Genomic DNA, 115,343 nt, shown 5'->3' on the forward strand with positions numbered 1-115,343 from the left:
TGACTATAGCATTTTCCTGATGGACCGGTTTAATGAAAATAAAGAGTGGAACATCAAGGATGCAATGCTTCATGCCATGCGGAATATGGGGACCGTTATCCTGTCAGCGGCTGTCATCCTCAGCGGTACCTTTGCTTCCATGTACCCTTCCGGTGTTATGTCGATGCTGCAAATTGCCACTGTAGTTCTGACAGGGCTCGTGCTATATTCCGTTGTAGTTCTTCCGTTCTTCATTCCGATTATGGTAAGAATGTTCGGCAGAGCGAACTGGTGGCCGTTCCATCGTAGAGCGGCTGAATCAGAGACGGGCACAGAGTTGAAGCTGTAGCTGCAGCAAAGAAATTCATGAAGAAACGCCCGGCCAATATGGTCGGGCGTTTCTTTGGATTTTACTAGGGCTATGGCTACGGCTGCAGGAAGATTCCTCGAAGCTATAAAGTCATGCGCTTGAGAAAGCTTCGGGCCGCCCATTTTCGATCCTGGCGGCGCTTATATTTGGGAACCGAGCGGTATACCGTAATGGACTCTGTGAAGGCATGCTTAGCTTCCTTTTTTCTGCCCAAGGATTGATAAACACTACCCAGCAAGTAATACGCCTCACTTGATGAAGAGTGCGAGGAGCTGAACTGTTCTGCATAGCCGATCGCTTTGTCCGGGGAGCTTGACTTAAGCGCGGAAGCAAGCTTCAGAAGGGGCTGGCCGTATCGAACTCGCTCATTGATTTCTAGGGCTTTGAGCATATAGGCCTCGCCTTTTTCCAGGTTGCCTAGTCCCAGCTCGGCCTCTCCGTAATCCACCCAGAATTCCGCGGATTGCTCCGAGTGGGGCAGGGCTTCATTAAGCAGTTCGTGGGCCTCGGTATACTTCTTGCGTTCCAGAAGCAGTCTTGCCAGCTCACGCCGCACAGAGTTATCATGTGGACTGAGCGACAGCTGCTGTCTTAGACGAGAGATGCTTCGCATTCGGCGGATCGGTCTGCCGATGCTTGGGAAGATTCCAACGAAGCGGCGATCGATCACATACAACAAGGCCAGCATAATGACTAGCGCTATGAAAGGATTACCTATAAGCCAATACAGAAGGGAGAATAGGAAAAAAATCTTCATAGTATACCTCCCATAGTTTCGTTTCCTTTTATTATAGCACCTATTTTTTGCTGATTTGGTATGTGAATACCCAAACGGCTTTATTTCCGGAATAACGTCCGCGATTTTCGGTGACGGTCACAGTGAGCTTGACAGTAGTTTTATTGCTGGATAGGGATTTGAGGGAAATGGACTTCTCTGCACTTCCTTCGTCAGGGATTTTATCTTGCTCGACAGCGTAGCTTTTCAGTATGATTGAATTTTTGGCGTTCTTAAGGGTGATGGAGTCTCCAACGTCTAATGATTTGCCGTCTACAGAAGCTGACCAAGCCCATTCGTTGCCCACGTGATCATTGCTGGTAAGTTCTGCGCTTACTAACTTGACCGTATAGGTCTTGGCAGAGCTTTGCGAGCTTGATTTCCCATAGGCTTGTCCTCCAGGAAGCAGCAGGGCTGTGCTGAATACGAGGAGAAGTGCTAGTGAGATGAGGGAGCGGAAAGAATGCTTTTCTTTCATGGACATTACACACCTTTCAAACTGGTTATGTCTCTAATATAGAGAGAATGTATAATACAACCTTCAATATAAGGTGTGTGGTAAGTTTTGGCAATATAAAAAGCCGCCTTCTTTATAGAAAGATGGCGGCAACATGGACGAATCTCCTTTAATCTTATTGCTGGTAGCCGCTTTGGCGTTCGGCCAGGTTCTGGATCGAGCTGGAGATATTAGAACCAAAGCTTGGCGCTGCTCCTTGGCTTCCGAAGCTGCTTTGCCCAACTTGTCCAACTTGTCCAAACTGTCCAGCTTGTCCCATTCCCGATTGGCCATAGCTGTAAGTGCCGAAGGAAGGCTGGCTATATCCGGTCTGCATGCCTCCAGAGAAACTTGGGGATTGCACAGAACTTTCGATTTGATTCACCAATTGGGAAATTTGCTGGAATTGCTGGGAGGCTCTATGATGACCTTGTAACGCCGTTTGAATCGTTTGTGCGGCTCTTCGTTCGCGTTGGGCAAGCTCCTCCAGACGCTGCGCGTTCTGTTGTTCTTGCTCCAGCATTTGCTGGTACATATTTGTGGCTTGGCGGGTTTGCTGCTCTAGTTCACGAATCGTTTGCTCGATTTGACGGATTTGCTGAGATACATTTACAAAATTCATTACGGTGAGACCTCCCTGATTTTAGTTGTTGTTTAATCGACTATAGCGTGACCTACTTTAGGGAATTATATGCAATTATAATCTTAATTTACATTTGGGGAGGAACTAATTTTGCGGCGAAGATTAGAACAGCAACTGAATTTCATTCGGGAAATTGATCGGCTAAAGGGGATTTTACGTCAGACGATTCTTATGGATAAATCACGGCGGGAGAACGATGCTGAGCATTCATGGCATATAGCCATGATGGCCGTGCTGCTAAATGAATATGCTGAAGTTCGCAGTCTGGATCTTTTGAAAGTGCTCCGTATGCTGCTCATTCACGATATTGTCGAGATAGATGCCGGAGATACGTTTGCGTATGACGCTGCTGGCCATCTGGATAAATTTGAGCGGGAGGAAAGGGCAGCGAAGCGAATATTTGGGCTTCTGCCTAAAGATCAAGCAGATGAGCTGCTGAGTTTATGGATGGAATTCGAAGGGGGCGATACTGCTGAAGCTGGCTACGCTAGAGCCATGGATCGGATTCAGCCGCTTCTGCACAATTATTATACAGAGGGAGAGGCGTGGCGGAAGCACGGTGTAGCCCGCAACCAAGTGCTGGCAAGGGTGGCCGAGCTTCAATATACGGTACCGCCTTTGTACAGCTTTGTAACTGAGTTGATTGATGATGCAGTGGTAAAGGGATATTTAAGGGGATAATCGGGTAATCAATAAGGTAGGCTCTATGTACGGAGCAGTTGAATCCGAACATTAACGGAGAGAGGAGCGACGTGAAGAGATGTATACCTTAGTTTTGCTTAGACATGGGGAGAGTGAGTATAACCGGGCGAACCGGTTTACCGGTTGGACGGATGTTGACCTTTCAGAGAAAGGAATTACCGAAGCGAAAGAAGCGGGTAAGTTGATGAAGCGAGAAGAGTTCGTTTTCGACATCGCTTATACCTCATATTTAAAGAGGGCGATCAAAACACTCTTTCTTGCTCTAGAGGAGATGGACCTGCTCTGGATTCCTGTCAAAAAAAACTGGCAGCTCAATGAACGGCATTATGGTGCGCTTCAGGGCCTCAGTAAGGCTGCCACCGCAGTGAAATATGGCGATGAGCAAGTCATGCTGTGGCGCAGAAGCTATGATATCCTGCCGCCATCGCTTACCAAAGAGGATGAGCGTTATCCGCGTAACGATCCCAAGTATCGGGATGTTCCCGACGAGCATATCCCCCTTACAGAAAGCTTGAAGGAGACCGTTGTACGTGTAGAGGATTATTGGCTAAGAGAGATTGCTCCCCAGATTAAAGCGGGGAAGAAGGTTATTATAGCTGCACATGGCAACAGCTTGAGAGCATTGGTTAAGTATTTGGAGAACATCGGGAACCAGGAAATACTGGATTTGAATATCCCTACCGGAACCCCTCTTGTCTATACGCTTGATGATGATTTGAAGCCCTTGGAGAAATACTATCTGGGAAGCGAACGCCGTACAGAGCGGAAGATCGAAAAGGTTGCCAACCCCGGAACAATCATGGAATGAACAAAGCGCCTTTCTGCCAGCAGGAAGGCGCGTTGTTCATGAAGTTTACAAGAACTATCGAACGATGCCGTTCGCTAATATCTATATGAGATGAGATCATCCCAAAGCTGAGAATTAGTTTACGATTTTGTAACCTTTAGTTTGGGGGATTACCTTATTATCGATAATGATCCTATTATTAGGAAAAATATTTAATAGAGTTTGGAGAGGTTATGCGTAAATTAGTATTGTTATTCCTATGTCTGTCTACCTTATTGATTGGCTGTGGCAAGTCGGCTGCACCTGATTCAGAAGCAAATGCTAGTATGGAGAAGGAGTCCGACTCAACTAGCTCAGCAAATACTTCAACGGAGTCCGACGGTCTGGACCCGGATTCTGATTTGGCTGCGGTCCTTAATTTGAAGAAGAATAACCCATTATACAAAATGACACCTGAGAAATACGAGGCTGCGATCCATCAGGGTGAGCAGAGCGATGCTGATGAGATGGGTGCTTTATATGATGCTTACGCGCTGCCAGTAGCGCAGAACAACCTGGCTAACCCCAAAGAGAAGCCTGCCAAAGTTATTCTAAGAACATCCTATTTAAAAGTGGTCGAGGCTTCTTATTTAACAGCCCAGCAATCACGTACATTGAATTTAGAAAAAGCCCAGGCCATTCCCCGAGTTTCTGGAATCAGTGTATCTATCATCGTTCAGGGAGACGAGACGATGCCTCTCGCTTATGATTACAAGGTGAAATTGCAGCAGGGCGACAGAGTCTATGAGCCCTATAAGTATGAAAATAGTGGAGATAAGCAATTAGCGGAGGATCCTTTTTCAACGACTTATTACTACAGTATTATGGGGCCTCCTGAAGGGAACTCCAAGATGCTGGATGCCTTGTTCTTAGGACTTAAAGGATTGGATTTCAAACAGCCTGCCAAGCTAATCCTATCCTATAGCGGCGAAGAGGATCATGTAGTTTATGAGCTTGACTTTAGCAAATATAAATAAACGAAGTCTTAAAGTAACCAATATAATAATAGAAATCCCGTCAACGTATTGTTGGTGGGATTTTTTATATTTGAAAGTAACGTTAAATTCTACATTTGATTCATTGATAGGACTTCTTTGTCACAATTTTACAGTTTGTAACGTTATAACTAGTGAGCTGCTATCAAATCAACTATGAAAGGTGGAAATCGAGATGATTGCTAAAAAACTCATGATTACTATGCTGGCCGTATCTTCATTAGCCTCTTTGCAGCCTGTATTTGCGGACGGCAGCGATCTGAAATCTGTGAATGAACAATCTATGGAAACTCAGGCGATTAAAATTCAAAACACAAAGGAAACTGCGACACCTATTATTCCACGTAGTAAACATAGGGTTTTTATGTTTTTTGCCGATGAGGAGGACTGGTTTAAGTGGACCAATAATACCGGAAAGCCTCAATTCGTGGAAGCTACAATGGCTGCTCTAGGAGAGAAAAATAGTGTGAGAATGGCGGCTCAAATTGAGTATGATGCAGATCACGAATCTCCACTTATGATTCATGATGAAGTGGCTAAGCCGCATTGGCAAGGAAGCGTCACTATGAAAGGTCTGTATGTTCCGGACGGTGCCTCCATTTATTTCCGAATGACCTACGAGAAGTTTGTTGTGCCGGTCAAAGAGTCTTACGCGTTTAGAATTGATATTCACGATGCGAATTAAACATAGAAACCACTCAGGGGTAAGTACTTAGTGGTTATGATTTATATTTTGAAGTAATAGTAAATTCTACATTTGATTCATTAATAGAGCTCCATTGTAACAATTTTGCAGTTTGAAATGTTATTACTAGTGAGCTGCTAGTCAAATCAACTATGAAAGGTGGAAATCGAAATGATTGCTAAAAAACTCATGATTACTATGCTAGCCGTATCTTCATTAGTCTCTTTGCAGCCTGTGTTTGCGGACGGCAGCGACCTGAAATCTGTGGATGAACAATCTATGGAAACTCAGGCGATTAAAATTCAAAATACAAAGGAAACTGCGATGCCTACTGCTCCGCGTAACAAACATATAGTTTATATGTTATTTGCGGATGAAGAGGATTGGTTTAAGTGGACCAATAATACCGGAAAGCCTCAATTCGTGGAAGCTTCATTGGCTGCTCTAGGAGAGAAGAATAGTGTGAGAATGGCGGCTCAAATTGAGTATGATGCAGATCACGAGTCTCCGCTTATGATTCATGATGAAGTGGCTAAGCCGCATTGGCGAGAGGGCGTCACCATGAAAGGTCTGTACGTTCCGGACGGTGCCTCCATTTATTTCCGAATGACCTACGAGAAGTTTATAGTGCCGATGAAGGAAACTTATGTGTTTAAAGTTAATAGTCATGAAGCGAATTAGACAATAAAAACCACTCAGGAGTAGGTGAAGTGCATCCCTTAGAATCCATCGGTTAACCCAGGGGGTTACAATGTCTATTCAAGGGGTCACTTCATTAAACCTGGGTGGTCTTATTGTTGTTACTTTTATAAATTATTTAGTTGGCGTAGTTACAGTATTGTACTCGTCCACCTCGAAGCTAAGAATGTTTTTAAAGATCACATATTCTACTCTTTTGCTGAATGGACCTTTGTTATTGCTGTGCTTATCGATACCGTACTTAGCTGGACCAGTACCCGCTTCCTTTGCGTCGTACCAATTAATGAAGCTGTTAACTTCACTCATGGAAAGATCAAATTCCTTTTCAGAACCATTGGTCATCGTAATGGTAAGGATTGCGCGATCGCCTGAAGGCTGTGGATTAGGTTCAGGTTCTGGCGTGTTTGTATTTATTGATGGAGTAACTAAAGCTTCATTAGAATAACTTGATTCACCATTTTTATCAATTGATGTTACTACATAGTAATAAGTTATGTCATTTGTTACAGTTGAGTCTGAGTAGTACGTTGCTGAAGTACTGGTTACTAATTTGTAGGGGCCACCTTTTGTTTCGGAACGATAGAGATTATATAGCGTTGAGTGCTCACTTTGATCCCATTTTAATTTTGCTAATGAATTTCCAGGAGTAGCTACTAAATTGGTTGGAGGAGTTAATTCATAATATTCACTATTAATGAACACATCGAACTCTGAAATATAAACTGGTGAAGTTCCTGAGTTAACTAGCTTGAAAAAGTGAACGTCGTTATAGCTATTTCCATAAGTTTTATTACCGTCTGCAACTAAAGGGGTAGAAAAATAGGTGTAATGAGCGCCGGAGTATCTACTATAACCCATTCCTAGTTTAGTAGCATCTCCTGAGGCTACCTTTAATTGATATGCAATTAACTGAACAGGAATCTTGAATTCAAACCATATTTGTTTTCCTGGATCAAGTTTAAACATTGTTGAATCTTCATTATCGGTGACTAATGATGTTGTGTCTTCGGTCACATAACCCTTACCATAGGATAGTTCTTTGCCGTTTAATACACCACCCTCATAAGCACTAACTGATGACAAAGGTAATAGAAAAGCAAAGAGTAGAGCGAAACTTAAAATCAAGCTAAATTTCTTTTTCATTCTATACAACTCCTTTATGTATTGTTACGTATTATAGAATACTGCTATTTAAAATTCCTTGTCCAAACATTTTATTTATAAATATGTAAATAAATGTCATTATTTCTTAGAGTTGGATGTTAGCTAACTGGAAATATATATATATATATATATAGAAGATAAGCATCAATGGTGATTAGAGTATTGGAATGATTCTTAATAATTTTCGAAAGTGGCTTAGACTTAATAAGTCGCTTTTTTTTATCCCAATCCGTCCTCAACATACAAAAAAAGGACACAAGCCCTTGTGAAAACCATGGTACAAGGGCTTGTGTCCGGGCATCCCTTGCGGGATGCCCATCATGGGAGAGGAGAAACCGGACGAAGAGCTTATGGGGAAACGTAAGTCTTCTCCGCGGTTGTCTACGACATTTGGTGATGTCGATATCTTCATTATGTCCGCATCTTACCGGTTTATACATGCATTTCTGAGAAAAAAGGAAGGCGAAGCAGGATATATTTTTCAAGCGCAGGCAGTTGTGGTACGATATCGTCATGAAAAATACGACACGGCATGTGACGGAGATAAGGAGAGAACAGACTTGCGTGTAATATCAGGGAGTGCCCGTGGACGGACACTCAAGGCAGTGCCCGGATCGGGAACACGGCCAACAACAGACAAAGTGAAAGAGGCCATCTTCAGTATGATTGGCCCTTATTTTGATGGAGGAATAGTCCTAGATCTGTTCGCCGGGACCGGCGGGCTTGGTATAGAAGCGCTCAGCCGCGGGATGGACCGCTCTGTATTCGTAGACTTGGAGTACAAGAGCATTGAGGTGATCCGGGCGAATTTGACAGCAACAGGACTTGCAGACCAGGCAGAGGTCTATAAGAACGATGCAGAACGAGCACTCAAGGCTTTGGGGAAGAAGGAGCTTTTATTTGATTTGATCTTCCTGGATCCGCCATATCGGATGAAGCATGGCGACAAGCTGATGTTGAAGATGGAAGAGCTGGGGATTGTGGCCCCTGAAGCGACAGTTGTTCTTGAATACGAATCTTCCTATCAATATTCTGAGCAAATCGGGGGATTTGAAGAGATTCGCAAAGCAGAGTATGGAGAAACTGCCGTATCCATTTACCGCTATTTGAAGCAGCAAGAGCCCGCAGCGGATCATTTGAAGGAGGAAGAACATCATGAATGAAGCGAAGTCCAATTTGAGGATAGCGGTCTATCCGGGGACCTTTGACCCTGTAACGAAGGGACATATGGATATTATTCAACGCGCTGCCAGGCAGTTTGATCGACTGATTGTGGCCGTGCTGAACAATACAAGCAAGAACCCTTTGTTTAGCGTAGAAGAGCGTAAGGTGCTGCTTCGTACAGTTACACGTGATTTGCCAAACGTAGAAGTCGATAGCTTCCGTGATTTACTGGTTAATTATATGAGCCTTAAACAGGCTCACGTTATTGTAAGAGGAGTCAGATCTGTGACCGATTTTGAATATGAATTGCAGATCGCTTCGACCAATCACAAGCTGAATAGTGATGTTGAGACTATTTTTATGATGACGAACCCGAAATATTCTTACCTCAGTTCTAGTGTAGTGAAGGAGATTGCGTATTTCCGCGGTGATGTAGGTGATCTGGTGGCTCCAGAGGTTGAAGAGGCATTGAGAAGCAAAATGGATCAGACTCAGCAGAATTCAAATTAGTGCTCGGAGCGTCTATGCTTCCAGATGAGTGAGAAAAGTACTAATCCGGCAATGACCACAGCGAGTAATCCGGATTGCCAGACCAGCAACTCCATGGACTGAGACCCATTGGGGAAGAGAAATACTGGGCTTAACGAGCCTTCTGCCCCTGAATCTGTAGACACTGCTGTTAATTGGGGAAACCATGAGTTGAACTGCTTCCAAATAAGCAAAGTAAGTACATAGGCAATAGCTCCATGCAGCAGGCGGGTGAATAGGAATCCCCGGATCTGCAGACCAGCTGGTTTGAGGACGGCCCGTACCTGAAAATAGCTGCACAGGCCTCCCCAGCCTAAAACCGCGCTGAGCAGTGCTGCTTGCAGTGCTGGCGATGTTATACCTTGTTGTACAATAGCATAAGTGCCTAGATGCACTTCCAATAAGCCCGGCAAGATATAGGCCGGAAAGCCGGAAGGAAAAGCCCTGGACAGAATCTGAATGACTACTGCAAAAATGAGCATAAATCCGCCGACCGTCATAAGAGTTTGTACGGCTTCGCTTACGGCATCCCCGAGCAGCTTGCCAAAGCTGCGCCCATCAAGCCTGCGGGCCTGCTCCATACTGCGGTAAGCCTGCTTGAAGAGGGACACTTGACTTCGATTGGCAGCTACTGCGTGAGGCTGTTCAGGCACTTCGGCTTCTGCAGCTTTGTTCCGGGCTCCCCGTCCCATACGGGAGTAAATGAATCCTGCACCAAGTCCTGCAAGCAGATGTACGATGAGCAGCAGGCTTCCTACAGCAGGCTGATGCAGAAATCCGGCGCTAATCACAATAATGATCAGCATGGGATTGCAGAAATGGGAGAGGGCAGCCAGGCGGGCGGCTTCTGAAGAGGGCAGCTGTCCTCTCTGATGCAGCTTGGCAGCAGCCGCAGCTCCAGATGGGAAGCCGACAACAGCGCCAAGCGGCAGAACAAAGCCTGCCGACCCTGGCAGACGAAAGAGGCTGCGCATAAGAGGGGTCAGCAAAGTGCCAATGCCATGTATAATCCCTAATGCAATCAGCATCTCTGTAAGTACAAGAAAAGGGAGAAGTGCCGGGAAGACGATATGCCACCAGATCTTTAAGCCCTCAAGTGATGCCTCAAAGGCTTGCTGTGGAGCGTAAACAATGCAGGCCACTATGGCTGCTGCTCCAAGAGCCAGCAGAGCGCTGGTGCGCATCCGGCCAGCCGTGGCCAAGTCGCGGTTCATGAGCTTCACCTCTATGATTAATATCTTGATTTTGTCTAAATTAAAATAAAATTCAAAATGTACAACCCTGAGTTCTTCTAGACCATGTCTATGCGGTTGTAAATCGAAACAGACCAAGCTCTGCCAAATGGGAGAGAGTTAAGCAGGAGGAAGGTGGGAGCTATGAACAAGAGTACAGGAAAGTGGTGGAAGGCGGCGCTTTTCTTGCTTGGTTTTATCTTGATTCTGTATGTAGTGGTCTTTATGCCCATCCCTTATATGGCGGATCGGCCAGGTTCAGCAGATGAGATTAAACCGATGATACTAATGAAGGAAGGGGATCAGCAGGAGAAGGGCACGTTCATGCTGACGACCGTCTCGCGGAGTTATTTAAATGTCGCAGGCTGGGTATTTGCTAAGCTGGACCGAAATGCGGTGATAAGTTCCAAGCCGAAGCGGAACGAAGCTGAATATGATACTCAGCAGTTGCTCTATATGACCAGTTCCCAATCCAATGCGATGGAAGCTGCCTACAGAAAGGCCAAGGAACCATATACCGTAGAGCCCCAATATATTTTTGTTGTAGGTTTGTCTACAAATCCGGCCCCCAAAGGGAACTTTCAGACGAAAGATAAGATTATCAGCATTGACGGCCAGGTCTTGAAGGATCGTGACGCCTTAACTGCCCTCCTTAGCGGGAAGAAGCCGGGCGATAAGATCAAGATCGTCTTGGACAGAGGCGGGAAAAAGGTGACAGAGAATGCCGAGTTGATTACGCTAACAGATGCCTCAACCGGTAAGACGAGGGCTGGACTTGGGCTGACCATTGGCGAGGTTCGTAAGGTGGTTAGCCAAGATCCGGGGAAACAGGTTGAATTTGCATCCACGGATATTGGCGGCCCTTCTGCAGGCCTTATGTTTACCCTGGAGATATACAACCAGCTTACATCAGGCGATCTAAGCCAAGGCCACCGCATCGCAGGGACAGGCACAATTGCGCCGGATGGAACGGTAGGTGCTATCGGCGGGGTTCAGTTCAAAATCGTTGCTGCCGACAGAAAAAAGGCAGAGATTTTCTTTGTGCCCGAGGAGAACTATGAGGATGCTAAGAACAAGGCCGACCAAATCGGTACTTCTATGAAGCTTGTTCCGGTGAAGACTGTAGATGACGCCTTGTCTTATCTGAAACAGCTTAAGTCTGCTTCTTAACCGTTAACATCTAATGGGGGCTTGGCGAAATTCTCTGAAGAGCTGAGCTGTGCTGTGGTCTTGCATGGCGTTATTGTAGACGGCGGCGGATCGCAGGTCCAGCTCCAGCATGGGGTCAGAGAAACTCTGCGGCCTGGTAATTACAGGCAAGGACGCTAAGCTCTTCATTTGCTTTAGAAGCTGCTGGCCTCTGTCTGTAAAACCGAGCACTCGAAGATATCTCGGCCCCTTCGATAAAGAGGCGGGATCAAGCTCCTTGTGCTCATGCTGAAGCAGAAGATGCACCAGCAGTCGCTGCAGCTTGGTACGCGTATAGCGTTTGGTCTTCAGCGCGTCAAGCAGAGCTTCAACGGTAGGCTCGGGGAGTTCAGGGAGTACCCGGTACAGACGGTATTCCAGTCCCTCGGTCATTTCATGCAGATGCGCCAGCCGCTTAGGTGATCGCGTTAAAAGCTCGTGAAACAGCGGGGTGCGAAAATGCTCCCAAGTCACTGGCCCTCTGCCTGCGGCGAACTCGCGGGACAGAATGTCTGCAGCCGCTTCGGGCATATAGCGGCGCGCTTCGCTCAGGCCGCCCGGCCCCAGCAGAAGCCGGCGGATCGCTGTCGCGCTGGCGATAGGCCCTGCGCCCGGCAGCGGGTCCAGATACCCCGCCCCTTCGCGGGGTATCGTCACGGGCTTGATCGCGCTGCCAAGCCGCTGCAGCGCGATCATATAATGCAGCCCAAGCGAATTGTTGGGCGCAAGCATCAGGTCGCGCACGTGCTCTGCCGGGCGCGCCAGGCGGGCTGCGGCCAATCTGGCCGCAGCAGCGGCATAGGCGGCGGGGTAGGCAGCCCCGCCGCTTAGCTCTTCGGCGATCAACGCTTTCAGATCGCCGGGCTCGTGGGCGAGCAGCTCGGCTAGCTCTGCCAGCTCCTGGGTGTGTCCTGCCTCGCTGCCAAAGCAAAGGTGGGACACGACCCCGGTGCCGTGCAGGATAGCTGCTGCGCCGCGGGCGAACCACTCGGCCGACTGGGATGAGTAGGCGATTGGAAGCTCCAGCACCAGATCAACGCCCAGACGCAGGGCCATTTCGGCCCGGGCCCATTTATCGACAATGGCAGGCTCACCGCGCTGAAGAAAATTGCCGCTCATCACGGCAACCACGCTTTCGGCTTTTGTAATTCGCTTGGCTTCTGCTAAGTGATGAGCATGTCCATAATGGAATGGATTATATTCGACGACAATTCCGACAATATTCAAGTAAAATTGCCTCCTCTTTTACAGCAGGTGATGATTTCCTTCTAAATATCGTTTATGGCTAGAAGAACCTCTGTAATATACCATTTTCCGCCTTTGGGCGGAAGGACGTCTAAAGCGCCCATCTTTGTAGTACAATAGGACAAATCAGATAAAGAGAATTCTTGACAAAACTCTTCTTTGATCGGTATAATTACTTTTGTTTGCTTGGAGTGATGAAGATGCAATTCCAATTCCGAAAAATGGCATCCGCTGAAGGAGCTGTGCAGTTTCAAGGCGAGCTGAACGTGGATCATATCGTCAAAGGCCGTAAGGACATTGTCGGTATTTCTCCTATGCATGTTGATCTCAAAGCCTATCCGGCTGGAGAGGATATGGTGGAGGTGCACGGAGAGCTGTCTGCGGATCTGAATATGCTTTGCTCACGATGCTTGAAGCCCTTGACCCGAGGGATTACGATTGACTTTAAGGAGCGCTTCGTGCATGGACAAGAACCGGCGAATGAGGATGAGATTGACGACAACGTCAACTATGTTCCTGAAGATCACGTCGATTTGATTCCATTCCTGGAAGAAAGCCTGCTGCTGAATGTGCCGTATACGATGGTCTGTGAAGACAACTGCGGCGGACAATTTCCGCTGAGCGGTAAGGACTGGAGTGTAGATGACGGCAGCTCGAAGGAAGATCGGATTGATCCGCGGCTGGCGGGACTCAAGGATTTTTTCAACAAATAATAAACCATTAGACAAACGTCGAATAAGGTTGACCTTAATAAGGAGGTGGGAACCATGGCAGTACCTCAACGGAGAACGTCCAAGACGCGCCGCGACAAACGCCGCACGCATTTCAAATTGGCTGTGCCGGGCATGGTAAAATGTGAACAATGCGGAGAATTGAAGCTTGCTCACCACGTATGTAAAGTTTGCGGAACATACAAATCAAGAGAAATCATCAAAGCGTAAGCACCATATTTTTTCTTAAAGTAGTACTTCATCTCTGGTGAGGTGCTATTTTTTTTGCCCAATGGCTACCTTTCTTTTTTGTGTAGGATGCTTTATACTAATTGTTAGTACCAGGTTCTAAACTGGATCGGAATATATTGTCTATAAATATGTGGCCTTTAGGGTCAGTTCTCCGGAAGAGGAGGCGTTAGATTATCGAACGTTTGCCTAAACGTGCGAGACAGCAGCAGCTCGCTAAGATGATAGAAGAGAATCCCTTTATGACGGATCAGGAGCTGACCCGTCAGCTGAAGGTTAGCATACAGACCATTCGTCTTGATCGGATGGAGCTGGGAATTCCGGAACTTAGGGAACGGATTAAGCTTATGGCTGAACGCTCCTACGATCAGGTTCGCTCGCTTCCGCTGCATGAAGTGATCGGGGATATTATTGATTTGCAGCTTGACCGAAGCGGCATCTCTATCTTTGAAATTCGCGAAGAGCATGTGTTCTCACGAACGGGCATTGCGCGCGGACACCATGTATTTGCTCAAGCCAATTCCCTTGCGGTGGCAGTCATCAATGATGAGATTGCCCTTACCAGCTCTGCAGATATCCGGTTTGTTCGCTCGGTGCATTTGGGAGAGAAATGCATTGCCAAGGCTTATGTCAGATCCGGGCAGGCCAGCAAAGTCAAAGCGAAAGTGGAAGTGTTCACTTACGTGGGCGAAGAAATGGTGTTTCAAGGGAACTTTGTCATTTATCGATCGGATGGCCACGAACAAAATGAAGGGGGACACAAAGCGTGAGAATCGCCATAGATGCCATGGGTGGAGATCATGCGCCGCTCTGTAATGTACAGGGGGCCATCTCGGCTGCGAAGGAGTGGCCGGATATTGAGGTGCTTCTCGTAGGTGACCGGGCTGTCCTTGAACCCCTGATGAATGAGAAGCCTGTGAATTTGAAGATTGAGCATGCATCTGAGGTTATTGAGGCCGAGGATGAACCTGTAAAGGCCGTGCGCCGAAAGAAAGATTCTTCCATGGTTGTTGCTGGCCGAATGGTCAAAGAGGGGACTGCGGATGCCATGATCTCGGCAGGAAATACCGGAGCTTTGATGACAACCGGGCTCCTGGTCGTTGGCCGGATGGAGGGTATTGAGCGGCCGGGACTTGCTCCGATGATCCCGACAATCGATGACCGCGGCGTGCTGGCGCTTGATTTGGGAGCCAATATGGATGCTGCACCTGAACATCTTGCACAGTATGCTATGATGGGGAGTATTTACCGCACCAAAGTACATGGTCTTAAGCAGCCTCGTGTCGGCCTATTGAATGTGGGCACTGAAGCTAAGAAGGGGAACGAGCTGACCAAAGCGGCTTATCCACTGCTTGAACAGCTTCCTGTTCATTTTGTTGGCAATGTCGAGGCTAGGGATGTGCTGTCTGGAGCATGCGACGTACTCGTCTGTGACGGATTTGCAGGGAATATTCTACTTAAATCCCTTGAAGGGACGGCGGGAACCCTTTTTTCAATTCTGAAGCAGGAATTTACGAAGACCTTCATGAATAAGATGGCGGCAGCGGTATTGATGCCTTCTTTGCGGGGGCTCAAGAGCAAGCTGGATTATAAGGAGCATGGAGGGGCACCTCTCCTTGGGCTGAGCGGGCTTGTTGTCAAGGGCCATGGTTCATCTGATGCCGGAGCCATTAAGAACGCTGTCCGCCAGGCAAGGGTGGCGCTGCAAAGTCGTTTGATTGAGAGCATATCACAGGAAATCAGCGGGAAGAGAGTGACGGAATAAATGAACTTACGGCCAGTGGGCATCATCGGTACAGGAAAATACGTTCCTGAAAAAGTGTTGACGAATGCAGATTTGGAGAAAATAGTAGAGACGAGTGACGAGTGGATTGTTTCGCGGACAGGGATTCGGGAGAGACATATTGCTGCTCCTGAAGAGGCTACATCGGATCTCGCGTATCAAGCGGCCTTGAAGGCGCTGGATTCTGCGGGTCTTGCTCCTGAGGATCTGGAGCTGATCATTGTAGCTACCGTTACACCGGACACTTTCTTCCCTTCTACAGCTTGTATTCTTCAAGATAAGCTGGGAGCGAAGAAGGCTGCGGCTTTTGATCTGTCTGCAGCCTGCTCGGGATTCGTGTATAGTCTCGCTACCGCCAATAACTTTATTGGCAGTGGGATGTATAACAATGCATTGGTTATCGGGGCAGACACCTTGTCTCGTATTACTGATTATAATGACCGCAACACCTGTGTGCTGTTCGGTGATGGGGCAGGAGCAGTAGTTCTTGGTCCCGTGCCGGAAGGCCGCGGCTTTAAATCCTTTGATTTAGGTGCTGAAGGCGCAGGGGGAAATCTGCTTAAGCTGGAAGCTGGCGGTTCCAGACTTCCTTCATCTGAAGATACGGTGAAGGAAGGCAAGCATTATATTTATATGAATGGCCGGGAAGTGTTCAAGTTCGCAGTTCGGGTCATGGGCGCTGCAACAGATGAGGTTCTGCGCAAGGCTGGGCTGGCCAAAGAGGATATCGATTTGTTTGTTCCGCATCAGGCGAACATTCGGATTATTCAATCTGCTATGCAGCGTTTGAATCTGCCGGAAGAGAAGTGCGTAATTAATGTAGATAAGTACGCCAATACCTCTGCAGCTTCAATTCCTTTGGCTTTGGTTGAAGCGGCTGAAGAAGGCCGGATTCAGGAAGGCGATAAGGTGCTGCTGGTTGGTTTCGGCGGCGGCTTGACCTGGGGAGCTTCTACGTTGGTATGGTAACCCTTGTGTGAACAAAACGGCTATCTTTATCTCTTATAGAGCAGCTTGACAGGACAAAGGATTGGGAGTGAAGCAATTCATATGGGTAAGATTGCATTTATATTTCCGGGACAAGGGTCTCAAGCTGTGGGGATGGGCAAGGATGTTTATGAAGCGGTCCCTTCAGCAAGAGAGACTTTCGAAGGCGCAAACCGGGTCCTTGGATTTGCATTAACAGATTTAATCTTCGAAGGCCCGGAAGGTGATCTCAAGCAGACCGCCAACACGCAGCCGGCTCTATTAACCACAAGTTATGCTTTGTATCAGGCACTGGCAGCCCAAGGCGTGCAGCCTGATTATGTAGCAGGACACAGCTTGGGAGAATATTCGGCATTAACAGCCGCAGGCGTACTGAGCTTTGAAGAGGCTGTCTCGGTTGTGCGGGCACGTGGTGAGTTTATGGAACAGGCTGTCCCAGGCGGGCAAGGCGCTATGGCGGCCGTGCTCGGAGGCGACCGTAAGGCACTGGCAGCGCTTTGTGCTGAAATTACGGCTTCCGGTCAGCTCGTCGAGCTGGCTAATATCAACTGTCCCGGACAAATTGTCATTTCTGGCAGCAAGGAAGGCGTGGATACGGCGGCACAGCGCATTAAGGAAATTGGTGCCAAGCGTGCGATTCTGCTTGAAGTGAGCGGACCTTTCCACTCCTCACTGATGAAGGGAGCTGCAGAGAAACTCCAAGAGAAGCTGGGACAAGTACAGTTCCGTAATGCGGATATTCCCGTAATTGCGAATGTTACAGCTCGTGAAACCCAGAGCGCTGAAGAAATTTCTCAGCTGCTCACTCTGCAGGTCTATTCCCCTGTTCTCTGGGACGATAGTGTTAGAAGCTTGATCTCGCTCGGGGTAGATACTTTCGTGGAAATCGGGCCTGGAGCTGTTCTCACAGGGCTGGTGAAGAAGATCGACAAGAGCGTTCGTACCTTGAATGTAAACGGCTTGGAGAGCTTGCAGCAGGTAGTAGAAGAGCTCAAGGCTTAGGGCTTGGTTTAACTATAGATTTTTCGCGTAAGCATGGGCCCGTGTAAATGCCATTTATTCGGATTTCCGGCTGCAGCAGCACCTTGGCGATGAAGTATCATCTAATCCATGATCTCGTCGTCTGAAGGAGCCGCTTACCCTAGGCATTCGCTTAGGTGGGCTGTAATTCGTATTATTTCATGAAGGGAGGAGAACTTATGAGCAAACCTCTTTCTGGAAAATCTGCTCTTGTTACTGGCGCTTCACGGGGCATTGGGCGCAGCATTGCGCTGGCTTTGGCCGAGGCAGGTGCCAATGTGGCCGTGAATTATGCGGGTAACGAGGAGGCTGCAGCCAAGGTAGTTGCCGAGATCGAAGCTCTAGGTGCTAAGGCGTTTGCCATCAAGGCGCATGTTGGCGACTTGAAGCAATTTGATGCCATGGTAGCTGGAGTTGTAGAGGCTTGGGGCAGTATTGACGTCCTGGTGAATAATGCAGGGATTACAAGAGACAATTTAATTATGCGAATGAAGGAAGAGGATTTCGACCAGGTTATTGAGACGAACCTGAAGGGTGTCTTCAATGGCATTAAAGCTGTAACTCGTCCGATGATGAAACAGCGTTCTGGCCGGATTATCAATATTTCTTCCGTGGTTGGCGTTCTTGGCAATGCTGGACAGGCCAATTATGTGGCAGCCAAGGCGGGTGTAATCGGACTGACAAAATCTTCGGCCCGGGAACTTGCTTCCCGGCAGATCACCGTGAACTGTGTCGCTCCGGGCTTTATTGAGACGGATATGACAAATGAGCTTCCGGAGGATTTGCGTGCTAAGATGTTGGAGGATATTCCGCTATCACGTCTAGGTCAGCCGGAGGAAGTTGCCAAGGTCGTGCTGTTCCTGGCCTCTGAAGATGCCAGCTACATGACGGGTCAAACCCTGCATGTAGACGGCGGGATGTACATGTAATTCCGCTTGTCTGGGGACACTTATGCTGGACTATGGCATTTTAACTTCAATTCTCGTATAATACCATGGAGGAGGTGAACCGGATGTCCGATGTATTGGAGCGTGTAAAACGCATCGTAGTAGACCGCTTGGGCGCTGATGAAGCTGAAGTCACACTGGAGGCTTCATTCAAAGACGACCTAGGGGCTGATTCCCTCGACGTTGTTGAATTGGTCATGGAATTGGAAGACGAATTCGATCTGGAAATTTCAGATGAAGATGCAGAGAAGATTACGACCGTAGGTGAAGTTGTGAATTACATACAATCACATACCTAAGTCATTCAAAGTCCCGTACCTCCTTTTGCAGGCGGGACTTCTCCTCATTTTTATCCTAATTTTTACAGAGCATGGAGTTCTATTTATCGAAAAATATTTGCACATGCAGTCTATACGAGGTGAGCGTGTTTGAAACATAGAGTGGTCGTGACAGGCATGGGCGTAATGACTGCGCTCGGACAGGAACTGGATACGTTCTGGGACAGCCTGATGAAGGGTAAGTCCGGTGTCAGCCTAATTGATGCTTTTGATGTAAGTGAATATCCTACAAAGATTGCTGCTTCCATAAAGGATTTCAATCCAGAGGATTATATGGATCGCAAAGAAGCCCGTAAAATGGACCGTTTCGTACAACTTGCGGTTGCTGCAGGCTCAAAAGCAATGCAGGACAGCGGTGTGGAGATCGGAAAGAATACGGATGCTGAGCGAATCGGTGTTTCTATCGGTTCAGGGATCGGTGGTCTGGGTACTTGGGAAGATCAGCATAATATTTTGTTGGAAAAAGGCCCTAAACGGGTCAGCCCGTTCTTTATTCCGATGATGATCGCCAACATGGCATCCGGCCAAATGTCGATCATGTTCGGAGCTAAAGGACCAAATACGACACAGGTTACGGCCTGTGCCACAGGCAGTCACTCCATCGGTGACTCTTTCCGGCTGATTCAGCGCGGTGACGCCGATGTGATGATTTGCGGCGGTGCGGAAGCTACGATCAGACCGACAGGTATGGCCGGCTTCTGTTCTATGCGTGCAATGTCTACACGCAATGATGAGCCTGAGAAGGCGAGCCGTCCATTCGATACGGGCCGCGATGGATTTGTAATGGGAGAAGGCGCAGGGATTCTGATTCTGGAGTCCTTAGAGCATGCCGAGCAGCGCGGAGCGCATATTTATGCCGAAGTTATCGGCTATGGTCTGAGCGCGGACGCCTACCATATCACAGAGCCCGATCCAGATGGAGCGGCTCGCTGCATGAAGATGGCTATCCGCGATGCCGGGATTCAGCCGGAAGAGATTGATTATATCAATGCTCACGGAACGTCGACTCCTGTGGGGGATCGTTCGGAGACACTGGCAGTGAAGAAGGCGCTCGGAGATCATGCGTATAAGGTAGCAGTGAGCTCGACCAAGTCCATGACGGGCCACCTGCTTGGAGCCGCTGGCGGCGTTGAAGCAGTTGTTTGCGGACTTGCCTTAACGCATGGATACATTCCGCCAACCATTAATCTGGAGAACCAGGATCCTGAATGTGACCTGGATTATGTACCTAATGTTGCCAGAAAGGCAGATCTTAAAGTAACTATGTCGAATTCCTTCGGGTTCGGCGGACACAATGCCACCATTATTTTGAAGAAATTTGATGCGTAAGGGGTCAGTCTGTTGAGTGGAGATCTGAAGCAGTTACAGCACAAACTTCAAATTCAATTTCATGACCGGCAGTTGTTAAAGCAAGCTTTCACCCACGCTTCTTATGTGAATGAGCATCGCTTCAGTCAGCACTCTGATAACGAGCGTCTGGAGTTCCTAGGAGATGCGGTGCTGGAGCTTACGGTTTCGGAATATTTGTATCGCCTATTTCCCGATCGGCCAGAAGGTGAGCTGACCAAGCTTCGGGCTTCTATCGTCTGTGAGCCTTCGCTGGTAAAATTTGCCGAAGGTCTTGATTTTGGGCAATATGTGCTTCTGGGTAAAGGGGAAGAACTGACTGGAGGACGGACCCGTCCAGCGTTGCTGGCGGATGTGTTTGAATCTTTTATTGGTGCTCTCTATCTGGACCAGGGCCTTGATCAGGTGATTGAATTCTTAAATCGTAATATATTCCCACAGCTCGTCTTGAACGGCAAAATGCAGATCACGGATTATAAGACTGAACTGCAGGAGCTGACGCAGCATCACAATTTAGGGGTGCTGGAATATCGAATTGTGGAAGAACGTGGACCGGCGCATGAACGTGAGTTCGTGTCCGAAGTATATATGGAAGGCCGCAGGCTAGGCAGGGGCGCCGGGCGCTCTAAGAAGGAAGCAGAGCAGCAGGCTGCTGCAGTAGCACTTGAGGAGCTTCGGGCAGCAGAATAAGTTTTGTCCAGGGACACCGCCCAAGAGGCGGTGTTCTTTTTTTGCTGTGAACAGGGGTAAATAAAGGCTTCGAGAGCAGCGGCTTCCAGCTTTTGAACACGCTCTACAACAAGGCTGCGGCTGTGTTACAATAGGCGTTAGAGGTGATTAGGATCGTATGTTTTTGAAGAGGATCGAATTGGCGGGCTTTAAATCATTCGCTGACAAAACCGAGATGGAGTTTGTCCGCGGAATTACGGCAGTAGTTGGCCCTAACGGCAGTGGAAAAAGTAATATCTCTGATGGGATTCGCTGGGTGCTAGGTGAGCAAAGTGCGAAATCTTTGCGCGGCGGGAAGATGGAAGATATTATTTTTGCCGGGAGTGACGCGCGCAAGGCCGTGAATTATGGTGAAGTATCATTAACGCTCGATAATACGGATCACGCGCTCTCCCTGGACTTTAGCGAGGTGACAGTCACTCGCCGGGTTCATCGCAGCGGGGACAGTGAGTATTATATTAATAAGCAATCCTGCCGTCTCAAGGACATTACAGAGCTGTTCATGGACACCGGTATCGGAAAAGAGGCTTATTCGATCATTGGTCAGGGCCGCATAGAAGAGATATTAAGCACGCGGTCGGAAGATCGGCGGGGAATTTTTGAAGAAGCTTCCGGTATCGTCAAATATAAAACCCGTAAGCGGGATGCTAGGAAAAAGCTGGACGATACGGAGCAAAATCTGCTTCGCATTCATGATCTGGTCAGTGAGCTAGAGGATCAAATCGGACCTCTTAAGGAGCAGTCTGAGAAGGCACTGCATTATAAGGAGCTGCGCGAGCAGCTAAAGGTCAAGGAGATCTCCCTATATGTGTTCCAGATTGAGCGTATCCATGAATCGTGGAGTGAAGCGAATCAGAAGCTGGACAAGCTGAAGGAAGAACAGCTGGCCTTGTCCACTATTGTTTCTGCCCACGATGCCAAGCTGGAGAAAGAAAGAGTGGCACTCAAAGATGTTGAAGAAGAGCTGGAACGGCTTCAACGTAATCTTCTGGAATACAGTGAGAATTTTGAGAAGAGCGAGGGACAGAAGGAAGTTCTGAAGGAGCGCTTCAAGAACCTTGAGCAGAATCGGCTTCAGCTTCAGCAATCGATAGAAGCGAACGAGGAGGTATATCACCGCCGCTCCCAAGAACTTGATGCAGCCAAGGAGAAGTATGAAGCTGCACGGAAGCTGCTGGTTGAGCTGCGTCAGGAGCTGTCAGCAGAGGAAGCCAAGCTGGCAGGGGTAACGGGTGGAATTAGCAGTGCACAGGAAGAGAGGCTTAAAGGCAGCCTCTTAGAGGTCATGAATGACATGGCACAGGCGCGCAATGATATTCGCAGCGCGGATCAGCAGAAGGAGGCCATCGAGAAGCGGATGGCTAAAGCCGAGGAAGACGGCACCAAATGGAATGAAGCTCAGGCGAAACTCTCTTCAAGCCGGGCAGAGCTGGAGAAATCACTCAAACGCTTGGCGAAGGAAATTTCGGATCTTCGCAGTAGCTATATTTCTGAAAGCGAGAAGGTCCACTCTTTGCAAAAGTTGGCCGAGGAGGGCCGTGAAGGGATCCGCAAATGGGAACAAAAACGCGAGGCATTAGTCTCACGCAGGGATACTATGAAGGAAATGCAGGATGATTATGATGGTTTTGCGCACGGGGTTAAAGAAGTGCTCAAGGCCTCCCGCAAATCAGTTCTGCAAGGAGTGCATGGTGCAGTAGCGGAGCTGATCTCAGTACCTCAGAAGCTGGAAATTGCTGTGGAGACCGCGCTCGGGGCTGCGATGCAGCATATTGTTATGGAGAACGAGGCGGTGTCCCGCCAGGCGATTTCCTTTCTAAAACAGCGTCAGCTCGGCCGCGCAACCTTTCTTCCGCTCGATGTTATTCGTCCCCGCCAGATTTCCGCTATGGACAAGCGGAATATGGAAGAGGCGGAGGGCTTCATTGGCATCGGAGCTGAGCTGGTGGGCTATGATGCCAGGTACAGCGACATTGTGGGGAGCTTGCTCGGGAATGTCGTATTTGCGGATACGCTTGAGCATGCCAATAAGATGGCAGCAAGAGGACAGTATCGATTCAGGGTTGTTACGCTGGAAGGCGATGTAGTTAATGCCGGGGGCTCCATGACGGGAGGCAGCCAGCATCGTAAGAACAGCAATCTGCTGGGCCGCGGACGCCAGCTGGAACAGCTGGATACAGATATCCGTCAAAGTGAAGAAATGATTGCGAAGCTTAAAGAAAGTCTGACGGACATTCAGGCCCAGATTCGCAAAGCTGAAGAGCAGCTTGAGCAGCTGCGCGAGCTTGGCGACCGTAAACGCAGTGAAGAGCAGGGAATCGCAGGCGATATGAAGCAGCTGGATCATGAATATCGCCATGTCACCGAGCAATTTGAGCTGTATGGTCAAGAAAAGGATCACTATCTGCAAGAGATCGAAGAGCAAAAGCAGCTGCGTGCAGTTGCAGAAGAGAAGCTGGTGAAGCTGCAGGACGAGGAGCAGACCATTCACCAAGCGATTCAGGCCGCCGAGTTTGCGCGTAAGGCCAGTGAGTCGGCGAAGGAGGAGCTGCAGTCCCAGCTGACCGATCTGAAGATCCGCGAAGGTAAGCTGGATCAAGAGACGCTGTCTTTGCAGGAACAGCTTGATCGGCTGCAGGAAGAATGTACAAGCCGCGGCAAGGAGCTGGAGCAAAGCCGCAGGATTCTGGCTTCCATTGAAGCGGATCTGAAGAATAACGAACGAGAAAGCGTCCGGCAGACCGAGGACTTGAATTCCTATAAGCTGAAGAAAAGCCAGGCCAGTGAACAGCTGGAGCTCAAGCGTGCGGCTCGTATTTCACTCTCCCGTATTCTGGAGGAAGGCGAGAACGAGACGAAGGAGCAGCGTGCGGCACTTCGCGCTGTGGAAGAACAGCTGCGCCAGACCGAGATCCAGGCTAACAGACTGGATGTAGAGCTAGATAATATTCTGAAAAAGCTGAGTGAGGATTATGAGCTCAGCTATGAGATGGCAAAGCTTCGCTATTCGGTTCCAGAGGATGCAACCATGGTTCAGGATGAGGTCAAAGAGCTCAAAAAACGCATTTCGGCGCTTGGTGAAGTGAACCTGGGTGCAATTGAAGAATATGAACGGGTGTCTGAACGCTATGAGTTTCTGAGCGAACAGAAGAACGACCTGGTTGAAGCCAAAGCTACCTTATATCAGGTAATCAAGGAAATGGATGATGAAATGTCGAAGCGCTTCAAGTCTACCTTTGATGCAATTCGCCGTGAATTTGTTATCGTGTTCTCCAAACTGTTTGGCGGAGGAAGAGCAGATTTGGTGCTGCTAGACCCGGAAAATTTATTGGAAACCGGAATTGATATTGTTGCACAGCCGCCAGGGAAGAAGCTGCAGAATTTGCAGCTGCTCTCCGGAGGCGAGCGTGCGCTTACTGCCATGGCGCTGCTGTTTGCCATTTTGCAGGTGAAGCCGGTTCCGTTCTGCGTGCTCGACGAGGTGGAGGCCGCGCTGGATGAAGCGAACGTGGTCCGCTTCGCACAATATTTACGCGAGTTTTCCGAACAGACGCAATTTATCGTCGTGACCCATCGCAAAGGAACGATGGAAGAAGCCGACGTCCTCTATGGAGTAACTATGGAAGAAGGCGGCGTTTCCAAGCTCGTCTCCGTGAAGCTGGAGGACGAAGAGGCGGAAATTGCTTAAGGTGTACGAGCATGTCATAATAAGTAAGAATAGAGATTTTCAACCTTAGGAATTACAAATTCAGCATAAGAGCATACATTAGAATCAGGTAGGCGCTCACCTAACAGCGCCTCCCGGATTTATTAGGGGGATACACATGAGTTTCTTCAAGAAACTGAAGGAGAGCATCGCGGCCAAGACGGAGTCGGTAACCAAGCAGTTTAAGGACGGACTAGAGAAGAGCCGAAAGGGATTTGTTGAGAAGGTTGCCGACTTGATCACACGGCGCAAAAAGATTGATGAGGAGTTCTTCGAAGAGCTTGAAGAAATCCTCATTGGTGCTGACGTTGGGGTAAACACGGTTATTAAATTAATTGACGATCTTCGCGTGGAAGTGAAGAAGCGGAAGATTGAGGACGCTGCTGAGCTACAGCCTATTTTGTCAGAGAAGCTTGTCGGGCTGCTCAAGGGAGATCAAGATAACTCTCTGCGTATGAATCCTGATGGAATCACAGTTATTCTGTTTGTTGGGGTTAATGGAGTAGGCAAGACGACAACGATTGGCAAGCTTGCCCATCATTTCAAGCAGCAGGGCAAGAAAGTGCTTATGGCAGCTGGTGACACGTTCCGCGCAGGTGCGATTGAGCAGCTGGAAGTGTGGGGGCAGCGCGTAGGGGTTGAGGTAATTAAGCAGCAGGCGGGCTCAGACCCGGCCGCAGTGATGTTCGATGCTGTTCAGGCCGCAAAACAGCGCGGCGCCGATATTTTGCTCTGTGATACCGCAGGAAGACTGCAGAACAAGAGCAACCTGATGGAGGAGCTCAACAAGATTTATCGCGTCATCCAGCGGGAAATTCCAGGCGCTCCTCATGAGGTGCTGATGGTGCTGGACGCAACTACAGGACAAAATGCACTCAGTCAGGCGAAGTTGTTTGGGGAGAAGAGCGGTGTTACCGGACTTGTGCTGACCAAGCTTGACGGTACCGCGAAGGGCGGGATTGTCGTAGCCATCAGGCAAGAGCTTAGTCTGCCTGTGAAGCTGGTCGGACTAGGTGAGAAGATGGAGGATTTACAGAAATTTGACTCCGAACAGTTTGTACATGGATTGTTCGCAGGGTTGATTGCAGAAGAAGACAGCAAGGAAAACACAGTTCAATAAAGGGTAAAAAAGAGGCTTGGAAAGGAGCGATACTTATGGCGAATACGTACACATACTCCCGTAAGGAGGAGGTGGCTAACGCCATCACCCACGGGATTGGAGCTTTGCTTAGCGTGGCTGCTCTCGTGCTGCTAATTGTTTTTGCGAGTACGAAGGGAACCGGCTGGCATCTTGGAAGCTACATTGTCTATGGGATTACTATGCTGATGTTGTATTCCTGTTCAACCATGGTTCACAGTCTCCGTGAGGGAAAGGTAAAGGATCTGTTTGAGTTTTTTGATCACTCTTCGATCTATCTGTATATTGCCGGAAGTTACACACCGTTCTTGCTCGTAGCCACTCGCGGGACACTTGGCTGGACTTTGTTCGGCATTGTATGGGGAATTGCGGTGTTTGGGGTTGTATTTAAAGCATTCTTCGTGAAGAAATTCCTGTTCATGTCCACGATTTTCTACATTGGCATGGGCTGGCTGATCATGATGATTTGGCCTCAGCTCTTAGCGACTGTTCCTGCAGGAGGGATCAACCTGCTCGTTGCCGGGGGGGTTCTGTATACGCTAGGGACCGTGTTCTATGTATGGCGGGGCTTCCCTTACCATCATGCCATCTGGCATTTGTTCGTGCTTGCCGGAAGTGTGCTGCATTTCTTCGCCATTTTGCTGTATCTGCTTCCAATCCGCTAACCCGATTTATCCATATGAACTGCTGGTTGAAGAAGATGTTAAGTAATTATGCTTGACATCTTCTTTTGAGTTATGTATGATAAGGAACGTTGATATCGCTGTAAAGTGTTTTTCCTTGACGGAGGGAGTGCCCGAATTTGAGTCAAGAGAATCGGCTTGAGAAGACAAACCGGATCAACCTGTTGTTTGACTTCTATGAATTGCTGCTGACAGAGAAGCAGCAGACGTTCCTTAAATATTATTTTCATGATGATTTCTCGCTAGGCGAGATTGCTTCGGAATTTGAAATTAGCCGCCAGGCGGTATATGAACATATTAAGCGTGCAGAGCAGATGCTTGAACTGTACGAAGAAAAGCTGGGTTTGTTGGAGAAGCAGCAGCGCCGCAATGAACTGATCGGTAAGCTGGGCTACTTGATTGAAGCTAACATAATAGACCCGAAGCCTAAGAAGGAAGTTAAAGAGCTCGTGAGTGAGCTTGAAGAATTATAAATGATAATTAACGTAAGGTAGAATAGAGTAATTTAGATAGGAGGTGACCGGAGCATGGCATTTGAAGGATTAACATCTAGGCTGCAGAGCGTATTCAGCAAGCTGCGCGGCAAGGGCAAGGTATCTGAGGATGATGTCAATGAGGCGATGCGCGAGGTGCGTCTGGCTTTGCTTGAAGCGGACGTTAACTTTAAAGTAGTCAAAGAGTTCATTGCAAAAGTCAAAGAGAAGGCTGTCGGCAGTGAAGTGATGGAAAGCTTTACGCCAGGCATGGTCATCATTGACATAGTAAACAAAGAACTGACTCAGCTTATGGGCGGCAGCCAGGAGAAGTTGGCCAAGAGCACTCGTCCGCCAACCGTAATTATGATGGCAGGTTTGCAGGGTGCTGGTAAAACTACAACCTCAGCCAAACTGGCCAAGTTGCTTCTTAAGAACAATCATCGGCCGATGCTGGTAGCAGGCGATATTTATCGTCCTGCGGCGATCAAGCAGCTGCAGGTGCTGGGTGAGCAGATCAAAGTTCCCGTATTCGCGCTTGGCGAAGGGATCAGCCCGGTAGAGATTGCTCGCCAGGCCCTGGAGCAGGCCAAGGAGAATGGCAACGACTACCTCATTATTGATACTGCGGGCCGTCTGCATGTCGATGAGGCGCTGATGGAAGAGCTGCGTCAGATTCATGAGACGGTCAAGCCGGACGAAGTACTGCTTGTAGTTGATGCTATGACAGGTCAAGATGCAGTTAATGTTGCGGAGAGCTTTAACAACCAGCTGTCCTTGACGGGGGTTGTGCTGACAAAGCTTGATGGTGATACGCGTGGTGGTGCGGCCCTTTCGGTTAAAGCGGTAACCGGCTGCCCGATCAAGTTTGCAGCCCTTGGTGAGAAGATTGATGCACTTGAGCCGTTCCACCCGGAACGGATGGCTTCCCGGATTCTAGGGATGGGGGACATGCTCTCTCTGATTGAGAAAGCACAGTCTAACATTGATGCCGAGAAAGCAAAGGAAATGGAGCGCAAAATGCGTAACGCCGAATTCACATTCGACGATTTCCTGGAGCAAATGGATCAAGTCAAGAAGCTGGGGCCACTGGACCAGATCATGGATATGATTCCTGGCATGGGCAAAGTGAAGCAAATGAAGGATCTCAAGGTTGATGAGAAGCAAATGGGTCGTGTGGAAGCTATCGTTCATTCAATGACGAAGGATGAGAAGCAAAATCCTGATATGATTAACCACAGCCGCCGCAAACGGATTGCCGCTGGCAGCGGTACAAACCTTGCGGATGTCAACCGGCTCATTAAGCAGTTTGATGAAATGCGCCGTATGATGAAGCAGTTCTCTGATATGATGGGCGGATCCAAAGGCGGTAAAGCGGCAAAGATGCTCCGCGGTCTTCAAGGCAAGGGCGGCAAAGGCTTGAAATTTCCTTTCCGCTAAAAGCCGGTAGCGGTATGATATAAAAAGTTTGATTCTTGTAAGGAGGTGAATTTTTCATGGCAGTTCGTATTCGTCTGAAACGTATGGGTGCTCACAAAGCTCCTTTCTACCGTGTGGTTGTTTCGAATTCTCGTTCCCCACGTGACGGTCGTTTTATCGAGGAAATCGGTTACTACAATCCGGTCGCTGAGCCGGCAGTAGTTAAGATTGATGAAGAGAAAGCTCTTAAATGGCTTCAAGACGGTGCTCAAGCTTCTGACACTGTTCGCAACCTGCTCAGCAAAGCTGGCGTGTTGAAGAAGTTCCACGAGCTTAAGCAGCAGAAATAATGGCTGATTCGGAGGGTCCTCTATGGAACAATTAGTCGGCGTTATTGCGAAGGCTTTAGTTGATCATCCGGACGATGTCCGTGTGAACGTCGTGGAGAAGGAACATCTTGTCGTTTATGAGCTTACCGTACATCCCGAGGATGTGGGGAAGGTGATCGGCAAGCAGGGCCGGATTGCCAAGGCGCTTCGCACGGTAGTTACATCGGCAGCTGTTAAGATGGATAAGCGGGTAACCGTGGACATCATATCTTAAAGATATACGAAAGCGGGTTAGGATGCATGTCCTAGCCCTTTTTCGTACATGCTGAAGATTATCTCATTATGGATTTATGAACTGGGAGGAAGACATGTCGGAATCATTACTGACTGTGGGAAAGCTTGTTAATACACACGGTATTCGTGGCGAGGTAAAGGTACTGCTTAGCACAGACTTTCCGGAGGTCCGTTTCTCACCGAAGAGTGAGCTGATGATCATTGATCCTGAATCAGGAAAGCAGATCAAGGTAACCGTGGAGGCATCTCGTCCATATAAACAGACCTATATCGTCAAATTTAAGGAATATGGCAATATTAATGATATCGAGCGCTACAAGGGGTGGGATATTAAGGTACCCAAAGACCAGTCTGTAGAGCTTCCGGAGAACGAGTATTATTTTCATGAAATTATCGGGTGCCAGGTGGTTACTGATGAAGGAGAGACATTGGGCACGATAAAGGAAATTCTGCGTCCTGGCGCTAATGATGTTTGGGTCGTGAAGCTTGCTACCGGCAAGGATTTGCTGCTGCCTGTCATTGACGATGTAGTGCTTGATGTTAACGTAAAGGACAAGCTGGTCAAGGTTCATCTCTTGGAAGGACTGCTGTAATGATGCGTGTAGATGTACTGACTCTTTTCCCTGAAATGTTCTCGGGTGTATTCGGCTCAAGCATTCTAGGAAAAGCACAGGATAAAGGCATTGTTTCGTTAAACGCGATCAACTTTCGCGATTATTCGGAGAGCAAACACGGCACTGTGGATGATACACCCTATGGTGGTGGTGGAGGAATGGTATTGAAGCCTGAACCGATCTTCCGAGCGGTTGAGGATGTACTGGGGCTTTCTTCACAAGCTGGAGTTCCAGATCCGAGTGCGGTCGGCCGGCCTCCACGGATCATTCTGATGTGTCCGCAGGGCGAGACCTTTACTCAGTCTAAGGCGGAAGAATTGTCCGCAGAGGAGCATCTCATCTTTATTTGCGGCCACTATGAAGGATATGACGAGCGGATACGTGAGCATTTGGTTACGGACGAGCTGTCTGTTGGAGATTATGTCTTAACTGGGGGCGAGCTTCCTGCTATGGTCGTAATCGATAGTGTGGTTAGGCTTCTTCCGGGTGTTCTTGGCAATGAGACAAGCGCTGTAACGGACTCCTTCAGTACTGGATTGCTGGAGTATCCGCACTATACTCGCCCTGTAGAATTTAGAGGTTGGAAGGTGCCTGATATTCTGCTAAGTGGTCACCATGCCAACGTTGCCGATTGGCGGAGGAAGGAAGCGCTGAGAAGAACTTGGCAGCGTCGTCCTGATCTTTTACAGCATATAGAGCTTTCTGCTAAGGACAAGAAGTGGCTAGATGAAATTCGGGCTGAAGAGACAGCGGGCAAATAACCTTTCTAAATAAATATGGAAGATATACGTATGAAATCCCTACCTGATTCCAAGTGGAATAGGCCGGGATTTTTTTTCATATGATTAAAATTACCTTCCTCGTGGTATTGTATCATGTTGAGGCCAAGTTGGAGGCGAGAGAGGAATATGAAGACATTTGATCTGAAGAAAGCGAAATATGATCCGAAACAGGAAGAGCAGGTACGTCGGAGTTTTTTCAAAAAGTTGAAGCGAGCAGCCGGGAAAATTCCGTTCACCAAAGATATTGTAGCACTATATTACTGCGCAACTGATCCGAAAACCCCGCTGTATGTTAAAGGTATTGCACTTGCGGCTCTGGCTTATTTCATCAGTCCGCTGGATGCAATCCCTGATGTTATTGCAGGACTTGGGTTTACAGACGATGCGGCTGCGATTGTTACGGTGATGAAGGTGGTAGGCAGTCATATTACCGATGAGCATCGCGATAAAGCGAGTGCTTTCCTAAGTGGTGAAACGGCATCTAAATCAAAAATGTAGCTGAGGGGCTCGTAAATTGCTCCGAAAGGAGCTTTTTGTATGCAGAAGAGAAAGATGTTTTCAATTGGCTGCTATTAGGGTAAATCATATAGGCAATGTTAAAACTGTATGGCACCAAGCAAGTGGGAGGACTGAAATGATATGGAATCGCAATTATATGACAAGCAGGTCTTATCTTGTTCTGAAAGGCTAGCAAATCCTGATCAACAGCAGAATCCAACACGGCGGCTGCGTACCGTTAATGATATTCTCAACTATTATGCCAAGCGTAAACAATCTGCATCTCATAAAATGAGTTCATAGTTGGAAGAACTGTGAATATTAGCTCTGAAGAAGACACCCGCTTATTTGAATATAAGCCGGGTGTTTATTTATGGAAAAATAGAAAAAGAGCTCCTATACAGGAGCTCCTTGCGCTTAATAAATTTTAAAACCAGCATTAAGCAGATCTTGGCCATTCAAAACAACGGCACCTAAAGTTTTTTTGACGTGAATCGGTTTATTGTTGGAAATATAAACAATCGTGCTATCTCCATCATTTAATTGATCGCTATAGACGGAGAATAGTATAGAGCCATTACTTTTAATGTCATAAGCTCCCTTAGACCCATCAGCTTTTTGCACTATGGAAACAGAATTTAAGGATTGGAGTTCAGATAATGTTACCCATTTGTCTTGTTTGTGGTTTGATCTAAATTCAATAGCCTGGGCTGCACCATAGTATGCGGTTTTGTAATCGAAAAGATTAGCCGCTTCGCGAATAGGCACATAGGTTGTACCTTTATAAAGAATTACATTTGATGAATTACTTTTAATTTGACCATTCACGATGATTTTAAACTTAGAGATCGTTGCTTGGATCGTACTTGGAGCTGCTGCAGCAACAGATGCTGTTCCCAGTAAAGCACATGTAGCCAGTGAAATAATTATTTTTTTCATTATGTATTCATCCCCCTATAAAATGGCTGTATATCTTTATTTTATTACCCACCGACTAGGCAAATGAATAGTGATTGAGATTTAATTATAAAATTAAATATTTAATACTATTGATCTAATATAATTAGGAACATTCCAGGCAGCTGAAGGAACAATTTGGTACCTTGGAACGGTTATATCCATTGAAATTGTTAAATAGATATACGTTTTACAACATTTAGATGTTAAGTGTTATTGACTAAATATCCTTAAGGTCCCAAAAAACTGTGAAAAACAAATAAAAAAGGGGAGAGTTATTTGTTGAATTAATTTAGTGTTGAATAAGATTATCTTTGTGGTCTGCGTTATGAATAATGAAGTAATAAAATAACCATTGAGGTTGATACAGTTATTAAGCTAAGTGTAGTTGTGGTTAGAAATTTTTTTATTGTAGGACAGTCGGTAATATATTGCAAGGGTGCGTGCCTATGACGTATAATTACCATATATCGGGAATGACGTACATAAATTTCACGTAAATTTACGGTGGAAAAGCGTAGTTTTACTATCGGGGTATGGCGCAGTCTGGTAGCGCGCACCCTTGGGGTGGGTGAGGCCGTGGGTTCAAATCCCGCTACTCCGATTTTAAACAGCAAAGCCCCCTGTCTAGCTTGAATGAACACAAGCTGGGCAGGGGGCTTTGCGCTGGTACCACATAGAGAAACCGCCAGCTAACACGAGCCTTCGCTCCCGTAAGCTGGCGATCTGAACATCTGGTAAACTGGAGGTTTACAGGGTCTGAAACATCGTAGTTTCCCGAGCATAATGTGATTTCTTGCCTGTATCTACATTGCGGATGCGCACATAAGTTTCGGTATATTTCTCAACAATGCCTCGTCCAACTTCACAGTACACTCCAGCGGGGTCTTCCTGCCATGCAGTAATGACTTTCTGGGACAATGCAGCTGCAAAGAACTCAATATTCGCGATAATCGTGTTTTGCATGTCTAGCTCCTTCTATTTGGTAAAGATTAATAAGTGCAATTCAACTATAATAATCACATTGTATCATTTATTGATGAAAGGGAAAACAAAATTAAGGGCCAGTATGTTACAAATTGTTGGAGGCAGTATTCGTTGCAGCCAGTTCTTGATTCCTAATCCTGGTCGAATAAATAGAATGAACTAAAGAAATGAATATTATAGGATCTAAGCTCAATGTAAAACTTTAGTTCAATCTATATAAATACCAAATTGATGTATCTAGAATTTTATTTTGGGCAGAATCATAAAAGATATGAAGCAAAAGGACCAGATGGCTAGATGTAATGAGCTGCTGAGAATGTTATGAGGGCATCAATACGATTTTACATACTACCTTCCGTATGATGGATTCCTCCTTTGATTTAATCATGCTTCCTGCTATATAGACGCTTGATATTAACAAAAGTTACTTCATAGTTGTGTTATGGTAATAGATTATTGAGTGTGGAATAGAATTATCTTGATCCCAGCATCTAAGTGTGTTAAAATTCAATTTGTTGTGAATTCGGTGGTCCTCTGCGGATAATGAGGGAGACATGGGAGTTCTCCGGAAGATGCAAGAACGCCTGAGTGGAAGGAGGGAGTCATAGATGAATATCGTCCAAGCGATTACTCAAGAACAACTTCGCAAGGATATCCCGAGCTTTCGTCCTGGTGACACTTTGAAAGTGTACGTAAAGGTTATCGAGGGAACTCGTGAGCGTATCCAGTTGTTTGAAGGTGTTGTAATCAAGCGTCGTGGCGGTGGAATTAGCGAAACTTACACAGTTCGTAAGATTTCTAACGGTGTAGGTGTGGAAAGAACTTTCCCGCTTCATTCCCCGAAAATCGATAAAATCGAAGTGGCTCGCCGTGGTAAAGTGCGTCGTGCGAAGCTCTATTATCTTCGTGAACTTCGCGGTAAAGCAGCGAGAATTAAAGAAGTACGTCGCTAATCTGAAGATTATCGACCATGAGAGGGGCTTGGGTAATCAAGCCCCTTTCGTTTATCCAAAAATAAAATGTGTGTATATAATCCAACAAAAAGCGAGGGCAGCCATTCATGGAACAGCAATATGAAGCGGAACAACCCGGCAAGGCATCTAAAAAGAACAAAAACGAAGCGTTGGAATGGGTCAAGGCTATTGTCATTGCAGTCGTGCTGGTTCTCTTGATTCGTTGGTTATTCTTCGCGCCCTTCATTGTTGACGGACCGTCTATGCAGCCTAATTTTCACACCGGAGAACGGATTATTGTGAATAAGATCCTGTATGACATTAGAAAGCCTAAGGCCGGTGAGGTTATTGTGTTCCATGTGCCATCGGAAGGAAGGGACTTTATCAAGCGGGTGATCGGAGTTCCCGGGGATACTGTCAAGGTTGATGGAGACAATGTTATTGTTAACGGGCAGGTTATTGATGAACCGTACATTAAAGAAGCGGTAGAAGCCAAACATAAGAATAATGAGCTGTACAATGATATGAATTTCCCTAATGACCAGGTCAAGGAAGATACTGTGCCTGAAGGCCATGTATTTGTACTGGGTGATAATCGTTCAGACAGTACAGACAGCCGCATGATCGGTTATGTTCCCTATAGTGACATTGTAGGCCGAGCGGATCTGGTTTTCTGGCCAATGAAGGATATTCATTTCATTAAACATTAAGCTAACACTTGACATATATTGTCAGCATAGCGGGAACTTGAGGTGAGTAGACAATGACGATTCAGTGGTTTCCCGGACATATGACCCGGGCTCGTCGGCAGATTCAAGAAAAGTTAAGTCTGATTGACGTGGTGATTGAATTAGTCGATGCACGTCTTCCGCTGTCCAGCAGAAATCCGATGATTGATGAGATTTTGCAAGGCAAACCGCGAATGATTGTAATGAATAAGGCGGATCTAGCTGATCCCTCGGTTACACGGGAATGGATTGAACATTTCAAATCGGAGGGCCACACAGCTGTTGCTGCAGATGCATCCAGCGGGCAGGGCATTAAGGAGATTCCTCTGAAGGCCAAAGAGCTGCTGAAAGAGAAGATTGATCGGCAAATTGCAAAAGGAATCAAGCCCCGACCGGTTCGAGCTTTAATCGTTGGCATTCCGAATGTGGGCAAGTCTACATTAATTAACCGGCTGGCTGGCAGAAGTATTGCAGCAACCGGGGACCGTCCTGGCGTGACGAAGGGACAACAGTGGATTAAGGTTGGCACCGATATGGAGCTGCTAGATACACCAGGGATTCTGTGGCCGAAATTCGAGGATCAGAATGTTGGCTATCGTCTGGCTGTAACTGGTGCAATTAAAGAGGAAATATTGAATGTTGAGGATATTGCCTTTTTTGCAGTGAAGTATTTAGCGCGTTATTATTGGCCAAACTTCCAGGAGCGCTTTGAGCTTCAGGAGGCACCAACAGATTATGAGAATCCGGATGAAATCGTAGCTGTTATGGAGGCAATAGGACGTAAAAGAGGTTGTATCGTCAGCGGAGGCCGAGTGGACTTGGAAAAAGCATCGGGCATTCTTCTCCGTGAATTGCGAGCAGGTAAAATGGGTCGCTTCTCTATGGAGGCACCATATTAATCGGATAGCGGGAAGGTACGGCCGCCAATATTTATTGGCGGCTATATTTATTTTAAATTATGGGAATCTGCGCAGGATACTGAAGGAAACAGGCGAAGCAGCCGATATAAATAATATGAGATTGTGCAGCAAGCTGAATACTTTTTCCTAACGGGGCTTGGGTCTTTTTCTGCTCATATGGTAATCTAGGAATAGATTCATAGATCAAAAGTATGAAGAAAGGACCGAAGGAAGCTTGAGAACCCGCGGAATTACCTTTTTGAATTATAGCTTTGATCCCAATCTGTGTGTCTCTAAGGAGACCAAAAACAAGCAAATACGGACGCTACCTTATGGCACTGTGAAAAAGAACTGTCTTGGCAAAGCAATAGGAGGAGCAGCATGAGTGACTTGCTAACGATAGAACGTGAATACTGGGGTAAGAACTACGAGCATATCGCGGGGATTGATGAGGTTGGCCGAGGCTGCCTGTTCGGGGACGTGGTAGCTGCTGCAGTGGTTTTGCCGAAAGAGCTGGTTCTAGAAGGAGTCAATGATTCCAAGAAGGTTACACCTAAGAAAAGAGAGGCTTTGTTCGAATTAATTATGGAGCATGCGTTGGCTGTAGGGATCGGCTATGTGGATGCGGCGACGATCGACCAGATAAATATCAAGCAGGCTACACGCCTTGCCATGAAGCAGGCAGTCGAGGGACTTCAGGTTGCCCCGGATTTTCTGCTTGTGGATGCGGAGAAAGTCGATGTTCAGTACCCTCAGCTGTCCGTCATTAAAGGTGATGCTACGAGCCAGTCTATTGCCGCAGCTTCGATCATTGCAAAGGTGACCCGGGACAGGCTTTGTCAAGGGGAATGGGATGCCAAGTATCCGGAGTATGGAATTGCGATACATAAAGGATATGCTACCAAGCTGCATAGGGAGCAGATTCTGGCACTAGGAGCTACTCCGATGCACCGGAAGAGCTTTATGCGCAACCTTTTTGTTGAACAGCAGGAGCTCTTCTAGTAGTGAGGTCATAATGAACTATGGGCACCTTGAATGGTGCTTTTTTTATAAATAGAAAAGGGGGTTGCCCTTATGAATATAGGACCTGTGGTGAGAAGCTTGATGGCGGGCGGCCAGGCATCGGATGCCAAGACACTGGAGCTGCGAACAGGACAGGTTGTCCGCGGAGTGGTGCTTAGCGTGTCGGACAACGGGCTTGAAGCGGTAGTCGAAGTGCAGGGGGTTCAGCTAAAAGCTGCATTAGAAACGCCGTTAGAGAAAGGACAAGCAATGATGATGCAGGTTCAGCCTCCCAATAAGGACGGGTTAACTGTACTTAAGCCTCTGCTCGCTGCACCTTCAGCTGTAGTAAGCGAGGCTGGAATTGCAGAGCTATTAAAGAATATGGGCCTTGAGGCAAACGCGCAAAATCGGGAGCTTGCTAAATTGATGCAAAGTCAGGGGATGCCCATGACGCGTGAGCAGGCACAGCAATTGCTCCAGACGCTCTCCGGGAAGGCTCCAGAGGTGCCTCTCGCCCAGTGGATCAATGCAGCTGCGATCGCCCAGCAGCGCGGACTTCCTGTAACAGGAGAAAGTCTTGCAGGCCTTCGTCAGGCCATATATGGGCCGCCTGTTCATCAGCTGATGGCTAATTTGGAAGAACAGGTGAGTCAGCTTCTAACAAGTACGCTTGAGTCATCAGGCGAGGCGAAGCCAACAGCTCCAGCAGCTCAAGCCACCCCAGTGGCTGTGCAACCTCCAGCTGCGGATTCCAAGGCTGGGAGTGCAGCTGTGATTTCTGGAAGCGGAGGCGGCGCACCAGCTCAGCAGGCAAGTGAGGCCTTGCTGAACAAGCTGCAAAATGTGCTGGGGCAGCTCCGTCAGGAGCTTGCACGGGCTGGAGGAGAGCAAGGGGCGGCTGCATCGTCCCAGCCGGCGGCAGCAGGCCAGGGGTCAAGTGCACCGCTGAGCGGCGCCGTAGGGCAGCGAGGGCCGACTCCAACGGCGGCTCAACCCGCCGCTGCCGGAGCCACCTCCGCCGCGCCCGTATCCGGCGCGGCGGCAGGCGCTGCAGGCGAAGCGGGCGCAGCCCCTTCGCCTCAAGGGCAAGCGCAGCCTACCCCCGCCACGGATTCGTGGGTAGGCCGCGTGCTGAAGCTGCTCGGTGTGGAGCACGAGCAGCAGACCGCCCGCGCGCTGGTGCTTGGCGCGCGGAATGCGGCGCAGCCTGCACCTTCGGCTGCGGAACAGAGCACGGCGCCTGCGCCTCAGCAGGCCGCCGGCACGGGTGATGCGCCTGCCCGGAATGTGGTGGGCGGGCAAAGCGGCGGCGCAGCTGAAGCGCCGCCTCAAGCGGCGCCGACTGCAGCGGCGGCGGCCAGCGGGCAGCCGCATCGCAGCCCGGCTGCGGTGCCTGGCACAGCGGATGCAGGGCGCGCCGCTGTTCTTGCGGCATTTGATCCGGATGCCGCGGCAGCTAAGCCGGATTCGATCAGCTCTGCAGTTCGGGATACGCTGAAGAGCATCCTGCTCCAGGTGATGGATTCACCGGATACACCTGCCCCACTGCAGGATGCGGCACGTCAGATGGTACAACAGCTAACGGGACAGCAGCTGCTCTTGAATACGGACCGCACCATGCCATTTGCTCAAGTCACAATGTTTATTCCATTTAAGGGTCCTGGCGGTGAAGAGACAGCGACGGTTCAGATTCAGTCGCGCCGGGGCCGTAAGGGAGAGCTTGACCCAAATAACTGTCGATTGTGGTTTGACCTGAAAATGTCCTCATTAGGCCAAGTTATGGTCGATGTCCAAGTTGCAGATCGCAAAGTGCTGCTGAATCTGCACAGTGAGCGTGAGGCGGTAGGCCAATTCCTGGAGAGCCGACAGGAGGAGATTGCTGAAGCTATTCAGAACGCAGGCTACCGGCTCGTGGCTTTGAAGACGGAAAGCATCCCTGTTGAAAGCCAAGCATCTGCAGGTTCTGAATCCTCGTTATCCTTTGTTCCGCCTTCCTATCAGGGGGTGGACTACCGAGTATGAGCGAATCATCTAGAGAGCCTGAATCAGGTTTGTCCAGAAAAAGGGCGGTAGCTCTCAAATATGAGCCCTCCCAGCATGAGGCTCCTGTCATTGCTGCGAAAGGACGGGGGCATCTGGCTGAACAAATCCTGGCCAAGGCTGAGGAGCATGGGATACCGGTTCAAGAGGATCCCGCATTGGTTGAAGTTTTATCCAAGCTCGACCTGGATCAGCAGATTCCTCCTGAGCTGTATACACTGGTTGCGGAGATTCTAAGCTTTATCTATCGCTCGGACCAGGCCGCAGGGAAGGGGCTGCTGCCATGAGCTACCGCCAGGAAGAGAAGCGAAAGGATACGCGCAAAGCCAAAGGCATGGCGGCTGAACAAGCGGCTGCAGCTTATCTGCAGTCCTTAGGCTATCGTATTATAGCGCGTAATTGGCGCTGTCGTAGCGGTGAGCTGGACATTATTGCAGAGCATTCTGAAACCTTGATTATTGTAGAGGTCCGCAGCCGAAGTGCGGCTTCATCCGCCTTCGGGACGCCTGCAGAATCCATTACAGCTCGGAAAATTCGCCAGGTGCGGGAGACAGCAGCTGTTTATTTACATCAGATGCAGGGGTACCACTTGAAGGTGAGGTTTGACGTAGTTGCCGTGCTTTTGGATAAGTCTAACGTCTGCTGCTCCGTAGAGCACATCCAAAATGCGTTTTAGACAGGTAGGAAGGGCGCTGGCAGGTCAGGTGAGAAAGCACGGGATCTTAGAGTTCTGACCGATGTCAGAGTTCTTGACTTGGAAGAGAAATACTTTTACAATACGAGCAGCAAGAGTTTCATAAAGAGAGAATAAGGAAGCACCTTTTCTTCGCGGGCAGTCAGCCAATATTGCGATAGGAAGGGTGTTTTTTGCGATGTACAGCAAAATGTTCAGCGCTTGCTTGTACGGGATTGACGGTGTGGTTGTTGAAGTAGAGGCCGATTTGAGCAATGGTTTGCCTATGACTACCATTATCGGATTGCCGGATTCAGCGGTTCGTGAAGCGGTAGAACGTGTCAGATCAGCAGTGAAAAATTGCGGTTATGAATATCCGCTTCAGCGGATTACAATTAATTTGGCTCCAGCAGATTTACGGAAGGAAGGCTCGGCCTTCGATCTGGCTATAGCGGCAGGGCTGTTGATGGCAACCGGACAGTTACAGCTGCCTAATACGAAGCGGCTGCTTATGATTGGCGAGCTGTCGCTTGATGGCACGCTGCGGCCTGTGCCAGGCGTGCTGCCGATGGTGGATTTAGCTAAGCGGCAAGGCTTTGAAGCGGTCCTGCTACCAGCCGATAATGCAGAGGAAGCACTGTTGATTGAAGGGGTTGAGGTGTATGGTCTCCGCCATCTAAATGAGCTGGGGGCCGCTCCTTCGGGAATGAAGGAAGGAGCAGCGGGGCATTTGGGTTCGCCACTATCAAAGCTCCGGGTGAAGAAAAGGCATGAAGATTTAAGAGCGCCAAGCCGTAATGAGCCGATTGAGGATTATGCAGATGTCCTAGGACAGCAGGCCGTCAAGCGAGCCCTGACTATTGCCGCAGCAGGGATGCATAACTTAATGCTGATTGGCCCTCCAGGGACGGGGAAGACGATGCTGATGAAGCGGCTGCCCGGGATACTGCCTCCGCTATCTGAAGAGGAAGCGCTTGAAGTTACGAAGATCTTCAGTGCGGCCGGGAAATATAAAGAGTTCTCCGGCGGCTTAATGACACAAAGGCCCTTTCGAGCGCCACATCATACCATATCGGCCGGGGGCTTGATAGGAGGAGGGGCTGTTCCTAAGCCCGGAGAGGTTAGCCTTGCTCATAAAGGTGTTCTGTTCCTTGATGAGCTACCAGAGTTTACAAGAAATGTTCTAGAAGTACTGCGGCAGCCTCTGGAGGATCGGAGGGTGACCATCAGCAGGGCCCGGGCTGCATTCACGTTCCCGGCGCATTTTATACTAGCTGCTTCGATGAATCCTTGTCACTGCGGCTTTCTGGGTTCAGAGCCTCCAATGCCTCGCTGTACCTGCAGCCCTGCGCGAATTGCCCAGTATCGGGACCGTATTTCAGGACCGCTTTTGGATCGGATCGATCTGCAGATTGAAGTGCCTCGGCCCAAAAGCTGGACCAGCCATGAACAGCCCATAACTACCGAAATAATGCGTCAGCAAGTACTGGCTGCACAGGAAGTTCAGAAGCAGCGGCTGTCTGCATGGGGTTTGAGCTGGAACAGTGAATTGACAGGTCAACTGCTCCGGCGGGTGGTTCAGCTCACCCGGGAAGCAGAGCTGCTGATGACCTCCTCGTTCGAAATGCTGGGCTTAAGCATGCGTGCATATGACCGAACTATAAAGATTGCCCGGACCATAGCAGATCTGGAAGGTCAAGAGGAAGTCACGGCCTCTCATGTGGCAGAGGCTATTCAGTATAGGCAGCTGGATCGCAGGGCTCAGGATCTGGTGAATGGATGAGGGCGGAGCTGATTTAAATAACATCGAAGAAAGAGCAGTCTAAAGCTGGGCTCTCCCTTTATTCGGGATTAAGTTGCCAAGCGATAGCTGCTCTTTTTTTATAGTAGATTAGAGTACGTTGAGTTCTACTTGAATATTGCCGCGAGTGGCCTGGGAATAAGGGCAGGCCTGATGAGCCCCTTCGACAAGTTTAAAAGCGGTGTCATGGTCTACACCTTTAACCAGAACATCCATTTTCACACCAATGCCGAAGCCGCCGTCTTCAACTTTACCGAAGCTCACAGTTGCTGTTACTTCTGTGCCTTCATGCTTAATTTGCTGCATGCGGGCCACCATGTTCAGCGCGCTATCGAAGCAGGCGGAGTAACCGGCTGCGAACAGCTGCTCAGGATTGGTGCCCTCGCCGCCAGCACCTCCCATTTCACGGGGGGTGCTAATGTTAAGGTGGAGCGAAGGGCTTGAGGATTCAACGTATCCGTTTCTTCCACCCACTGCTTTTACTGTTGTTTTATACATTTTTTGTTGAATAGTCATCATATTCATACACCTGTCTTTCAAAATTATATTTCATACAATTTAATTTATAACAATTATTACGATTTGTAAACTGTTTTGAGATATTATTTGTGTATTTTATGTGATAAAATAAATGAGCAAAGGCGGGTGAGACTAATGAAGACGAATGAAAAGGAAGGCTTGCTGAAGCTGGAGAACCAGCTTTGCTTTACTATATACGCATGCTCACGTGAAATAACGAAGCTGTATCAGCCTCATCTGGAAAAGCTAGGGGTAACTTATTCTCAGTATTTGGTGCTCCTTGTTTTGTGGGAACGAGGAGAGTGTACTGTGAAGGAGCTTGGGGAAGCTCTGTATCTTGATTCAGGAACGCTGACCCCGCTCCTTAAGCGGCTTCAATCGGCAGGCATCCTGAACCGCGAGCGTTCACCGCATGATGAACGAAAGGTTCTGATCACCCTAACCGAGAAGGGTAAGGAGCTGCGGGAGCAGGCGCTGAGTGTGCCGGAGGCCGTATTTGGCGGTGTATGCGGATCACCAGAGGAATTTGATCTGATCATGCGGCAATTCAAGGATTTGCTGAACCATGTTCACAGCCGCAACTTGGCCAAGTCCTAGCCCTTTATACTTTGCGTGTCCGAGATTTTGTGGATACGCTATTTTTTTGTCTTCTTTTTGCAATCGATCTCAAAATAGGAACAATATCATATCAAAATGATGTGTATAAATTATGAACTTTTTGAGGAAAGCGTTTTAAAAACATGATACAATAAGCTGGGTTTATCTTGTTTCTGCTCTTATACCGCTGTTGATAGGAGGATTCAAAGCCAAATGAATATCCATGAATATCAAGGAAAAGCAGTGCTGAAGCAGTATGGTGTTGCCGTGCCGGAAGGACGGGTGGCATTTTCTGTGGAGGAAGCCGTGGAAGCGGCAGCAGCTCTAGGCAGTTCAGTTGTTGTTGTTAAGGCGCAGATTCATGCCGGTGGCAGAGGAAAAGCCGGTGGGGTCAAGGTCGCTAAAAGCCTGGAAGAGGTCCGGACCTATGCTCAGGAAATTTTGGGCAAGGTGCTGGTAACTCATCAGACAGGTCCAGAGGGCAAAGAAGTCAAGCGGCTATTGATTGAACAGGGTTGTGATATTAAGAAAGAGTATTATATAGGAGTAGTTGTCGATCGGGCAACGGGAAGAGTTGTCATGATGGCCTCTGAAGAGGGCGGAACTGAGATTGAAGAGGTGGCTGCTGCAACTCCAGAGAAAATTTTCAAAGAAGTGATTGATCCGGTTCTTGGACTGCAGACTTTTCAAGCCCGCAGATTGGCATATGCTATTAATATCCCGAAGGAGCTGGTGGGCAAGACGGTGAAGTTCATGGCTGCGCTTTACGAGGCTTTTATCGATAAAGACTGCTCTATCGCAGAAATTAATCCGCTGGTGGTTACGGGTGACGGACAAGTAATGGCCTTGGATGCGAAATTGAACTTCGATTCGAATGCCTTGTTTAGACATAAGGATATTCTTGAGCTAAGGGATTTTGAAGAAGAGGATGCCAAGGAGATCGAAGCCTCCAAGTATGATCTAAGCTACATTGCACTCGAGGGCAATATTGGATGTATGGTTAATGGAGCAGGGCTTGCAATGGCAACGATGGACATCATTAAATATTACGGTGGAGAACCGGCGAATTTCCTGGATGTCGGAGGCGGAGCTACGGCCGAGAAGGTGACAGAGGCATTTAAAATCATCTTGTCGGACGGTAATGTCAAAGGGATCTTTGTGAATATTTTTGGCGGTATTATGCGCTGTGATGTGATTGCATCCGGTATTGTTGAGGCCGCTAAGCAGGTAGGTCTGAACCGTCCGCTCGTCGTGCGTCTGGAAGGTACCAACGTGGAGCTTGGAAAGAGCATCCTGGCAGGCTCGGGTCTTGACATCGTATCAGCGGATTCCATGGCTGACGGTGCGAATAAAATCGTAGAGCTTGTCTCTTAATCTACCATTCAGGAGGCTACGGATATGAGTATATTGATTGATAAGAATACGAAGGTCATTACTCAAGGGATCACTGGTGCGACAGGGTTATTCCATACCAAGGGGGCTCTTGAATACGGAACGCAGATGGTTGGCGGCGTAACTCCCGGCAAGGGCGGAACAACGATTGACATTGAGCTTGAAGGCGGCAGCTTTAAGACGCTTCCTATTTTTAATTCGGTAATCGAAGCTAAGCAGGCAACGGGAGCAACGGCCAGTGTTATTTATGTCCCTCCAGCCTTCGCAGCCGATTCTATTCTGGAGGCCGTTGAAGCGGATCTCGACCTTGTCATCTGTATAACGGAAGGGATTCCTGTGCTCGATATGGTCAAAGTCAAACGGTATATGAAAGGAAAACGTACGGTGCTTATCGGTCCGAACTGTCCTGGTGTGATTACACCTGGCGAATGCAAAATCGGAATCATGCCCGGCTATATTCATACTCCCGGCCATATTGGCGTAGTCTCTCGAAGCGGAACGCTTACTTATGAAGCTGTTCATCAGCTGACCACCAGGGGGCTAGGTCAATCTACTGCCGTGGGAATCGGCGGTGATCCAGTGAAGGGATCTGAATTCATTGATATATTGTCACGCTTTAACGAAGATCCGGATACGCATGCTGTGATTATGATTGGGGAAATTGGCGGAACAGCAGAAGAAGAAGCTGCTGAATGGGTAAGAGATCATATGACTAAACCTGTCGTTGGCTTTATTGGTGGCGTTACTGCTCCTCCGGGGAAAAGAATGGGGCATGCGGGAGCTATTATTTCCGGCGGTAAGGGCACGGCCAAGGAGAAGATTGCCAAGCTGGAAGCTTGCGGTATTAGGGTAGCCCCAACACCGGCAGAGATGGGTTCAACATTGGTTGAAGTGCTTGAGTCACAGGGCATTCTTCAAGCCTGCACGACACATTAGGAACATTTAGGAATATTGTTGTATAATATACTTATAAGGTAAGCAACCTTCTGACTCCAAGCGAGAAGAAAGGTTGCTTTTTTGCGTTTCAATTATTTTAGAACTGGAAGGCCGGTTCTTGTGCAAATTTAGGAGGTTATTATGAAGAAGAAGGATATTATGATCGGTCTCCATGAAAGTACAGGAATTGGATGGAAGACGATGTCACGCATTCTATCAAGTGAGGAGTGGCCTCATGCGCTTGAATTTGACATCGAAGACTGGAAGCGGCATGGTTTAAATGCGAGGCTAGCCGAACGGATGGAGAAGGAGTTTACGGCCGAATGGATTGAACAGCGTCTGGCGCGGATGACAGCAAACCATATTACTCCGCTGACACCACTAGATCAAGAATATTCTATATTAATGAAAGAAACGGTACGGCCACCCTGGGTGATCTATGCAAAAGGGCGGACCGAACTGCTAAATTCGCCGCGCTCCATTGCTATGGTAGGAACTCGGATACCCACTGCTTATGGTCGAAAGGTTGGGCAAATGCTTGCTGAATCTTTGGGGAATTCAGGGGTTACCATCGTAAGCGGAATGGCCAAAGGGATCGACGGGATTTGTCATGAATCGGCTGTCCGAAGTCCGGGATCTACCATCGCAGTCCTTGGCACAGCCATCGATAAGCCTTATCCTCCAGAGCATACGTCCCTTTATCATCAGATAGCTGAGTATGGCCTGGTGATTTCGGAATATCCTATTGGAACACCTCCACATCCTGGCCTCTTTCCCCAGCGTAACCGAATCATTGCCGGGATTACAAAAGGCACCATTGTAGTTGAAGCAGACGAAAGGAGCGGCTCTCTTATAACGGCAGATGCTGCCCTTGAGGCTAATCGGGATGTTTTCTCTGTCCCTGGGCCTATTACTTCACCTAAGAGTAAAGGAACTTTGAATCTGATCAAGCAGGGGGCCAAGCTGGTTACAGGACCAGAGGACGTGTTGGACGAATATGGATGGGCGAGAGCTGGTAGCAACGAACTCGCGAATATGCAGAATGGAAAGAAGTTGACAGAGAATGAAGATCGCATATACCATATGTTGGAGCAGGGGAATCGTGCTTTCGATGAGCTGCTGGCTTTGACAGGTTGGGAATTTGGACTTTTGCATTCAGTTCTGTTATCTTTAATCATAAAAAAGCAGGCTGTTCAGCTAGCCGGTTCAATTTATAAACTAGTGTAGCCCTGTTCGGGCTGGCCATAAACAAAGATTGTATTAGGTTTAATGTGAGAGGAGGAGGGCCTATGGCAGATTCACTTGTCATTGTGGAATCACCAGCCAAAGCTAAGACGATTGGCAAATACTTGGGCAGCAAGTATATTGTCAAGGCGTCGATGGGTCATGTTAGGGACCTGCCGAAAAGCCAAATTGGTGTTGAGGTAGAGAATGATTTCAACCCTAAGTATATAACGATTCGAGGGAAGGGCTCCGTTCTTAAAGAGTTGAAGGACGCCCGCAAAAAAGTAAAGAAAGTCTATCTGGCAGCTGACCCCGATCGTGAGGGGGAAGCCATTGCTTGGCATCTGGCTCACGTACTCGACTTGGATCAAACAGAGGACTGCCGGGTTGTATTCAATGAAATTACGAAGCAGGCGGTTAAGGATGCGTTCAAGACCCCCCGCAAGATTAATATGGATTTGGTAAACGCGCAGCAAGCAAGACGTATTCTGGACCGGCTGGTGGGGTATAAGATCAGTCCGTTGTTATGGAAGAAAGTAAAGAAAGGCTTATCCGCCGGACGCGTGCAATCTGTTGCTGTGAAGATTATTCTGGATCGTGAGAATGAAATTGCCGCTTTTGAGCCTGAAGAGTATTGGAGTATTACCGCCGGACTCAAAATCGCTGAAAGCACTTTCGAAGCCAAGTTTCATCAATATCAGGGTGAGAAGAAGGAGCTTTCCAGCGAAGCCGATGTGAAGCAAATCCTGCAGGCTATTGAGGGGGCTTCTTTTGTTGTTCAGAATGTGAAGGAAAAGGAACGTCTGCGTCATCCATCGCCGCCCTTTACGACAAGCTCTTTGCAGCAGGAGGCAGCACGTAAGTTGAACTTCAGAGCAGCAAAGACGATGTCGGTGGCTCAGCAGCTCTATGAGGGCGTAGATTTGGGCAAGGAAGGCACGGTAGGCTTGATTACCTATATGCGTACGGACTCTACTCGAATTGCTGCATCAGCTCAGGAAGAGGCGAGAGAGTACATTACAGGCAAGTATGGAGCCGACTACACGCCTGAAACACCGCGTCAATATTCGAAGAAAGCTGCAAATGCCCAGGATGCTCACGAGGCCATTAGACCGACTGCAGCTCTGCGTGACCCTGAATCGATCAAACCGATATTAAGCAGGGATCAATTCCGCCTGTATAAGCTGATTTGGGAACGCTTTATGGCGAGCCAAATGGCATCCGCCATTTTGGATACCTTATCCGTAGATATTCGGGCTAATGAGGTTACTTTCCGGGCCGTAGGATCCAAGGTCCGTTTTCCAGGCTTTATGAAGGTATATGTGGAAGGTAATGATGACGGGAACGCTGTAGAGGACGATAAATTCCTGCCTCCATTGAAATCAGGAGACGAGCTTGTTACGGAATCTATTGAACCGAAACAGCACTTTACCCAGCCGCCTCCGCGCTATACGGAGGCAAGGCTTGTGAAAACCTTGGAGGAGCTCGGAATTGGGCGGCCAAGCACCTATGCTCCAACCCTCGAAACTATTCAAAAGCGTGGATATGTTGCAGTAGAGGAGAAGAAGTTTATGCCCACAGAGCTCGGTGAGCTGGTTATTGAGCAGATGGAGCAATTTTTCCCGGAAATTCTGAATGTGGAATTTACCGCTAACATGGAGGGGGACCTCGACCATGTTGAAGAAGGATCAGAGGATTGGGTTCGGGTACTGAACGAGTTTTATGAATCCTTTGAGAAGCGCCTGGAAGTAGCAGAAGAGGAAATGAAGGAAATCGAGATTGAAGATGAAGTCTCGGATGAAATATGTGAGAAATGCGGAAACCCCATGGTTTACAAGCTTGGCCGTTTTGGCAAATTCCTCGCCTGCTCTGGCTTCCCGGATTGCCGGAATACTAAGCCTATCATTAAGGACATTGGTGTAACCTGTCCGAAATGTAAGGAAGGGCATGTTGTGGAGCGGCGCAGTAAAAAGGGTAGGGTCTTTTATGGCTGCAATCGGTATCCGGAGTGCGATTTCGTATCATGGGATAAGCCATCTACCAAGCCTTGTCCAAGCTGTGGTTCATTGATGGTGGAGAAGCGCAGCAAGCAGGGCATCAAATTGCAATGCACCTCTTGTGACCATTCGGAAATGGTTGAGGAAGATCAGGAAGAAACAGCTGAGTTGTAACATTAATGGAGGGTATGAAATTGACAGAACAACAGAGGGTTACCGTGATTGGCGCAGGCTTGGCCGGCAGTGAGGCGGCCTGGCAGATCGCTAAACGGGGAGTGCCTGTAACACTATACGAGATGCGTCCCGTTGTAAAAACGCCCGCGCACCATACCGACAAATTTGCTGAGCTGGTGTGCAGCAACTCGCTGCGGGCCAATGGCTTAACCAATGCGGTAGGCGTATTAAAAGAAGAAATGCGCATGCTGGACTCATTGGTTATCGGTGCAGCGGACCGCAATGCCGTTCCGGCAGGGGGGGCATTGGCCGTGGATCGTGACGGTTTCTCCGGCGAAATTACTAGCACGCTTCATGATCATCCGTTGATTACGGTAGTAAATGAAGAGATACAGGAGATTCCGTCAGAGGGCATCGTGGTTATTGCTACGGGGCCTTTGACCTCTCCGGCTCTCTCCGAGCAAATCAAGCGTCTTACCGGTGAAGAATATTTTTATTTCTACGACGCAGCAGCGCCGATCGTGGAGAAAGACTCCATTGATATGAATAAGGTATACTTGGCTTCCCGTTATGACAAGGGGGAGGCCGCTTATTTGAATTGCCCGATGACAGAGGAAGAATTCAATGCTTTTTATGATGCATTAATTACGGCAGAAGTTGCCCAGATTAAAGAGTTTGAGAAGGAGATTTACTTTGAGGGCTGTATGCCAATCGAAGTGATGATGAAACGCGGAAAGCAAACGGCGCTGTTTGGTCCAATGAAACCTGTTGGCCTTCCTAATCCGCACACAGGAACTTTGCCTCATGCTGTGGTTCAGCTCCGTCAGGACAACGCAGCAGGAACTTTATATAACCTAGTGGGATTCCAAACACATCTTAAGTGGGGAGAACAAAAACGCGTGTTCTCTATGATTCCTGGACTAGAAAATGCTGAGTTTGTTCGCTATGGAGTTATGCATCGCAATACTTTTATTAATTCTCCAAAGCTGCTTCAACCGACCTATCAGCTAAAAACCCGTCCTACCCTTTTCTTTGCTGGTCAGATGACAGGGGTTGAAGGATATGTGGAATCGGCGGCTTCCGGACTTATTGCTGGCATTAACGCTGCCAAAGCAGCTCAGTCGCAGGAAGGCATTGTGTTCCCAGAGGATACTACGCTTGGGAGTATGGCCAGATATATCACCACGGCAGACTTCAAGCATTTTCAGCCAATGAATGCGAATTTCGGACTGCTTCCGAAGCTTGAGCAGCGCATTCGCCAGAAGAAGGAGAAGAACGAGGCATTAGCGCATCGTGCACTGGATAGCTTGCGCAGCTTTATGTCAGGAGCGGCGGTTAATTAACGAAAGGAAGGTGTCTAAAGATGGATTTATCTTTTCACGCCACAACAATTTGTGCGGTTCGGCATAACGGCAAGGGAGCCATTGCCGGAGACGGACAGGTGACTTTTGGAGAAAGTGTGATCATGAAGCAAACCGCAAAAAAAGTGCGCAGACTGTATCGCGGCCAAGTGCTTGCCGGGTTTGCTGGCTCTGTAGCGGATGCGATCACACTGTTCGAGAAGTTTGAGGGCAAGCTGGAAGAGCATCATGGGAACCTTCAGCGTGCTGCCGTTGAGCTGGCAAAAGATTGGCGGCAGGACCGTGTTCTTAGGAAGCTGGAGGCGCTCATGATCGTTATGAACCATTCGGGAATGCTGCTTATCTCAGGAGGCGGCGAAATTATTGAACCTGATGATGATATTCTGGCTATTGGTTCAGGAGGTAACTTTGCTCTGTCAGCCGCTCGGGCTCTAAAGCGCAATGCAACTCAACTGGAAGCCAAGGACATGGTGAGAGAGGCGCTTCAAGTGGCTTCCGAGATCTGTGTGTACACGAACAGTAATATTGTCGTTGAAGAGTTATAGAATGAAATAGAGGTGTCCTAGGGCCAATTTAGGATGAACACTAGATAGGAGGGTCCCATGAACAGTCAATCCTTAACCCCAAGACAAATTGTGGCGGAGTTAGATAAATATATCGTTGGTCAAAAAACGGCGAAAAAATCAGTGGCTGTAGCTTTGCGTAATCGTTATCGCCGGAGCCGGCTGAGCGACGAGGTTCGCGATGAGATTGTTCCGAAGAATATTCTTATGATCGGTCCAACGGGAGTAGGTAAGACCGAAATTGCACGGCGGTTGGCGAAGCTCGTGGGTGCCCCGTTCGTCAAAGTGGAGGCTACCAAATTTACTGAGGTAGGTTATGTAGGCCGGGATGTAGAATCTATGGTACGAGACTTGATTGAAACCTCGATCCGTATGGTGCGAGCTGAGCGGACAGAGAAGGTTAGGGATAAGGCTGAGGAGCAGGCCAATGAGCGCTTAGTTCAAATCCTTGTTCCTTCGGAGCAGAAATCCAAAAATCAGCGAAATCCCTTCGAAATGATCTTTGGGAACCATCAGGCTAATCAGAATGGGGCTGACTCGGCTTCGAATGAAGAAGAGAAGCAGGATGCAGCTTTGGTGGAAAGGCGCCGTCAGGTACGCTTCCAGTTGCTCTCAGGCCAAATGGAGGATACCCTTGTCGAGATTGATGTAGAGGATAATACGCCTACTATGATGGATATGTTTGCCGGTCAAGGTGATCAGATGGGGATGAACATGCAGGAGATGCTTGGAAACCTCATGCCACGTAGAACCAAAAAGCGTAAATTATCCGTTAGAGAGGCTCGAAAGGTACTCACTCAAGAGGAAGCTAATAAGCTGATTGATCAAGAGGATGTCATTCAGGAATCGATTCATCGAGCAGAACAGTCGGGCATCATTTTCATTGATGAAATTGATAAAGTTGCAAGCCGCGGCCAAGGCTCAGGCCCTGATGTATCCAGAGAAGGGGTTCAGCGGGACATATTGCCTATTGTCGAGGGCTCTACCATCATGACCAAGTACGGTCCTGTCAAAACAGACTACATTCTCTTTATTGCGGCAGGTGCGTTCCACATTGCCAAACCGGCTGATTTAATTCCCGAGCTGCAAGGGCGTTTCCCCATTCGCGTAGAGCTCAATAGTCTAACTTTGGAAGATTTTGTGTCAATTTTAACAGAACCTAAGAACGCTCTAACAAAACAATATACGGAGCTGCTTCGGACGGAAGACATTGAAATTGAGTTTTCGCCGGAGGCTATACGCGAGATTGCCAGCATTGCAGCAACCGTAAATGCGAACAATGAGAACATTGGTGCCAGAAGGCTGCATACGATCTTAGAAAAGCTGTTAGAGGACTTATCCTTTGAGGCTCCAGAGCTAACCTTGGACCGCATGGTGATTACGCCACAGTATGTGCGCGAGAAGCTAGGGGATATTGCCCAAGACCGAGACTTAAGTCAGTATATTCTGTAAATTTAATATTTAATTTTAAACACCGACCTTTTTCCTACGTGAAGTAGGAGTAATGGTTGGTGTTTTTTTATTTTGTCGTGATTTGTAGGACCAAAACGTCGATAATTGACAGGATTTGATATGGTGAAACGAAATTATTATATAATCATACAAAATTCTACCATTTTAATTAAAAAGATAGTCCTTTTTTCTTATTGTATTATGACCCAAAGTCGAAGAAACTTAGGATATACGACTTTAATCAATTTTTTCCCAAATTAGGACAATAGAAAGACTTTAAATAGTTAAAAAATTGTCGAATGTAAGAGGTATTTATCAACTTTTGTAGAAATAATTACTTCACCTAAAAATGTATAGGATGAAAGGAGGGGGGAATTAAGATGCAGCTGCTGAATGGAACTACTTTTGATAAGATGCAAACAGCGATCCAGGCCGCTGATACTAGACAGCGTGTCTTGGCCAATAACATAGCAAATGTGGATACACCACACTTTAAGCGAGAAAATGTGTCCTTTGAATCATTGCTGCAAAATGAGCTGAATGGAGCAACTTCGGAGATTGAGGGGAAGCGTACAGACACTAGGCATTTTGTTATTGGTTCAACATCTGGACAAGTGCCTCAGCCGGTCGTTACGACAGACCAGAGCACTTCAATGAACAACAATATGAACAACGTAGATGTGGATCGTGAAATGTCATTGCTTGCAGAGAACCAGCTTCGGTACAACTCGTACATAGAGCAGGTGAACTATAGAATCAAGATGATGCGAACAGCAATCGAGGGGAGAGGCTAGTACATGAGGATTAGTAACAGTTTTGACATTAGTTCTTCGGCACTAACAGCACAGCGTCTACGCATGGACGTAATCTCTTCTAATATTGCAAATGCCGAAACAACTAGAGCCAAGGTGGAGAATGGTCAGGCGGTTCCTTACCGGAGAAAGATGGTAGTATTATCTTCCGATCAGCCCAATTCCTTCAGCAATGTGCTTCAGGGAGCGGTCAATGGTCAGAGCTCAGGTGGTCAAGGCGTAAAGGTAGCAGCAATAAAGGAAGATCAATCGCCGCTTAAGCCGGTATACAATCCGACGCACCCGGATGCCAACAGTGAAGGTTATGTATACATGCCGAATGTAGACATCTTGAAGGAAATGGTTGATATGATGTCTGCTTCCCGGTCTTATGAAGCTAATGTAACTGCATTTAACGCATCAAAGTCGATGGTTACCAAGGCGTTATCGATTGGTAAATAAGCTAATTACTTGACTCGATAGGAGGAAAAGTTATGATTCAAAATATTTCGTCAGCCCTGCAGCCGCTGCAAGCGATTAAGCCAGAAACTACTGGGCAAGCGGCAACACCAGCTGAGACAATTAAGGATTTTGGTTCTTATTTGAAAGATGCTATAGACGGCGTAGCCGGACAAGAACAAAATGTCGAGAAGCTGAACAACCAGTTCCTTTTGGGAGAAGTGGATGTTGATCAAGTTATGGTGGCATCGGAACAAGCACTATTAAGTTTGCAGCTTACCTCGCAGGTTCGTAATAAGGTGATTGAAGCCTATCAAGAGATTATGCGAACGCAAATGTAATATGTACAGCAAAGTTCCGGATGAGGTGACAATGTGAATGAGAGAATCGCCCAGTACAAAGACAGGGTTGTCCAGTACTGGAATCATTTCAGCAAAAAACAAAAGACACTATTAATCGCAACCGTCGTAATCATACTGACGGCCATCATTCTGCTCACCATGCAGTTCTCCAAAACGGAGTATGAAGTAGCGTTTACAGGGCTAGATTCCACAGATGCAGCTGGGATTATCAAGCAGCTGGATTCCAGCAGTGTTCCATATAAGCTGAGCCCGGATGGAACGAGCATTTCCGTTCCTAGTACACAGGCTGCTCGTGTAAAAGTTGATATCGGCTCACAAGGGATCGTCAAGAACGGTTCTATCGGCTTTAACGAGACATTTGGCTCCAGCTCGTCTCCCATCGGGATGACAGACAGCGAATTCAATGTGAAGTACAAGAGCGCGCTTAATGGTGAAGTTGAACAGCTCCTCAGAAGAATGCAGGGTGTTCAAGGTGCAAAAGTCCTAATTAATCTTCCGACCGAAAACGTATTTGCAAGTCCGGAAGAGCAAGAAAAAGCATCAGCTTCGGTAGTTATGGATTTCCAACCGGGCTTCCGCCCTACGCAAGACAATATTGACGGGTATTTCAATCTTGTGAAAACAGCTGTTCCGAATCTGCCGGTAGAGAATATTACCATTAACAGCAGTGACGACAGTGTATTGTTACCTTCAGGTAAAGGTGGTACATCCGCTAGTCTGACAGGTGCGGTACAAGAAAATATGGCGCTGCAGAAAAAATTTGAAAGTGATGTTAAAGCTGCGGTGAAGCAATTCCTTTCAAAGCTTACAGGGCCAGACAAGGTAGACGTACTGGTGGCTTCTAAACTGAACTTCGATCAGATTCGTGAGAACGACAAACTGGTTACTCCGGTAGACACGGAGAATATGAAAGGGATCGAAATCAGTGCCCAAAAAGTGCAGAACAGTTATACAGGTAAGGGAAGTGCAGATGGCGGAGTAGCTGGTACGGGTCAAGAAGAGGTACCAGGATATCCTTCCTCTACTTCTAGCGGAGATACAACCTCGGAGCAAAATTCATCGACGATAAACTATGAGGTCAATCATATCACCAAAGACATTATTGTTAGTCCTTACACTGTAAAAGATTTAACCATTAATGTTCTGGTTGAACCACCTGCAGGAAAAGAAACTTTGGATAAAACAACAAGTGATGCTATTCAGAACATTTTGAAGAATATTGTTGCTTCATATTTGGCTGATTCTGGAACTACTTATACAGACGCAGATCTAACTAAAAAAGTTTCGGTATTTTCCCAAGCTTTTGAAAGTGGCGATACAGAAACGACCTCGTCCGGTATTTCTAAAACGTTGCTTTGGGGTGGAATTGGAGCTGCTGCATTGTTGGTTGCAGCTGTTGCCGGCATTCTTATCTTTAGAAGCCGTAGACGGAAGCAAGAAGAAGAGATGGAAGAAGATCTTCCATTGCAAGTGCCGACAGAGTTCCCTTCAATCAGCTTGGAAACGATTGGGAATGAGGACCAAGTACGCAAACAATTGGAAACGTTGGCCAAGAAAAAACCGGAAGAATTCGTCAACCTGCTCCGCACTTGGCTTGCTGAGGACTAATAGAGGTGAACGCATTGTCTAAAACGAACGCTCAGGGGCTGACCGGCAAGCAGAAAGCTGCAATCTTATTGATTACGCTTGGACCGGAGGTTTCTGCACAAATTTTTAAACATCTAAGAGATGATGAAATTGAACAGTTAACACTGGAAATCGCAAACGTACGCAAGGTGGACAACGCTGAGAAAGAAATGATAATGGCTGAGTTCCATCAAATCTGCTTGGCACAGGAGTATATCTCCCAAGGTGGGATTAACTACGCGAAGGAAATTTTGGAGAAAGCTCTGGGTCAGCAGAAGGCTTCAGATATTATCAGCCGATTGACGGCAACCTTACAGGTTCGACCTTTCGATTTTGCTCGTAAGGCGGATCCGAATCAGATTCTTAATTTTATTCAGAATGAAAATGCCCAGACTATTGCTCTTGTCCTGTCCTATTTACAGTTTGAGCAGTCAGCTATCATTCTGTCCTCCCTGCCTCAGGAAAAACAAGCCGAAGTGGCCAGAAGAATTGCGGTAATGGACAGCACTTCACCGGAGGTTATTTCTCAGGTAGAGCGTGTTCTTGAGCAGAAGCTTTCCGCTACTGTAACTCAGGATTACACAACTGCTGGCGGCATTGAATCCATTGTGCAGATTTTGAATGGTGTTGACCGAGGAACGGAACGTACCATTCTCGATTCTCTCGAGATTCAAGATCCTGAATTGGCAGAAGAAATCAAAAAACGGATGTTTGTCTTCGAGGATATTGTCAATGTGGACAATCGTTCGATTCAGCGCATTATTCGTGACATTGATAACGCGGACTTGCAGCTGGCTCTCAAGGTGGCAAGCGAGGAAGTCCGGGAGGCGGTGTTCCGCAATATGTCCAAACGGATGGCGGACACCTTCAAGGAAGAAATGGAGTACATGGGGCCTGTGCGGCTGCGTGATGTGGAAGAAGCACAGACTCGCATTGTAGCTACCATCCGCAGATTGGAAGAATCAGGTGAAATTATAATCGCTCGCGGTGGAGGAGATGACATCATTGTCTAATTTGATTAAAGCTACCCAGTACATTCCTGTGGATAACTTGAAGCAATTGGACTTAGCCAAACGATACGAGACCTCCATGGACTCTGAGGCCGGCAGTAATGAACTGAATACTGCTGTTGATCATAGGATTAGTGAAGCTGAAGAGTCGCGCAAAGAGATTTTAGCAGACGCTAAAGAATTCGCCGACCGACAAATTCGTGAAGCTTCAGAGGAAGCGGAACGAATGTTGGCCGAAGCTCGTGAGCAGATTGAAGCCTGGTGGCAAGAGCGGCGTGAGCAGGATGAGCACTTCATTGAGGCTATAAAAGCAGAGGGCTTTCATGATGGTTATGAGGAAGGGAAAGCCCAGGCTGCTGCCAATCTTCAGCAAAAGATAGATGAAATGATGAGTGAAGCTCAGCGTGTACTAAGTGAGGCTCATGTTGCTAAAGATCAGATTATTCAGGAAGCGGAGCCTTTTCTTGTGGAGTTAAGCTGTGCGATCGCAGAGAAAGTCATCGATCGACAGCTTACCAACGAACCGGACTATGTGATTGAGCTCATTAAAGAAAATCTGGGGCGCAAACGGGAACAGGGGATCCTGACCTTGTGCGTAGCTCCGTCGCAGTTTGCCTTTGTACAAGCATCCAGAGAAGAACTTAGCTTGGTGATCGACTCTCAGGCGGAACTGCAAATACTGCCCGACTCTTCTGTAAAGGATATGGGCTGTGTGATCAGGTCTGCTTATGGAAGCGTTGATGCAAGAATTGATACACAATTGTCTGAGATTAAGAAGGAACTGCTGCGGATCTCACTGCAGCAGGAGGAGCGGGGGACTGAGTCATGAGGAATCCTGATCCTAACCAGTATATTGAGCATCTGAGATCCCTTGATCCTGTCAGGGTGAATGGGAAGGTGACCCAGGTTATCGGGCTTATGGTTGAATCCGAGGGACCGGACGCAAGTATTGGAGAGGTTTGTTATATCTACCCGAATAAAGCGACCGTCCCGTTGAAGGCGGAGGTCGTAGGGTTTAGAGACAATAAGGTGCTGCTGATGCCTCTAGGCGAACTGCACTCCATTGGTCCCGGATGTGATGTCGTAGGGACTGGCAAGCCATTGACGGTTCAAGTGGGCTCCGAGCTTCTGGGCAAGGTGCTTGATGGCTTGGGTCAGCCGCTTGATGAATCCATGCTGCCTTCAAGAATGGGGCATTATTCTACGTATAACAAGCCTAGCAATCCTCTTAACAGACCTCGCGTTCAAGAGCCGATCAGCATCGGTGTCAGAGCTATTGATGGACTGCTTACGATAGGTAAGGGGCAGCGGGTTGGTATTTTTGCCGGTTCTGGGGTAGGTAAAAGCACCCTGATGGGCATGATTGCCAGAAATACGGCAGCCGATGTGAATGTCATCGGTCTAATCGGGGAACGGGGCCGCGAAGTGCTCGATTTTATTGAGAGAGATTTAGGTCCGGAAGGCTTGGCTCGATCAGTTGTCATCGTAGCTACTTCAGACCAGCCGGCGCTCATTCGGATGAAGGGTGCGCTGATTGCTACGACGATCGCTGAATATTTCAGAGACCGCGGTCTGAATGTCATGCTCATGATGGATTCCGTAACACGGTATGCGATGGCTTTGCGTGAAGTCGGGCTTGCCGTTGGGGAGCCTCCCGCTATGCGCGGTTACACGCCATCGGTATTCGCCGCCCTTCCAAAGCTGCTCGAACGGGCAGGTACAGGTCCATCAGGCTCTATCACCGCTTTTTATACCGTTCTGGTTGATGGCGATGACATGAATGAGCCGATCGCTGATGCGGTTCGAGGCATTTTGGATGGACATATTGTGCTGAACAGAAATATCGCCAACCGTGGACATTTTCCAGCGATCGATATTCTGGCCAGCATCAGCCGTGTAATGAAGGATATTGCTCCAGAGGAGCAGACCGAAGCAGCTAATAATCTCAAACGTCTGCTAGCGGTATATAAGAACTCAGAGGATCTGATCAATATTGGAGCTTATCAAAAGGGCTCTAATCCCGAGATTGATGAAGCGATTGATTTCATTGATAGCATATGGAATTTCACCAAACAAAAAGTAGATGAGAAGACAACGCTGGCTGAGACTCAGCAGCAGTTGATTGCCGAATTCGCGAGAGGATGATCTAAGAAAGATGAAGTTCAACTACACTTATCAGAAAGTGCTGGATCTGAAAACGAACGAAAAAACGCAAGCGGAGTGGATGCTTTCGGCGGCAATTGGCGAGCTTCAAGCGGAGCAGCGCAGTTTGCTTCAGCTCCAGGAGGATCGGCAGCGAGTCATCGCCGCTATTCAAGAGATGGCGGAGAAGAGCTCGTCATTATCACAACTGCAGGAAATGCAGCAGTATGCTGACTACTTGGACCATTGTATTCAGAAGAAGATTGAAGACGTGGATTACGCCGAGCGGAAGGTAGAAGTCAAGCAGGCACAGCTCAATAACAAGATGCTAGATGAAAAAGTATGGCTGAAAGCTAAGGAGAAGGCTCTAAGTGTATTTCAGCAGCAAGTGCTCCTCCGGGAACAAAGTGAGCTGGATGAGATGGCTTCAGTCCGGTTTGCCATGAACACCCGCTGAGCGGATTGTGAAGGGCAGCAGGTGTAGGTTTGGTGCGAAGGAGGAGTAGGAATGGCACAGAATGACTTGGAAGAAGAGAAGGAATCCAGCGGCGGATTCGCACGATTTATGTTTTTTGTTACACCGATATTGTTCACGATAGTTCTATTAGGAGTCCTGCTCACCTTGCTAAATATGAATATTCGCAAGGAAGCGCTGAGTTTGTTGAACCAGATTCCAATTGTAAAGCAGTGGGTACCTGATCCTGAGGAATCCAGCACAGCAGATGGCAAAGCAAAGACTCAGGAGAAGAGCTCTGAAGCTACCATTAAGGAATTAAAGAGCAAAGTAGCGGAACAGGAAGATCAGCTGAAAAAGGCAAATGAAGCCGCAACTCAGCAGAAGACCCAGGTTCAGGACTTGCAGTCCCAATTGGATGCGGCGAAGACGGTTGAAGAAGAAAAGGCTGAAGAGAAGGCAGCGGAGGCCGATGAAGCATACCAGAAACAAGTGAAGAAGCTAGCTCAATTGTATGGTTCCATGAATGCGGGCAAAGCTGCTGCAATTATGGAAAATCTGACAACGGAAGAAAATGTACAGCTTCTTGGACTTATGTCATCTGACAGTAAAACAGCCATTCTCGAGAAAATGGATCCTAAAAAGGCCGCAGAAATTTCAATCCGGATGAAGGATAGCCAAAACTCAGAGAATCTGTCGATTGCCGCTCTACAATCACGACTCAAGAAGGAAGCGACTAATTCCGACTCAAGCACGTCCACTAGTTCTGTAACCGGTCTTGATTCGACACAATTAAGTCAGACCTTTGCAGCCATGAATGCGGACAAAGCAGCTAGTCTTCTGCTGGAGACCAACAAGATCAGCCCTCAGAAGACACTGAGCATCTTACATGCCGTGGATGATGCTACAAGATCAAAAATTCTTGAAGCTATGTCTACAGCAGACCCCGATCAAACAGCCAAAATCTTAAACAAGCTGGTAAGCAAATAATCTAACGTATGGAAGGAGGTGAAAAAATGAGTATAGTTGCAGCAAACGTATCTGCTAACACTTCCGGATCAGCTATTAATGCAACAGGTGGAAGCAGCAAAGGACAGGCAGTTGGTTCGACAGCCCCTGCTTTTAATCAGTCACTCCTTCAGCTGCTGCTAAGTGGGACTGCTACAGAACAAATAAATGCTGATTCAGTATCTGGACTCGCTCAACTAATGTCATCTCTTACATCAGCTGAAAATACAGTTGAAGAGATTCCTGAAGAGATCAAAGCAATTGGAGATTTACTACAGGGAATAGACAGTCTAGATGATGCAATTGAGCAGGATCCCTCTTTAATGGGATTGCTGCAAGGCTGGATTCAGCAGGTGATGAATTTTCTACAGCCTAGTTCAGCTAACAATGCTGAGGATAAGACAGCTGTATTGAAGCTGGCAGAGCAACCAGAAACACTACGATTTGCTGTTCAAGACACTTTAACACAACTTCTTGGGAAGTTAGGTAAGGAACAGGGGAACAAAAATTTTAAAGAGACGTCTAAACAACTTGTTCAAGCTCTTCAGCATCTAGTTTCTGGGACGGAGTTATCCAAATCATTCGATGCTACTGGTACTAGTAATGGTACTCCTAGTGATGTTCGAACTGTTACAGGACAATCTTTAGATCAGTTAGTTCAGGACAGTGGAAAACAATTGTCGGCGGAGACAACAGCAAGTGTGACTGCTAACGAGGATCAACCAGACGACCATCTTTTCTCTGGAAGCATTGTCACCGCTGGGCAGCTTCAGCTAAAGGATTCCTCTGCTACTATGACGGTTAGGACTCCTATTCAGGTGCCTGTCGAACGTTTTAGTCAGGAAATGGAAAAGTTTGTAGTGAACAAGTTGGAAATTGTTAAGCTTCAAGGAATGACTGAAGCCAAGATTTCTCTTACGCCTGAGCATCTCGGTCAAGTTGATGTGAAGATCTCCCTTCATAACGGAATGATCGTTGCTCAATTTGTAACCGAACATGCCTTTGCCAAAGACTCACTCGAACAGCAGATGGCACAGCTTCGAACCGCTTTGCAAACTCAAGGTTTGCAGGTGGATAAGATCGAGGTAACCCAGAACAGTTCTCTATCTTCGCATATGTATCAAGATGGGCGGCAACCTGGAAGTAGCGGCTCACAGCAGCGTCAAAACGGGAAGAAGCAGAGTGTCAAAGATGATGAAGGCTTGGCTACCATTGAGACACTAGAAGATTGGAATGAGTGGGTTCGGGAAGCCCGAAATAATGATGACGGCTACGGCAGCTCATTTACAGCTAAAGTATAATCTCGATAAATTCAAACAGAAAGGAGGAAGAACATGGCGGATTCAACATCTTATCCAAATGTAATGTGGCCCAATTATTCGACTGCTAACGTAAAACAGGCAGCATCAAAAGAGACTAAAACCATGGGGAAAGATCAATTTCTAAAATTATTGATTACCCAGTTGAGAAATCAGGATCCCATGCAGCCACTTGAAGATAAAGAATTTATTGCGCAAATGGCTCAATTCACCTCTGTCGAGCAATTGATGAATATTTCATCTGGGATCACTAATTTGAATCAATCCCTCGGCAGCATATCCGGTCTGATTGGCAAAAAGGTTACTTGGGTTGATGAGACAAGCAAAGACCCATTGGAATATTCAATGGATAAAGAGAAAAAGCCCTCAGTCTATTCATCCGGGACTGTAGATTCAATCGTTATACGTTCAGGTGTACAATATGCCAAAATTGGTGACAAGGAAGTTGCAATTGATAAGATCCTACAGATTGACAATCCACCTACAACTGTCCCTAAAGAGAGTGGAAATACTGGGGGGGAAGGTACACCATGAGTGAATCAATCTCTATAGGTAGTATTTATCCAGGAAGGATTCAGTCAAGTTTACCGCCACAACGTGCAACCAAACAAGACTTAACACCAACTCCAGGTTCCTCCTTCAAGGAAGCACTTCAGGATAGTTTGGTAAAGATCAGTAACCATGCTGCCAAAAGACTGGAGCAACGCGGTATTCAGCTGCGGCCTGAACAATTAGGTAAGATAGGGAGAGCTATCGATAACGCCGCCGAAAAAGGCGCCAAAGATTCCTTGATCTTAATGAAAGATATAGCGTTGATTGTGAATATAAACAATCGGACGGTTGTTACTGCAATGGATGGAAGCAGTATGAAAAATAATGTTTTCACTCAGATCGATAGTGCTGTGATTATTTAATACAATACTCGGCTGGCCCGGATACGGAAAGCCACTTAGGATTTGCAGATCGAATGAAGTAAATCCGCCAATAACTATATCAAGGAGGAATTGATTCAATGTTAAGATCGATGTATTCGGGTGTTTCGGGCATGCGCGGGTTTCAAACCAAGCTTGATGTAATTGGCAACAATATCGCCAATGTGAATACAGTAGGCTTTAAGTCTGGTCGAGTCATGTTTAAGGACATTATGAGTCAGACGATGAGTGGAGTTACCGCTCCGACTGAAGGAGAAGTTGGGGGAGTTAACGCTAAACAAGTTGGTTTGGGAGTATCCATTGGATCCATTGATACTCTGCACACTGCTGGCAGTGCTCAAACAACAAATAATCCTCTGGATATGCGGATTGACGGTGATGGTTTCTTCCTGGTGAAGCTCTCACAAGATCAGGAAACTCCTTATCTAACAAGAGCAGGGGATTTTCATTTGGATGCTGCTCGAAACTTGGTAACATCTGACGGAATGCTTGTTCTAGGTGCTGGAGGAGATCCGATTACAATTGAAGATACAGTAACTGCTTTTACCATTAGCCAAAACGGTACAATCGTGCAAAAGAATGAAGATGGTACAACTTCAGATGGTCCTCAGATTGGTGTGGCTAAAGTCACCAACCCTGAAGGGCTTGAGAAAATCGGAAGCAATATGTATCGCATGACTCTGAACGCCAATGCAGATGGCGAGCTGGAGGTGACCACAGCTAACAATGCTGAGGCCGGAACAGGCGCAATCATTGCAGGACAGCTAGAAATGTCTAACGTGGATCTTACTGGCGAATTCACGGAAATGATCGTGGCTCAGAGAGGATTCCAAGCAAACTCTCGGATTATTACAACTTCTGACGAGGTGCTTCAAGAAGTCGTTAATTTGAAACGCTAGTAATATAAAGCCGGGGAGAGGGGGAAACTTCCTTCCCCCCGCTAATCTCCGGAGGGCAGCATGATATCAGTAACGAAGCTGAATGGTTCGTCCTTGTGGCTTAATGCATTGATGATTGAATCCGTTGAAGAGACCCCTGACACTTACATTAACCTAGTGACGGGGAAGCGGATGATCGTGCTTCAAAGCGCCGAGGAAATCGTCAACATGGTAACGCAGTATTACAAAGCAATAGGGTTACACCCAGCAACTATTAAAGTGCAACAAACGGAGGAATTGTCATGAAGAAGATGGCCCCATGGCTGATCACGATATTGTTATCCATTACACTAATCGTATTGGCCGCCTTCCTGGTTATGAACAACATGAACAACAAAAATAACGCGAATACCACAACGAATAATACGAACACAGAAGCTGTAGTGAAGAAATTAACGGCCGAAGAAATTGTAAAAGTTACTTCAGTGATCGAAGGTATTAAAACAAATCTGTCTGATCCGAGCTATCTAGTAAAAATGGACTTTGCTTTCCAATTAAATGATGAAAAAGCGAAAGAAGCTTTTGACCAGATTGCGGTTTACAAAGTGAAGCCGATCATCATCAAGACACTCGCAGATTCAAAACCGGAAGAGTTAAATGGGGCTAAAGGTAAAGACCAGTTGTGCGCCAAACTGCTTGATCAGATTAACAAAATTCTTCCTGAGGGAAATGTGATTCAAGTCGAGATTACAGATTTTCAAATCACACAAATTTAAACTGAATACTCGATGAATTTATTTCTTGAAGGGGGTGAGTTATTTGGTAGATGTATTATCGCAGAATGAGATTGACGCATTACTCGCTGCATTGTCGTCAGGTGAGATGGATGCTGAGGAACTCAAGAAAGAAGAAACCCAACGAAAAATTCGTGCCTATGATTTTAAAAGAGCGGTTCGCTTTTCAAAAGATCATATTCGCAGCTTAACTAGAATACATGAGAACTTTGCAAGATTCCTAACTACTTATTTTTCAGCACAGCTTCGTACTTTTGTACAAATTAGTGTGGTTCAAGTAGAACAACTGCCTTATGACGAATTTATCAGATCAATACCTAAGATGACGATCCTTAACATTTTTGAAGCTGAACCATTGGAGGGCAGGATGGTTCTGGAGGTTCACCCAAATGTAGCCTATGCTATGTTAGATCGGTTATTAGGCGGAGTTGGCACCGCACCTTCCAAGATCAATTCACTTACAGAAATCGAAACAACGATTATGGAACGAATTTTCAGTCGTGCCTTCGAAAGTCTGCAAGAGGCTTGGAAAACGGTCATTGACCTGTCTCCAAGAATGGAAGCCTTAGAGACTAACCCACAATTTATGCAAATTGTATCTCCGAATGAGACGATTGCCTTGATCTCACTCAGTACAAAGATTGGTGATACTTCCGGAATGATCAATTTATGTATTCCGCATGTCGTCATCGAACCTATTATGCCTAAATTATCGGTACACCATTGGTTTGTCTCACAGAAAAAATCACGGGCTCCTGAGGAAATTGATGCACTTCAAGCCAGAGTAAGTAAAACAAAGCTGCCAATCGTTGCAGAACTTGGCGAGTCGCAGTTATCCATCAGAGAGTTTTTAGGCTTGTCTGTAGGAGATGTTATTTCGCTCAATAAGCAAGTTGGTGAAGGACTTTCTGTTCTGGTTGGCGAGAGATTGAAGTACGTTGGCAGTCCAGGCACCATAAAAGATCGAGTAGCCGTTCAAATTGATGAAATTGTCAACGAAGGAGTTGAAGAATTTGACGAGTAAAGACTATTTATCCCAAGAAGAGATCGATGCTCTGTTAAAGCAGGCAGGCGGCCAAGAGACGTCCGAACCATCCGTGGATGATTACCTGACTGCACTTGAGCAAGATGCCCTGGGCGAGATTGGGAACATCACTTTTGGCAGTGCAGCAACGGCTCTTTCAACTTTGCTTAGTAAAAAAGTAGATATTACTACCCCTAAGGTTTCTATCATCACTAGAAGCCAATTTGAAACTGAATTTCCCAAACCCCATGTAACTGTTCATGTGACTTATGTGGATGGATTTGAGGGGATCAATTCTTTGGTCATTAAGACGAGAGATGCTCAGGTCATTGCTGACTTGATGCTGGGCGGAGAAGGAAATCCCGCGGACGAAGAGTTGAACGAAATTCATATAAGCGCCGTGCAAGAAGCAATGAATCAAATGATGGGTTCCTCTGCAACTTCCATGTCTACGATCTTTAACCGGTTTGTTAACATTTCGCCACCAGGGATCGATATCTTGAACATGGAGAGCGGAGATGGCGTGGCCAGTCTCCCGCCCGATGAAACGCTCATCAAAATTTCATTCCGCTTGACCATCGGGGATTTGATTGATTCGACAATCATGCAGCTTCTTCCGGTACACTTTGCTAAGGAAATGGTCAATAATCTCATTGGAGGTTCTGCTCCTGAGAACAATCAGGCTGAAGCTCAAACAGCAGCCGCAACGGCAGCTGCCGAACCGGTGCAGCAACAGCAGCCTCAAGCACAGCAGCAGGCGCCGCAGCAGCCGCCGATGCAAGCACCTCAGCAGCCACAGGCTATGCCGCAACAGCCATACTACGAGCAGCCTATGATGCCGCAGCAGCCTTACTATGAGCAACCGATGCATCAGCCTCAGCATTATGGTGCGATGCCAGGACGGAACGTAAATGTTCAACCGGTACAGTTCTCAAATTTACAGTCACCAGCTTTTGATCATATTGATGAAAATAATTTGAACTTACTGATGGACATTCCCCTTAAAGTCACCGTAGAATTAGGAAGGACCCAGAAGCAGATTAAGGACATCCTTGAGCTGTCCCAAGGCTCTATTATTGAACTGGACAAGCTGGCAGGTGAACCTGTCGATATTCTGGTGAACAATAAGCTGATTGCCAAGGGTGAGGTTGTCGTTATCGATGAAAACTTCGGTGTCCGTGTCACGGATATCGTAAGTCAATGGGACCGAATACAAAAATTACAATAGAGAAGTACAGGGAGGATTTTTAATCAATGGCAAACCGAATTCTTATCGTAGACGATGCTGCATTTATGAGAATGATGATCCGGGACATTCTGACAAAGAACGGATTTGAAGTAGTAGGTGAGGCACAAGACGGCGCACAAGCGATTGAGAAATACAAAGAGCTGCGTCCAGATCTGATCACTATGGATATCACAATGCCAGAGATGGATGGAATTGCTGCACTTAAGGAAATCAAGAACATGGATCCGGCTGCTAAGGTAATTATGTGTTCCGCGATGGGCCAACAGGCAATGGTTATCGATGCGATTCAAGCAGGGGCAAAAGACTTTATCGTGAAGCCGTTCCAATCTGACCGGGTTATTGAAGCAATCAACAAGACCCTGGGCATTTAACTGTAAAATATGACTCCAAACAATAACGACTATAATCCAGTAACAAGTATCCTTACCGTTATTGTCGTTTTGGCCATTATCATTGCGCTTATCGTTCTTCTTATCCGCTTTCTTGGCAGACGAAATCAAATGTTCTCTAAGAGCCGGTCAATTCGCACACTTGGGGCAGTAGGGCTAGGACAGAATAAGTCGCTTCAAGTGATCGAAATCGGATCAAGCATTTACTTAGTGGGTGTTGGTGAGGATGTCACACTGGTTGACAAAATTTCGGATCCGCAGCAGGTGGCACAATTGGTAGGCGCTTTTGAAGAGGAAGCTGCCGATCTCGGCAGCTTATCCTCCATAGTGGCTACGCTCAAAACGCGATTCCGCAAGGGAGCTCCTGCAGTAGAAGAAGAACTCGACAGCACAACTTTTCACGAAGTCTTTGAAACAAAGCTGCGGGATTTGCCAAACCGCAAAAAGCAGATGGAAGAAATTCTGCAGGAGGAACAATCTACAGATCGGTTGAGGAATCCATGAAGAAGAAGCTTGTAATTATTGCATTATTGCTAATGTTATTCAGCGTGTTTGCGGCTACGGCCTCGGCAGCTGATCCGATTCCTGATATCAATATTCAAGTGGGGGATTCCGGCGGCAAGCCTAGCACCAGTTCACTTTCAATCCTGCTTATGGTGACCGTGCTCAGTGTGGCTCCAGCAATTCTGGTACTCATGACCAGCTTCACGCGTATTGTCGTGGTGTTAGGCTTTGTACGCAGTTCTCTGGGGACGCAGACCACCCCTCCCAATCAGGTGTTGGTAGGTCTTGCACTATTCCTTACTCTGTTTATTATGAGTCCAACCATTTCGGCAGTGAACGATGTAGCTTTACAGCCTTACCTTAAAGGGGAGATCACCCAGACCCAAGCCCTGGAAAAGGCAGCCGTACCGATGAAGAAATTCATGTATTCCCATACGCGTACCAAGGACCTGCAGCTCTTTATGAGTTACACCAAGACAGAGAAGCCAAATAGCTATCAAGATATTCCGCTGACTGTGCTTGTGCCGGCCTACGCGATTAGTGAGCTGAAGACGGCTTTTCAGATGGGCTTTATGATTTTCATTCCTTTTTTGATCATCGATATTGTGGTGTCTAGTACCTTAATGGCAATGGGGATGATGATGCTGCCTCCTGTTATGATCTCATTACCATTTAAAATCTTGCTATTCGTTTTAGTAGATGGATGGTACCTGGTCGTTAAATCACTCCTACAAAGTTTCGGCACATGACAATCGTTTAAAAACCGTATGAAACTATATTAACAACACCAAGGGGGACGGTTATGAGTTCGGAGTTTATTATCGGATTGGCCGGACAAGCCGTTTATACCGTACTGAAAGTTAGTGCTCCAATGCTGATCCTTGGACTTGTCGTTGGTTTGGTGATTAGTATATTTCAAGCTACGACTCAAATTCAGGAGCAGACGCTGGCTTTCGTGCCAAAGATCGTTGCAGTACTACTTGCGCTCCTGTTATTCGGCCCATGGATTTTGACAACACTTGTGGATTTTACTTACGGGATATTAAATAACTTGTCCAGTTATATTGGTTAGCGGCATGACAACAGAAATGGTGCTGCAAGGATTCTCTGTTTTTTTGCTTATTTTTTGTCGAATTACAGCATTTTTTGTAGTTTCTCCCGTGTTTTCATCGCGAAATGTGCCGAATACTTTTAAAGTAGGATTTGCCGGAATTATTTCTTTAATGATTTATTTGGTCTATGGGACCCAGCAAAGCGTACCGATGGATTTGACCTTCATCATTTTTATATTTAGAGAGATTCTCGTGGGATTACTTATAGGGTATGTTGCGTATTTAATGTTTACTGTAATTATGATGGCGGGTTCTTTTATTGATATTCAAATCGGTTTTGGTATGGCGAACATCATTGATCCAATGACCGGAGCCTCAGCTCCTGTCATCGGTAATTTTAAGTACATGGTTGGAATGTTAATGTTCCTAGGAATGAATGGTCATCATTATCTTCTGCAAGCAATCATTCGTAGTTACAATTGGATTCCCCTGAAGAATGAGGTTTTTTCCAGGCTTGCGGGTGGCAGTGTTGCTGAATTTTTGTTAAGAACATTCACTGAAGCGTTTATGATCGCTTTTCAAATGTCTGCACCACTTGTTGTAGCTTTATTCTTAACAGACGTAGCTCTCGGCTTCTTAGCTAAAACTGCACCGCAATTCAATGTATTTGTTATTGGAATTCCTCTTAAAATTATTGTTGGACTTGTTTTACTACTTTTGATGATGTCAAGTTTTGTACTAGCTTTCCAATATCTATTTGAAATTCTGTTTAAGTCTTTAGAAAATCTGCTTGGAACTCTTGGTAGCAGACCGCAGTAGGAAGGAAGGAATAGCATTGGCTTTGCGTTATGAACTCGACCTGCAATTGTTTTCAGGTGAGAAGACTGAGAAGGCCACACCAAAAAAACGGCAGGATGCCCGTAAAAAAGGCCAGGTAGCCAAAAGTATGGATGTGTCTGGAGGTCTGGTTCTACTTTCCGCTTTTCTTTGTCTGCTAGTCTTTGGTGACTATTACAAGAAACACTTAGTTTCATTGTATACTGATATTTTCTTGCACCGCTTAAGTATGGAAATAACTAAAGAAAGTGTAATAGCGATGTTTGGGAATATTGGAATGCAAGTCTTACTCTTACTCGCTCCAGTGCTGCTTACCGTCATGGTAGTAGGGATTATTGCCAACTATATTCAGGTTGGATTCCTACTAACGGGGGATCCTTTAAAACTAAAGTTTAGCAAGCTTGATCCGATCAAAGGTTTTAAAAATATTTTTTCGATGAGATCTATGGTCGAGTTCTTAAAGTCAGTCCTAAAATTAGTGATTATTGGCGTTCTTGTGTACATGACTTTGATGGATGAAAAAGAGAACATTTCTAAACTAGGTCACCTTGGAGCAGAGCAAACATTCTCCTATACGGCAAGTTTGACTATGAAGCTAGGACTTGAAATTGGCGTGGCCCTTCTAGTGCTGGCTGCCGCCGATTACATGTACCAGCGTTATTCACATGAGAAGAGCTTGAAGATGTCAAAACAGGACATCAAAGATGAGTACAAAAAAATGGAAGGCGATCCCCTGATCAAGGGGAAAATTCGCGAACGACAACGCCGGATGGCCATGCAGCGTATGATGCAGGAAGTGCCGAAGGCGGATGTCATTATCACAAACCCGACCCATTTTGCCGTCGCGTTGAAGTATGACGGATCTGAGATGGATGCGCCGCAGATCATTGCGAAAGGGCAGGATTATGTCGCGCTTCGGATTAAAGAAATAGCCAAAGAACATGGCGTTATAACTATGGAAAACAAGCCGCTTGCACGCGCTTTGTTCAGCAGGGCTGAAATCGGGGATTCGATTCCTGCAGATCTTTTCCAGGCTGTAGCTGAAGTGCTGGCTTATGTATACAAACTAAAAGGTAAAGTGAAATAATTTCGGGATCGGAGGCCATTAAGCGTGAAAATTAAAGATATTTCGATATTGGTGGGGATCATTGGCATTGTCATGATGATGATTCTCCCGATCCCGACATGGTTGCTCGACGTGCTGCTGGTGATCAATATATCGATTGCAATGATGATACTGCTGGTTGCGATGAACACGAAAGAAGCGTTGCAATTTTCTATCTTTCCAGCAATGCTGCTGATTACTACGATGTTCCGGCTGGCGCTTAACGTATCGACCACTAAGTTGATTCTTGGACAAGCTGACGCAGGTCACGTGGTAAGAACGTTCGGCAGTTGGGTATCCCAGGGAGAGCCTGTTGTCGGTTTTATCGTCTTCTTAATTCTAGTGGTTGTGCAATTTATCGTAATTACGAAGGGTTCTGAGCGCGTAGCGGAAGTAGCTGCGAGATTTACCCTGGATGCGATGCCCGGCAAACAGATGAGTATTGACGCGGATCTGAACGCGGGGCTGATCAATGAGAAGCAGGCGATGGAACGTCGGAGAAAGATTGAGCGTGAAGCTGACTTCTACGGAGCTATGGATGGTGCGAGTAAGTTTGTAAAAGGGGATGCTATCGCTTCGATCATTATTCTGATGATCAACCTCATTGGCGGATTTATTATTGGTGTATCCATTCATGGATTGCCGTTTATGGATGCCTTGTCGACTTATTCTCTCCTGACGATCGGGGACGGTCTGGTCAGCCAAATTCCAGCGCTGCTGATCTCCACCTCAGCGGGTCTTATCGTTACACGCGCTTCCTCGGAAGGCAACCTTGCAGAAGATATTACAGGGCAGCTGTTTGCTTACCCTAAGCTGATCTATATCGTTGCAGGAACGGTCGCACTGCTTGGGCTGTTCACGCCGATTGGCGTTCTGGCCACAATTCCTCTGGCGGGGCTGCTAGCAATTGCTGCATATCGGATGCAGAAGAATATGAACAAGCAGATCGTCGCTCAAGAGATTCAGGAGGAAGAGCAGCAGATCGAGGAAGTTCGCAGTCCGGAGAGTGTTATTAATCTCCTGCAGGTGGACCCGATCGAATTCGAGTTTGGCTATGGACTGATTCCACTGGCGGATACAGGCCAAGGCGGGGATTTGCTGGATCGAATTATTATGATCCGCCGTCAATGCGCATTGGAGCTTGGGCTTGTCGTACCGGTAATACGTATTCGCGACAATATTCAACTAAAACCGAACGAATACGTCATTAAAATTAAAGGGAATCAAGTAGGCAGTGGGGAATTGTTACTTAATCACTACCTGGCCATGAGCCCCGGATATGACGATGATTCTATTACCGGAATTGAGACTCAAGAACCAGCTTTTGGCTTACCTGCGCTTTGGATTGATGAGACGACCAAGGAGAGGGCAGAGCTTGCTGGGTATACGGTCGTAGATCCTCCTTCCGTGGTAGCTACTCATCTTACGGAGACTATCAAGAAGCATGCGGATGAGCTTCTCGGGCGGCAGGAGACGAAAGCGCTGGTCGACAATCTTCGCGAGAATTATCCAGTGCTGGTGGACGAGCTTATTCCTTCCGTACTTTCCATTGGGGATGTGCAGAAGGTACTGGGCAAATTGCTTCGAGAGAAAATATCGATTCGCGATCTGGTAACGATATTCGAAACTCTAGCCGACTATGGATCCTATACCAAAGACCCAGAAGTGTTAACCGAATATGTCCGTCAATCCCTATCCCGCCAAATTACTCAGCAGTTTACTCAGCAAGGCGAGACCATGCGGGTAATAACAGTTGGACCAACATTAGAGAAGAAAATAGCGGAAAGTGTACAGCAGACAGACCAGGGAAGCTATGTGGCTTTAGACCCCGTTTCTACCCAATCGGTTTATCAGAAATTAACAGAACAGATTAACCGCTTGATTCAAACAGGACAGCAGCCAATTGTGCTCGCATCGCCGACGATCCGTATGTATCTGCGGCAGATCATGGAGCGGACAATGAGAGATGTGCCGGTGCTGTCTTACAGTGAACTTGAGCCTAATGTTGAAATTCAGAGTGTCGGGGTGGTTAACCTTTGAGAGTAAAGAGATATATTGTTGATACCATGCCGGATGCCATGCTTAAAATTCGCACCGATCTAGGCAGCGATGCTGTCATTCTAAGTACAAAAGAGCTTAAGGTCGGCGGATTTCTAGGAATGTTTACGAAGAAGAAAATAGAAGTAATTGCTGCGACGGAAGCAGAAGACAAACCAAAGGTTCGGTCTGTGGCGAAGCCTAGGCAGGCGGCTGAGCAGACAGAGGAGATTCAGCCTGTGCTTCAGCCTGTGAGGGCGGGAGTACCCCAGGCTTACCGGAAGACAGCAGAGCTTCTTGGAGATAAGAAGCCTGCAGATAAGTCTTCCTCTTCCATACAACAGGAAGAAGCTTTGAATGCGAAGGTGGAGCAAACTGGAATACTAAGTGACCAAGGCTCAGAGACAGTCGTCCCTGAGCCCGCAATCCCTCCGCTTGAGAAGCGGGAGATCCTTGTAGAGCGAAATACAGGAACAGGGATGGACGCCAACAGCTTATTAATAGACGAAATTAGGCAGATGAAGTCTATGGTAAGCAAGCTTACAAGTCAGCAAGAAGGAGCTCGGGAGCTGCCAGAGACTCTTCAGCGAATAACCGAACGCATGTCCAGGCAGGGAATCATGCCTGAGCTTGCGGAGAGATGGCTGGCTCCCGTAGTAGAACGTTGGGAGAGCTCTGAGGGGCAAATGACCCATGCGGAGCTGGTAGCAGGAGTAGAAGAGCAAATTGATCAATTTCTCTTAGATAAGATAGGGAGCGGCATTTCGCCAAAGACGAAAATCGCTTATATTGCCGGGCCGACAGGCGTCGGAAAGACGACGACAATCGCCAAGCTGGCTGCAGATCAAATATTCAAGGCGGGGAAGAAGGTTGGCTTGATTACTGCGGATACTTACCGGATCTCAGCGGTAGAGCAGCTCAGAACCTACGCTTCGATCTTGAATGTTCCTCTAGAGGTCGTTCAGTCTCCTGGAGATATGCAGAGGGCAATGGCTCGCCTTGAGGACTGTGATCTGGTGCTGATGGACACAGCGGGAAGAAATTATCTCAATGAGCTGCATGTTGCTGAGCTCCACAGCTTGCTTTCTTTGTCTGAACAAAGCGAAACCTATCTTGTGCTGAGCTTAACGTCAAAAATGGAGGACATGAGAAAGATTACCGACCATTTTGGGAAATACGGTTTGGATAAAGTCATATTTACCAAGCTCGATGAAACCGAAAGTTGCGGTCCATTATTTAATTTGGTAGCCGATTACCCACTCTTGCTTTCTTACATTACGAATGGCCAGAATGTGCCGGATGATCTGCTATCTGTAAATAGGGAACTGCTGTTTCAAGAGCTTCTTGGAGATTTGGGAGCACCCTTGTCATGAGCGACCAGGCCCAATCCTTAAGACAACTGGTTTCAGCACAGGAGCAATCAGACATCAAGAAAGAAAACCGGAAGCGCGCCGCTCGGGTGATCACGGTCACTAGCGGCAAGGGAGGCGTAGGGAAATCTAATTTTACATTGAATTTTGCTTTGGCTTTGCAATCTCTCGGCAAGAAAGTACTGGTGTTCGACGCAGATATTGGGATGGGGAACATTGATGTTTTGATGGGGGCTAGGCCAAAGTACAGTCTTTATCATTTGCTAAAAGGCGAGAAGAAGCTAACGGAGATTGTGGAGTACGGAGCGGATAATCTACCATTCATTGCAGGTGGCTCGGGCATGGCGGATTTGTTCAGTTTGTCGGAGAGTGATCTCACTTATTTCACTGAGCAAATTGAACAAATCTCGAATGAGATGGACTATATTCTTTTTGATACAGGTGCGGGTTTATCTAAGGAGACTATGAAATTTATAGCAGCTGCTGATGAATGTCTCGTTGTAACCACGCCTGAGCCCACTTCTATTACGGATGCTTATGCACTAATTAAGGTAGTGCTTGGTGTAGAGCCGCAGAGTAACTTCAGATTGATCGTCAACCGGGTCTCAAACGCCAAGGAGGCCAGGCAGGTGCACGATAAAATTACGCTGGTGGCAAAGAAATTTTTAAATATCGAACTTCCTCTGCTGGGGTCAATAAGTGATGATCCGTATGTAATGCAGGCGGTTAAGCGTCAAGTCCCTTTCTCTACAGCGTATCCTCATTCATCTGCTTCCCGGGATATCAAGCTGATTGCCAAGCTTTATGCTGATATGAACACAAAAGGTAAAGCGGATGAGCAGGAAAGCACTTTGACAGGAATCAGAGGATTCATTCACAAATGGCTATCTAGAGCAAATTGATTCTTTAATAAGGACGAGGTGGGATCGCGAATGAAGCCATATCGGATTTTAGTCGTGGACGATTCTCCGTTTATGCGCAAAATTATTACCGATTTAATAGAGCAGGATAAGTCGTTCTGGGTTGAGCGAACTGCTGCTAATGGACGGGAAGCGCTGGAACGAATTGAGGAACTGTCTCCGGATTTGGTGACTATGGATGTGGAAATGCCGGAAATGAACGGTCTTGAAGCCCTGCGTCACATAATGAAAAAGCATCCCGTGCCTGTTATTATGCTCTCCGGTATTAATGAGCAGGGCATGAGAGAGACCATTATGGCTCTTGAGCTCGGTGCTTTTGACTTTATTCGGAAACCCTCGCTGTCTTCGAGCTCTCAAGGCATAGCTGAGGTGGGAGAGGCCCTGCGCGAACAAATACGTGCGGCTATGCTGAGTAAAGAACGCCGCTTGGCCAGAGAGCAGGCAATGGCACGGCAGGCGGAAGAGCCGAAGGCTCCTCCGCACCCTAGGGTGGAGCGACCTTCAGCTCTTCCCCCAGCAGTACCTGAACCCAAACGGCCTAAAATTAGCCCGCTGCCAGAACGAGCTCAGTCGGAGCCTTCCGAGCCGAAGAAGCCGGAAGTAAAGCAGCCTCCATTCGGGGCCGGTTCTACTAAAGCTGTTGATGATGTAAAAGCAAGCTCGCCCAAACCATCGGCAGCGAAGTCCCCAGCGCCGAAGCCTCCGGAGAGAAGCAAGCCGGTAGCAAAAGCGGTTCCGGAACCTAAAGCCGAACCTGTAAAGCGGGAGAACTCAGGCCGGATCGCCGGGCAGACAACAGCGGCGGGCGGAGCAGCTTACACGGATATCGTTGCTATCGGCTGCTCCACAGGTGGGCCGAAGGCGCTTAAGACGCTATTGGAACGTATTCCAGGAAACTTTCCAGCCCCGATCGCCATCGTTCAGCACATGCCTCCGAACTTTACCAAATCGCTGGCCCAGCGCCTTAACAGCCTATGTGCTTTAACGGTGGTGGAAGCTGAGGATGGAATGATTATGGAGAAGGGGACCGCCTATATTGCGCCTGGCGGACAGCATTTGACGATTGTCCCTGGTGCAGGTGGAACTTGCAAAATTTCGCTGAATCAAGGCGAGCTTCAAAGTGGGCATAGGCCATCTGTGGATGTGCTGTTTAGCTCGTTGCTTCCTTTGAGCCAGTTCCGGAGACATGCAGCTCTGCTCACCGGGATGGGCAGTGACGGAGCTAAAGCTATGAAGCGGTTATACGACGCTGGTGTTACCTCTACATTTGCAGAAAGTGAAGAAACCTGTGTAGTTTATGGAATGCCGCGTTCTGCAGTTGAGTTGAAGTGTGTCAGCCATGTCCTGCCACTTCAAGAAATTGCGCCAAAGCTTGTACAAATTGTGAAATAAGAGAAAATGGATCTCTTGGAGGAGGTGCCTCACCATGGACATGAATCAGTATTTATCCATGTTTATTGATGAGTCGAATGATCATCTGCAAGCGTTAAACGACAACATGATGCAATTGGAAGACAATCCTGAGGATATCAGCATTGTCCAGGTTATTTTCCGCTCAGCTCATACCCTTAAAGGGATGGCGGCGACGATGGGGTTTGAAGATTTAGCTTCATTGACACACCAAATGGAGAACGTATTGGACCTGGTGCGTAATGATAAGCTGAAGATGCAGGATTTTATTTTTGATACGCTCTTCAAAAGCCTTGATGCGCTGCAATCCATGGTTCAAGACATTACCGAAGGCGGAGAGGGAAAAGCCGATGTTACTTCTATAGTGGACTCTCTTCAGGCGATTGTTCGTGGCGAGGTTCCAGGCGAAGCCAAAGCGTCTGCACCAGCAAAAGCACCAGCTGCAAGCGCGAACTCGTCGATTGTGCTTGACGAGTTTCAGTATTCCGTCCTGGAGCAATCCATTGCTGAGGGGCATAAGGTCCTTTATGTTGATGTAGTCATCCGCGATGACTGTCAGCTTAAGGCCGTTAGAGCCTATCAGGTTTTTGATCTCATGGAGCGTAACGGTGAGGTCGTTAAATCCTTTCCTTCTGCACAAGACATTGAGCAAGACAAGTTTGACCGCAGTTTCTCCTTGTATTACATAACGCAGAAGGAAGCGGAAGAACTTAAAAATTTGATTTTGAATATCTCCGAGATTAGTGAAGCGAAGGTAGTTCAGCTGGATGCAGAGACGCTACAGCAGATGGCGCTGCCGCAAGCTGAAGCTGCAGCAGCGGTAGAAGCACCCCCAGCGGCTCCTCAGCCGGAGAAAGCTGAGAAGTCTTCTGCTCCTGCTCCTGCGAAGTCCAAAGGTGCCGAAGCAGCACCGAAACGGGCGGGCGGCGGTACGCCAGCCCCGTCTAGAACTATTCGGGTGGATATTGAACGTCTTGATGTACTTATGAACCTGTTTAGTGAACTGCTGATTGACCGGGTGCGGCTAGAGCAGCTGGCAGGAGAGATCAAGCGCAGTGAGCTTACGGAAACTGTTGAGCATATGACTAGGGTTAGCGGAGATTTGCAAAATATTGTGCTTAAGCTTCGGATGGTACCTGTGGATACCGTGTTTAACCGATTCCCTCGGATGGTTCGGGACTTGGCTAAATCACTTGACAAGAAAATTGATCTGATTATTACAGGAGCGGAAACTGAGCTCGATCGTACAGTTATTGATGAGATTGGTGATCCACTGGTTCACTTGCTCCGTAATGCTGTCGACCATGGGGTGGAGACAACGGCCGAAAGAATTGAAGCTGGCAAGCCTGAGACAGGCACCGTTCAGCTTCGCGCATTCCATAGTGGCAACCACGTGTTCATCGAGATTGAAGATGATGGCAAAGGAATTGACCGTGAGAAGGTAGCAGCCAAGGCGATCAAGAACGGCGTTATTACAGAAGAGCAAGCACAGGCAATGACAGATGATGAAGTCGCACTGCTTCTCTTTGCTCCTGGGTTCAGTACAGCAGAGAAAATTTCCGATATTTCCGGGCGTGGTGTGGGTCTGGATGTAGTTAAGTCTAAAATTGAATCCCTAAGCGGTACAGTGCAGGTAACTTCCAAGCTGGGATCGGGTTCTAAGTTCTCCGTTCAGCTTCCGCTGACCTTGTCGATTATTTCCGCAATGCTGATTAAGACTGGCGAAGAGAAGTATGCCATCCCGCTGTCCTCAATCGTTGAGACCGGAATGATCAAGCGAGCTCAAATCCGCGAAATTCATGGGTACAAGATGATACCATATCGTGATACCAACATTCCGCTATTATCATTAGCCGAGATATTCGACGTGCCAGGTTATGACGAAAGTCAGGAAGTGGAAACTGAGATTGTGGTTATTCGTAAAGGGGATCGCTTGGCGGCTTTGACCGTTGAGGAATTTGTTGGGCAGAACGAAGTCGTTATTAAGAATTTGGGCAAATACTTGCCTTCCATTCAGGGGGTTGCAGGGGCAACGATTCTTGGGGATGGACAGGTTGCTTTGATTATTGACCCTAATGCCTTCATTAAGTAATTTAAACAGATGAATTGCTTCGGAAAGAGAATTTAGGAGGAATCAACCATGGGACAGGAAATTAAAGTTATTGTTTTCAAGCTGGGACATGAGGAGTATGGTATTGATGTGGACAAAGTTCAAACCATCGAGCGCATTACGCCAATTACTCGTGTACCTAAGACATACAGCTTTGTAAAGGGTGTAATCAATCTGCGCGGCGTGGTGATACCGGTTATTGATCTGCGCGGCCGGTTTGGCCTTCCTGAAGCGGAGTATACCGATCAAACTCGCGTTATCATTGTGGCCGTAGAGGATATGGAAGTAGGATTTATTGTAGATTCGGCAAACGACGTAATTGATTTAGACACCGATGTGATCGACTCTCCGCCGGAAGTTGTCGGGGGCATCAAAGCGAAATACTTGCATGGCGTTGCCCGGATCTCTGAAGAGCGTCTTCTGATTATGCTCAACCTGTCTGAGGTGCTCAATAAAAGTGAGATTATTCAGCTGGAAGGCTTAGAGGGTTAGATTCATGGATTTGTTCAAGGACTTTGCGGACTTCAAGATGGATGTGCTGAAAGAGGTCGGAAATATCGGCGCGGGCAACGCTGCAACAGCTCTTTCAAGACTTCTTGATAAACCCATAGATATGGCGGTTCCCAAAGTTCAGATGCTGCCTTTTGAAGCTATTGCTGACAGGGTTGGTGGAGCTGAGAATATTGTGATTGCAGTGTTCTTCCGTGTAGAAGGAGAAGCTCCGGGTAATCTGTTTTTTATCCTAACACCGGAAGCCGGGAAGAATCTCTTGAGCCGACTTGCAGCGATTGATACGGAACAAGGAAGCGAGTTCTCTGAGATGGAATGGTCGGCTTTATCCGAGATCGGAAATATATTAGCAGGCTCGTATCTATCCTCGCTTGCTGATTTTACGAAGCTGTCCATGTCGCCTACAGTTCCGGCACTGGCTATGGATATGGCCGGAGCCATCTTAAGCTATGGATTACTCCAATTTGGTCAGATGGGTGACGATGCACTGTTGATTGATACAACATTTATTGAGGGACAGGAGGAAGTGGAAGGACAGTTCTTCCTCATTCCGGATCCGGATTCTTTCGATAAAATCTTCGCGGCTTTGGGAGTGCCTGTGAGCCATGATTGAAGAACAGCATATTGTTAAAGTCGGCATGGCAGAATTGGGAATGGTACAGAACCAGGGACTTATTCGTACAACAGGACTCGGATCATGTGTGGGACTTACCCTGCATGATCCTCAGCTTAAGCTGGGAGGCATGGTGCATGTGATGCTGCCATCTTCCGAAATTGCTAGAGAAGGCGCTTTGAATCTCGCAAAATATGCGGATACGGGTGTACCTGCCTTGTATGAGAAGCTTATTCAGGCAGGCGCTTCCGCCAAGAGACTTGTAGCAAAGATGGCGGGAGGCTCGCAGATGTTTAGCTTCGCAGGTACGGGAGATACGATGCGTATTGGCCCCCGAAATGTGGAGTCATGTAAGGCTAGTCTTGAAGAACTAGGGATTCCCTTGATTGCTGAAGATACTGGCGGCAATTATGGGAGAACGATAGAATTAGATTGTGAAACGGGTATACTATTTATACGCAGTATACAAAAGGGGATAAAGGAATTGTAGCCATGGCAGGAAAAATGATGTTTAACTGGTTATTCGGTGCAATCGGATTTATCATCACTTTTGCATTTTCATCTTCTTCTAATCTATTAACAACTTCTTTAATCAGAAGTCTTATCGCTTTTGTAGTTTGGTTTGTTATAGCCTTTGCATTGAGATGGGTTATTGGAGTTCTTAAGGAAGACCCTGCTGATTCAGCAAATCAAAAGGGGGATCAGGCGCATCAAGCGCAGGATGATAATTTAGGGATCAATGTGGATCTAAGCACACCGGATGAAACAGACGAACTAAATGATTTGCTAAAGCCCCAAGCAGCTCCTCAGGCTGAGTCTCAAGCGAGTAATTCCGATTTTGCCCCCTTGAATCCTCCAAGGCTGGCAACTAGCGTAGATAAGAATCCGGAAGAGCTGGTAAAGGCTGTTCGTCACCTGACAGAAGAATAAAGGGGTGGGGTAAATGAACGAGCGCAAAGGTTCTCCTTTAAGTTACGCTGATCTTTGGGAACGTTGGAAGGAAAAAGGCGACTTGGAGGCGAAGAAAGAGATTATCGAAAAATATCTGAATATCGTCGACTATGTAGCCGGACGTCTTGCGGTCGGTCTCCCCAAAAATGTTTCAAAAGATGATCTGTTCAGCAACGGAGTGATGGGGTTGATTGACGCCGTTGAGAAATTTGATTATAAAAGAGGTCTGCAATTTGAAACCTATGCCTCCTGGCGTGTGAGGGGCTCTATTCTAGACGGGTTGAGGCAAGGGGACTGGGTTCCACGCTCTGTCCGTGAGAAAGCAAAGCGCATTGAAGAAGGTTATCAGCAGCTGGAACAGCAATACTTAAGAAGCGTCACCGATTCGGAAATGAGCAGCTATCTTAATGTGTCGGAGAAAGAGTTCCAGCATATGCTTCAGGAGGTTGCCGTAATGACTTTGTGCTCGCTTGAGGATCCTATTCGTGAGGAAGAATCCGAGACGCGGCTGTCCGTGCTGGTTGATGATAAAGCAAAGAACCCGGACCACAAAGTCCAGGAATTTTATCTGCATGAATCGCTCACCAAAGGAATTGAGAAGCTGACCGAGAAAGAGCGGACGGTTGTCTCCTTGTTGTACTATGAGGATCTGTCGCTTAGTGAAATTGCGGAGGTAATGTCTCTATCACCTTCTCGGATTTCACAGCTGCACTCCAAAGCAATTCTGCGGCTTCGCGGCAGCCTTGAGAAACATCGCAGCCTCTTAATGCAAGAAGATTAAGAGGCTTGTGATTTGTAGGAGGGGTGCCAATTTGAAAAAGTTAGAAGAGTTAGAACAGTACTTGAGCACTGCAATGTCAGAAGATAAAACAGTTGCTTATCTACAGTTTATTAAGTATGAAGAAGACTTTGAGTGTACTATTGAGACTTTGGAGACCTTCCTACGAAATCAAGGTATTCACTACGGCATCCAGATGGATATTCTTCACCGGTTTGTAGAGAATCCAGCAGAGTACACTTATAGTCGGACACCGATAGCATTTGGAAGGGAACCCGTCGATGGTAAAGATGGAGTAATTAACTACTTGGTTGATATGGAAGAACACCGAAATACTCCGAAAGAATCAGAAGATGGAATAGTCGACTATAAAAATGTTATTCAGCTTAATAACGTTAAAAAGGGGCAACTGATCGCTACTCGAGACTTTCCAGTTCCTGGGGAACCGGGGATAGCTGTGACTGGTGAAGAGATCGCTTTCAAACCTGGAAAAGAATTACATTTTAAGGTTGGAAAAAATGTGGTTGTCAATTCTGAACAAACAGCTATGTATGCGGCTATTGATGGTTTGGTAACTCGAACGGACAAACTTAATGTATTTCCTGTTTACGAAATCAATGGAGACGTTGATTATAGTATCGGAAACATCGACTTTGTAGGTACCGTAGTTATAAGAGGAAATGTACTATCTGGTTTTAAAATCAGTGCCGGTGGTGACATTCGTATTACTGGGGGTATAGAGGGCGCAGAGCTCGAAGCTGAAGGTTCTATAGATATTTCTGGCGGCATTATAGGATATAATAAAGGATTGGTTAAGGCTGGTCAAAATGTGAAGAGTTCTTTTATTCAAGACGGAAACGTAGAGGCCGGAGTTGATGTGGTTGTCTCTCAGAGTATTATGCATTCAAATGTGCGTGCAAGAAGAGATGTAATCTGTCTAGGAACAAAGGGATTAATAGTTGGTGGGCATATACAAGCAGGTGAAAAAGTTGTTGCCCGGGTAATAGGTAATCCTATGTCAACAACCACTTCTATTGAAGTGGGGGTACTCCCTGAACTTCGCAACGAGCTTTCACTGTTAAAGCAGCAGCTTAAAGACGATACTCAGAATTTAGATAAAACTGAGAAGGCTCTTGTTCTTTTGGATCAATTAGCTTCTCACGGTAAATTAACCCCTGATAAATTAGCAATGAGAGCTAAATTAAGTCTAACAAAGAAGTCTGCTATTCAGCATCAAAGAGAATTAAAAGAACGAATATTAGAGATAGAAAAAACGCTTGAAAATACCGGAAGGGCTAAAGTTCAAGTGATGAGCATGATATATGGAGGTTCAAAAATAGCAATTGGAAGATATACTAGATTTATTAAGGACCCCATTTCTCGAATGACATTCTATTTTGCTGAAGGCGATATCGCAATGTCTTCATATGTTTAGCACGTGGCACAGCATTGATATTTAATTTGGAACAATCTTCATTGATGAGGTGGTCCTATGGATCTTAAGCCTGTTGAATTGCAGATTGCGGTTCCTCGAACTAGCGAAGCCAGCCGGGTTCAGCAAGATCAGCAGCATCGGCCTCTGCTGGATCAGCAGATGATTGCAGGACAGAATATCAAGCATGCAGACCAGCAGAGAACACGAAGTACGGGCATTGATGACTCAAGCAAGACGCAGATTCATGATCAGGATCACCGCGAATCCGGTTCGGGCCAGGAACAGCATTCCTCCCCCAATCAAGAGGAGCAGGCACCTCCGTCAAAGCCGGCCGAGCATCCTTACAAAGGTAAACACATTGACTTATCTTATTAAAAAATTTACAGCAAGTGGTGAGAGAAATGGATTTTTCCGCTCCATGGGTATATATCGTTCTGTTAGGTGCCGTTGTCTTGGTCTATTCGCTGCTTGCTCCGCAGCGTAAGCAGGCAGCGAGATCAAGTCAGGATACCGTCAGCGATGTAGAAGCAACATTAGAGCAGTATATGGCAGAGATGGAGCAGGACAATGACGAAATTGTGCAGCTGCTGACTCAGTTCAAGCAGGATACCGTCTCAAAGCAGTTATCCATGCAGGAGCAGATCAGCGAGCTTCGTCAGCGTTTGGCGGACACGGAGAAGCAGCATGCGGCATTGGAGCTTGTCGTTTCTACGCTTCAGCAGAATGGCTGGAAAGGAGCTTCCGTACCAGTAGCTGCACATTCCATGAACGCTCCAAGCCTGCCTGATGGGGCAACTGCAGAACCCGAGCAGCAGATTGAGGAACCATCACCGGCTGTTCCAACGGTCCGCGATCGCTATCCGCAGCTTTTCGAGCTTGATGCTCAAGGGAAGTCGATGGATGCCATTGCTAAAGCGGTGGGAATGCCCAGAGGTGAAGTTCAGCTGATCCTTCAGTTGGCCAAAAGGGAGGAATCCCTGTGAAGAACCGTAATTTTCTGATGGGTCTCGGAGCGGGATTGATCATTGGTGCTATCCTGCTGCAGCTGATGAATGTGGCTCAGAGTACAAATTCTAAATCACTATACACTGAGGAGCAGGTTAAACAAGCCGCTGAGAGTCTTGGTCTTAAGGTGTATGGAAGCGATGAAGAGGTGTATACCGAGCAGGAATGGAAAGAGAAAACCTCTGGGAATAAGGGACAGACAAGCAGGGGTACTGCTGCGAGTCCTTCAACGCCTGTTAAACCGTCCACTCCTAAGAAACCGTCGTCAACTTCGACGACTTCTCCCGCTACTCCTGTTAAGCCTGCAGAGCCCCAAAAGCCTACAGCGAAATCCAATTCTGCTTCAGAGGAGAAATCGGCCGAATCCATTTCCAAAGGCAGCATTTCCGTCAAGGTTACTTCCGGATCAACGTTAACGGATGTGGCAGCAAGGTTGGAGAAGGCAAACGTAATTTCCGACAAGAGCTCTTTTATAAAGTGGGCAAAAGCCAAAAAGCTGACGTCTGTGATTCAAACGGGAACCTATCAGTTCACTGAAGGGGAAGATTTCTCCTCGATTGCTAAAAAAATTACCACACGATCCAAATAACAAAGATCCCTCAAGGCCAAGTGGCTTAAAGGGATCTTTGTTATTTGGCAAAAATTTCGGTGTTATGATCCTTTCTTAAATTGGGTAAGGGCCCAAGAGGAGGCGATTGCACTGAGATATCTAAAATCGATAAGTCGGAGACGGCATCATGCTAATTCCCAGGAAGGCCCAAAGCTCCATTCCAGGATAAATCATCAGAGAGAAAGTATAAAAGCAAGGTTGACGGTGGATGATCGCTATGAGACGCGGAGATTAGCGGCTGACATTATGACAGGACTGCTGTTTATCATAGGCAGCATATGTATGTTCTATGAATCCCTATCCCATCTGGCCAGAAGCTTGTATCTTGCGGGAAGCTGTATGATGCTGGTGAAAGCTCTGGTCAATCTAGCTTATAGATTTCGGAGGAAAAAGAGCCGTTAGTCCCCGTAGCCTCTCTTCTACCCGCCCGGTTAAGAGAAGGGTCTATTGTCTGTGTTGCCTTCTCTAGAATCGGCATTGACTTTGAAGGTGGATGTGCTTGGTGTAATCCCCCGCCAGGAGAGATAGGTCCACATGCGAAGCAATCTCTCAATGGGGCCATTGCGGAATTTAGTCAGCCACAGCCTGCTGATGAGCGCTTGAATCAAATAGATGATGATAGCGAAGCCGATGCCTGCAACCACTCCAACTTTTCCAAAGAGGCCTAAGCCATATCCGTAAAATATTGTAGTACAGATCACGGTTTGCATTAAATAGTTGGTCATCGACATGCGTCCAATCGCTTCAAATTGGCGAATGGGCTGTGAATCCGATGAGAAATAAGAAAATACATAGGCGAATAAGTAGATGTAGCCCAAGCTGAGCATCTCACCTCCCAGCATAATCAGTGAGGAGCTGAAGTTCGATGTGTACAATACCCCAATGGCTTTTAGAATCAGGGCAGCTGGTAGTATCCATATAATTCTCTTGGCATATAAGGCCCGTTCCGCCTTAGGCTGGCTAAAGCGCTGCTTCTTGGCAGCCGCCATGCCAAACAAAAACATAGGAGCAGTAACCAAAGGCACTAGCACTACTAGAATCAAAGCCTCGCTTGTAGAAAGGCCGAGAGGATCTACGTTATTGCGGTGAAACATGATTTCATGATAGGAGCCTTCACGATTAACATGGATTGTCTGCTCAATATATTTATCCATAGATTGTTCCTTTGCGGGAGTGGCAGAGTCTTCACCATATATCATGACAGTCATAAGCGAGATAAGGACAATCCCCCAGATCAGCAGTGTTTTAGGTTTGCGGTTAATAAACAGAAGTAGAAAGAAACCAATCATACCATAGGCAAATAAGATATCTCCTTCCCACAGTAAGTAGGAATGCATAAACCCTGCCGCAATTAGAAACAAGAAGCGCCGTATAAGATAACGCCTATATTTTAACCCTTTGGCAGCGAGGCTGTCTTTCATTTTAATCAGGCTGTATCCGAATAAGAAGGTAAAGATCGGCATAAAGCTGTCTTCAACGAAGATGCGGAGAATTTGATGAAACGATTGATCCCAGAAGGAAGGATTGAAATACTCCAGCTTTTCCTTTCCATACATTCCGTATTGAAATATCAGCATATTGGCCATCAGAATACCAAGTAAGCTAAATCCTCGTAGAGCATCGACCAGCGTTACTCTTCCTTTAGACCCCAGTCCGTTATGACTATTTGTCATTTTCTATCACCTCGGTTCCAGCATAAAGTCTGCTGCTTAACGGAACTCAAATAAATGTCTAACAATATCTTAATTTTGAGAATAATTGTTTAGCTCCTGTTAAGCTTCCTCTGCTACGATAAGGGGGGTGAGGAAATTTGAACAATACAAAGATACTAATCATTGAAGATGAACAGGCAATTGTAAGCATGCTGGAAATGGTGCTCCGCAAGGAGGGGTTTACCCATATTATGTCCGCATCAACCTGTGAGGAGGGGCTAACGCTCATGGAGCGGGATGCAGCAGAGATCGTACTGCTGGATGTGATGCTGCCGGACGGAACAGGATTTGATCTCTGCCCGAAAATTCGAGCCCTTGGGGAGCCTCATATTATTTTCTTAACAGCACGGTCTTCTGATTTGGATGTCCTGACAGGCTTTGCTATCGGAGGGGACGATTATGTAACCAAGCCCTTTAACCCCCTTGAAATTGCGGCAAGGATCAAGGCGAGGCTTCGCCGGCCAGGATTCACTCCATTCTCTGCTTCAGCCTCAGTTGTCTCCAGGTACGCCTATGACCGATTTGTTGTGGATGAAACCGCGGGGGAGCTTGTAGTCGATGGAGAGCCGGTTGGCTGTCCTGCACAGGTTTTCCAGCTGCTGCTTTTCTTCTGTAAGAATCCCGGTATAGTGTTCTCTAAAGCTCAGCTATATGAAGCGGTATGGGGGATGGACGGGCTTGGAGACGACAACACGGTTATGGTGCATATCAGAAGAATACGTGAGCGGATTGAGCGGGACCCCAGTCAGCCGGAATATTTACTGACCGTACGCGGCCTCGGATACAAGCTGATTAAACCAAGGGGGACCGTATGAAGATTCATCGAAGAATGACGTTTCATTTTACATATCAGCTGTTGCTTTCTGCGGTCTTTATGGCTATCGTGCTAATCGTTATTTTCTTTGTAATCCTGCAAAAAGTCAGCAACGATGATCTTCGCAAAAACTTCCCTGTTGGAGCACTTGACATGATTGTAACCGAGACGCTTGTAGATGGGAACGATGTACATCTTCCAAGCTATTGGAGAACTACATTAGATAACAGAGAGATGTGGCTGCAAATTGTTAACATGGAAGGAGATGTCATTCTCGAGGCAGGCAAAGCAGGAGTGAATTTCCCGCATAAATATTCGGTCCGAGAAATGCTTGATATTCAGGAAAAGAAGCAAAGGGGCTCTTATCAGATTGAATCACAGCTGGACACCTCGAGCCAGAAGCCGGTTCTATTTCTTCTAGGGTATGAGAGTTCTACTCAGGAACTGGTGAACAGCTGGTTTAGCGAATATCAAAACAAAGGGCTCGTCCGAGAGGATCGTCAAGGGGCGCTGGAGCGTGCTTTGGAAGCTTCGGAGGCTTATATCCATGTTATAGATACGCAAGGGACCATTGTTCAGCGGCTTGGTCATCTTGAAGATCAAGAAGATCAGAACAAGAAGGTTTATCATCCGCTCGAAATTATAGCGATGCAGAACCAGCCTGGGAACTATGATACCTCCATAGCCGTACATCGTGATCTTTCATCCGGGAAAACATGGATAGCGCATTTTCCGCGATTGGAAAATGAAGAGAGCCAGCCCATCATGCAGAACCTCATTTGGTTTCTTGTGGGTATTGGAGCTGCCATGTTTCTGATCATACTAAGTGTGACGATATGGCACGGCTACCGGTATGGAGGTCCGCTGCTGCTGTTTAGCGGTTGGTTCGAACGGATGGGACAGGGCAGATATGATGAAGTTTTTACGGAGAAGGATAAAAAGCGGGTGTTTCGCAAGAACGGTAAGCTTCGAATTAAGTACCGCCTATATAGGGAAGCGATCCATTCCTTCTATGCTATGGCACATAAATTGGCGGAGATAGAAAGGGAGCGGAAGCGGCTGGATCAGAGCCGGGAAGAGTGGATGTCCGGTATTTCCCATGACCTCCGCACACCGCTTGCCAGTATCCAAGGATACGGTTATATGCTGGAGAAATCTCCGGGTGAATGGAGCCGCGAAGAGCTTGAAGAGATGGGGACAGTCATCCGTCAAAAGAGTGATTACATGCTCTCTATGATCTCGGATTTCTCGCTCTTCCTCAAGCTTAGAAGCGTCGATGAGGCATATTCCCGCAGGGAACGGCTGGAATTGGGAGAACTTGTGCGTAGAGCCGTGCTCAAGTATGTTAATGATGCGACGATCGGCCATGCTGAATTTGACTATCAAGAAAGCAATAAGGAAATTTGGCTGCTTGCCGACCCTAACGGGATAAAGAGGTTGATGGATAACCTGTTGTCCAATAGCATCAAGCATAATCCTGACGGAGTCCAGGTAACGGTCAGCACAGGTATAGCTAGTCAGAACGCCTTTATTCGAGTTGCCGATAATGGGAGCGGAATGGACGAGATGACGAAGGACAACTTGTTTGAGAGGTACTACCGGGGAACCAACACCTCGGAGTCGACCGAGGGCTCGGGACTTGGCATGAGCATTGCCAAAGCCATTGTGCAAGCAGCTGGGGGCAGCATCCGGGTTGAATCCGAGCTTGGAAGAGGCACCGAGATCACGGTTCTTCTCCCGCTAGAACCTCCAGCTTTCAAGGAATCAAAGTCAGAACCCGCATGATTAGCCGTAGTCTTCCATAGCTGAATCATATGAATGCTTACTTGCATCCGCTTTTCACTTATGATATAGTAATTGACGGTGTTAAAACGCACGCCGATCGATTTCGTGAAGGGTGCTTTCTGCAGTGCAGAGAGTCTTGACGGAAGATGACACCGGCGGAGGGAGCATCAAATAAAACCAATTAGGAGGTGCGTGAAGATGGCAGTAATCTCCATGAAACAACTGCTTGAGGCAGGCGTTCACTTCGGTCACCAAACTCGTCGTTGGAACCCGAAAATGGATCGTTATATCTTCACTGAAAGAAACGGTATTTACATTATCGACTTGCAAAAAACAGTTAAAAAGGTCGAGGAAGCTTACAACTTTGTAAAGAGCATTGCTGAAGAGAACGGAACAATTCTGTTCGTAGGTACTAAGAAGCAAGCCCAAGACTCTGTTAAAGAAGAAGCTGAACGCGCTGGTCAATTCTACATTAACCAACGTTGGCTCGGTGGTACTCTGACCAACTTCCAAACCATTCAAAAGCGGATCGACCGCTTGAAGAAGCTTGAAGCTTGGGAAGAAGACGGTACTTTCGCAGTACTGCCTAAGAAAGAAGTTATCCTTCTCCGCAAAGAGAAAGAGCGTCTTGAGAAATTCCTGGGCGGCATCAAGAACATGAAGGGCTTGCCAAGTGCACTCTTCGTTATCGACCCTCGTAAAGAGCGTATCGCTGTTGCGGAAGCTCGTAAATTGGGTATCCCAATCGTTGGTATCGTAGACACGAACTGCGATCCGGACGAAATCGACTACGTAATCCCAGGCAATGACGATGCAATCCGCGCCGTGAAATTGCTGACTGGTAAGATGGCGGATGCCGTAATCGAATCTCACCAAGGTGAGCAAACAGCTGAATAATAGCTGTTATCTATAAAGTGATAAATTAAATGAAAAGGGTGGTTGGTAGGTGCAATAAACCTCTCACTACCCTTTTTTTAAAGGAAAAAATGAAGGGGCCTGTAAGCCTCTTACCACGACAATGGAGGTTATTTAAATGGCAGTCGATGCAAAATCCGTAAAAGAATTGCGTGAAAAAACCGGCGCTGGTATGCTGGATTGTAAGAAAGCACTGGAAGAGGCAAATGGTGATCTGACCAAAGCCGCTGAATTGCTTCGTGAAAAAGGCTTGGCAGCAGCTGCAAACAAAGCTGGCCGTGTAGCTACTGAGGGTGTAGTTGAATCTTACATCCATGGCGGCGGACGCATTGGTGTTCTGGTTGAAATCAACTGTGAAACTGACTTCGTTGCAAAGACAGATCAATTCAAAGAGTTCGCTCGTGACGTAGCTATGCACATTGCTGCAGCAAGCCCTCGCTATGTTCGTCGTGAAGAAGTGCCTCAAGAAGAAGTGGATAAGGAAAAAGAAATCCTTAAGGCACAAGCTCTGAACGAAGGCAAGCCTGAGAAGATCGTTGAGAAGATGGTTGAAGGTCGTATTGGTAAATTCTACGAAGAATACTGCCTGCTTGAGCAGCCTTTCGTAAAAGATCCAGACAAAACAATCGCTACGCTGATCAATGAGAAAATCAGCACTATTGGTGAGAACATTTCTGTCCGTCGTTTTGTTCGTTATGAACTTGGTGAAGGCCTTGAGAAGAAAGTTGATAACTTCGTAGAAGAAGTTATGGCTCAAGTTAAGAAATAAGAACACACTATACTTACATTGAAATATCTATGAGGATGGAACACGCTGTGTTCCTTCTTTTTTAACCTGACGGCCAAGAGCCGTCCTTCAAAGTGGAGGGTATGCATTTGGAACAGCCTGTATTTAAACGTGTTGTCTTAAAGGTCAGCGGAGAATCGCTCGCCGGTCAGAACGGATACGGCATTGACGCCGAAACCATTTCATCCATTGCGCAGCAAGTCAAAGAAGTAGTGGAGCTTGGCGTTCAAGTGGCGATCGTATGCGGCGGCGGTAATATTTGGCGCGGCATCGCCGGCAGCGCAAAGGGGATCGACCGCGCTACAGCCGATTATATGGGCATGCTTGCCACCCTGATGAACTCACTTGCGCTTCAGGATGCTTTAGAGCAAATCGATGTGCCTACACGGGTGCAAACTTCAATTGCGATGCAGCAAATTGCTGAGCCTTATATTCGCCGCCGTGCCATCCGGCACTTGGAGAAGGGGCGCGTAGTCATTTTTGCAGCAGGTACGGGGAATCCGTTCTTCTCCACGGACACGACGGCTGCCCTCCGTGCAGCGGAAATTGAAGCGGAAGTTATCTTAATGGCGAAGAATAAAGTGGATGGCGTATATTCCGCTGATCCATTTGTAGATCCAACTGCGGAGAAATTTGAGCAGTTGACTTACATGGAAGTGCTTAACAAGAATTTGGGTGTCATGGACTCCACCGCTTCGTCCTTGTGTATGGATAATGACATTCCGCTTATTGTATTTGCCATTACGGAACAAGGTAACATTAAGCGCGTCGTACTCGGGGAAAAGATCGGGACGATCGTCAAAGGGAGTGTAGATTAATGCCACAAACGGTGAAGAAGAATGCCGAGGAGCGTATGGAGAAAGCGATTCAGGCATTGAGAAGAGATTTGGCTACCCTTCGTGCAGGCAGAGCTACTCCAGCTTTGCTGGATCGCATTCAGGTTGAATATTATGGGGCAGCTACGCCGGTTAACCAGCTGGCGAACATCAATACGCCAGACTCACGCACACTGCTGATTCAGCCATGGGACAAATCGTCTATGGCTGACATCGAGAAAGCTATCATGAAGTCTGATTTGGGTCTTACTCCGGCTAATGATGGTAATGTCATTCGTCTTACCATCCCGCCGCTGACTGAAGAGCGGCGCCTGGAACTGGTGAAGATGACGAAGAAGCACGGTGAGGAAGCGAAGGTAGCAATTCGGAACATTCGTCGTGATGCGAATGATGACATCAAGAAGATGGAAAAAACTGAATTGTCCGAAGATGAATCCCGCAGACATCAGGATGACATCCAGAAGACAACAGACAAATATATCGCGGAAGTGGACAAAGTGCTCGCTGCGAAAGAAAAAGAGATTCTGGAAGTGTAAGAGACTTTAACCAGCCCCGCCGTAACGGTGGGGTTTGTCTCTTTTTCATCACTGCTTGGAGGAAATAGAATGATCAATTTATTGCGGTCCTTATGGAAATCTGATCAGCCTCGCAAGACTGTGAGCTTGCAGCATGACAATATTCCCGAACATGTGGCCATCATTATGGACGGTAACGGACGTTGGGCCAACCGCCGGGGGCTACCGCGGATTATTGGCCATCAGAACGGCATGAAAGCTGTGAAGAGGGCTACGATTGCAGCGGACGAAATCGGCGTCAAGTATTTAACGATGTATGCTTTTTCTACAGAGAATTGGAAGCGTCCTAAAGACGAAGTGGATTTTCTCATGCGTTTGCCGCAAGAGTTTCTGGCGATAGAATTGGATGAGCTTGTAGAGAAGAATGTCCAGGTCAGGATGATGGGCCATACGGACCAGCTCCCGTCCTATACCATTGCGGCCATGGAAGAAGCTGCTGAACGGACAAAAGACAACACAGGTCTGGTGCTGAACTTTGCACTTAACTATGGTTCCCGAAGAGAAATTGCGGACAGTGTCAAGTCACTATGCAATGAAATTCAGGCAGGGCAGCTGAGTCTTGATGATATTACGGAAGACCATATCACTTCTCACCTTCTGTCTGCAGGAATTCCTGATCCTGATCTGTTGATCCGTACCGGCGGAGAGCTTCGACTCAGCAATTTCATGCTCTGGCAGCTGGCTTACAGTGAGCTTGTATTCTCAGATATTTATTGGCCAGAGTTTGGGAGAGAACATCTGCTTGAGGCAGTAGCGGAGTTTCAGCAGCGGACGCGCAGATACGGCGGATTAACGTAGCGGACGGAGGTAGTTATTTGAAACAGCGACTAATTACAGGTGTTTTAGCCGGTGTGTTTTTTTTAGGACTTTGTTTGATCGGCGGAATGCCTTACCAACTATTAATTATGCTAATGGCTCTTGTCGGCTATTATGAATTTGTCAAAATGACACAGCTTCCTTCATTTGGAGGAACAGCCTTAATTGGATATGCTGGTGTCTTTCTATATTTGTTCCCTTGGAATCGAGTGGATATGCCAGAGGGCTGGGACGTGACCCGGCTTACCTGGCTTCTGATGCTGTTATTTATGTCAGTTACGGTGTTTACTAAGAACCGGATAACCATTAAGGAGGCCTCCTTATTATTTTTAGGGGCAGTCTATATCGGCATCGGGTTCTCTTATATATCACAATCCCGAGTTACCGAGGACGGGAATGGACTGTTCTGGACCTTTCTGCTGCTTGTATCCATTTGGGGAAGTGATGCCGGTGCTTACTTTACAGGAAAGGCGATCGGCAAAACCAAGCTGTGGCCAGCGATCAGTCCCAACAAGACTGTGGAAGGCGCGATTGGCGGAGTGGTTATTGCCATTGTAATTTCCGTTATATTTGCGGTGTTCTCAGGCGGCCTCCTGTCGATTCCAAGAGCTGTTCTAGTGGGGTTAGCTGCAGCGGTTGTAGGCCAAATCGGCGATTTGATTCAATCGGCTTACAAACGAGTCTACGGGATTAAGGATTCAGGTAAAATACTACCGGGGCATGGAGGCATATTAGACCGGTGTGACAGCTGGATTACGGTCTTCCCATTTGTTCATCTTGTGATGCTGCTGCCGTTCTGATTGGGCCACACAAGTACATATCACATTTAAGCCACGAGGTGAATTATGAAAAAGCTAGCCCTAGTGGGCTCTACGGGTTCCATCGGGACACAGACCCTGGATGTCGTTGATAAGTATCCGGAACAATTTCAGATAGAAGGTTTGGCAGCAGGCTCCAATGTGAGCCTTTTTTTGGAGCAGCTGCACCGCTTCAAACCGAAAAAGGCGTCCGTAGGAACCAAACAGCTGGCGGACGAGCTTCGTCCATTGCTTCCAGCTGGAGTGGAACTGTTTTATGGAGAAGAGGGGCTGGTTGAGGTTGCTGCCGGGACGGATGCGGATATGGTGGTAACGGCGGTGATGGGCAGCGTGGGACTGCGCTCCACGCTTGCGGCCATTGACGAAGGAAAAACCATTGGGCTCGCTAACAAGGAGACATTGGTCACCGCTGGTCATCTGGTGACGTCGCTTGCCAAGAAGAAGGGGGTTTCCCTGCTTCCAATCGACAGCGAGCATTCGGCCATATTTCAATGTTTGAATGGCGAACACCGTAAAGAAGTCCAGCAAATTACGCTTACTGCATCTGGCGGATCATTCCGGCATTTGACCCGTGATGAATTGGCTTCTGTTACGGTCGAGGATGCACTGAGGCATCCAAACTGGTCGATGGGGGCCAAAATTACAATTGATTCTGCGACGATGGTGAATAAAGGACTGGAGGTCATTGAGGCACACTGGTTGTTTGACGCGCCTTATGATCAGATAGGTGTGCTGCTGCACCCGGAAAGCATCATTCACTCTTATGTTGAATTTGTAGATGGAAGCATTGTAGCACAGCTGGGAAGCCCTGATATGCGAGTACCTATTCAATATGCGCTTACGTATCCGGAACGCTGGCCATCTCCGGCGAAACGTCTTTCTTTAGCGGAGCTTGGAAGCCTGCATTTCAAGGAAATGGATTACAATAGGTTCCCATGTTTAAGACTGGCCTTCGAATGTGGTAGAATAGGTGGTACAGCCACCACCGTGTTTAACGCGGCCAATGAAGTTGCAGTGGCCCGTTTTCTGAATCGGGATATTTCATTCCTGCGGATCGAGTCTCTTATTGAAGAGGTGCTGGGCAAACATGATGTACAGGCAGAGCCGGATCTCGACAGTATTCAGGCTGCAGATGTCTGGGCAAGAGAACTGGCAGTTCGTTTGTAACCCACCCATAAGTCTTTGGTAAGCGGAATTCTCCTAATGGGAAATTGGTGCTTAGGGCAAGATGATTTGTCTATCGCCCTGGTGTGGCAAATTATAATTACCTACATCGGTTCAATCCTTGAGGACCGCCGAATATGGTTGTATCAGGAAGGACAAGGCAGACCTTAACCTAAAAGGAGAGTGCTATCAATTTGGAAATGCTGCAAATTATATTTCTGACCGTATTGATGTTCTTTATTCTCGTTACGGTGCATGAATGGGGCCATTATTACTTCGCCAAGAGGGCGGGGATTCTTGTAAGGGAGTTCGCCATTGGGTTTGGACCCAAGCTATTTTCTTATAAGCGGAATGAAACTCAGTTTACGCTGAGACTCCTTCCATTTGGCGGCTATGCCAGAATGGCGGGGGAGGATCCGGAGCTTGTTGAAGTCCAAGCAGGACAGACTGTTGCACTTCGATTGACAAATGATGAAGTAACCAAGATTTATTTGGATCGCTTGGACAGCCGCAAGAATGTGATTCGCGGTGAAGTCGTCCGTGTAGACTTGGAGAATCAGCTTCAAATTGAGCTGAATGTGGACGGCGAGGCGCAAGTTTATCCAGTACACAGACAAGCGATGCTCGTGTCCAAAGCCAAAGAAACGCAAATTGCGCCAAAAGATCGGCAATATGGAAGCAAGACTGTTGGACAGCGTGCACTTGCGATTTTTGCAGGCCCACTAATGAATTTTATCTTGGCTTTTATTCTTTTTTGGGTGCACATTCAAATGGCGGGCATCGCTTTGCCGCCGACCCATCTAGAAATCGGGGAAATGTCCAAGGGTATGCCTGCCATAGAAGCAGGTCTGAAGACTGGCGATGTTATAGAGAGCATTAATGGTGTGAAGGTTGGAACGGATGCTCAGAAGATGATTGATATGATCTCTACATCCAAAGACAAACCTATGCAGTGGCAGATTCGCAGAGGGGAAGAAGTTCGTGATGTGACCATTACGCCGCGTGAGGTCGCAGGACAAGAAGGTGGCAAGATCGGTTCGACGATCATTACCTACATTCCAACCCGCAGCGCCTCGTTCGGTGAGAGCTTCACGGAGTCGGGCCGCGCGATGGTGGATACCACTGACGCGATCTTCGTAGGCTTTAAGAAGCTTATCAACAAGTTCTCTATGAATGATCTTGGAGGACCAGTGCGGACCTTTGAAGTTACCGGGCAGATTGCCAAGCAAGGGATCGCGCAGTTAACACAATGGGCTGCTATTCTTAGCTTGTATTTGGGGATATTTAACCTGCTTCCTATTCCGGCCTTGGATGGAAGCCGCCTTATCTTTATCGGGGTGGAAGCCGTGCGCGGGAAGCCAATTGATCCGAATCGGGAAGGAATGGTGCATTTTATAGGGTTTGCCGCATTATTCCTGCTGATGATTGCAGTGACTTACAACGATATACTTCGCTTAATTAGCGGTTAACGGGCAATGTGAGAATAGAGTAGGGCTTTCGGCAACTGTGCTGCTTCCTGGGATGAACCCAAGAGCATAAGTCCGAAGGCCCTTGTTGCTTGAAGGGTAAGGAAAGGGGAGAGAGAGATGAACGGAGCCGCAGATAAAAGAAACAGGCTGGAGCTGTTAATGAAGCAGACGGGAATATCGGCGAGTCTGATTGATCCCTATTTTTTAGATGGATGGATAGAGCAGGTAGAAGTCAGTAGAAGCAATAAAGAATGGAGAATTATTATCCATAAGGATACGCTGGTTCCGGCTCAAATCTACCGCACTTTCTGCTTGCAGGTAAGAGAGAGAATGGAACATATTGCTCGGATCACTTTCGACTTCAGATACAGTCCTTCTATTTCTTCAAAGGACATTGTAACCGAGTATTGGAAGCTCTTTTTAGAGTGGGTTCAGCGGGAGGTTCCATCCGTGAACGGATGGATGCTGCGGGCTGCTTTTGAAGTGGATGGCGATTTGGTCATTGTGAGCCTATCGGATTCCATGTCCCTGGAGCTTGCTAAGAAAAAGGGAATTGACAGAGCCATTCCTGCCTTTTACGAGCAATATTTTGGTCTATCCCTTCGTGTTAAGCTGCAGACGAGTGAGAACAGCGCGGAAGCCTTCGAGGAATTCCAGCAGCGGATTGTGGAGGAGAACCGTGAGGTTATTCAGCAGCTGATGGAGAGCATAGAAGCTGAAGTGGCCGCTGAGGTTGATGATGATGGAGAAGAGGTCAAGCTTCAGGTGGGATATGACATCAAGGAGCAGCCTGTGCCTCTGAAGGATATTCAGGATGAAGAGAAGAAAATCGCTATTCAAGGGACTATCTTTGGCCTTGAGAGCAAAGAGCTGCGCAACGGAAACACTTTGTTTACCTTCTGCATCACGGACTTTAGCGACTCACTTCAAATGAAGATGTTTGCTAAGACGAAGGAAGACCTTAAGATTATGGGCAAGCTGGCGAACGGCAAATGGGTGAAGGCCAGAGGCCGCGTGGAATATGACCGCTTTATGCAAATCCCTGAGCTTGTGATGATCCCTTCGGATTTGTGTGAAGTAGGCGCACCTGCAGGCAGAAAAGACAATGCCGCTGAGAAGAGAGTGGAATTTCACCTGCATAGTACGATGAGTACAATGGATGCAGTTACACCGATTGACCAATATATCAAGACAGCTGCGAAATGGGGCCATAAGGCTATAGCAGTTACGGATCACGGAGGAGTTCAGTGTTATCCGGATGCGGCAAAAGCTGCCAAGAAGAACGGGATTAAGATGATTTATGGTGTAGAAGCCAATGTAGTTAATGACAATGTAGCCGTGGTTCTACAGCCGAAGCCAATCGAGCTGAAAACTGCGACTTATATTGTATTTGACATAGAAACTACGGGGCTGTCGGTGACCCAGAACAAAATTATTGAAATTGCGGCGGTAAAAATGCAGGACGGCAAGGAAATAGACCGTTATGCAACCTTCGTAAATCCACATGAACGGATTCCGTACAATATTCAGCAGCTTACAAATATTAATGATGATATGGTCAAAGATGCTCCTGATGTGCATCCTGTGCTGCTGGAGTTCGTTAAATTTGCGGGCGACAGCATTCTCGTAGCGCACAACGCCAGATTTGACGTTGACTTTGTCAATGCCAAGCTGAAGGAGCTTGGTGAACCGCAGCTGACAAATCCGGTGCTGGATACGCTGGAGCTGGCGAGACTGCTGTTTCCAAGTCTTAAGAATCACCGTTTGAACACCCTTGCGGCTAAGTACAAGGTCTCCCTGGAGAACCATCACCGTGCGATCGACGATACCTTGGCTCTTGGCGAGATTCTCATAGGCTTACTTGCCGATGCTGAGAAAATGCAGGGGATTACAATGCTCGATCGGCTTAATGATCATGTCGGTAAGGATCTGTCCAACACTCGTCCATTTCACTGCGGGATTTATGCGCTGAATCCGGTAGGCAAGAAGAACCTATTCAAGCTGGTCTCTATGTCGCATACGGATTATTTTCACCGGGTAGCGTGTATTCCAAAGTCCAAGCTTAAGGAAATGCGGGAGGGCCTGCTCATTATATCCGGCTGTGAGAAGGGTGAATTTTTCGAAGCGGTTCTGAATAAATCGATGGAAGAAGCTGAGGAGATTGCAGGCTTCTATGATGTTCTGGAGATTCAGCCTTTAACGATGTATATGCATCTTGTGGAAAAAGGTCTGGTAGGCAGCAAAGAAGAGCTGGAGACTGCGATCCGAAAGGTATGTGAGATCGGGCAGAAGCTGGACAAGCCGGTTATTGCCACAGGCAATGTCCACTACTTGGAGCCTCGCGACAAACTGTTCCGTGACATCACGATTCATGGAATTACAGGCTATAGTCCGCTGAAGGATATCCGGAAGCCGGATGCACATTTCCGGACGACGGATGAAATGCTTGAGGAATTCTCGTTCCTAGGGAAGGAGAAGGCACAGGAAGTGGTCGTTACGAACACTGCGGCACTTGCAGATCGGTTCGAGGAGCTGGAGCTGTTTCCTTCCAAGCTGTTTACCCCGATTATGGAAGGGGCCGATGAAGAGATTAGAAACACCTGCTATAACACGGCTAAATCCCTATATGGCGAGGATTTGCCAGAAGTGGTTGTAGCCCGCCTTGAAAAAGAGCTGGAGCCGATTATCAAATATGGCTTCTCCGCGAACTATTTGATTTCCGAGCGGCTGGTGAAGAAGTCTAACCAGGACGGATACTTGGTAGGCTCCCGGGGATCTGTCGGCTCTTCCGTAGTCGCAACATTCCTTGGAATTTCGGAGGTAAATCCTCTTCCGGCTCATTATCTGTGTCTTAATTCCGAGTGCCGCTATAGCGAATGGTTCCTGGACGGCAGCGTACCCTCCGGCTTTGACCTTCCAGATAAGGATTGTCCGAAGTGCGGGAACCCTCTAAAAGGCGAAGGACAAGATATTCCGTTCGAGACTTTTCTCGGATTTAAAGGGGATAAGGTTCCTGATATCGACTTGAACTTCTCCGGGGAATATCAGCCTGTTGCGCATAACTATACAAAGGTCTTGTTCGGCGAGAAGAGTGTATTCCGGGCCGGAACGATTGGTACAGTCGCAGAGAAGACAGCATTTGGCTTTACTAAGAAATATGAAGAGGATCATGGCAAGAAATGGCGCGGAGCCGAGCTGAGCAGGCTTGCCGCCGGCTGTACGGGCGTCAAGCGCAGCACTGGCCAGCATCCTGGCGGGATCGTAGTTGTCCCTGACTACATGGAGGTAGACGACATTACACCTGTTCAATACCCGGCGGATGATACGAGCTCTGAGTGGAAGACCACTCACTTTGATTATCATGCCTTTGATGCAAACCTGCTCAAGCTGGATATTCTGGGTCATGATGATCCGACGATGATGCGTATGCTGCAGGATTTAACGGGCGTGGACCCGACGACCATTCCCATGAATGATCCGAAGGTTATGAGCATGTTTAACTCCACTGAAGCATTGGGCGTGACTCCTCAGCAGATTCGCACGCCGGTGGCGACATACGGGGTGCCGGAGATGGGGACGAAATTTGTTCGGCAGATGCTTGTGGAATCTCAGCCATCCTCATTTGCGGATTTGCTGCAAATTTCCGGATTATCTCATGGAACAGGGGTTTGGCTCGGCAACGCCCAGGAGCTGATCAAGAATGGAACTTGCAACATCAAGACCGTAATTGGCTGCCGGGATGATATCATGCTGTTTCTCATCTATAAGGCGGGAATGGATGCCGGCCTGGCGTTTAAAATTACGGAAAGCGTTCGTAAGGGGAAGGGCCTCACGCCCGAATGGATTGAAGAGATGAAGAAGTGTAAGGTGCCTCAGTGGTACATTGACTCTTGCCTGAAAATTCAATATATGTTCCCTAAGGCGCACGCCGCTGCATATGTTATTTCAGCAGTGCGTACGGCTTATTTTAAGCTGTATCATCCGATTGAATATTATGCAACTTACTTTACCGTACGGGCAGAGGACTTTGATATTGAACTTTGCTGCCAGGGGTATGAAGCTATTTACCGCAAGATCGAAGAAATTGAGCAGAAGGGCTTTCAGGCGCTGCCGAAGGAGAAGGCAATGCTCCCAATCCTGGAGATGGCTCTTGAGATGACGGCACGAGGATTTAGATTTAAAACCATCGATCTGTATCGCTCGGATGCAACGAAGTACACGGTAGACGGAGATGCACTCATTCCTCCTTTCTCAGCGCTTGCCGGGATCGGGGAGAATGCCGCGCGCAACATTGCAGCGGCCAAGGAGCAGGGAGAATTCCTGTCGATCGAAGATTTCCAGCAGAAGTCCAAAGCCAGTAAGACTGTTGTTGAGCTGCTGGCTCAGCTTGGCTGCTTCCGCGGATTGCCTGAGAGCAATCAGCTGTCGTTGTTCTAAGTATTATGTCTTTTTCTCCCACAAGTGTACCTTCGTCAAAATGGCGATATATCAAGGGTTTGGCGTTCTGAAGTAAGGTACCTTCACTTGTCAGCTCATACGGGTTATGATATAATTTTTCTGGTAATCATGGAGATAGAACCGTTGTTTAAAGAGTGGGGCGACCCACTCTTTACTCTTTGGTATATAGGAATGAATGGCTATGGAGGTAGGTACGTTTGAGTACACCGAAGATCAAAGCGACTGTAGAGGAAATGATTCACCCCTATTTGACGGAAAATGGCTTTGAACTAGTTGATGTGGAATATGTGAAAGAGGGAAGCAACTGGTTTTTGCGTATTTTTGTGGACAAGGAAGGCGGCATCGATATTGATGACTGCGGGCGGATTAGCGAAGTGGTTAGTGAGATGCTGGACAAGAATGACCCGATTCCCTCAGCTTATTTTCTCGAGGTTTCATCTCCCGGTGCTGAACGTCCTTTGAAAAAACCTGAGGATGTTCGCAAATCCGTTGGAAAGGACGTATTTGTGACTACATACGAATCCTTGGACGGTCAGAAGGAATTTGAAGGACGGTTGCTTTCGTTTGACAATGACGATCTGGTCATTGAGAGCGGGAAGAAGCAGTACACAATTCCTTACTCCAAAGTGGCCAGCGCCAGACTGGCTATTATTTTTTAAGCTAAAGATCAGCTTGGTATTCTTGAAAGGGGGAGCTTGAAGCAAATGAGTATGGATTTTATTGAAGCTATGAATGAGTTGGAAAGAGAGAAAGGAATCAGCAAAGACATTTTGTTCGAAGCGATCGAAGCGGCGTTGATTTCCAGCTACAAGCGAAATTTTAACACCGCCCAGAATGTCCGTGTTGATATGAACAGACATACTGGGGCTATTAAGGTATTTGCGCGCAAGCTGGTTGTTGAGGAAGTGCTGGATCCGCGCACGGAAATTTCTGTGCCTGCAGCACGTGAGATCAATCCGGGATTTCAGCTTGATGATGTCGCCGAGATTGAGGTAACTCCTCGGGATTTTGGCCGTATTGCGGCTCAGACAGCTAAACAGGTTGTAACACAGCGTATTCGTGAAGCCGAGCGTGGGCTGATTTACAATGCCTTTGTGGACAAGGAAGAAGATATCGTGACCGGCATTGTACAGCGTCAGGATTTGCGCAATATCTATGTAGACCTGGGTAAGGTAGAGGCTCATTTGCCTTTGAATGAGCTGATGCCGAACGAGAAATTCAAACATGGTGACCGGATTAAAGCATTCATTACTAAAGTAGAGAATACCACGAAGGGGCCGCAAATTTTGCTGTCCAGAACACATCCAGGTCTTCTTAAGCGTCTGTTTGAACTGGAAGTTCCGGAAATCTATGATGGCGTTGTAGAGATTCGTTCGGTGGCTCGTGAAGCTGGGTTCCGCTCCAAAATCGCGGTATACTCGCGTAATGAGGAAGTTGATCCGGTAGGCTCCTGTGTCGGTCCGAAGGGCCAGCGCGTACAGACTATCGTTAACGAGCTGCGGGGCGAGAAGATTGATATCGTCCGCTACTCTGAAGATGTCCAAGAATATGTAGCCAATGCGCTTAGTCCTTCTAAGGTACTGGAAGTTCAAGTGTTCGAAGCTGAGAAGATGGCCAGAGTTATTGTGCCGGATTATCAACTGTCTCTTGCGATTGGAATTAAAGGCCAGAATGCAAGGCTTGCTGCAAAGCTGACCAGCTGGAAGATTGATATCAAGAGCGAGACACAGGCGGAACAGGAATTTGGCAGACCGATCTCGTCCGGTGGAGAAATGCACCAGGATTCTGTGTCTGTCGACTAATATGGATCTGAAAGCGGGGGGGCCAAGATGAAATCTAAAAAGATACCGCTTCGGAAGTGTGTGGCCTGTCAGGAAATGATGCCGAAGAAACAACTGATTCGAGTGGTCAAGACGCCCGAAGGGGAGATCATGATTGATCTGACCGGAAAGAAATCAGGCCGCGGTGCATATTTGTGCGGAAGTGAGGCTTGCTTTAGACTTGCTCAGAAGAACCGTGCGCTTGATCGCGCATTGAAGGCACAGGTGCAGCCAGAGATTTATGAGCAGCTTGCCAGGGAATTCCTGGAAGTCGAAGAACAGTTTATTGCTGGCCAAAACGGAAGTGATGATGATGAGTAATCCATTGTCTCAGCTCGGTTTGGCCATGCGTGCCGGCAAGGTGGTATCTGGAGACGAGATCGTTCTCAAAGCGATTCGTTCCAAAGAAGCCAAGCTGGTCATTGTTGCAGGGAATTCCTCGCTCAATACACAAAAGAAGTTTCGTGATAAATGTGGAACTTATAAAGTACCTTTGCTGATCGGATTTGATCGGGAGCACCTCGGCGCCAGCGTCGGCAAACCTGAAAGGGTGGTGCTCGCGCTGACGGACCAAGGATTCGCAAATCTGTTGCGTAAAACCGTGAGTAATACGTCGGAGGTGGAGTATATTGAGTAAACAAGATAACAAAGATAAGTTGAGAGTGTATGAATACGCTAAATCACTGAATATGAGCAGCAAAGAAATTATTACGATTCTTAAACGTCTGGATATCCCGGTGAATAACCATATGAGTGTTATGGAAAATAGCGCTGTTGCTCGGGTCGAGCAGTTTTTCAAGGATATCAAGAGTAGTGCAGCTGTGAAGAAGGCAGGTTCAGGTTCCGTCGAAGCTTCTGCTCAATCGGCGGTTTCGGCTTCTGCAGGAGGAAGCCATAAACCGAATACCTCAGGCAGCTCTTCTGGCAGCCAGCGGCATGGAGCTTCGATCAGCGCCGACCAGACGAAAGAAGGCAATTCGAGCAATAACAAAATTCAAATGGAAAAGCAGGTAAGCATGAATAAAAATACAACAACAAACAACCAACGTAGCGGCGCAGCGTCGTCGCAATCAAATCATAACAGTCAACAAGGCGGACAACGTCAAAATTCTGGAGCTCGCAGCTCCCAGCAAGGCGGCCAGAACCGCAGCGGCGGTCAAGGTCAAAGTCAAGGCGGGGCTTCCCGTCCAAACCCAAATCGTCCCGGCCAGAGTCGGCCGGCTCAAGGTCAAGGCGGTCAGCAGAATTCCCGTCCTCAATCCGGCGGGGGCGGGCAAAGTCGTGGAGGCCAAGGCCAAACTCGTTCCAACTCTGATGGAGCAAGGAAGAATAATAACAATAACGGAAGACCTGGACAAAAACGGTTTGATGATAACAGAAACGGCGGGAACTTCCGTGGTAACAATCGTGGCGGTAAAGGCGGCCGAGGTGGTAAGGCCCAGCCTCAGGAACGCCGTGAGAAGATTGATAACACGCCAAAGAAGATTATCGTACGTGGAGATATGACAGTCGGTGAGACGGCGAAGCTGCTTCACAAAGATGCTTCTGAAGTTATTAAGAAGCTCATCGGCATGGGTGTTATGGCAACGATCAACCAAGAACTAGACATTGACACCATTCTGCTGCTGGCAGGTGAATTCGGAGTTGAGGTCGAAGTGAAGATTCCGGTTGAGGAAGACCGTTTTGAGACCGTTGAAGAAAATGATGAACCGGCTGATTTGAAGGAACGTCCTCCTGTTGTAACTATCATGGGGCACGTTGACCATGGTAAGACCACCCTTCTCGATGCCATTCGTTCAACGAATGTTACTGGCGGCGAAGCTGGCGGAATTACGCAGCATATCGGTGCTTACCAGGTTGAGATTAACAACAAGAAGATTACGTTCCTGGATACTCCAGGTCACGAAGCTTTCACGGCCATGCGTGCCCGCGGTGCACAGATCACGGATATTACGATTATTGTGGTAGCGGCAGATGACGGTGTAATGCCTCAGACCGTGGAAGCCATTAACCATGCTAAGGCTGCAGGATTGCCTATTATTGTGGCAGTCAACAAGATTGATAAGCCGGGTGCAAATCCTGACAAGGTGAAGCAGGAGCTTACTGAATATGAGCTTGTGCCGGAAGAATGGGGCGGAGATACGATCTTTGTTAACGTGTCCGCCAAGCAAAGAATGGGTCTGGAAGATCTGCTTGAAATGATTCTCCTCGTAGCCGAGGTTAATGATTATAAGGCAAATCCAGATAAACGTGCACGCGGTACCGTGATTGAAGCTGAGCTGGATAAAGGACGGGGTCCGGTTGCACGTGTGTTGGTACAGCACGGAACACTGAAGGTTGGAGATGCCTTTGTTGCAGGGAACTGCTTCGGTCGTGTTCGGGCTATGGTTAACGATAAGGGACGCCGGCTTAAGGAAGCAGGGCCTTCTACTCCGGTTGAGATTACGGGTCTGACAGAGGTTCCTGGTGCTGGTGATCCGTTCATGGTATTTGAGGACGAGCGCAAAGCGCGTTCCATTGCTGACAAACGTGCGATCACCCAGCGTCAATCGGAGCTTAACACCAATACGCGTGTTACGCTGGATGACCTGTTCAACGCAATTAAAGAAGGCGAAATTAAAGACCTTAACGTTATTATTAAAGGTGACGTACAAGGCTCGGTAGAAGCCTTGAAGGGTTCTCTTGCCAAGATTGAAGTTGAAGGCGTACGAGTTAAGATTATTCATAGCGGTGCAGGTGCCATCACAGAGTCTGATATTATACTGGCAGCAGCATCCAACGCGATTGTGATTGGTTTCAACGTTCGTCCGGATGCTCAAGCGAAGCAGACAGCTGAGCAGGAGAAGGTAGATATTCGCTTGCATCGTGTTATCTATAATGTAATTGAAGAAATCGAGCAGGCGATGAAGGGTATGCTGGATCCAGTATACAAAGAGAGCGTAATTGGCCATGCGGAAGTACGTAATACCTTCAAAATCAGCAAGGTGGGTACAATTGCCGGCTGTATGGTTACCTCCGGTAAGATTTCTCGCTCTGCAGAAGCGCGGCTTATCCGCGACGGCATAGTTATCTTTGAGGGTAAGATCGACTCGCTCAAACGCTTCAAGGATGATGCCAAGGAAGTAGCACAAGGTTACGAGTGCGGAATCACGCTTGATAATTACAATGATCTCAAAGAAGGCGATGTTATCGAAGCCTTCATCATGGAGACGGTTGAACGTTAATCTGTAGCATCAAGGATGAAATTAAGCTTATACAACCATAATGACATTAGCGGCAAAAGCCGCCTTGAAAGCATCGGCTCCACTTGGGCCGGTGCTTTCAAGGATAGATAGAGAGGTGTACATCATGGCTAATAATCGTGCAGGCCGTGTAGGTGAGCAAATCAAGAAGGAGCTGAGCGTACTTATTCAGAGTGGGCTTAAGGATCCGCGGATTGGATTTGTCACCGTTACCGGTGTTGACGTAACAAACGACTTGTCCCAGGCTAAAGTATATTTGAGTGTATTCGGAGATGAAGAACAGAAGAATAATTCTCTGAAGGGACTTGAGAAAGCGACCGGATTTTTGCGTAGCGAGTTGGGCAAAGCGATCCGGCTGCGCCACACGCCAGAACTGATCTTTAAGATTGATGAGTCAATTGCCTATGGCAGCCGGATTGAGAAGCTGCTGGGTGAAATTACCAAAGAAGATACCAATTGAAGTAAAGGAGACGGCGATGCAGACCAATGAACGGGAGCTCCTGAATGCCGTGGCATTCATCAAAGAGCATGATGATTTCCTCGTAGTGTCGCATGTACAGCCGGACGGAGACGCAGTCAGTTCCACCCTAGCGGTGGGCTGGCTTCTGTCATGTCTGGGCAAAAAATACACCATGATCAATGAGGGCCCCATCCCACGCAGAATGAGTTATCTGTGGCATGCGGATCAAATTCTCAACTTGTCTGAAACTTCTCCAGGACGTACATATAAGTACATTATTTGTGTAGACTGTGCTGACTTTCAGCGGGTTGGTGAAACCAAAAACTGCTTTGAGGAGGGTGCCCTGATACTAAATATTGACCATCATCCGACGAATGATGCTTACGGCTCTGTCAATTTAATCCGGCCACAAGCCGCAGCTACTGCTGAGATCTTGTTTGATTTGCTCCTTGCATTTGACTTTCCGCTGGATGTTGATGCAGCGACGGCGATTTACACGGGGCTGCTGACAGATACAGGGGGCTTCCGGTATTCCAATACTACGCCAGAGGTTATGAGAATTGCCTCCAAACTGTTGGAGTATGGGGTGGATGGTCCAGGCCTATCCGAAAAGCTGCTTGAACAGATGACATTTTCCCAGCTTAAGATCTTGACTCGTGCGCTCAATAAGCTGGAGCGTACAGAGGATGGCAGAATAAGCTGGGTGAGTATTACAGATGAAGATTTGGCCGAATGTGGAGCTATTCACGAGGATCTTGAGGGGATCGTTAACTATCCGCGCAATGTGATGGGTGTTGAAGTAGGCATGCTGTTTAAGGTGATCAATGACCGTGCGGTGAAAGTTAGCATGCGTTCAGCAGGAAATGTGGATGTAGCCGCTGTATGTCAAAGTTTTGGAGGCGGCGGCCATACAAGAGCGGCCGGGGCGCGTCTGGAAGGCACATTGGATGAAGTAGTGGCGCGTGTTGTAGAGCGGGTGAAGGAACAGCTATGAGTCATACTTATGAAGGGATTCTTCCGGTATGGAAGCCTGCGGGTTTTACTTCCCACGATGTAGTGGCCAAAGCCCGGGGTATCTTGAAAATGAAGCGAATTGGACATACCGGAACACTTGATCCTTTGGTCACAGGCGTATTGCCCCTCTGTCTTGGACGGGCTACGCGAATGGTGGAGTATCTTCAGGAATTGCCCAAAGAGTACGAAGCCAAGCTTGTGCTGGGATTAGCCACAGATACTGAGGACTTGTCCGGCCAGGAATTAGAACGCAGCGAGAACGTTCAAGTTACCGAGCAAGAAATTCGAAGTGTGATTCGATCATTTGAAGGTACAATTTCTCAAATTCCTCCCATGTATTCGGCACTGAAGCAGAATGGAAAACGACTGTATGAATTAGCAAGAGAAGGGAAGACGGTAGAACGCCAGCCAAGAGAAGTGACAATTCATCAGATTGAATTGATAGACATCGATATGAGCAAGTCTCTTCCGGAGGTTTCCTTCCGCGCTCTATGCTCAAAGGGCACATACATTCGGACACTATGTGTGGATATCGGAAAAGCGTTAGGTGTTCCAGCTGCTATGGCGGAATTGAGACGGACAATGTCTGCAGGAATCCCGGATTCCAGCTGCCTGACCTTGGAACAGATTGAGGAGGCCGTGCGCGACGGCAGTCTTGCAGCAAAGCTGCTCCCTGTGGATCAAGCTGTGACCCAGCTGCCTTCTGCCGAGGTAAGTGAAGAGAAGGTGCGAGCCGCTCTTCAAGGACAGCGCCTGTCTGCATCTGTAGTGAATCCTTTGCCAGATCGCGGAGAAGCGCTTCGTTTGTACGATCCGAACGGTAGGTTTCTAGGGATTTATCTACGGGAAGCGGAATCTGGTGCTATAGCTCCAGTCAAGGTATTTGCCCAGAACGAAGCCTGATTGCCTGGCAGCATAAAAGTTAAGGGACTTTGGAACAGGCTGCAGGTATAATCCAGTAAATTGCAGGTGAATTATGAAATGCAGACGATAACGATAAAGTATCCGCTCACGCAAAATGATATTCAGTCTTATGCTAAGCCGCAGGTAGTGGCTATCGGTCAGTTTGACGGATTGCACTTGGGGCATGAGGCAGTCATTAAGTCCGCAGTGGCCTTGGCTCATCAGAAGGAATTGCCGGTCTCTGTTATGACCTTCTATCCTCATCCCAAAGAGGTTATGAAGAAGGGAGATTATGACGGTTATCTCACGCCTCCTAAAGAGAAGGAAGAGCTTCTGAGAAGCATGGGCGTAGATTATTTATATATTATTGAATTTAATGAAGCCTTTTCTCAAGTGAGTCCGCAGTGTTTTGTCTATGACATGCTGCTTCCGCTCCAGATCGATACTGCTGTAGTAGGGTTTGACTTTAGATTTGGATACCGAGGAGAAGGCCATGCTGATATGCTTCGTAAACTTGGAGCTGGCAAGATGGAGGTAGAGACCGTGCCGGCCTTTTTGTTAGAAGGCGAGAAGGTTAGCAGCTCTGGCATCCGCAAATGGCTGAAGGAAGGCAAGGTCGATCTTGCGGCGGTATGGCTGGGCCGGCCATATGTTCTTCGCGGTTCTGTTGTGGATGGGGAGAAGCGAGGCCGACTTATTGGTTTCCCGACAGCGAATGTAGAGCTGTCCGAGCATTTTGTCTTGCCTGCAAACGGTGTATATGCGGTATTGGCGTCAACAGGGGAGACATGGCTGCCTGGCGTAATGAACATTGGTGTGAAGCCGACCTTTCATAGCGGGGAGCTAAAGCCGAAGGTTGAGGTGCATTTGCTCGACTTTAGCGGCGATTTGTACACGCAGGAATTAACGGTACAGCTGATAGATTTTCTCCGGGAAGAGCGGAAGTTTGGCTCAGTGGACGAACTGATCGCACAAATTGGACGAGATGCGGAGACTGCAAGATTGAAGCTTCAATAACCGCACTTATATTTACTTTATAAGAGCAGTTATGATATACTAGTCTATGTTGTTCAATTCAAGGGCTATTTATTTCCCTTCTATAATTGAACCAACATATTAACCTTGGCTTGGTTATATGCTCTCACCGGCGGTAACGAGGCTAATGGCGATTATTATGAAGGAGGTGAACAGGATGGCACTGTCTCAAGAACGTAAACAACAGTTGATCGAAGCACACAAAACTCATGAATCCGATACTGGATCCCCAGAGGTGCAAATTGCTATCCTTACGGAGAACATTACTAACCTGACAGACCACTTGCGTACGCATAAGAAGGATCATCATTCCCGTCGCGGTCTTCTGAAGATGGTAGGTCAACGTCGTAAGCTTCTAGCTTACTTGAAGAACAAAGACGTAAAACGTTACAGCGCATTGATCGAGAAGCTCGGTCTGCGTCGCTAATTTCTTTTGATTCTTACCGAAAGCAGCCTGGTTGCCGCCGGATCGCTTGTATATGAAGCGAACGGCGGCGGCTCGGTTGCTTTTTAGTGTAATTATGATTTGCTCTCAAGCAGGAAATAATGAGAGCAGTACCGAACATTATTTTTATCCTTAAAGGAGGGATTTCATGGAGAAACATGTAAAAATGGAGCTGGGAGGCAGACCTTTAGTGCTTGAAACCGGCCGTTTGGCAAAACAAGCCAACGCAGCCGTGATGGTACGCTATGGAGAAACCTCTGTACTGTGTACAGTTACCGCATCTTCAGAGCCTAAAGATCTGGATTTCTTCCCGCTAACCGTTAACTATGAAGAGAAGCTGTACGCTGTAGGTAAAATTCCTGGCGGATTCATTAAGCGTGAAGGCCGTCCAAGTGAGAAGGCCATTCTTGCCAGCCGTCTGACAGACCGTCCGATTCGCCCGCTGTTCCCGGAAGGCTTCCGGAATGACGTTCAAATCGTTAACCTGGTGATGAGCGTTGATCAAGATTGCTCTCCAGAGATTGCTGCTATGATTGGTACCTCTGCGGCGCTGAGTATTTCAGATGTTCCGTTTGACGGACCTATTGGCGGCGTTGCCGTAGGGCGCGTGAACGGTGAATTTGTCATCAACCCGGATATTGCACAGCAGGAAGTCAGCGATATCTACCTGGTCGTTGCCGGTACCAAAGACGCGATCATGATGGTAGAAGCTGAGGCGAACGAAGTTCCTGAGGAAGTTATGCTGGAAGCGATTATGTTCGGCCATGATGAAATCAAGAAAATCGTAGCCACCATTGAAGAGCTTGTACAGATCGCCGGCAAAGAGAAGATGGAAGTAAAGCTTCATGCTGTAGATGCTGAGGTTAATCGCGAGGTTCGCGCATTTGCTGCAGAGCGTCTGGTAGAAGCCGTGAAGATTGCTGAGAAGCATGCACGACAAGATGCAATTGACGTGATTAATGATGAGACTGTGGCCTTCTTTGAGCAGAAGTACATAGAATCACCAGAGCTCCTTAGCGATGTGAAAGAAGTTCTGCATGATATCGTCAAAGAAGAAGTACGCCGCTTGATTACGCATGACAAAGTGCGCCCTGATGGCCGTAAATTGGACGAAATCCGTCCGATCGAATGCGATATCAGCCTGCTCCCGCGCACACATGGCTCAGGCTTGTTCACCCGTGGACAAACTCAAGCACTCAGCGTATGTACACTCGGTGCTCTTGGCGATGTTCAAATTCTGGATGGCATCCACCCTGAAGAAACCAAGCGCTTTATGCATCACTATAACTTCCCGCCGTTCAGCGTAGGTGAAGCTCGCCCGCTTCGTGCTCCAGGACGTCGCGAGATCGGTCACGGTGCGCTCGGAGAGAGAGCCTTGTCCAAGGTCATTCCACCGGAGTCTGAATTCCCTTACACCATTCGTCTGGTATCTGAAGTTTTAGAATCGAACGGTTCCACTTCGCAGGCAAGTATTTGCGCAAGCACCTTGGCGATGATGGATGCTGGTGTACCGATTAAAGCACCTGTAGCCGGAGTAGCGATGGGTCTGATTAAGGACGAGGAGCATGTATCTATCCTGACAGATATTCAAGGTATGGAAGATCACTTGGGGGATATGGACTTTAAGGTTGCTGGCACGAAGGAAGGCGTAACCGCAATCCAAATGGATATCAAAATCGCTGGCATTGATCGTCAAATCCTGAATGATGCACTTACCCAAGCACGTGAAGGAAGAATGCACATTCTCTCTAAGATGACAGAAGTGATCGAGAAGCCGAAGGAATCTCTTTCACAGTATGCGCCTAAGATTCTGATCATGAATATTAACCCGGACAAAATCCGTGATGTCATTGGTGCAGGCGGAAAGATCATCAATAAGATTATTGAAGAAACCGGTGTTAAGATTGATATTGAGCAGGACGGCCGCGTGTTTATCGCTTCTTCGAACCAGGAGATGAATGAGAAGGCCCGCTCTATTATTGAAGGGATTGTCAAAGAAGTGGTTGTCGGTGAAATCTATACCGGGACCGTTAAACGTATTGAGAAATTTGGTGCATTTGTTGAAATCCTTCCAGGCAAGGATGGCCTCGTGCATATTTCGCAAATCTCTACGGAACGCGTAGGCAAAGTGGAAGATGTACTGGCTATTGGTGATGTGATTACAGTAAAGGTAACGGAAATCGACCAGCAGGGACGGGTCAATCTTTCCCGCAAGGCGGTTCTTACCCCAGAGGCACCTGAGAAATAAGCAACCTTCCGAAGCTTTTCGGCAGGGCGGGAAAAGAGGCAGAATCTATTCTGGCTCTTTTTTTATATGCCCGGATTTAACTCGATGCCCGTACATAATTTTTTCTGATTTCACATACAATGGGACAAAGTTGATATGTGAAGGGAGCTAGAGCCGTGAATCGAAAAAAAGCGGCTGCAATAACGGCGGGTCTGGTAACCGCGATGCTGGCTGGATATTTTGGAGATGTTCAAGCTTACATAGACACTGTGAATTGGAAGACGGAGACGGCCAGTCAGCCGGTATTTTTCATGCAGAGTGAGGATCCGGTTAAGGATGATGCCTTAATGAGCCGAATTCGTCAGGAGGCGGAAGGCCTGCGCATTGAGCCGATTGATGCTGTAGTGGATAGGGTGTGGAAGGCGATCCCTGGCTACAGTGGACGTGAGGTTGATGTGGAGGAAACCTACCGGCGGATTACTGAGGGAGGAACGGCTCCATATAGCGCGGATAAGCCAATCCCATTTGTATTTCGTGAGATCAAGCCAAAAGTTTCTCTGAACGATCTGGAGGCTCAGCCCATTTATCGGGGAAATAAGGCTAAGCCGATGGCAGCGCTTATGATTAATGTAGCATGGGGCAATGAGTATCTGCCTTCCATATTGAATACATTGGATGAAGAGAAAGTGAAGGCTACTTTTTTCCTTGATGGAAGCTGGTTGTCTAAGAACGTAGAGCTGGCTAAAGAAATACAGCGGCGCGGTCATCAGCTGGAGAATCATGCTTATTCTCACCCGAATATGAGCCAGGTTAGCAGTGAGCGGGCACGACTGGAGATTACCAAGACCAAAAAGCTGCTATCCGAAAAACTGGGTGTCACCAACCGCTGGTTTGCTCCTCCTTCGGGGGATTTTGATGCAAGGACTGTGAAAATTGCCGCCGAAGAGGGACTGAAAACGGTGCTGTGGACCGTGGATACCGTGGATTGGCGCAATCCCTCTCCAGATTCAGTCATCGCTAAAATTAGCAAACAGGCAGAGGCGGGATCTTTAATTCTAATGCACCCCACAGCATCAACACAGGGGTCGATAAAAGGCATCATTCGGGTTTTGAAATCCAAGGGTTATACTGTCGGCACTGTGGAGGAGACTCTGTCTGAAAATCGGGTAACGGATGCGGGGAGTTGAGTAAACCCACAATTTTTGTTAATATCAGAAAGACTCGGGCTTATAAAAAATACCCGAAATCCGAACGAATCGTATCGGAGAATAATGATCAATAGATGCCGCAATGCGGCATGGAACTCTAGGAGGTCCTTTCGTGATTAGAACACAACTTAAAAATGGCCTGCGTGTGGTTCTTGAGCAGATACCGACCTGCCGTTCGGTATCTTTTGGCATTTGGGTGAAGACCGGCTCCCGGAATGAGAGTGTGGAAAGGAACGGAATATCTCATTTCATTGAGCACATGCTGTTCAAAGGAACAGAGCGCTATAATGCAAAGGAAATTGCTGAGCAGTTTGATGCGATCGGGGGAAATGTGAACGCTTTTACCTCGAAAGAGTATACCTGTTACTATGCTAAAGTGTTGGACGAGCATCTGCCCATTGCTGTCGATGTGCTGTCAGACATGTTCTTCCGCTCTCTGCTGGATGAAGAGGAATTGCGCAAGGAGAAGAACGTCATTTTGGAGGAAATCTCAATGTATGAGGATACTCCGGATGATATGGTGCATGATTTAGTCTCGGAGGCAGCGTACGGACAGCATTCCTTGGCACTTCCGATTCTAGGCACGGAAGAACGACTGGAGGCTATGAATCCGTCACATTTGCGCGCTTATATGCGGGAGAAGTATACACTAAGCAATACGGTTATCAGTGTGGCGGGTAACATTAATGACCAGCTGCTGGAACTGCTTGAGAAGTATTTTGGCGAGTTCGATGTGCAAGGTGAGGCTGACGATTTGCAGGCTCCTGATTTTCTGGGGGAACTGAAATTCCACCGCAAGAAAACAGAACAGAACCATATCTGTCTTTCCTTCCAGGGCCTGCCTATCGATAGTGAGCGTCAATATGCCATGGTGCTCCTTAACAATGCACTGGGCGGGGGAATGAGCTCTAGACTGTTCCAGGAAATTCGGGAGAAGCGAGGCCTGGCCTATTCCGTCTATTCCTATCACAGCTCCTATTCGGACAGCGGGTTATTTACAGTGTATGCCGGTACGGCGCCTAAGCAGACTAAGGATGTGCTGGACTTGACCCAGCAGCTTCTGTATGAGGTAGCGACGAAAGGCATTACCGAGGATGAGCTGCATAAAGGGAAGGAACAGCTGAAGGGAAGCCTAATCTTGAGCTTGGAGAGCACTGGTAGCCGGATGAATCGGCTAGGTAAGAATGAACTAATGCTTGGCAGACATTATACGCTTGATGAAATGATTCAACGAATTGAAGCGGTTCAGATGGACGATGTAGACTATGTAATTAATCATATGTTTGCCAAACCATATGCATTAGCTATGGTAGGTGCATCGGACCGTGTGATTGCAGGAGTAAGGAGAGATGAAATTGTCATACCTGGTACAAATTAAACGTATTGAAGGAAATGAGGATATTGAGCTTCCCCGTAAAATGTCCGAGCTGGCTTCCGGATTCGATCTGTACGCGGCGGTTACGGAAGAAGTGACGCTGGCTCCTGGTCAGCGCAGCTTGATTCCCTCGGGATTCGCCTTGTCTATGCCAGCGGGTCTTGAAGCACAGGTCCGTCCACGCAGTGGACTGGCTCTTAAACATGGAATTACTTGCCTGAATACGCCAGGCACGATCGATGCCGATTATCGAGGAGAAATTAAGGTGCTGCTGATTAATTTAGGAGAAGAGCCGTTTGTTATTAAGCGTAATGAACGTATTGCGCAAATGGTGTTTCAAGCGGTGCCCGAAGTTGAGCTGCAGCAGGTGGAGGAGCTTAGCGTGACAGCACGCGGTGCGGGTGGCTTTGGTCATACCGGACGCAGTTAACTAAATATAGCCTGAACGTAAGCCCGGCGTCCATAGTACCTGTTTAGGTCTATGGACGCCGGGCTTTTATTATAGGTTATCGTGCTTTTTGCGGCTGGTTTTTTCACCCATAGCATATGAACTGCATAAGATGAATCTATATTGGGCTAGTTTGGAAAGGAAGTGGCATCTAATGCTTACCGGGTTGACCTTTGTCTTTCTGGGCGGAGATGCGCGGCAGCTGGAAATTATCCGTAAATGTGTGGAATTAGACGCAGCTGTGAAGATTGTTGGCTTCGATCAGCTTGAACCTAAAATTACAGGAGTACAGGAAGAGGAGAAGGTTAGCCGAGAGCTTTTATCTTCGGCAGATGTGCTCGTACTTCCAATTGTAGGTACGAATGAGAATGGGGAAGTCTCGGCCCCCTTCTCAGATAAGACGTTGGCCCTGCTTGATGAACATTTGGCCGCGCTGCCCAAACATGCACTGGTCTATACAGGAATGGCAAAAAACTACTTAAGGACTTTATGTGAACAGCATGGCATTAGGCTTATCGAAATGCTGGAGCGCGATGATGTGGCCATTTACAATTCAATTCCGACTGCCGAAGGGGCCTTAATGATCGCGATTCAAAATACGAACATAACGATTCATGGGTCGAACTGTATAGTTTTGGGAATGGGGAGGACAGGGTTTACGATGGCTCGCACGCTCCAGGGAATGGGAGCTAACGTGAAGATAGGCGTAAGGCGGAGCGAGCACTATGCCCGCGCTCTGGAAATGGGCTGGAAGCCTTTTATGACAGCGGATTTGGCCGCTCAGTCGAGCGACATTGACTTGCTTTTTAATACAATTCCGACTATGATAGTCACAGCGCAAATCATCTCAAAAATGCCTCGTAAGACGGTCATTATCGACCTTGCTTCCGCCCCTGGAGGGACGGATTTCCGCTTCGCTGAGAAGCGTGGAATTAAGGCGATGTTGGCGCCAGGCTTACCCGGAATCGTCGCTCCCAAAACCGCTGGTATCATATTGGCGAATTGTATTTGTCAATCGGTCATGGAGGAGTATAAGACTCGGGGGGATGAAATGTGAATTGGACTGGTAAAACCATTGGTTATGCTGTAACAGGATCGCACTGCACCTTGGAGGAAGTCATGCCGCAGGTACAGCGCTTTGTAGATCTCGGCGCACAGGTGGTTCCAATTGTATCAACGTCAGTGATGAATACAGATACTCGATTTGGCACAGCAGATAACTGGCAAAAGCAGTTGAAAGACATTACAGGGAATGATATTATTTCTACAATTGTTGATGCTGAGCCGCTAGGACCATCCAAGCGGTTGGATGTGCTGGTAATCGCTCCTTGCACAGGAAACACGACCAGCAAGCTGGCAAACGCTATGACAGACAGTCCTGTATTAATGGCTGCAAAAGCTATGCTTCGCAATCTAAGACCTGTAGTTCTGGCGCTATCTACGAACGATGGACTCGGCTTAAATGCAGCCAACATCGCCAAGCTGCTCGTAGCAAAGAACATTTATTTTGTTCCGTTCGGTCAAGACAGTCCAGTAGCCAAGCCGAATTCGCTGGTTGCGGACATGAATTTGATTCCAGAAGCCTGCTATGCTGCTATGCAAGGCAAACAGTATCAGCCGATGCTTGTTCAACGTGTCCAATCTTAATAACATAGCTGATTCACTAAATTTACCATATAGATAGTAAAAGAGAGGGAGACGTGCCAGATGAGTAAAACGAAATTTAATGTCGCGGTCGTTGGCGCGACTGGAGCAGTTGGGGAACAGATTATCGGATTATTAGAGAAACGTGATTTTCCAATCGATAAGCTGAAGCTGCTGTCATCTGCCCGTTCTGCAGGAAGCGTCGTGACGTTCAAGGGACAGGAGATTACCGTTGAAGAAGCTGGCCCGGACAGTTTTGAAGGCATTGACATTGCTCTGTTCAGCGCAGGCGGAGATGTGTCGAAGGCACTGGCTCCACATGCTGTTCGTCATGGTGCCGTCTGCATCGACAATACGAACGCATTTCGGATGGACCCTAATACACCGCTTGTTGTGCCTGAAGTCAATTCTGAACAGATCGCTAAGCATCAGGGAATTATCGCTAATCCGAATTGCTCGACAATTCAAATGGTAGCAGCCTTGAAACCTTTGTATGACCGATTTGGGATTTCCAGGATTATTGTTTCTACTTATCAAGCGGTCTCGGGCGCGGGCAGCCGTGCCATTGAAGAGCTCAATCGTCAAAGCAAAGAGGTGCTTGAGTCGGGATCGACGACTCCTGATATTTTGCCTGTAGGGTCATTGCCGGTTAAGCATCAGATTGCCTTCAACGCAATACCGCAAATTGATAAGT

The 115,343-nt window shown here is 47.4% G+C and carries 121 protein-coding genes, 1 tRNA gene and 1 pseudogene (2 of these 123 cut by a window edge); 113 read left to right on the forward strand and 10 right to left on the reverse strand.

The features are described 5' to 3' along the window. Positions 1–328: the end of an MMPL family transporter gene (locus DCC85_RS08420; RefSeq protein WP_108465176.1), read on the forward strand. The gene continues 2,831 nt to the left of window position 1, outside the view; only the last 328 of its 3,159 coding nucleotides appear in the window; its start codon lies beyond the left edge, outside the window; it ends in the stop codon at positions 326–328. A 103-nt stretch (positions 329–431) separates the two neighbouring features. Here the strand turns inward: DCC85_RS08420 and DCC85_RS08425 are convergent, their stop codons facing one another. From DCC85_RS08425 to DCC85_RS23355, 3 genes are all read right to left on the reverse strand, one after another. After that, on the reverse strand, positions 432–1,106 hold the full coding sequence (locus DCC85_RS08425) for a tetratricopeptide repeat protein (RefSeq protein ID WP_108465177.1): 675 nt from the start codon (positions 1,104–1,106) through the stop codon (positions 432–434). A 40-nt stretch (positions 1,107–1,146) separates the two neighbouring features. Then, positions 1,147–1,602, reverse strand: a complete 456-nt coding sequence (locus DCC85_RS08430) for a hypothetical protein (protein ID WP_108465178.1) — start codon at positions 1,600–1,602, stop codon at positions 1,147–1,149. A gap of 154 nt (positions 1,603–1,756) precedes the next feature. Further along, positions 1,757–2,242: an AMP-dependent synthetase and ligase gene (locus DCC85_RS23355; RefSeq protein ID WP_234414388.1), complete on the reverse strand. Its 486-nt coding sequence runs from the start codon at positions 2,240–2,242 to the stop codon at positions 1,757–1,759. 111 nt (positions 2,243–2,353) lie between these two features. On the opposite strand from DCC85_RS23355, the gene DCC85_RS08440 reads away from it, so the two are divergent. The 5 genes from DCC85_RS08440 (at position 2,354) to DCC85_RS08460 (ending at position 6,152) form a co-directional block, all read left to right on the forward strand. Next, a complete protein-coding gene (locus DCC85_RS08440) occupies positions 2,354–2,944 on the forward strand; it encodes an HD domain-containing protein (RefSeq protein WP_199909989.1) in 591 nt (196 codons plus the stop codon). Positions 2,945–3,023: 79 nt separating this feature from the next. Beyond that, on the forward strand, positions 3,024–3,773 hold the full coding sequence (gpmA, locus tag DCC85_RS08445; RefSeq protein ID WP_108465180.1) for a 2,3-diphosphoglycerate-dependent phosphoglycerate mutase: 750 nt from the start codon (positions 3,024–3,026) through the stop codon (positions 3,771–3,773). Positions 3,774–3,985: 212 nt separating this feature from the next. Further along, positions 3,986–4,768 carry a hypothetical protein gene (locus tag DCC85_RS08450; protein ID WP_234414389.1) on the forward strand — a complete coding sequence of 261 codons (783 nt, stop codon included), beginning with the start codon at positions 3,986–3,988 and terminating at the stop codon, positions 4,766–4,768. A gap of 193 nt (positions 4,769–4,961) precedes the next feature. Next, positions 4,962–5,471 (forward strand): hypothetical protein, encoded by a 510-nt coding sequence (locus DCC85_RS08455; protein ID WP_108465182.1) that lies wholly within the window; start codon positions 4,962–4,964, stop codon positions 5,469–5,471. A 171-nt stretch (positions 5,472–5,642) separates the two neighbouring features. Next, positions 5,643–6,152 (forward strand): hypothetical protein, encoded by a 510-nt coding sequence (locus DCC85_RS08460; protein ID WP_108465183.1) that lies wholly within the window; start codon positions 5,643–5,645, stop codon positions 6,150–6,152. Between the two features lie 132 nt (positions 6,153–6,284). On the opposite strand, the gene DCC85_RS08465 is transcribed toward DCC85_RS08460, so the two are convergent. Further along, positions 6,285–7,313: a fibronectin type III domain-containing protein gene (locus DCC85_RS08465; protein WP_108465184.1), complete on the reverse strand. Its 1,029-nt coding sequence runs from the start codon at positions 7,311–7,313 to the stop codon at positions 6,285–6,287. A 581-nt stretch (positions 7,314–7,894) separates the two neighbouring features. Between DCC85_RS08465 and rsmD the strand changes: the two genes are divergently transcribed. Together rsmD and coaD are read left to right on the forward strand one after the other, a co-directional pair. Continuing rightward, positions 7,895–8,497, forward strand: a complete 603-nt coding sequence (gene rsmD / locus DCC85_RS08470; protein ID WP_108467778.1) for a 16S rRNA (guanine(966)-N(2))-methyltransferase RsmD — start codon at positions 7,895–7,897, stop codon at positions 8,495–8,497. Continuing rightward, positions 8,490–9,008 (forward strand): pantetheine-phosphate adenylyltransferase, encoded by a 519-nt coding sequence (coaD, locus tag DCC85_RS08475; protein WP_108465185.1) that lies wholly within the window; start codon positions 8,490–8,492, stop codon positions 9,006–9,008. The genes rsmD and coaD overlap by 8 nt, the downstream gene beginning before the upstream one ends. On the opposite strand, the gene DCC85_RS08480 is transcribed toward coaD, so the two are convergent. Next, a complete protein-coding gene (locus tag DCC85_RS08480; protein ID WP_108465186.1) occupies positions 9,005–10,240 on the reverse strand; it encodes a nucleoside recognition domain-containing protein in 1,236 nt (411 codons plus the stop codon). The two genes, coaD and DCC85_RS08480, sit on opposite strands and share 4 nt — an antisense overlap. A 162-nt stretch (positions 10,241–10,402) precedes the next feature. On the opposite strand from DCC85_RS08480, the gene DCC85_RS08485 reads away from it, so the two are divergent. After that, positions 10,403–11,428, forward strand: a complete 1,026-nt coding sequence (locus tag DCC85_RS08485) for a SepM family pheromone-processing serine protease (protein WP_108465187.1) — start codon at positions 10,403–10,405, stop codon at positions 11,426–11,428. A gap of 3 nt (positions 11,429–11,431) precedes the next feature. Here DCC85_RS08485 and DCC85_RS08490 read toward each other — a convergent pair whose 3' ends face one another. Further along, positions 11,432–12,673: a nucleotidyltransferase gene (locus DCC85_RS08490; protein ID WP_108465188.1), complete on the reverse strand. Its 1,242-nt coding sequence runs from the start codon at positions 12,671–12,673 to the stop codon at positions 11,432–11,434. Between the two features lie 218 nt (positions 12,674–12,891). Between DCC85_RS08490 and DCC85_RS08495 the strand changes: the two genes are divergently transcribed. The 21 genes from DCC85_RS08495 (at position 12,892) to DCC85_RS22930 (ending at position 31,040) form a co-directional block, all read left to right on the forward strand. Then, the gene (locus DCC85_RS08495; protein WP_234414390.1) at positions 12,892–13,404 is read left to right on the forward strand and encodes a YceD family protein; all 513 of its coding nucleotides are present in this window, start codon (positions 12,892–12,894) and stop codon (positions 13,402–13,404) included. A gap of 54 nt (positions 13,405–13,458) precedes the next feature. Beyond that, positions 13,459–13,632, forward strand: a complete 174-nt coding sequence (rpmF, locus tag DCC85_RS08500) for a 50S ribosomal protein L32 (protein WP_083180129.1) — start codon at positions 13,459–13,461, stop codon at positions 13,630–13,632. 203 nt (positions 13,633–13,835) lie between these two features. Then, positions 13,836–14,420 carry a transcription factor FapR gene (gene fapR, locus DCC85_RS08505; RefSeq protein ID WP_108465190.1) on the forward strand — a complete coding sequence of 195 codons (585 nt, stop codon included), beginning with the start codon at positions 13,836–13,838 and terminating at the stop codon, positions 14,418–14,420. After that, a complete protein-coding gene (plsX, locus tag DCC85_RS08510; RefSeq protein WP_108465191.1) occupies positions 14,417–15,415 on the forward strand; it encodes a phosphate acyltransferase PlsX in 999 nt (332 codons plus the stop codon). The genes fapR and plsX overlap by 4 nt, the downstream gene beginning before the upstream one ends. Further along, a complete protein-coding gene (locus DCC85_RS08515; RefSeq protein WP_108465192.1) occupies positions 15,416–16,402 on the forward strand; it encodes a beta-ketoacyl-ACP synthase III in 987 nt (328 codons plus the stop codon). A gap of 81 nt (positions 16,403–16,483) precedes the next feature. Then, positions 16,484–17,422, forward strand: coding sequence for an ACP S-malonyltransferase (gene fabD / locus DCC85_RS08520; RefSeq protein WP_108465193.1), 939 nt, complete (start codon positions 16,484–16,486; stop codon positions 17,420–17,422). A 197-nt stretch (positions 17,423–17,619) separates the two neighbouring features. Continuing rightward, a complete protein-coding gene (fabG, locus tag DCC85_RS08525) occupies positions 17,620–18,369 on the forward strand; it encodes a 3-oxoacyl-[acyl-carrier-protein] reductase (protein ID WP_108465194.1) in 750 nt (249 codons plus the stop codon). Between the two features lie 83 nt (positions 18,370–18,452). Continuing rightward, positions 18,453–18,686, forward strand: a complete 234-nt coding sequence (gene acpP / locus DCC85_RS08530) for an acyl carrier protein (RefSeq protein ID WP_019638123.1) — start codon at positions 18,453–18,455, stop codon at positions 18,684–18,686. A 129-nt stretch (positions 18,687–18,815) separates the two neighbouring features. Beyond that, positions 18,816–20,054 carry a beta-ketoacyl-ACP synthase II gene (fabF, locus tag DCC85_RS08535; protein ID WP_108465195.1) on the forward strand — a complete coding sequence of 413 codons (1,239 nt, stop codon included), beginning with the start codon at positions 18,816–18,818 and terminating at the stop codon, positions 20,052–20,054. Positions 20,055–20,066: 12 nt separating this feature from the next. Then, complete coding sequence (gene rnc / locus DCC85_RS08540) at positions 20,067–20,762, forward strand: ribonuclease III (RefSeq protein WP_108465196.1); 696 nt, start codon at positions 20,067–20,069, stop codon at positions 20,760–20,762. A 157-nt stretch (positions 20,763–20,919) separates the two neighbouring features. Next, complete coding sequence (gene smc, locus DCC85_RS08545; protein WP_108465197.1) at positions 20,920–24,489, forward strand: chromosome segregation protein SMC; 3,570 nt, start codon at positions 20,920–20,922, stop codon at positions 24,487–24,489. 136 nt (positions 24,490–24,625) lie between these two features. Continuing rightward, positions 24,626–25,627, forward strand: a complete 1,002-nt coding sequence (ftsY, locus tag DCC85_RS08550; protein ID WP_108465198.1) for a signal recognition particle-docking protein FtsY — start codon at positions 24,626–24,628, stop codon at positions 25,625–25,627. Between the two features lie 35 nt (positions 25,628–25,662). Continuing rightward, positions 25,663–26,310: a PAQR family membrane homeostasis protein TrhA gene (gene trhA, locus DCC85_RS08555; protein WP_108465199.1), complete on the forward strand. Its 648-nt coding sequence runs from the start codon at positions 25,663–25,665 to the stop codon at positions 26,308–26,310. A 137-nt stretch (positions 26,311–26,447) separates the two neighbouring features. Continuing rightward, positions 26,448–26,801: a putative DNA-binding protein gene (locus tag DCC85_RS08560; RefSeq protein WP_108465200.1), complete on the forward strand. Its 354-nt coding sequence runs from the start codon at positions 26,448–26,450 to the stop codon at positions 26,799–26,801. Positions 26,802–26,855: 54 nt separating this feature from the next. Beyond that, on the forward strand, positions 26,856–28,241 hold the full coding sequence (gene ffh / locus DCC85_RS08565; RefSeq protein WP_108465201.1) for a signal recognition particle protein: 1,386 nt from the start codon (positions 26,856–26,858) through the stop codon (positions 28,239–28,241). 56 nt (positions 28,242–28,297) lie between these two features. After that, a complete protein-coding gene (gene rpsP, locus DCC85_RS08570) occupies positions 28,298–28,570 on the forward strand; it encodes a 30S ribosomal protein S16 (RefSeq protein ID WP_108465202.1) in 273 nt (90 codons plus the stop codon). 22 nt (positions 28,571–28,592) lie between these two features. Further along, on the forward strand, positions 28,593–28,823 hold the full coding sequence (locus DCC85_RS08575; protein WP_108465203.1) for a KH domain-containing protein: 231 nt from the start codon (positions 28,593–28,595) through the stop codon (positions 28,821–28,823). Positions 28,824–28,917: 94 nt separating this feature from the next. Next, positions 28,918–29,436, forward strand: coding sequence for a ribosome maturation factor RimM (rimM, locus tag DCC85_RS08580; RefSeq protein WP_108465204.1), 519 nt, complete (start codon positions 28,918–28,920; stop codon positions 29,434–29,436). A gap of 2 nt (positions 29,437–29,438) precedes the next feature. Beyond that, positions 29,439–30,218, forward strand: a complete 780-nt coding sequence (gene trmD / locus DCC85_RS08585) for a tRNA (guanosine(37)-N1)-methyltransferase TrmD (RefSeq protein WP_108467779.1) — start codon at positions 29,439–29,441, stop codon at positions 30,216–30,218. Between the two features lie 147 nt (positions 30,219–30,365). Next, a complete protein-coding gene (locus tag DCC85_RS08590) occupies positions 30,366–30,737 on the forward strand; it encodes a YkvA family protein (RefSeq protein WP_108465205.1) in 372 nt (123 codons plus the stop codon). Positions 30,738–30,878: 141 nt separating this feature from the next. Further along, entirely contained in the window at positions 30,879–31,040 is a 162-nt protein-coding gene (locus DCC85_RS22930; RefSeq protein ID WP_159081822.1) for a hypothetical protein, read from the forward strand. A gap of 114 nt (positions 31,041–31,154) precedes the next feature. On the opposite strand, the gene DCC85_RS08595 is transcribed toward DCC85_RS22930, so the two are convergent. Further along, positions 31,155–31,676, reverse strand: a complete 522-nt coding sequence (locus DCC85_RS08595) for a stalk domain-containing protein (RefSeq protein ID WP_108465206.1) — start codon at positions 31,674–31,676, stop codon at positions 31,155–31,157. Between the two features lie 548 nt (positions 31,677–32,224). On the opposite strand from DCC85_RS08595, the gene DCC85_RS08600 reads away from it, so the two are divergent. Continuing rightward, a tRNA-Pro gene (locus DCC85_RS08600) sits at positions 32,225–32,298 on the forward strand. 146 nt (positions 32,299–32,444) lie between these two features. Here the strand turns inward: DCC85_RS08600 and DCC85_RS08605 are convergent. Further along, positions 32,445–32,660 carry a hypothetical protein gene (locus tag DCC85_RS08605; protein WP_108465207.1) on the reverse strand — a complete coding sequence of 72 codons (216 nt, stop codon included), beginning with the start codon at positions 32,658–32,660 and terminating at the stop codon, positions 32,445–32,447. 629 nt (positions 32,661–33,289) lie between these two features. Here DCC85_RS08605 and rplS point away from each other — a divergent pair. From rplS to DCC85_RS08650, 8 genes and pseudogenes are all read left to right on the forward strand, one after another. Further along, complete coding sequence (gene rplS / locus DCC85_RS08610; protein WP_108465208.1) at positions 33,290–33,634, forward strand: 50S ribosomal protein L19; 345 nt, start codon at positions 33,290–33,292, stop codon at positions 33,632–33,634. A gap of 107 nt (positions 33,635–33,741) precedes the next feature. Next, the gene (gene lepB / locus DCC85_RS08615) at positions 33,742–34,344 is read left to right on the forward strand and encodes a signal peptidase I (RefSeq protein WP_108465209.1); all 603 of its coding nucleotides are present in this window, start codon (positions 33,742–33,744) and stop codon (positions 34,342–34,344) included. 53 nt (positions 34,345–34,397) lie between these two features. Then, the gene (gene ylqF / locus DCC85_RS08620) at positions 34,398–35,261 is read left to right on the forward strand and encodes a ribosome biogenesis GTPase YlqF (RefSeq protein ID WP_108465210.1); all 864 of its coding nucleotides are present in this window, start codon (positions 34,398–34,400) and stop codon (positions 35,259–35,261) included. Positions 35,262–35,579: 318 nt separating this feature from the next. After that, positions 35,580–36,263, forward strand: a pseudogene (locus tag DCC85_RS08630) (ribonuclease HII); the annotation flags it as partial. A 72-nt stretch (positions 36,264–36,335) separates the two neighbouring features. Then, the gene (locus DCC85_RS08635) at positions 36,336–38,288 is read left to right on the forward strand and encodes a flagellar hook-length control protein FliK (protein WP_108465213.1); all 1,953 of its coding nucleotides are present in this window, start codon (positions 36,336–36,338) and stop codon (positions 38,286–38,288) included. After that, a complete protein-coding gene (locus DCC85_RS08640; RefSeq protein ID WP_108465214.1) occupies positions 38,285–38,593 on the forward strand; it encodes an EscU/YscU/HrcU family type III secretion system export apparatus switch protein in 309 nt (102 codons plus the stop codon). The genes DCC85_RS08635 and DCC85_RS08640 overlap by 4 nt, the downstream gene beginning before the upstream one ends. After that, entirely contained in the window at positions 38,590–38,982 is a 393-nt protein-coding gene (locus DCC85_RS08645; protein WP_108465215.1) for a YraN family protein, read from the forward strand. The genes DCC85_RS08640 and DCC85_RS08645 overlap by 4 nt, the downstream gene beginning before the upstream one ends. Positions 38,983–39,178: 196 nt before the next feature. Further along, positions 39,179–40,762, forward strand: coding sequence for a YifB family Mg chelatase-like AAA ATPase (locus DCC85_RS08650; protein ID WP_108465216.1), 1,584 nt, complete (start codon positions 39,179–39,181; stop codon positions 40,760–40,762). Positions 40,763–40,870: 108 nt separating this feature from the next. Here DCC85_RS08650 and DCC85_RS08655 read toward each other — a convergent pair whose 3' ends face one another. Beyond that, positions 40,871–41,299: an organic hydroperoxide resistance protein gene (locus DCC85_RS08655; protein WP_108465217.1), complete on the reverse strand. Its 429-nt coding sequence runs from the start codon at positions 41,297–41,299 to the stop codon at positions 40,871–40,873. 135 nt (positions 41,300–41,434) lie between these two features. Here DCC85_RS08655 and DCC85_RS08660 point away from each other — a divergent pair, with 135 nt between their 5' ends. From DCC85_RS08660 to DCC85_RS08885, 46 genes are all read left to right on the forward strand, one after another. Beyond that, positions 41,435–41,896 carry a MarR family winged helix-turn-helix transcriptional regulator gene (locus tag DCC85_RS08660; protein ID WP_108465218.1) on the forward strand — a complete coding sequence of 154 codons (462 nt, stop codon included), beginning with the start codon at positions 41,435–41,437 and terminating at the stop codon, positions 41,894–41,896. A gap of 213 nt (positions 41,897–42,109) precedes the next feature. Further along, positions 42,110–43,270: an ADP-forming succinate--CoA ligase subunit beta gene (gene sucC / locus DCC85_RS08665; protein WP_108465219.1), complete on the forward strand. Its 1,161-nt coding sequence runs from the start codon at positions 42,110–42,112 to the stop codon at positions 43,268–43,270. 24 nt (positions 43,271–43,294) lie between these two features. Continuing rightward, positions 43,295–44,224, forward strand: a complete 930-nt coding sequence (sucD, locus tag DCC85_RS08670) for a succinate--CoA ligase subunit alpha (protein ID WP_108465220.1) — start codon at positions 43,295–43,297, stop codon at positions 44,222–44,224. A gap of 141 nt (positions 44,225–44,365) precedes the next feature. Beyond that, a complete protein-coding gene (dprA, locus tag DCC85_RS08675; RefSeq protein ID WP_108465221.1) occupies positions 44,366–45,451 on the forward strand; it encodes a DNA-processing protein DprA in 1,086 nt (361 codons plus the stop codon). 62 nt (positions 45,452–45,513) lie between these two features. Continuing rightward, positions 45,514–47,619 carry a type I DNA topoisomerase gene (gene topA / locus DCC85_RS08680; RefSeq protein ID WP_108465222.1) on the forward strand — a complete coding sequence of 702 codons (2,106 nt, stop codon included), beginning with the start codon at positions 45,514–45,516 and terminating at the stop codon, positions 47,617–47,619. A gap of 20 nt (positions 47,620–47,639) precedes the next feature. After that, complete coding sequence (gene trmFO, locus DCC85_RS08685) at positions 47,640–48,962, forward strand: FADH(2)-oxidizing methylenetetrahydrofolate--tRNA-(uracil(54)-C(5))-methyltransferase TrmFO (protein ID WP_108465223.1); 1,323 nt, start codon at positions 47,640–47,642, stop codon at positions 48,960–48,962. Positions 48,963–48,982: 20 nt separating this feature from the next. Further along, positions 48,983–49,525, forward strand: coding sequence for an ATP-dependent protease subunit HslV (gene hslV, locus DCC85_RS08690; protein ID WP_108465224.1), 543 nt, complete (start codon positions 48,983–48,985; stop codon positions 49,523–49,525). A 57-nt stretch (positions 49,526–49,582) separates the two neighbouring features. Next, complete coding sequence (gene hslU / locus DCC85_RS08695; protein WP_108465225.1) at positions 49,583–50,995, forward strand: ATP-dependent protease ATPase subunit HslU; 1,413 nt, start codon at positions 49,583–49,585, stop codon at positions 50,993–50,995. A gap of 380 nt (positions 50,996–51,375) precedes the next feature. Further along, positions 51,376–51,789, forward strand: coding sequence for a flagellar basal body rod protein FlgB (flgB, locus tag DCC85_RS08700; protein WP_108465226.1), 414 nt, complete (start codon positions 51,376–51,378; stop codon positions 51,787–51,789). Between the two features lie 3 nt (positions 51,790–51,792). Continuing rightward, entirely contained in the window at positions 51,793–52,248 is a 456-nt protein-coding gene (gene flgC, locus DCC85_RS08705; protein ID WP_108465227.1) for a flagellar basal body rod protein FlgC, read from the forward strand. 32 nt (positions 52,249–52,280) lie between these two features. After that, positions 52,281–52,586 carry a flagellar hook-basal body complex protein FliE gene (fliE, locus tag DCC85_RS08710; protein ID WP_108465228.1) on the forward strand — a complete coding sequence of 102 codons (306 nt, stop codon included), beginning with the start codon at positions 52,281–52,283 and terminating at the stop codon, positions 52,584–52,586. Positions 52,587–52,619: 33 nt separating this feature from the next. Next, complete coding sequence (gene fliF, locus DCC85_RS08715) at positions 52,620–54,215, forward strand: flagellar basal-body MS-ring/collar protein FliF (protein ID WP_108465229.1); 1,596 nt, start codon at positions 52,620–52,622, stop codon at positions 54,213–54,215. A 14-nt stretch (positions 54,216–54,229) separates the two neighbouring features. Continuing rightward, complete coding sequence (gene fliG, locus DCC85_RS08720) at positions 54,230–55,246, forward strand: flagellar motor switch protein FliG (protein ID WP_108465230.1); 1,017 nt, start codon at positions 54,230–54,232, stop codon at positions 55,244–55,246. After that, positions 55,239–56,072, forward strand: coding sequence for a FliH/SctL family protein (locus tag DCC85_RS08725; RefSeq protein ID WP_108465231.1), 834 nt, complete (start codon positions 55,239–55,241; stop codon positions 56,070–56,072). The genes fliG and DCC85_RS08725 overlap by 8 nt, the downstream gene beginning before the upstream one ends. Continuing rightward, positions 56,069–57,388, forward strand: coding sequence for a flagellar protein export ATPase FliI (fliI, locus tag DCC85_RS08730; RefSeq protein ID WP_108465232.1), 1,320 nt, complete (start codon positions 56,069–56,071; stop codon positions 57,386–57,388). Before DCC85_RS08725 ends, fliI begins: the two co-directional genes overlap by 4 nt. A 10-nt stretch (positions 57,389–57,398) precedes the next feature. Further along, positions 57,399–57,842, forward strand: a complete 444-nt coding sequence (gene fliJ / locus DCC85_RS08735; RefSeq protein WP_108465233.1) for a flagellar export protein FliJ — start codon at positions 57,399–57,401, stop codon at positions 57,840–57,842. Positions 57,843–57,893: 51 nt separating this feature from the next. After that, positions 57,894–58,829, forward strand: a complete 936-nt coding sequence (locus DCC85_RS08740) for a MotE family protein (protein ID WP_108465234.1) — start codon at positions 57,894–57,896, stop codon at positions 58,827–58,829. Between the two features lie 26 nt (positions 58,830–58,855). Further along, positions 58,856–60,148 carry a flagellar hook-length control protein FliK gene (locus DCC85_RS08745; protein ID WP_234414391.1) on the forward strand — a complete coding sequence of 431 codons (1,293 nt, stop codon included), beginning with the start codon at positions 58,856–58,858 and terminating at the stop codon, positions 60,146–60,148. A gap of 33 nt (positions 60,149–60,181) precedes the next feature. After that, positions 60,182–60,700, forward strand: a complete 519-nt coding sequence (locus tag DCC85_RS08750; protein WP_108465236.1) for a flagellar hook capping FlgD N-terminal domain-containing protein — start codon at positions 60,182–60,184, stop codon at positions 60,698–60,700. Continuing rightward, on the forward strand, positions 60,697–61,080 hold the full coding sequence (locus DCC85_RS08755; RefSeq protein WP_108465237.1) for a TIGR02530 family flagellar biosynthesis protein: 384 nt from the start codon (positions 60,697–60,699) through the stop codon (positions 61,078–61,080). Before DCC85_RS08750 ends, DCC85_RS08755 begins: the two co-directional genes overlap by 4 nt. Before the next feature lie 98 nt (positions 61,081–61,178). After that, a complete protein-coding gene (flgG, locus tag DCC85_RS08760; RefSeq protein WP_108465238.1) occupies positions 61,179–61,997 on the forward strand; it encodes a flagellar basal body rod protein FlgG in 819 nt (272 codons plus the stop codon). Positions 61,998–62,057: 60 nt separating this feature from the next. Next, complete coding sequence (locus DCC85_RS08765) at positions 62,058–62,282, forward strand: flagellar FlbD family protein (RefSeq protein WP_108465239.1); 225 nt, start codon at positions 62,058–62,060, stop codon at positions 62,280–62,282. Next, complete coding sequence (locus DCC85_RS08770) at positions 62,279–62,752, forward strand: flagellar basal body-associated FliL family protein (protein ID WP_108465240.1); 474 nt, start codon at positions 62,279–62,281, stop codon at positions 62,750–62,752. Before DCC85_RS08765 ends, DCC85_RS08770 begins: the two co-directional genes overlap by 4 nt. Before the next feature lie 43 nt (positions 62,753–62,795). Continuing rightward, complete coding sequence (fliM, locus tag DCC85_RS08775; protein WP_108465241.1) at positions 62,796–63,794, forward strand: flagellar motor switch protein FliM; 999 nt, start codon at positions 62,796–62,798, stop codon at positions 63,792–63,794. Next, positions 63,784–65,022: a flagellar motor switch phosphatase FliY gene (gene fliY / locus DCC85_RS08780; protein ID WP_108465242.1), complete on the forward strand. Its 1,239-nt coding sequence runs from the start codon at positions 63,784–63,786 to the stop codon at positions 65,020–65,022. The genes fliM and fliY overlap by 11 nt, the downstream gene beginning before the upstream one ends. 26 nt (positions 65,023–65,048) lie before the next feature. Then, positions 65,049–65,414 carry a response regulator gene (locus DCC85_RS08785; protein WP_108465243.1) on the forward strand — a complete coding sequence of 122 codons (366 nt, stop codon included), beginning with the start codon at positions 65,049–65,051 and terminating at the stop codon, positions 65,412–65,414. 9 nt (positions 65,415–65,423) lie between these two features. Then, complete coding sequence (locus DCC85_RS08790; protein ID WP_108465244.1) at positions 65,424–65,936, forward strand: flagellar biosynthetic protein FliO; 513 nt, start codon at positions 65,424–65,426, stop codon at positions 65,934–65,936. Next, entirely contained in the window at positions 65,933–66,685 is a 753-nt protein-coding gene (gene fliP, locus DCC85_RS08795) for a flagellar type III secretion system pore protein FliP (RefSeq protein WP_108465245.1), read from the forward strand. The genes DCC85_RS08790 and fliP overlap by 4 nt, the downstream gene beginning before the upstream one ends. A gap of 53 nt (positions 66,686–66,738) precedes the next feature. Next, complete coding sequence (fliQ, locus tag DCC85_RS08800) at positions 66,739–67,008, forward strand: flagellar biosynthesis protein FliQ (protein ID WP_108465246.1); 270 nt, start codon at positions 66,739–66,741, stop codon at positions 67,006–67,008. Between the two features lie 4 nt (positions 67,009–67,012). Beyond that, positions 67,013–67,807 (forward strand): flagellar biosynthetic protein FliR, encoded by a 795-nt coding sequence (fliR, locus tag DCC85_RS08805; RefSeq protein ID WP_234414392.1) that lies wholly within the window; start codon positions 67,013–67,015, stop codon positions 67,805–67,807. Between the two features lie 16 nt (positions 67,808–67,823). Then, positions 67,824–68,912: a flagellar biosynthesis protein FlhB gene (gene flhB, locus DCC85_RS08810; RefSeq protein ID WP_108465247.1), complete on the forward strand. Its 1,089-nt coding sequence runs from the start codon at positions 67,824–67,826 to the stop codon at positions 68,910–68,912. Between the two features lie 24 nt (positions 68,913–68,936). Further along, complete coding sequence (flhA, locus tag DCC85_RS08815) at positions 68,937–70,970, forward strand: flagellar biosynthesis protein FlhA (protein ID WP_108465248.1); 2,034 nt, start codon at positions 68,937–68,939, stop codon at positions 70,968–70,970. Next, complete coding sequence (gene flhF, locus DCC85_RS08820; RefSeq protein WP_108465249.1) at positions 70,967–72,340, forward strand: flagellar biosynthesis GTPase FlhF; 1,374 nt, start codon at positions 70,967–70,969, stop codon at positions 72,338–72,340. The genes flhA and flhF overlap by 4 nt, the downstream gene beginning before the upstream one ends. After that, complete coding sequence (locus tag DCC85_RS08825; RefSeq protein ID WP_108465250.1) at positions 72,337–73,239, forward strand: MinD/ParA family protein; 903 nt, start codon at positions 72,337–72,339, stop codon at positions 73,237–73,239. The genes flhF and DCC85_RS08825 overlap by 4 nt, the downstream gene beginning before the upstream one ends. Before the next feature lie 30 nt (positions 73,240–73,269). Continuing rightward, on the forward strand, positions 73,270–74,649 hold the full coding sequence (gene cheB, locus DCC85_RS08830; protein ID WP_108465251.1) for a protein-glutamate methylesterase/protein-glutamine glutaminase: 1,380 nt from the start codon (positions 73,270–73,272) through the stop codon (positions 74,647–74,649). Positions 74,650–74,683: 34 nt separating this feature from the next. Further along, positions 74,684–76,759 (forward strand): chemotaxis protein CheA, encoded by a 2,076-nt coding sequence (locus DCC85_RS08835; protein WP_108465252.1) that lies wholly within the window; start codon positions 74,684–74,686, stop codon positions 76,757–76,759. A 48-nt stretch (positions 76,760–76,807) separates the two neighbouring features. Continuing rightward, positions 76,808–77,269, forward strand: coding sequence for a chemotaxis protein CheW (locus DCC85_RS08840; RefSeq protein WP_108465253.1), 462 nt, complete (start codon positions 76,808–76,810; stop codon positions 77,267–77,269). Between the two features lie 4 nt (positions 77,270–77,273). After that, positions 77,274–77,900, forward strand: coding sequence for a chemotaxis protein CheC (locus tag DCC85_RS08845; RefSeq protein ID WP_108465254.1), 627 nt, complete (start codon positions 77,274–77,276; stop codon positions 77,898–77,900). Beyond that, positions 77,893–78,390: a chemotaxis protein CheD gene (locus DCC85_RS08850; protein WP_108465255.1), complete on the forward strand. Its 498-nt coding sequence runs from the start codon at positions 77,893–77,895 to the stop codon at positions 78,388–78,390. Before DCC85_RS08845 ends, DCC85_RS08850 begins: the two co-directional genes overlap by 8 nt. A gap of 2 nt (positions 78,391–78,392) precedes the next feature. Then, positions 78,393–78,830 carry a hypothetical protein gene (locus tag DCC85_RS08855; protein WP_108465256.1) on the forward strand — a complete coding sequence of 146 codons (438 nt, stop codon included), beginning with the start codon at positions 78,393–78,395 and terminating at the stop codon, positions 78,828–78,830. A gap of 13 nt (positions 78,831–78,843) precedes the next feature. Beyond that, positions 78,844–79,632, forward strand: a complete 789-nt coding sequence (locus DCC85_RS08860; protein WP_108465257.1) for a FliA/WhiG family RNA polymerase sigma factor — start codon at positions 78,844–78,846, stop codon at positions 79,630–79,632. Positions 79,633–79,663: 31 nt separating this feature from the next. Then, the gene (locus DCC85_RS08865; RefSeq protein ID WP_199909990.1) at positions 79,664–81,064 is read left to right on the forward strand and encodes a FapA family protein; all 1,401 of its coding nucleotides are present in this window, start codon (positions 79,664–79,666) and stop codon (positions 81,062–81,064) included. Positions 81,065–81,121: 57 nt separating this feature from the next. Further along, positions 81,122–81,439, forward strand: a complete 318-nt coding sequence (locus DCC85_RS08870; protein WP_108465258.1) for a hypothetical protein — start codon at positions 81,122–81,124, stop codon at positions 81,437–81,439. Positions 81,440–81,465: 26 nt separating this feature from the next. Then, positions 81,466–82,047, forward strand: a complete 582-nt coding sequence (locus DCC85_RS08875; protein WP_108465259.1) for a hypothetical protein — start codon at positions 81,466–81,468, stop codon at positions 82,045–82,047. Further along, on the forward strand, positions 82,044–82,658 hold the full coding sequence (locus tag DCC85_RS08880; protein ID WP_108465260.1) for an endolytic transglycosylase MltG: 615 nt from the start codon (positions 82,044–82,046) through the stop codon (positions 82,656–82,658). Before DCC85_RS08875 ends, DCC85_RS08880 begins: the two co-directional genes overlap by 4 nt. A gap of 225 nt (positions 82,659–82,883) precedes the next feature. Beyond that, complete coding sequence (locus tag DCC85_RS08885; protein WP_159081823.1) at positions 82,884–83,081, forward strand: YrhK family protein; 198 nt, start codon at positions 82,884–82,886, stop codon at positions 83,079–83,081. Positions 83,082–83,110: 29 nt separating this feature from the next. On the opposite strand, the gene DCC85_RS08890 is transcribed toward DCC85_RS08885, so the two are convergent. Next, a complete protein-coding gene (locus DCC85_RS08890; protein WP_108465262.1) occupies positions 83,111–84,352 on the reverse strand; it encodes a DUF418 domain-containing protein in 1,242 nt (413 codons plus the stop codon). A 137-nt stretch (positions 84,353–84,489) separates the two neighbouring features. Here DCC85_RS08890 and DCC85_RS08895 point away from each other — a divergent pair, with 137 nt between their 5' ends. From DCC85_RS08895 to DCC85_RS09030, 28 genes are all read left to right on the forward strand, one after another. Beyond that, positions 84,490–85,206 (forward strand): response regulator transcription factor, encoded by a 717-nt coding sequence (locus DCC85_RS08895; RefSeq protein ID WP_108465263.1) that lies wholly within the window; start codon positions 84,490–84,492, stop codon positions 85,204–85,206. After that, positions 85,203–86,990, forward strand: a complete 1,788-nt coding sequence (locus tag DCC85_RS08900) for a sensor histidine kinase (RefSeq protein ID WP_108465264.1) — start codon at positions 85,203–85,205, stop codon at positions 86,988–86,990. The genes DCC85_RS08895 and DCC85_RS08900 overlap by 4 nt, the downstream gene beginning before the upstream one ends. A 198-nt stretch (positions 86,991–87,188) precedes the next feature. Further along, positions 87,189–87,887, forward strand: a complete 699-nt coding sequence (gene rpsB / locus DCC85_RS08905) for a 30S ribosomal protein S2 (protein ID WP_108465265.1) — start codon at positions 87,189–87,191, stop codon at positions 87,885–87,887. A 136-nt stretch (positions 87,888–88,023) separates the two neighbouring features. Next, on the forward strand, positions 88,024–88,674 hold the full coding sequence (tsf, locus tag DCC85_RS08910) for a translation elongation factor Ts (protein ID WP_108465266.1): 651 nt from the start codon (positions 88,024–88,026) through the stop codon (positions 88,672–88,674). 107 nt (positions 88,675–88,781) lie between these two features. Next, complete coding sequence (gene pyrH, locus DCC85_RS08915) at positions 88,782–89,510, forward strand: UMP kinase (protein WP_108465267.1); 729 nt, start codon at positions 88,782–88,784, stop codon at positions 89,508–89,510. Further along, the gene (gene frr, locus DCC85_RS08920; RefSeq protein WP_108465268.1) at positions 89,510–90,064 is read left to right on the forward strand and encodes a ribosome recycling factor; all 555 of its coding nucleotides are present in this window, start codon (positions 89,510–89,512) and stop codon (positions 90,062–90,064) included. Before pyrH ends, frr begins: the two co-directional genes overlap by 1 nt. 69 nt (positions 90,065–90,133) lie before the next feature. Next, positions 90,134–90,901: an undecaprenyl pyrophosphate synthase gene (locus DCC85_RS08925; RefSeq protein ID WP_108465269.1), complete on the forward strand. Its 768-nt coding sequence runs from the start codon at positions 90,134–90,136 to the stop codon at positions 90,899–90,901. A gap of 17 nt (positions 90,902–90,918) precedes the next feature. Then, positions 90,919–91,719 carry a phosphatidate cytidylyltransferase gene (locus tag DCC85_RS08930; RefSeq protein WP_108465270.1) on the forward strand — a complete coding sequence of 267 codons (801 nt, stop codon included), beginning with the start codon at positions 90,919–90,921 and terminating at the stop codon, positions 91,717–91,719. Between the two features lie 45 nt (positions 91,720–91,764). Continuing rightward, positions 91,765–92,904, forward strand: a complete 1,140-nt coding sequence (locus DCC85_RS08935) for a 1-deoxy-D-xylulose-5-phosphate reductoisomerase (RefSeq protein ID WP_108465271.1) — start codon at positions 91,765–91,767, stop codon at positions 92,902–92,904. Between the two features lie 191 nt (positions 92,905–93,095). Continuing rightward, a complete protein-coding gene (gene rseP, locus DCC85_RS08940) occupies positions 93,096–94,370 on the forward strand; it encodes an RIP metalloprotease RseP (RefSeq protein ID WP_108465272.1) in 1,275 nt (424 codons plus the stop codon). 117 nt (positions 94,371–94,487) lie between these two features. Next, positions 94,488–98,807 carry a PolC-type DNA polymerase III gene (locus tag DCC85_RS08945; protein ID WP_108465273.1) on the forward strand — a complete coding sequence of 1,440 codons (4,320 nt, stop codon included), beginning with the start codon at positions 94,488–94,490 and terminating at the stop codon, positions 98,805–98,807. A gap of 218 nt (positions 98,808–99,025) precedes the next feature. Beyond that, on the forward strand, positions 99,026–99,487 hold the full coding sequence (gene rimP, locus DCC85_RS08950; RefSeq protein ID WP_108465274.1) for a ribosome maturation factor RimP: 462 nt from the start codon (positions 99,026–99,028) through the stop codon (positions 99,485–99,487). A gap of 45 nt (positions 99,488–99,532) precedes the next feature. Continuing rightward, positions 99,533–100,630 (forward strand): transcription termination factor NusA, encoded by a 1,098-nt coding sequence (nusA, locus tag DCC85_RS08955; RefSeq protein ID WP_108465275.1) that lies wholly within the window; start codon positions 99,533–99,535, stop codon positions 100,628–100,630. 27 nt (positions 100,631–100,657) lie between these two features. Then, a complete protein-coding gene (gene rnpM, locus DCC85_RS08960; protein WP_108465276.1) occupies positions 100,658–100,969 on the forward strand; it encodes an RNase P modulator RnpM in 312 nt (103 codons plus the stop codon). Further along, complete coding sequence (locus tag DCC85_RS08965) at positions 100,962–101,285, forward strand: L7Ae/L30e/S12e/Gadd45 family ribosomal protein (RefSeq protein WP_108465277.1); 324 nt, start codon at positions 100,962–100,964, stop codon at positions 101,283–101,285. The genes rnpM and DCC85_RS08965 overlap by 8 nt, the downstream gene beginning before the upstream one ends. After that, complete coding sequence (infB, locus tag DCC85_RS08970; protein ID WP_108465278.1) at positions 101,278–103,872, forward strand: translation initiation factor IF-2; 2,595 nt, start codon at positions 101,278–101,280, stop codon at positions 103,870–103,872. The genes DCC85_RS08965 and infB overlap by 8 nt, the downstream gene beginning before the upstream one ends. Before the next feature lie 124 nt (positions 103,873–103,996). Then, positions 103,997–104,350: a 30S ribosome-binding factor RbfA gene (gene rbfA, locus DCC85_RS08975; RefSeq protein WP_108465279.1), complete on the forward strand. Its 354-nt coding sequence runs from the start codon at positions 103,997–103,999 to the stop codon at positions 104,348–104,350. A 16-nt stretch (positions 104,351–104,366) separates the two neighbouring features. After that, complete coding sequence (locus DCC85_RS08980) at positions 104,367–105,344, forward strand: DHH family phosphoesterase (protein ID WP_108465280.1); 978 nt, start codon at positions 104,367–104,369, stop codon at positions 105,342–105,344. Further along, positions 105,341–106,267: a tRNA pseudouridine(55) synthase TruB gene (gene truB, locus DCC85_RS08985; RefSeq protein WP_108465281.1), complete on the forward strand. Its 927-nt coding sequence runs from the start codon at positions 105,341–105,343 to the stop codon at positions 106,265–106,267. The genes DCC85_RS08980 and truB overlap by 4 nt, the downstream gene beginning before the upstream one ends. Positions 106,268–106,345: 78 nt before the next feature. Beyond that, positions 106,346–107,284, forward strand: coding sequence for a bifunctional riboflavin kinase/FAD synthetase (locus DCC85_RS08990; protein WP_108465282.1), 939 nt, complete (start codon positions 106,346–106,348; stop codon positions 107,282–107,284). A gap of 175 nt (positions 107,285–107,459) precedes the next feature. After that, a complete protein-coding gene (rpsO, locus tag DCC85_RS08995; protein WP_108465283.1) occupies positions 107,460–107,729 on the forward strand; it encodes a 30S ribosomal protein S15 in 270 nt (89 codons plus the stop codon). A gap of 166 nt (positions 107,730–107,895) precedes the next feature. After that, the gene (gene pnp, locus DCC85_RS09000) at positions 107,896–109,995 is read left to right on the forward strand and encodes a polyribonucleotide nucleotidyltransferase (RefSeq protein WP_108465284.1); all 2,100 of its coding nucleotides are present in this window, start codon (positions 107,896–107,898) and stop codon (positions 109,993–109,995) included. Between the two features lie 203 nt (positions 109,996–110,198). Further along, positions 110,199–111,161: a polysaccharide deacetylase family protein gene (locus DCC85_RS09005; RefSeq protein WP_108467782.1), complete on the forward strand. Its 963-nt coding sequence runs from the start codon at positions 110,199–110,201 to the stop codon at positions 111,159–111,161. Between the two features lie 133 nt (positions 111,162–111,294). After that, positions 111,295–112,560: a M16 family metallopeptidase gene (locus tag DCC85_RS09010; RefSeq protein ID WP_108465285.1), complete on the forward strand. Its 1,266-nt coding sequence runs from the start codon at positions 111,295–111,297 to the stop codon at positions 112,558–112,560. Continuing rightward, the gene (gene dut, locus DCC85_RS09015; RefSeq protein ID WP_108465286.1) at positions 112,532–112,987 is read left to right on the forward strand and encodes a dUTP diphosphatase; all 456 of its coding nucleotides are present in this window, start codon (positions 112,532–112,534) and stop codon (positions 112,985–112,987) included. Before DCC85_RS09010 ends, dut begins: the two co-directional genes overlap by 29 nt. 172 nt (positions 112,988–113,159) lie before the next feature. Further along, a complete protein-coding gene (gene dpsA / locus DCC85_RS09020) occupies positions 113,160–114,062 on the forward strand; it encodes a dipicolinate synthase subunit DpsA (protein WP_108465287.1) in 903 nt (300 codons plus the stop codon). Continuing rightward, positions 114,059–114,652, forward strand: coding sequence for a dipicolinate synthase subunit B (locus tag DCC85_RS09025; protein ID WP_108465288.1), 594 nt, complete (start codon positions 114,059–114,061; stop codon positions 114,650–114,652). The genes dpsA and DCC85_RS09025 overlap by 4 nt, the downstream gene beginning before the upstream one ends. A 60-nt stretch (positions 114,653–114,712) precedes the next feature. Next, positions 114,713–115,343 carry the 5' portion of an aspartate-semialdehyde dehydrogenase gene (locus tag DCC85_RS09030; protein ID WP_108465289.1) on the forward strand. Its footprint extends 404 nt past the window's final position, so only the first 631 of its 1,035 coding nucleotides appear in the window; it begins with the start codon at positions 114,713–114,715; its stop codon lies off the right edge, out of view.

This window comes from Paenibacillus sp. CAA11 (genome assembly GCF_003060825.1).
Taxonomy (GTDB): Bacteria; Bacillota; Bacilli; order Paenibacillales; family Paenibacillaceae; genus Fontibacillus.

Bases quoted from the DNA above. Each gene is read 5' to 3' on its own strand.
- flgC (WP_108465227.1), top strand. From the start codon at position 51,793: ATGAGGATTAGTAACAGTTTTGACATTAGTTCTTCGGCACTAACAGCA.
- fliJ (WP_108465233.1), top strand. From the start codon at position 57,399: ATGAAGTTCAACTACACTTATCAGAAAGTGCTGGATCTGAAAACGAAC.
- DCC85_RS08660 (WP_108465218.1), top strand. From the start codon at position 41,435: ATGAAGACGAATGAAAAGGAAGGCTTGCTGAAGCTGGAGAACCAGCTT.
- DCC85_RS08965 (WP_108465277.1), top strand. From the start codon at position 100,962: ATGAGTAATCCATTGTCTCAGCTCGGTTTGGCCATGCGTGCCGGCAAG.
- rpsP (WP_108465202.1), top strand. From the start codon at position 28,298: ATGGCAGTTCGTATTCGTCTGAAACGTATGGGTGCTCACAAAGCTCCT.
- DCC85_RS08765 (WP_108465239.1), top strand. From the start codon at position 62,058: ATGATATCAGTAACGAAGCTGAATGGTTCGTCCTTGTGGCTTAATGCA.
- DCC85_RS08750 (WP_108465236.1), top strand. From the start codon at position 60,182: ATGGCGGATTCAACATCTTATCCAAATGTAATGTGGCCCAATTATTCG.
- DCC85_RS08990 (WP_108465282.1), top strand. From the start codon at position 106,346: ATGCAGACGATAACGATAAAGTATCCGCTCACGCAAAATGATATTCAG.
- DCC85_RS23355 (WP_234414388.1), bottom strand. From the start codon at position 2,242: ATGAATTTTGTAAATGTATCTCAGCAAATCCGTCAAATCGAGCAAACG.
- DCC85_RS08455 (WP_108465182.1), top strand. From the start codon at position 4,962: ATGATTGCTAAAAAACTCATGATTACTATGCTGGCCGTATCTTCATTA.
- DCC85_RS08515 (WP_108465192.1), top strand. From the start codon at position 15,416: ATGAACTTACGGCCAGTGGGCATCATCGGTACAGGAAAATACGTTCCT.
- DCC85_RS08650 (WP_108465216.1), top strand. From the start codon at position 39,179: ATGTACAGCAAAATGTTCAGCGCTTGCTTGTACGGGATTGACGGTGTG.
- trmD (WP_108467779.1), top strand. From the start codon at position 29,439: ATGCGTGTAGATGTACTGACTCTTTTCCCTGAAATGTTCTCGGGTGTA.
- rpsB (WP_108465265.1), top strand. From the start codon at position 87,189: ATGGCAGTAATCTCCATGAAACAACTGCTTGAGGCAGGCGTTCACTTC.
- pnp (WP_108465284.1), top strand. From the start codon at position 107,896: ATGGAGAAACATGTAAAAATGGAGCTGGGAGGCAGACCTTTAGTGCTT.
- DCC85_RS08745 (WP_234414391.1), top strand. From the start codon at position 58,856: ATGAGTATAGTTGCAGCAAACGTATCTGCTAACACTTCCGGATCAGCT.
- DCC85_RS08835 (WP_108465252.1), top strand. From the start codon at position 74,684: ATGGACATGAATCAGTATTTATCCATGTTTATTGATGAGTCGAATGAT.
- dpsA (WP_108465287.1), top strand. From the start codon at position 113,160: ATGCTTACCGGGTTGACCTTTGTCTTTCTGGGCGGAGATGCGCGGCAG.
- DCC85_RS08450 (WP_234414389.1), top strand. From the start codon at position 3,986: ATGCGTAAATTAGTATTGTTATTCCTATGTCTGTCTACCTTATTGATT.
- rnpM (WP_108465276.1), top strand. From the start codon at position 100,658: ATGAAATCTAAAAAGATACCGCTTCGGAAGTGTGTGGCCTGTCAGGAA.
- ffh (WP_108465201.1), top strand. From the start codon at position 26,856: ATGGCATTTGAAGGATTAACATCTAGGCTGCAGAGCGTATTCAGCAAG.
- rpsO (WP_108465283.1), top strand. From the start codon at position 107,460: ATGGCACTGTCTCAAGAACGTAAACAACAGTTGATCGAAGCACACAAA.
- DCC85_RS08590 (WP_108465205.1), top strand. From the start codon at position 30,366: ATGAAGACATTTGATCTGAAGAAAGCGAAATATGATCCGAAACAGGAA.
- DCC85_RS08640 (WP_108465214.1), top strand. From the start codon at position 38,285: ATGAGCGAATCATCTAGAGAGCCTGAATCAGGTTTGTCCAGAAAAAGG.
- fliR (WP_234414392.1), top strand. From the start codon at position 67,013: ATGACAACAGAAATGGTGCTGCAAGGATTCTCTGTTTTTTTGCTTATT.
- acpP (WP_019638123.1), top strand. From the start codon at position 18,453: ATGTCCGATGTATTGGAGCGTGTAAAACGCATCGTAGTAGACCGCTTG.
- smc (WP_108465197.1), top strand. From the start codon at position 20,920: ATGTTTTTGAAGAGGATCGAATTGGCGGGCTTTAAATCATTCGCTGAC.
- DCC85_RS08875 (WP_108465259.1), top strand. From the start codon at position 81,466: ATGGATTTTTCCGCTCCATGGGTATATATCGTTCTGTTAGGTGCCGTT.
- DCC85_RS08935 (WP_108465271.1), top strand. From the start codon at position 91,765: ATGAAAAAGCTAGCCCTAGTGGGCTCTACGGGTTCCATCGGGACACAG.
- flgG (WP_108465238.1), top strand. From the start codon at position 61,179: ATGTTAAGATCGATGTATTCGGGTGTTTCGGGCATGCGCGGGTTTCAA.
- fliQ (WP_108465246.1), top strand. From the start codon at position 66,739: ATGAGTTCGGAGTTTATTATCGGATTGGCCGGACAAGCCGTTTATACC.
- DCC85_RS08495 (WP_234414390.1), top strand. From the start codon at position 12,892: ATGCAATTCCAATTCCGAAAAATGGCATCCGCTGAAGGAGCTGTGCAG.
- cheB (WP_108465251.1), top strand. From the start codon at position 73,270: ATGAAGCCATATCGGATTTTAGTCGTGGACGATTCTCCGTTTATGCGC.
- fliP (WP_108465245.1), top strand. From the start codon at position 65,933: ATGAAGAAGAAGCTTGTAATTATTGCATTATTGCTAATGTTATTCAGC.
- fabG (WP_108465194.1), top strand. From the start codon at position 17,620: ATGAGCAAACCTCTTTCTGGAAAATCTGCTCTTGTTACTGGCGCTTCA.
- topA (WP_108465222.1), top strand. From the start codon at position 45,514: ATGGCAGATTCACTTGTCATTGTGGAATCACCAGCCAAAGCTAAGACG.
- DCC85_RS08945 (WP_108465273.1), top strand. From the start codon at position 94,488: ATGAACGGAGCCGCAGATAAAAGAAACAGGCTGGAGCTGTTAATGAAG.
- nusA (WP_108465275.1), top strand. From the start codon at position 99,533: ATGAGTATGGATTTTATTGAAGCTATGAATGAGTTGGAAAGAGAGAAA.
- DCC85_RS08980 (WP_108465280.1), top strand. From the start codon at position 104,367: ATGCAGACCAATGAACGGGAGCTCCTGAATGCCGTGGCATTCATCAAA.
- dprA (WP_108465221.1), top strand. From the start codon at position 44,366: ATGAAGAAGAAGGATATTATGATCGGTCTCCATGAAAGTACAGGAATT.
- DCC85_RS08825 (WP_108465250.1), top strand. From the start codon at position 72,337: ATGAGCGACCAGGCCCAATCCTTAAGACAACTGGTTTCAGCACAGGAG.
- DCC85_RS08840 (WP_108465253.1), top strand. From the start codon at position 76,808: ATGGGACAGGAAATTAAAGTTATTGTTTTCAAGCTGGGACATGAGGAG.
- DCC85_RS08740 (WP_108465234.1), top strand. From the start codon at position 57,894: ATGGCACAGAATGACTTGGAAGAAGAGAAGGAATCCAGCGGCGGATTC.
- DCC85_RS08430 (WP_108465178.1), bottom strand. From the start codon at position 1,602: ATGAAAGAAAAGCATTCTTTCCGCTCCCTCATCTCACTAGCACTTCTC.
- DCC85_RS08605 (WP_108465207.1), bottom strand. From the start codon at position 32,660: ATGCAAAACACGATTATCGCGAATATTGAGTTCTTTGCAGCTGCATTG.
- rplS (WP_108465208.1), top strand. From the start codon at position 33,290: ATGAATATCGTCCAAGCGATTACTCAAGAACAACTTCGCAAGGATATC.
- coaD (WP_108465185.1), top strand. From the start codon at position 8,490: ATGAATGAAGCGAAGTCCAATTTGAGGATAGCGGTCTATCCGGGGACC.
- ftsY (WP_108465198.1), top strand. From the start codon at position 24,626: ATGAGTTTCTTCAAGAAACTGAAGGAGAGCATCGCGGCCAAGACGGAG.
- DCC85_RS08465 (WP_108465184.1), bottom strand. From the start codon at position 7,313: ATGAAAAAGAAATTTAGCTTGATTTTAAGTTTCGCTCTACTCTTTGCT.
- DCC85_RS08925 (WP_108465269.1), top strand. From the start codon at position 90,134: ATGATCAATTTATTGCGGTCCTTATGGAAATCTGATCAGCCTCGCAAG.
- sucC (WP_108465219.1), top strand. From the start codon at position 42,110: ATGAATATCCATGAATATCAAGGAAAAGCAGTGCTGAAGCAGTATGGT.
- fabD (WP_108465193.1), top strand. From the start codon at position 16,484: ATGGGTAAGATTGCATTTATATTTCCGGGACAAGGGTCTCAAGCTGTG.
- DCC85_RS08785 (WP_108465243.1), top strand. From the start codon at position 65,049: ATGGCAAACCGAATTCTTATCGTAGACGATGCTGCATTTATGAGAATG.
- DCC85_RS08870 (WP_108465258.1), top strand. From the start codon at position 81,122: ATGGATCTTAAGCCTGTTGAATTGCAGATTGCGGTTCCTCGAACTAGC.
- DCC85_RS08860 (WP_108465257.1), top strand. From the start codon at position 78,844: ATGAACGAGCGCAAAGGTTCTCCTTTAAGTTACGCTGATCTTTGGGAA.
- flgB (WP_108465226.1), top strand. From the start codon at position 51,376: ATGCAGCTGCTGAATGGAACTACTTTTGATAAGATGCAAACAGCGATC.
- sucD (WP_108465220.1), top strand. From the start codon at position 43,295: ATGAGTATATTGATTGATAAGAATACGAAGGTCATTACTCAAGGGATC.
- rbfA (WP_108465279.1), top strand. From the start codon at position 103,997: ATGGCTAATAATCGTGCAGGCCGTGTAGGTGAGCAAATCAAGAAGGAG.
- DCC85_RS08845 (WP_108465254.1), top strand. From the start codon at position 77,274: ATGGATTTGTTCAAGGACTTTGCGGACTTCAAGATGGATGTGCTGAAA.
- DCC85_RS08635 (WP_108465213.1), top strand. From the start codon at position 36,336: ATGAATATAGGACCTGTGGTGAGAAGCTTGATGGCGGGCGGCCAGGCA.
- trhA (WP_108465199.1), top strand. From the start codon at position 25,663: ATGGCGAATACGTACACATACTCCCGTAAGGAGGAGGTGGCTAACGCC.
- DCC85_RS08485 (WP_108465187.1), top strand. From the start codon at position 10,403: ATGAACAAGAGTACAGGAAAGTGGTGGAAGGCGGCGCTTTTCTTGCTT.
- DCC85_RS08850 (WP_108465255.1), top strand. From the start codon at position 77,893: ATGATTGAAGAACAGCATATTGTTAAAGTCGGCATGGCAGAATTGGGA.
- hslU (WP_108465225.1), top strand. From the start codon at position 49,583: ATGAACAGTCAATCCTTAACCCCAAGACAAATTGTGGCGGAGTTAGAT.
- DCC85_RS08595 (WP_108465206.1), bottom strand. From the start codon at position 31,676: ATGAAAAAAATAATTATTTCACTGGCTACATGTGCTTTACTGGGAACA.
- DCC85_RS08900 (WP_108465264.1), top strand. From the start codon at position 85,203: ATGAAGATTCATCGAAGAATGACGTTTCATTTTACATATCAGCTGTTG.
- DCC85_RS09005 (WP_108467782.1), top strand. From the start codon at position 110,199: ATGCTGGCTGGATATTTTGGAGATGTTCAAGCTTACATAGACACTGTG.
- DCC85_RS22930 (WP_159081822.1), top strand. From the start codon at position 30,879: ATGGAATCGCAATTATATGACAAGCAGGTCTTATCTTGTTCTGAAAGG.
- rimM (WP_108465204.1), top strand. From the start codon at position 28,918: ATGTCGGAATCATTACTGACTGTGGGAAAGCTTGTTAATACACACGGT.
- DCC85_RS08425 (WP_108465177.1), bottom strand. From the start codon at position 1,106: ATGAAGATTTTTTTCCTATTCTCCCTTCTGTATTGGCTTATAGGTAAT.
- fliI (WP_108465232.1), top strand. From the start codon at position 56,069: ATGAGGAATCCTGATCCTAACCAGTATATTGAGCATCTGAGATCCCTT.
- tsf (WP_108465266.1), top strand. From the start codon at position 88,024: ATGGCAGTCGATGCAAAATCCGTAAAAGAATTGCGTGAAAAAACCGGC.
- DCC85_RS08770 (WP_108465240.1), top strand. From the start codon at position 62,279: ATGAAGAAGATGGCCCCATGGCTGATCACGATATTGTTATCCATTACA.
- DCC85_RS08855 (WP_108465256.1), top strand. From the start codon at position 78,393: ATGGCAGGAAAAATGATGTTTAACTGGTTATTCGGTGCAATCGGATTT.
- rpmF (WP_083180129.1), top strand. From the start codon at position 13,459: ATGGCAGTACCTCAACGGAGAACGTCCAAGACGCGCCGCGACAAACGC.
- DCC85_RS08480 (WP_108465186.1), bottom strand. From the start codon at position 10,240: ATGAACCGCGACTTGGCCACGGCTGGCCGGATGCGCACCAGCGCTCTG.
- ylqF (WP_108465210.1), top strand. From the start codon at position 34,398: ATGACGATTCAGTGGTTTCCCGGACATATGACCCGGGCTCGTCGGCAG.
- fliE (WP_108465228.1), top strand. From the start codon at position 52,281: ATGATTCAAAATATTTCGTCAGCCCTGCAGCCGCTGCAAGCGATTAAG.
- DCC85_RS08655 (WP_108465217.1), bottom strand. From the start codon at position 41,299: ATGATGACTATTCAACAAAAAATGTATAAAACAACAGTAAAAGCAGTG.
- DCC85_RS08460 (WP_108465183.1), top strand. From the start codon at position 5,643: ATGATTGCTAAAAAACTCATGATTACTATGCTAGCCGTATCTTCATTA.
- DCC85_RS08755 (WP_108465237.1), top strand. From the start codon at position 60,697: ATGAGTGAATCAATCTCTATAGGTAGTATTTATCCAGGAAGGATTCAG.
- lepB (WP_108465209.1), top strand. From the start codon at position 33,742: ATGGAACAGCAATATGAAGCGGAACAACCCGGCAAGGCATCTAAAAAG.
- DCC85_RS08790 (WP_108465244.1), top strand. From the start codon at position 65,424: ATGACTCCAAACAATAACGACTATAATCCAGTAACAAGTATCCTTACC.
- dut (WP_108465286.1), top strand. From the start codon at position 112,532: ATGAAATTGTCATACCTGGTACAAATTAAACGTATTGAAGGAAATGAG.
- DCC85_RS08645 (WP_108465215.1), top strand. From the start codon at position 38,590: ATGAGCTACCGCCAGGAAGAGAAGCGAAAGGATACGCGCAAAGCCAAA.
- truB (WP_108465281.1), top strand. From the start codon at position 105,341: ATGAGTCATACTTATGAAGGGATTCTTCCGGTATGGAAGCCTGCGGGT.
- gpmA (WP_108465180.1), top strand. From the start codon at position 3,024: ATGTATACCTTAGTTTTGCTTAGACATGGGGAGAGTGAGTATAACCGG.
- DCC85_RS08575 (WP_108465203.1), top strand. From the start codon at position 28,593: ATGGAACAATTAGTCGGCGTTATTGCGAAGGCTTTAGTTGATCATCCG.
- hslV (WP_108465224.1), top strand. From the start codon at position 48,983: ATGGATTTATCTTTTCACGCCACAACAATTTGTGCGGTTCGGCATAAC.
- DCC85_RS08890 (WP_108465262.1), bottom strand. From the start codon at position 84,352: ATGACAAATAGTCATAACGGACTGGGGTCTAAAGGAAGAGTAACGCTG.
- frr (WP_108465268.1), top strand. From the start codon at position 89,510: ATGCCACAAACGGTGAAGAAGAATGCCGAGGAGCGTATGGAGAAAGCG.